Origin of the sequence: Pseudomonas sp. 65/3-MNA-CIBAN-0223 (assembly GCF_040310425.1) — a bacterium.
Classification (GTDB): Bacteria; Pseudomonadota; Gammaproteobacteria; order Pseudomonadales; family Pseudomonadaceae; genus Aquipseudomonas; species Aquipseudomonas gregormendelii.
In genome coordinates this window covers 1-115,343 of sequence record NZ_JBEOPV010000018.1, presented here as the reverse complement: position 1 = coordinate 115,343, position 115,343 = coordinate 1, and the positions used below count along the sequence as shown (strand labels likewise).

Sequence of the window (115,343 nt, the reverse complement as noted above, 5' to 3'; positions counted from 1 at the left end):
CTGCGCAGATAGACAGCTTCGCTGGTTTGGGCGACAACAGCGGCCAGAATGGTTGCAAGCCAATCTGCAGGCGCCGGCTACCGCATCCGCTCGGTGCTGACCGCAGCCCGGGACATGACCAGTTCTTCGCCGCGCAGGCAGGTGGCGTAGTAGTCCTTGAGCGCTTCCTCCCAGCCAATGACTTCGTCGAGGAGGTGCTCGGCGTGGTCGCGGGTCAGGGCGAAGTGCGCGTGGTGGCTGAGCAGGTTGACACGGCTGATCCTGGTGCCTTCGCGGCCCACCGCCATGGACAAGGTCTGGGCAGGCCCCTCATCGATAATCGGTAAAACGTCGTACATCGGTGACAGACGCCATTGCCCGCCAAGCCAGATGATCGAATGGTTGCGCGGATGATCGTCGCTGTTACCCACCAGAGCGTTGTAGCACATGCGTTTGAACAGCTCCTGCAGATCGCCGTCGGGCACGCCGCGCCGGCGCATTTCATCAGCCACCGAGGCGTAGCGCCAGTCACGGTGGTACTGCTCGTTCCATTCGGAGTCAAGCAAGGTCAGCGCGCTGAGCATCGGGATGCGTCGGGCGCCGTCGGCCAGCGGGGTACGGTCGAAACGCTCGATCAGCAGCGTCGACGGTGATTCGGCGTGCAGTGCGGTGTTGGCCACGTTCAGCCCTTTCGACGCGGCAAAGGTCATGCAGGCGTATTCGATTGCAGGGAAATCATAGAGGTCAAAACGATCGCGGGGCTTGGCCAGGATCAGCATTCCGCTGTCCTGCAAGGTGCGCTTGGGTCGTGCACCGCCCAGGGACGAGCGCTGCTGGCGAATGTTGAGCATGGCGATCGACTGCTCATCGAGCTGGCCGTCGTACACCGCTTCGCAGGCCTCGATAAACTTCCCCAGGCCTTTGAGCGTAGGCACCGGCCCTTCCCCCAATCCGGGCGCGGGCACAGTCGCAGTGCCAGCCAGGAGGTTGCCGACCCGGTCGTTGTTCGGCGACTTGAGCAGGAAATCGATAGGTGCCAGCACCTGCCCAAATGCACGCTGCAGCAGGCGCTCGCCCCAACCGTCCGGCATTGCGTCATTGACGAAGCCGGGGATGCCGCGGTTTTTGCTGATGCCGGTATAGGCTTCGGTACGCAAGGGATAGTTGATCGGATCTGGCACCCAGCCGCCGCGCTCGACGTAGTCGGGGGCATAAATGAACTCGCCGAATTTACCCTGCAGCGTCACCCGGCCCAGGGTCAGCAGTTCACCGGTGTCCGGGTGCTCCATGTATATATAGGCACGGGACATCAGAACTCCTCCGCCTTGGTTTTCGGCAGGCGCACGCGCTTGTTGGCGATGCTCTGGTAGGCATCCGCGTCAGTGACGTAGCGAGCAATCTGCGACGTGGTTTCCACCCCGTCCAGTGACGCAAAGACCGTCTCGTTGATCCCCAGGCGCCACAGCACCAACATGAATGAGCGAAGATCGACTGACTCCGAGCCATTTTCGATCTTGCGCAGGATGTGCTCGGAGATGCCCAATGCGGATTTGAGATCAGATTGACGCAGGCCCAGAGCCAGTCGCCGGGATTTGACCAGGAGACCTATCCTGCAGAGGGTATCGCTGCAGGCAACCGGAAAAAAGTCGTTCATAACATGCACCAATTGGAGCTTTAACCTTAATAAGGTTAACCATAGCATGCTTTATAAAATGTATTACAAATATAAAGCGCATCGGAATCAGTATTAAACAGTCTTATGCTGGTATTGGTTAACATTATGGGCGTGCGGCACTGCTTGGAAAATTACCCCCATAGGTTCCTGGCGATCACCGCATCCTGTTGCCTTTGCTCAGCGTCGCTCTTGGAGCCTGCATTCCAGGCAACGTCTTGTGCACTTCCCGGCGGCGGTCGCAGTCTGTGTCTACTATAAAAGCCTGTGCGAGCTGACTTTCGATCACAGAACGAGAATCCCGATGACCAGGAGGATTGCAGGCATCGCCCCAAAGGCTGGATCGCCTGGCTGTCCGTGGTGCTGCCGATCTCCGATTAAACTGGATCGATCATGAAAACGCTCACGGTTATCTGCACCTGTCTGCTTGCCGCCAGCGCGGCGACAAGCCTGTGCGCCAGGGCTGCCACCCCTGCCCCCCTGTTTAAAACCAGCTTCGATTGCGCCAGCGCGAGTGCACCGGTGGAAAAGCTGATCTGTCGTGACGCGCAACTGGCGCGAATGGACCGTGAACTGGACCGTCTCTACCGCCTGGCGCTCACGGACGAACACTCGGTTCCGCCCCCGGGAAAAGTCAGCACCGATCAACAAATCTGGACACTGACGCGCAATCAATGCTTCATCGAAGCGGATCCCAAGGCGTGTACGGTGAGCCGCTATGCCGAACGCGCCCATCAGTTGCGCCAGGGCTCTGCCATCGTCAGGACCAAGGACCCGGACCGGCTCACCGAAGGCCCGCTGGCGATTCGATGTGCGGGGCTTAATGCGCTGATCGCCGCTACCTGGTTCAACGCCGACCCCGGTGTGGTTTACCTGCGCTGGGCCAACTCGTCGATCACCCTGAGCCAGGAACCTGCGGGGACAGGTCGGCGCTACAGCGGCAAGGACAACACGGGTTACTTTAGTTTTTCGCAAACCGGTGATGATGTGCTATTCCAGAAGCCGGGCTCCGGGACACTGCGCTGCAAAATGGAGCCGACGGGGTGATGCACTATCTACTTCAGAAAGTCAGGGGGCGGGACGCGTGTATGGGTGATGCATTGAAGTGGCTGGTGTTGAGCGTAGTCATGCTGTTTCAAGCCAGCACCGCAGTGCTTTGGGCGGCGGAGGCGCCAAACCCGATCTCCGCAGTCCCGGGAGCGCCCTCATTTTCGGTGTCCCAAAGCGAGTTGCAGGACTTGCAGGTTCGCCTGGATCGCATCAAGCAGCAAGTCTCCCAGGCGAACAACCTGAGCCTGATGGTCGGCCTGCAGGATTCGGTGCAGCTGTATATCAATGACATCGACACCCTGCAGTCAACGCTGCTGCCCGAGCAGAAGCAGTTGCAGGCGCAACTGGACGTGCTGGGGCCGGTGTCGCCGGTCGAGGTCGGCGCAGAGAAGTCGGAAATCGCCATGCAACGCGCTGACCTGTCCGAGCAAAAGCGCCGGATCGACGCCAGCCTCACCACACTGGCAGCGCTCAGAGCCAGCGCCGCCGGGCTCATCCCGCAGATCGCCGGCATTCGCCGCAGCCTTCTGGAGAGCGAGGTCACCCTGCGCAGTGGCAGCATCCTGGGGCCAGAGTTCTGGTCGCCGTTGTTCAGCCCGCCCAAAGACGATCGCCAGCGCTTGAGCGAGTTCGTAGAGCAGGCCCAAGACGCCCTGGCAGTCGCCTGGCAACCGGGCAAACGTCTGGCTACCGTGTTGTTGGTGGTGCTGGCACTGGCAATCTGGAGCTGGGGCCGCAGGGTGGCTGATCGCGGACTGACCTGGCTGTGTATTCATCGCATGCCTGAAGGACGTTTGCGTCGCAGTTCGCTTGCCCTGGCTTCGGTGATCGCCACGGTGCTCGCTACCGCGCTGGCGATGCAGTTGCTGTTCTACGCACTCACCCGCCAGCTGCCGCTGACACCAATGCTGCAAAATTTCTCCGACGAGTTTGAAAAGCTGATTTATCTGTGCGTGATGATTACCGGGTTGAGCCGCGCGCTATTGTCGACCGAGCATCCGTCGTGGCGGCTGCCGACCATCTCCGACTCCGTGGCCCACGCACTCGAACCCTTTCCGCGGATAGTGGCCTGCACCCTGCTGGTATTGGTGGGCCTGGCGCAAATCAGCAATGTCAGCGGCATGAGCGCCTCGGCCATATTGCTGGGGCGCGGGGTGATTGCCCTGGTCGTCACCGTGCTGTTTGCGATGCTGTTTCGCCGCGCCAACAAAGCCCGCAGGGCCGTGGTGGTGGCCGGCGACTCACCGGAGGCCAGTACCACGCTGGCCGGGCTGATTTATTCCGCTGCCACCGTGGCCATGATCATTTCGCTGTTCGCCCTGCTGATCGGTTACGTGTCCCTGGCACGCTTCATCACCTATGAACTGGTCTGGGGCTTCCTCGTCCTCTGCGGTTTCTACCTGCTCATCCAGCTGCTCAAGGACAGCTGTGAATACCTGTTCTCCGCCAAGAGCGCGAGCGGCAAGGCGCTCAAACAATTGCTCGGCATCGGTGACACTCGTCTCGAGCAAATTTCCATCGTACTGTCCGGTGTGGGCCGCGCCGCGTTGCTGTTGCTGGCGATCATTTCCATGTTCGTCGGTGGCGTCGGAGTCACGCTGGGGCAATTGTTCAGCCAGGTGGTGGCTATCCTAGGTGGCGACGGCTTGCGCAAACTCAATGTGGTTCCGGCTCATTTGCTCAACGCGGTGCTGGCGCTGCTGATCGGCATCTATCTGATCCGCTCGCTGCGCCGCTGGCTGGATAACGAGTTCCTGCCCAAGACCAATATGGATCCGGGCATGTGCGCGTCCCTCAGCACGCTATTTGCCAACATCGGCTACGCGCTGGTGATCCTGCTGACGCTGTCGTCCCTGGGTATCCAGTGGACCAACCTGGCGTGGATCGTCAGCGCCCTGTCGGTGGGCATCGGTTTCGGTTTGCAGGAGATCGTGAAGAACTTCGTTTCCGGCCTGATTCTGCTGACCGAGCGCCCGGTAAAGGTAGGCGATTTGATCAGTATCAGCGGGGTCGAAGGCGATATTCGCCGGATCAACGTGCGGGCCACGGAAATTCAGCTCAGCGACCGCTCCATCGTCATCGTCCCCAACTCGCAGCTAATCTCGCAGAACCTGCGCAATGTGACCCTGGGCGGCAGCGCGCAGGGGGTGGCCAGCCTGGAGCTGACCTTTCCGCTGGACATTGACCCCGAGCAAGTCAAGAACCTGCTGTACGACACCTACTGCGAGCACGAAACCATTCTCGACAAGCCTGCGCCGATGGTGCGCTTCAGCAAGCTCAGCCCCGAGGGCATCACGCTGACCGTCACGGGTTACGTCAGCAGCCCGAGGATCGTCGCCGCGACCAAGAGTGATCTGTTGTTCGAGATACTGAAGCGGTTAGGCGCGGCGGGAATCGCGTTGGCCACACCTGCGCCGACAGTCTGATTGGGATAAAGATACGCCTGCGAAAAACAGCGGGAGCGAGCGCCCTCGCCACAGGAATTGGCAGACACAGGATCATCCAGTTGCGCGGTGGTTTCGGCCACTGCGCTTGAGCGTCTCGCTCGGCAGTTCCTTGAACAACGCACGGTAGCTGCTGGAAAACCGCCCCAGATGCCAGAACGACCACTTCATCGCGACCTCGGCCACGGTAGTGTCAATGGGTCTGCACCCGAGCAGTTCGCGGTGCGCACTGTTCAGTCGGCGCAAGCGCAGCCAGTGGGTGGGCGTCATGCCGGTGTAGGCCTTGAACGCGTGCTGGACCTGGCGCAACGACACCCCGGCAACCTGGGCAAGTTGCAGCAGGTTGAGGGTTTCCTCCGGCGAGTCCGCTGCCCACTCACCAATGCGCTTCATCACCGCCCGTTCCTCGGTGCGGCGCTGCAGACCACCGTGATCCAGGCACACACTGGCATTGTCGAGCAGATAGAGGCAGTCCTCGAGCAACTGTTGGGTCAGGGCTTCCCTGCTGGGTGGATCGATTGTCTGTGTCAGCTGGGTCAAGGTGCTGCTGAGCCAGCGACTGAACAAGGCGTTCTGTCCTGAATTCAACGGCGCCAGGAACAGACCCTCGAGCCTGGCAACGTCCAGGCCGTGACGTCGCACGAAGTCCGGACCGAACACCACGGCGATTTCCTGGTAGTTCTCCGGGGTGATCCAGATGTTGCGGCTCTCGCCATTGAGCACATACAACGCGTTGTCACTGCGATCGAAACAGAACGCCAGCGCCCCCTGGGGCGCACTGAAATTCTGCTCGACCCGGGTGTTCATCTGCTCTTCGTAAATCTCCACGCCCTGCAGGTCCAGGTAACGCACGCGCCCGGCGAAATGCCCCGGTGACATCTGCTGGTATTGCTGCACCCACCCGGGCGTGGCGCGGATCTGTTCGGCCACATCTTCGGTGTTGAACGCTTGGACTTGTAACGGGCTGGACGCTGTCATGGGTGAACCTTACGCACTCGTTTGGTGCGTTTTGGTGCTGCTGAAAGTGGATAGATGGAACTGCAAGGCTCGCCCAAGATAGTCGTCAACGCGTCCCAGGGGAAGGGTGTGGTGGATGAAACCGCCCTCCCCGGCGTTAATAAAACCAATAACGAGGTCTGTATGAATGTCCCTTTCGATCAGCTGTTCACTTGGCTGAAAGATCACAAGATTACCGAAGTCGAGTGCGTCGTCAGCGATTTGACCGGCATTGCACGCGGCAAGATTGCACCCACCAACAAGTTCCTGCATGAGCGAGGCATGCGCCTGCCGGAAAGTGTGCTGTTGCAAACGGTGACCGGGGACTTTGTCGACGACGACATCTACTACGACCTGCTCGACCCGGCCGATATCGACATGGTCTGCAAGCCCGACGCCGACGCGGTGTACGTGGTGCCGTGGGCCATCGAGCCGACGGCTATCGTTATCCATGACACGTTCGACAAGTTCGGCAACCCCATTGAACTGTCACCGCGCAACGTCCTGAAAAAAGTCCTGCAGTTGTACACCGACAAAGGCTGGCGACCGATTGTTGCGCCGGAAATGGAGTTCTACCTGACCCAGCGCTGCGAAGACCCGGACTTGCCCCTCAAGGCACCACTGGGCCGTTCGGGCCGTGCGGAAAGTGGCCGGCAGTCGTTTTCCATCGACGCCGCCAATGAATTCGACCCGTTGTTCGAAGACGTCTACGACTGGTGTGAACTGCAAGGCCTTGACCTGGACACACTGATCCACGAAGACGGCCCGGCGCAGATGGAGATCAACTTCCGTCACGGCGACGCGCTGGACCTGGCCGACCAGATAACCGTATTCAAGCGCACGCTGCGCGAAGCGGCGCTCAAGCACAACGTGGCGGCAACCTTCATGGCCAAGCCCATCGGCGATGAGCCCGGCAGCGCCATGCACATTCACCAGAGCGTGGTGGACATCAGCACCGGCCAGCCGATTTTCGTCGACGCCGACGGCAAGATGAGCGAGCTGTTTTTAAACCACATTGGCGGCCTGCAGAAGTACATCCCCAAAGTGCTGCCGATGTTCGCGCCCAACGTCAATTCGTTCCGCCGCTTCCTGCCGGACACCTCGGCCCCGGTGAACGTCGAATGGGGCGAGGAGAACCGTACCGTCGGCCTGCGGGTACCGACCTCAAGCCCCGAGGCGATGCGCGTGGAGAACCGCCTGCCCGGCGCAGATGCCAACCCCTACCTGGCGATTGCCGCCAGCCTGTTGTGTGGTTACCTGGGCATGATCGAAGGCGTGCAGCCAAGCGCGGCGGTAGAGGGTCGCGCCTATGAGCGGCGCAACCTGCGCCTGCCGATCACCATCGAGGACGCCCTGACGCAAATGGAAGAGTGCCAGACCATCGAAAAGGTCCTGGGCAGCAAATTCGTGCGCGGGTATGTCGCGGTGAAGCGCGCCGAACACGAGAACTTCAAGCGGGTGATCAGTTCGTGGGAGCGTGAATTTCTGTTGTTCAGCGTTTAGGTATCAGGCGTCTGCGAAGGCCCCATCGCGACCAGGCTCGCTCCCTCAGGGGAATGAATGCCATTCGTTCCCACTTTGGAATGCCATCAACTGTGGGAGTGAGCCTGCTCGCGATGAGCCACCAACAACACGACAGAAACACCTGAAAAATCCAATAACTCCAAGAGGTGTCGAATGCGTCTATTGAAATCCGTGGTCCCGGCAACGCTGGCCTTGCTGTTCAGCGCAGTGTCTCAGGCCCAGCCTACCGTCAGTGTCTACAACTGGACCGATTACATTGGCGAGACCACCCTGGTCGACTTCCAGGCGAAAAGCGGGATAAAAGTCATCTATGACGTCTTTGATTCCAACGAAACCCTCGAAGGCAAGCTGCTCGCCGGGCGGACCGGATACGACGTGGTGGTGCCGTCCAACCACTTCCTCGCCCGTCAGGTAAAAGCCGGCGCGTTCCTCAAGCTCGATCGCGCGCAATTGCCTAACTACAAGCACCTGGACCCCAAGCTCCTCGCCCTGCTGGAAAGCAACGACCGGGGTAACGAGCATTCGGTGCCGTACCTGTGGGGCACTAACGGCATCGGATACAACGTTGAAAAGGTCAAACAGGTGCTCGGCATCGACCGGATCGACTCCTGGGCCGTGATGTTCGAGCCGGAAAACCTGAAAAAACTCAGCCAGTGCGGCGTCTCGATGATGGATTCGGCGGACGAAGTGTTCCCCGCCATTCTCAATTACATGGGCATGGACCCGCGCAGTGAAAATCCCGAGGATTACAAGAAAGCCGAAGCCAAACTGCTGAGCATCCGGCCATACATCACGTATTTCCACTCGTCCAAGTATGTGTCCGACCTGGCCAATGGTGACATCTGCGTCGCCTTCGGCTATTCCGGCGACGTGTTCCAGGCTGCCAACCGCGCCAAGGAAGCCGGGAACGGAGTGAACATCGCCTACGCCATCCCCAAGGAAGGCAGCAACCTGTGGTTTGACCTGCTGGCGATTCCAGCCGACGCGAGCAACCCTAAAGAAGCCCATGCGTTCATCAATTACCTGCTCGACCCGCAAGTGATTGCCAAAGTCAGCGCCTCGGTCGGCTACGCCAACCCCAACCCTGACGCCAAACAATTCATGGACCCGGAGCTGGTAAACAACCCCGAGGTCTATCCTCCTCAGGCCGTCCTCGACAAGCTCTACATCTCGACTACCCCGCCCCAGGCGATCATGCGACTGATGACGCGTTCGTGGAGCAAAGTGAAGTCCAACAAATGAACCAGTACACTCAGGAACATGCGCACTCTTACTACGCCGCCACGGCCCGGGACCTGACGGCCTACCCGAGCCTGGCGACTGATCGGGTTGCTGACGTGTGTGTGATAGGCGGCGGTTTTACCGGGGTCAATACCGCGATCGAGCTGGCGCAGCGTGGGCTTTCGGTGATTCTGCTCGAAGCCCGGCGGATTGGCTGGGGCGCCAGTGGGCGCAATGGTGGACAGTTGATCCGTGGGATCGGCCATGACGTCAGCGGGTTTGGCCGTTACATCGGGGCGGATGGCGTGCGTTATCTGGAGCACGCCGGCACAGCATCGGTCGAACTGGTGGGCCAGCGCATTCGCGAGCACGCCATTGATTGCGACTTGCGCTGGGGCTTTTGCGAACTGGCCAACACCCAGGCGCAGTTCGCCGCATTCAAGGCTGAGCAGCAGCAACTGCAGACGAGTGGATACGCCCATGAAACCCGCCTGGTGGGGCCGCAGCAGATCCGCCAGGAAGTGGTGGACTCCGGCGTGTATGCCGGCGGCCTGGTGGACATGGGCTCGGGGCACCTGCATCCGCTCAACCTGATCCTTGGCGAAGCACGCCTGGCTGCGTCCCTCGGGGTGCAGATCTTCGAGCAGAGTCCGGTGCTGGAGTTGATCCATGGCGATACGGTGCAGGTGCGTTGCGCGGGTGGCACGGTGCGCGCGGGCAGGCTGGTGCTGGCGTGCAACGCGCACCTGGATGAACTCGAGCCCAAACTCAGTGGCAAGGTGTTGCCCGCCGGCAGCTACATCATTGCGACCGAGCCGCTGACCGCGGATGCCGCCAGTGCATTGATCCCCCACAACCTGGCGTTGTGCGATCAGAAGGTCGGGCTGGATTATTACCGGCTTTCGGCCGACCGACGCTTGTTGTTTGGCGGTGCCTGTCATTATTCCGGCCGCGACCCGGCGGACATTGCCGCCTATATGCGCCCGCAGATGCTCAAGGTGTTCCCGCAACTGGCGGATGTGCGCATCGACTACCAATGGGGCGGCAAGATCGGCATCAGCGCCAATCGCTTCCCCCAGGTCGGTCGCTTGGGCCAGCACCCGAATGTCTACTATGCCCAGGGTTACTCCGGGCATGGGCTGAACGTGACCCACTGGTGCGCCAAGCTACTGGGTGAAGCGATACATGCCGGACACAGCCAGGGCTTCGATGTATTCAGCGCCGTGCCGCACATGACCTTCCCCGGCGGCCCGATGCTGCGCTCGCCGCTGCTGGCGTTGGGGATGTTGTGGTATCGGGTGCGCGAAATCCTGGGCTAAATCCGCCTCCGCAGGAGCTGCCGAAGGCTGCGATCTTTTGACCTTGACCCTAAATAAAGGCAAAGACCGCAGCCTTCGGCAGCTCCTGCAGAGCTCATGCCTTCTGTCTTCTCATGGCTTTGATTCAATTTCGATTTGCTGATTCGCCACTCGCCTCTATATTGAGGAGGTGCTCTGCCTTTAAAGCCTCTTATTGAGCGCGACCCATGGCCTCGAACGACCAGTTGATCATCTGCGAGCATTGCGATTGCGTGTTTCAAAAAGCGACGCTCGCCAAACATCAGAAAACCCTGTGCTCACGTTGTGGCGGGGTGCTCCAGCGCTATAACGGCTTGACCATAGAGCAGCGCCTGGCGTTGAGCCTCACGGCGCTGGTGGTGTGGATCTTCACCAACTTCTACCCGGTAATGAGCATCAGCCTCAAGGGCTTGAAAAACAGTGCCACGCTCTGGGATTCGGTACTGGCCCTCAGCCAGGGCCCCATCACCTTCATCGCCATGGTCGCAGCCATCGCCATGATCATCGCCCCGATCTTTCAGCTGGTGCTGCTGATCTGGGTACTCGGTTTCGCCCTCTCCGGGCAACGCTGCCCCGGCTTCAAACCCTGCATGCGCTGGCTGGAAACCCTGCGCCCCTGGAGCATGCTCGAAGTCTGCCTGCTGGGGGCCATGGTCGCCGTGATCAAACTGGCAGGGTTGCTCGATGTATTGCCCGGCATCGGCCTGTTCGCCCTTGCCGTGCTCAGCCTGATGATGATCCGCATCGCCGGGCGCGACGTGCGTGATCTGTGGGACACCCTATGAGCCGACCGCCAGTGGCGCATGACCTCGACCTATGCCTCTGTCACAGTTGCGGCCTGGCGTGCGACATGACGCATGAACCCCATGAGTGCGAACGCTGTGACGCGCCCTTGCACCGACGCAAGACCAACTCGATCACCCGGACCTGGGCTTACCTGCTGACCTCGCTGGTGTTCTACATTCCCGCCAACCTGTTGCCGGTCATGAACACAAAGATGGTCGGCAATGGCGCCGACAGCACGATCATGAGTGGCGTGCTGGAGTTCTGGGAAGCGGGTGCCTGGGACATCGCCCTGATCATCTTCATCGCCAGCATCGCGGTGCCGGGCATCAAGTTCGTGGCCCTGACGCTGCTGCTGGTGACCGTCCAGCGCAACAGCCTGTGGGCACGCAGGGAGCGCTCGAAAATGTATCGCTTCGTCGAGGTGATCGGCTACTGGTCGATGCTCGACGTCATCGTCGTGGCGCTGGTCGCCGCCCTGGTGAAATTTCAGGCCCTGGCCGATATCGAGCCAAGGCCGGGTATTCTGTTTTTTGGCCTGGTGGTGGTGTTCACCATGCTGGCGGCGATGAGTTTCGACCCACGCCTGATCTGGAATGAATCGCGGGAAAAGCCGCATATCGAGGAGGTCATGGATGAAGTCGCAAGCCACTGACGGGCCCCAGGCCCCCGGCCAGGCCCCGATCAAGACCCGCAGGTTCAGCGTTTCCCTGGTGTGGATCGTGCCGATCGTTGCGGTACTGGTCGGTATTTCGCTGGTGGTGCACAGCATCCTGCAGCAAGGGCCGACCATCACCATCACGTTCAAGACGGGCGCCGGCCTCACCGCCAACAAGACCGAGGTCAAGTACCGCAACGTGGTGATCGGCCATGTCTCGGAAGTCGAACTCAGTGACGACCAGAAAAGTGTCAATGCCACGATAAAACTGGCCAAGCAGGCGGAAAGCTTTACCCGTGAAGACTCGAAGTTCTGGGTCGTGCGCCCGCGCATCGGGGCTGGCGGTGTGTCGGGTATCGACACCCTGCTGTCCGGCGATTACATCGGCGCTGATATCGGCCAGGCCAACACCCGGGCGAAGCGCTTCCAGGGCATGGAAAACCCGCCGCCGATCACCTACGGCGAACCGGGCAAGCGCTTTACCCTGCACACCCAGGACCTGGGCTCGCTGGACATCGGCTCGCCTGTCTACTACCGCAAGATCCCGGTCGGCCAGGTGGTGGCCTACGCCCTGGACCCCGATGGCAAAGGGGTGAACATCGACGTGTTCGTCCACTCGCCCAATGATGCCTATGTCACACAAAACACCCGGTTCTGGAACGCCAGCGGCATTGATGTAAGTGTCGGCGCCAACGGCTTTGCGCTCAAGACCGAGTCGTTGTCCTCGATACTGGTCGGCGGCATCGCCTTTCGCGCCCCTGAGTACAGCCCTGACGACAAACCCGCGGCAGAAGAATATGCCTACGAGCTGTTCCCTGACCAGCAGACCGCCCTCGCCCCGCCCAATGGCAAGGCGCAGTACCTGAGCCTGCGTTTCGATCAGGCGCTGCGTGGGCTGAAGGTCGGCGCCCCGGTGGAGTTCCTCGGTACGGAGTTCGGCAGAGTCGTTTCGGTCAACCTCGATTTCGATGCGCAGAAGCGCAGCTTTCCGCTGAATGTCGGCATCGTCATCTACCCGCAACGCCTCGGCACGGCCCATACCAAGATTCAAAAGGTGTTGAATCACGACTCCAACGACGAGGCCGCCGGTGTGCGCCTGATGGGCTCCTTCGTCGAGAACGGCCTGCGCGCCCAGGCCCGCAGTGGCAACCTGTTGACAGGGCAGCTGTACATTGCGCTGGACTTCTATCCCAAGGCGCCAAAGGTCGCGTTCGATGTGACTGCCCGCCCCGTCAGCATTCCAACCATTCCGGGCAGCCTGGAGGAGATTCAGGGCAAACTGGAGGCGATGGTCGACAAGATCAACAAACTGCCGATCGAACGAATCGCCAACAACCTCGATGCCAATCTGGTCGAGCTGCGCAAGGGCCTGACCCAGTTTAATGCCAAGACGTTGCCCGGCGTCCAGAGCACCCTGGCCGACGTCAGCAAGACCTTGCAGTCGGCCAACTCGACATTGGCCGAGGACTCGCCGCAACGTGAGCAACTGTCCGAAACCCTGGACGATCTGGGCCGTACCTCGCGTTCCTTGCGCGACCTGGCGGATTACCTGGGACGCCACCCCGAATCGCTGATTCGCGGACGCCCCAATAATGCCGCGCCTATCGACCTGCAAGGGCCGCCGAGCAAATGACCACAGGAGCATCACCCATGGCTTTTCCGCTGAAGATCGCCCTGCTCGCCGCGCTGTCATTGCTCGCCGCCTGCCGCAGTGATCCGATTCAGTTCCATACGTTGACCCCGGCGCAGTTGAACGCGAATTCGCAGTCCACGGCGCAGATCCAGATCGAATCACTCACGGTGCCGCCCCAGGTCGATCGTCCGCAGATCGTCGTGCGCCAGGGCAATACCGGGATCGCGATTCTTGAAACCCAATGGTGGGGCGCCAGCCTGGTGGATGAGTTACGCAGCGCGCTGGTCGACCAGATGGTCAACAGCAACCCCAGGCGCAATATCTCGGTGCGCCTTGAGGTGCAGCGGTTCGACTCGATTCCGGGTCAATATGGGCTGATCGACGTAAAATGGCGCCTGCGCGACGCAGGCGCCACTGAAAAGGGCACCCTCACCTGCCGCAGCACCTTGAAGACCCCTTCCGGGCCTTCGATTGACGACCTGGTTGATGCGCAGCAGAACAACGTCAAGCGTCTGGCCGCGCTGATCAGCCAGGCGGCAGGCAATCCGCAAAAAACCTGCCCCACCAGTCTGTAAACACTGACAAATCCTGTATGTTCGTCAGTGTTCAAGCGGAATATCAGGCTGCCAGGGCTATCGTTCAGGTGCACCCACTGTAGGAGCGAGCTCGCTCGCGATGGTCGTCAACGATAACGCGGGGTGTCAGGCTCCCAGAGAGATCGTTCACGACCATCGCGAGCGAGCTCGCTCCTACAACAACGGCATCACAAATCGAAACGATCCACCGCCCGCCGCCGCTCGTTGTCGTCACGCACATCGTAGTTGGCGGTCGTCTGGATATTGCTGTGGTGCGCCAGCTTCTGCGCGATCGAAAGGTCGTGCTCCTCGATCACCCGGGTGATGAACGACCGCCGAAAATCGTGGGGCATGATCTTCACGCCGACCTGCGCGCCACGCTGGCGGGCAATGTAATAGATCGCATGTTTGGTGATGCGCTCGCGCGTGATGTGGCTGCCTCGACGAATGCGGTTGAACAGGAACGGGTCATCCACCTCCCCCTCCTTGAGCTGCGAGCGGCGCAGTTCGAGCCAGGCGTCGAGTTTGGCAAAGGCCCAGGTGGGCGCATATTTGATCAACTGCTTGTTGCCCTTGCCCGTCACTCGCAGGCTGCGCTCGGCAAAATCCAACTGACTGAGGTCCAGGTTGACCGACTCCGACTTGCGCATCCCCGAGCCATACAGAATTGCAATGATAGCGGCGTCGCGCAGCCCCTGTGGCCTGGGGTCGGCGGCACACACCGCCATCAGTTCCTGGATCAGCGAACGGCGCAGGTTGCGCCCCTGGGACAGCCGCGTGCCGGCGATGCCCTTGACCGAGCGCATCTTCAACAGGTGTTCCTGGCTGATCAGGCTCATGCGCCAGGCTTCATTCATTACCCCGCGCACGGCGTTGACGTACAGCGATGAGGTGTTGGGCGCATAACCGTCCTCGCGCAGCGCTGCAACCAGCGCAATGACATCCTCTGGCTGTAATTGATGCCAGGGAATTTCCTCGACGTTCATGTCTTCGAAACCCAGGCGATCGGTGGCATCCTGCAGGACATAACGCATCGTCATTTGGCTGGAGGGTGCCAATCGCGCCAGGTAGACAGTGAGCGGATTAGCCTTGGAAGCGGGTAAGTCAGTCAAACGAAACGGCCTTGAGTGAAATCGGTGTCATGGAGCAAAAAACAGCAATCGGCTGCCTTGCGGTGGTCAGGTGCGGGACGAATCACAAGCTCCATCATCTGACGTGCCCCGGTGGGGCTCCCAACCCTGCCGGCCGGGGCTGCAAAAGTCAAATCAGCTGTCATTTAAAAATCGCAACGCTCCAATTAAACTCATAATTAATGCATTCAACCTGCATTAATATGAATTTGTCAGTGACCGTATAGCGAGGCAAACTGTGCGCGTTCCTCCCCCAACAGAGGGAACACTTTCAAGGGCTTACTGGGTTTCCAGCCGAGCCTTTTTTTTCGCCTGCTTTTCACGGATCGTTTAATTCATGCTTGCTCGCTGGTTACCTGCCGCCATCAACACTCGCCCCACTGAATGGAGCCGCGCCGCGATTGGCATGGCCATAGGTACGATGTTCACCGTCTGGCTGTGCAGCCAGGTATTCGGCGTCGAAGTGGCCCAACACCTTATCGGGCCGCTGGGGGCTTCGGCCGTGCTGCTGTTTGCCGTGTCATCCGGTGCCCTCGCCCAACCCTGGGCGATCCTGGGCGGCTACCTGAGTGCTGCAGTGGTAGCTCTGCTGGTAGCGCACGTGCTCGGTCGCACGTTGACCAGCGCATGCCTGGCGGCGGGTGTTGCGCTGATCCTGATGTGCTGGCTGCGTTGCCTGCACCCGCCAGCCGGCGCCCTGGCGCTGACCCTGGTGCTGGCCGACCCTGCGACCATCGCCCTTGACTGGCAAGCTCTGGGGCCCGTCATGCTCGGGGCTGCCACCCTGTTGTTATGTGCCCTGCTCTACAATAACCTGACGCGCATCCGTTATCCCAAACGTGCAGGCGAGCCCCCGGTGGCAGTGACCGCCGGTCCCGCCGTGGTCGACAGCCAAGGCATCACCGCCCAGGATTTGAAGCTGGCCCTGGCAGACCTGGAGGCCTTCTACGACGTCACGCCCGAAGACCTCGAGCAATTGATCCATGCCAGTGAAGTGCACGCCCGGCGGCGTAACATTGGCGACGTGTTCACTGAACGGTCCGCGTAGTCAGATTCCGCTCCCTGCATGCATATCTGCAGACTGGACCTGCAGATATCCCGGTTGTACATCACAAATTTGCACTGGTACGATCCTTGATCGCTCGCGTGCGAGCTTCTCTATAAAGAACAATAAAAGCAGGGAGTTAGTGATGACTGCTCAGGTTTCTTCTCCGGGGACTCAGTCCATGGATGCCACGCACAACGACGTGCTGGCCGAAGTACGCAACCACATTGGTCACCTGACCCTCAATCGTCCCGCCGGTCTCAATGCCCTCACTCTCGACATGGTGCGTAACCTGCAGCGCCAGCTCGACGCCTGGGCGCAGGATTCGACGGTACACGCCGTCGTATTGCGCGGCGCCGGAGAAAAAGCCTTCTGTGCCGGTGGTGACATCCGCTCGCTGTACGACAGCTTCAAGAACGGCGACTCGCTGCACCAGGATTTCTTCGTCGAGGAATATGCCCTGGACCTCGCCATTCACCACTACCGCAAACCGGTGCTGGCGCTGATGGACGGATTTGTCCTGGGCGGCGGCATGGGCCTGGTGCAAGGTGCCGACCTGCGGGTGGTCACGGAAAAAAGCCGCCTGGCGATGCCGGAAGTGGGCATAGGCTATTTCCCGGACGTCGGTGGCAGCTACTTCCTGCCTCGCGTGCCCGGCGAGCTGGGGATCTACCTGGGCGTCACCGGCGTGCAGATTCGCGCAGCCGATGCTCTCTACTGCGGGCTGGCCGACTGGTACCTGGACAGCAATAAAATCGCCATCCTGGACGAGCAGCTTGATCAGATGGCATGGCACGACACCGCGCTCAAGGACCTGCAGGGCGTACTGGCCCGGCTCGCGGTGCAGCAACTGCCCGAGGCACCGTTCATTGCGCTGCGCCCGGCCATCGATCACTTCTTCGCCTTGCCCGACGTGCCGAGTATGGTTGAGCAACTGCGTGCAGTCACGGTGGCTGACAGCCACGACTGGGCGCTGGCGACTGCTGACCTGCTGGAGACGCGCTCGCCGCTGGCCATGGGGGTCACCCTGGAAATGCTGCGCCGTGGTCGCCACCTGAGTCTGGAAGACTGTTTTGCCCTTGAACTGCACCTGGACCGCCAGTGGTTCGAGCGTGGTGACCTGATCGAGGGCGTGCGCGCCTTGCTGATCGACAAAGACAAGACGCCACGCTGGAACCCGCCCACCTTGCAGGCGCTGGGCGCCGGGCATGTGGAGAGTTTCTTTGAAGGCTTCGATCGGAGCGGGAGCTGAGCCATGCACGATATCGAATTGAGCGAAGAGCAAGTGATGATCCGCGACATGGCCCGGGATTTCGCCCGGGGTGAAATCGCGCCTCATGCCCAGGCCTGGGAAAAGGCCGGCTGGATTGATGACGCCCTGGTGGCGAAGATGGGCGAGCTCGGCCTGCTGGGCATGGTGGTACCCGAGGAATGGGGCGGCACCTATGTCGACTACGTGGCCTATGCGCTGGCGGTGGAGGAAATTTCCGCAGGTGACGGCGCCACCGGCGCCCTGATGAGCATCCACAATTCCGTCGGTTGCGGGCCCGTGCTGAACTTCGGCACCGAAGAACAGAAACAGGCCTGGCTGCCGGACCTGGCCAGCGGCAAAGCCATTGGCTGCTTCTGCCTGACCGAACCCCAGGCCGGTTCCGAAGCACACAACTTGCGCACCCGCGCGGAACTGCGCGATGGCCAGTGGGTGATCAACGGCGCCAAGCAATTTGTCAGCAATGGCAAGCGCGCCAAATTGGCCATCGTGTTCGCCGTGACCGACCCGGACCTGGGCAAACGCGGAATTTCCGCCTTCCTGGTGCCGACTGATACCGCCGGTTTCATCGTAGATCGCACCGAACACAAGATGGGCATTCGCGCATCCGATACCTGCGCAGTCACCCTGAACAATTGCACCATCCCCGAAGCCAATCTGCTGGGTCAACGCGGCAAGGGCCTGGCCATCGCCCTGTCCAACCTTGAAGGTGGACGCATCGGCATCGCCGCCCAGGCGCTGGGCATCGCCCGCGCGGCATTTGAAGCAGCCCTGGACTATGCCCGTGGTCGGGTGCAGTTCGATAAGCCGATCATTGAGCACCAGAGCATTGCCAATCTGCTCGCCGACATGCACACCCGGCTGAACGCGTCGCGCCTGTTGATCCTGCACGCGGCGCGCCTGCGCAGCGCCGGCAAGCCTTGCCTGTCGGAGGCGTCACAAGCCAAGCTGTTCGCGTCGGAAATGGCCGAGAAGGTCTGCTCTTCGGCGATACAGATTCATGGTGGGTATGGCTACCTGGAAGACTACCCGGTGGAGCGCTACTACCGCGATGCGCGGATCACGCAGATCTATGAGGGGTCGAGCGAGATTCAGCGGATGGTGATCGCCCGAGAATTGAAGAACTATCTGGTTTAGGGCCTGCAAGAACTGCGGGCAAGCCTTGCTCCCACAGTCACTGATAACCTGTAGGAGCAAGGCTCGCCCGCGATAGCCTTACGCGATTACTGGCCCTGGAACTGCGCCTCACGCTTGGCAATAAACGCCGCCATCCCTTCCTTCTGATCCTGCGTCGCGAACGCCGCATGGAATACACGACGCTCAAAGCGCACGCCCTCAGACAGGCTGACTTCGAACGCGCGGTTGACGCTTTCCTTGACCATCATCGCAATCGGCAGGGATTTAGCGGCGATCAACGCGGCGACTTTCAATGCCTCTGCCAGCAACTCATCCGCCGGCACGATGCGCGCCACGATGCCACAGCGCTCTGCTTCCACGGCGTCGATCAAACGTCCGCTCAGGCACATTTCCATGGCCTTGGCCTTCCCGACTGCGCGGGTCAGGCGCTGGGTGCCGCCCATGCCCGGGAGCACACCGAGGTTGATTTCCGGTTGGCCGAACCGGGCATTGTCGCCCGCCAGAATGAAGTCGCACATCAGTGCCAGTTCACAACCGCCACCCAAGGCAAAACCGTTCACCGCAGCAATGATGGGCTTGCGGCGATTGGCCACGCGGTCGCTGTCGCTGAACAGATCGTCGAGGTAGATCTGCGGATACGTCAGCTCGGCCATTTCCTTGATGTCGGCGCCGGCCGCGAAGGCTTTTTTTGAACCGGTGAGCACGATGCAGCCGATGTTCGAGTCAGCTTCCAGGCCATCGAGCGCCTGGTTCAGTTCGCTGACGATCTGCGCATTCAATGCGTTTAACGCCTGGGGCCGGTTCAGGGTGATCAGGCCAACACGACCGTGGATTTCCAGCAAAATCGTTTCGTAGTTCACAAATGGACTCCTGTTCAAAGGTTGCGCGAGATAACCATGCGTTGAATGTCGCTGGTGCCTTCGTAGATCTGGCACACCCGCACGTCGCGGTAGATGCGCTCCAGCGGGAAGTCGTTCAGGTAACCGTAGCCGCCCAAGGTTTGCAAGGCCGCAGAACAGACTTTTTCAGCCATTTCCGAGGCAAACAACTTGGCCATCGAGGCTTCGACCAGGGCGGGCTTGCCGCTGTCACGCAAAGCCGCTGCGTAGTGCACCATCTGCCGGGCAACGGCAATCTGGGTCGCCATGTCGGCGAGGCGGAACGCGACGGCCTGATGTTCGATGATCGGCTTGCCGAAACTTTCCCGCTCCCTTGCGTAGTCCCGGGCTGCTTCGAACGCGGCTCGGGCCATGCCCACCGATTGCGAAGCAATGCCGACACGACCGCCTTCGAGGTTGGCCAGGGCGATTTTGTAGCCTTCACCCTCCTCGCCCAAACGGTTGGCCACTGGCACCTTCACGTCTTCGAAGAGAATCTGGCAGGTGTCGGAGGCGTGCTGGCCGAGCTTGTCTTCGACCCGCGCGACTTTGTAGCCCGGTGAATCGGTGGGGACGATCAGAGCGGTGATCCCGCGCTTGCCTGCGCTCGGGTCCGTCACGGCAAACACGATCACCACGCCGGCATTCTGCCCGGAGGTGATGAACTGTTTGCAGCCGTTGAGCACGTAGTGGTCGCCTTCCAGGCGGGCACGTGTTCTCAGGCCACTGGCATCGGAACCGGCCTGGGGTTCGGTGAGGGCAAAAGCGCCGAGCATGTCGCCCCTGGCCAGGGGTTTGAGAAAGCGTTCTTTCTGCTCATCGGTGCCGTAATTGAGGATCGGCACGCAGCCCACCGAGTTGTGCACGCTCATGATGGTCGAGCACGCACCGTCACCGGCCGCGATCTCTTCCAGGGCCATGGCGTAGGCCAGGTAACCGGTGTCGCAGCCGCCCCATTGCTCCGGCACGAGCATGCCGAAGAAGCCCAGTTCGGCCATTTCGCCGATGGCTTCGGTGGGAAAACGATGCAGGCGGTCCCACTCGGCGGCGAACGGTTTCAGCCGTTCCTGGGCAAACTGCCGTGCCGCGTCGCTGATCTGGGATTGTTCGTCATTGGGAATCATGCCAAATCCTTGAATATGAAATACCCCGTATAGGAGCTGCCGCAGGCTGCGATCTTTTAATGATGATCTTCAAGGTCAAAAGATTGCAGCGTGCGGCAGCTCCTAAAGGGGGGGTGCGGGTTTTAGTACAGGCATTCCACAGCCATCGCCGTGGCTTCACCGCCGCCGATGCAGATAGCTGCAACGCCGCGCTTCAAGCCTTTCTGGCGCAGCGCCGAGAGCAGGGTCACCAGGATCCGCGCGCCGGATGCGCCAATTGGATGGCCCAGTGCGCAAGCCCCGCCGTGCACGTTGACTTTTTCATGGGGGATTTCCAGTTTGGCCATGGTCACCAGGCTGACCACCGCAAACGCTTCGTTGACTTCAAACAGATCGACCTGGTCCAGGGACCAACCCGTCTTTTTCATCAACTTGCGGATCGCGCCCACCGGGGCGACCGGGAACAGGCCTGGGGTATCGGCAAAGGCAGCATGCCCGTGAATCACTGCCAGCGGCTTGAGCCCCTGTTTTTCGGCAGCGGAGCGGCGCATCAACACCAGGGCCGCAGCGCCGTCGGAGATCGAGCTGGAGTTGGCCGCAGTCACGGTGCCACCGTCGCGGAACGCCGGCTTGAGTGAAGCAATCTTGTCCAGTTTGGCTTTCGGCGGCTGTTCGTCGTTACTGATTAGCACCTGTTCCTTGCCGACGGTAATGGTAAGCGGGACGATCTCGTCCTTGAAACTGCCGTCCTTGATCGCCTGCTGTGCACGGGTGGTCGAGGCAATGGCAAAGGCATCCTGGGCTTCTCGGCTGAAATCGTTGGTCTCGGCGCAGTCTTCGGCGAAGGTGCCCATCAGGCGTCCCTTGTCGTAGGCGTCTTCAAGCCCGTCGAGAAACATGTGGTCCATCACGCGACCGTGACCCATGCGGTAACCGCTGCGTGCGCGGTCCAGCAGGTACGGCGCGTTGGACATGCTCTCCATGCCTCCGGCGACGACCACCTCGGCACTGCCGGCGACGAGCATGTCGTGGGCCAGCATCGTCGCTTCCATACCCGAGCCGCACATTTTGTTCAGCGTGGTGCAGCGGGTTGATTTGTCCAGCCCGGCACCCAGCGCGGCCTGGCGCGCCGGGGCCTGGCCAAGGCCTGCGGAGAGGACGCAGCCGAACAGCACTTCCTCGACCAGAGCAGGGGCGATGCCGGCGCGTTCGACGGCGGCGCTGATCGCGGCAGCACCCAGTTGCGGTGCGGTGAGACTTTTCAGTTCGCCCTGGAACCCGCCCATGGGGGTGCGCACGGCGCTGACAATAACAATCGGATCGTTGGCAATAGTCATGACGAATTCTCCTACCTGGCGGCCATGCGCAAGGCACCGTCGAGACGGATCACCTCGCCATTAAGCATGCTGTTTTCAATGATATGCCTTACCAGCGCGGCATACTCGTCCGGTTTCCCGAGCCTGGGTGGAAACGGCACGCCAGCCGCCAGGGACGCGCGTACTTCAGGCGTCATGCCGGCCATCATCGGCGTCTCGAAAATGCCCGGGGCAATGGTCATCACGCGGATGCCAAAGCGCGCCAGCTCGCGAGCGGCGGGCAAGGTCAGGCTGACGATAGCGCCCTTGGACGCTGCGTAAGCCGCCTGGCCGATCTGGCCGTCGTAGGCAGCGGCCGACGCAGTATTGATGATCACCCCGCGCTCGCCGTCGCTATCCGCTTCAGTCTCGGCAATCGCCGCTGCCGCCAGGCGCAGCATATTGAAGCTGCCGATCAGGTTGACATTGATCACCTGGCTGAAGCTGGCCAGCGCATGCGGGCCGGTCTTGCCGAGGATTTTTTCGCCGCGCACGATACCGGCGCAGTTGACCAGGCCATTGAGGCCGCCGAAGGCTTTCACCGTGGCTTGCACTGCGGCTTCGGCGGCGGCCTCATCACTGATGTCGGCGACCACACTCTGCGCGCCAAGGCGCTGGGCCTGAGCGGCGACGGCGTCGGCGTTCATGTCTACCAGCATCACTCTGGCACCGGCGGCCACCAGCATTTCAGCGGTGGCGGCACCGAGCCCGGACGCACCGCCGGTGACGAGAAAAACCTTGTTTTCGATCTGCATCACAGTTTCCTTGGATTCAAGCTGAAACGTTCTTCGCGGCGGCCTCTTGAGCCTTGGCGATTTCCTGGTTGCGCAAGATAAAGCGCTGCAATTTGCCGCTTGGGGTTTTCGGCAATTCGCTGACAAATTCGATTTCACGGGGGTAAGAATGCGCGGCCAGGCGCTTGCGCACGTGCTGGCGCAGTTCTTCGGCAAGCGCCGGGTCGGCGCGGTATTGCGCACTGAGTACAACGAAGGCTTTGACCAGCTCGGTGCGCTCCGGATCAGGCTTGCCGACCACCGCCGCCTCGACCACGGCCGGGTGCTCGATCAGCGCGCTTTCCACGTCGAACGGCCCGACCCGGTAGCCGGAGGTGGTGATCACGTCGTCACTGCGCCCGACGAAGCTGATGCTGCCATCGGGGTTCCACTCGACGGTGTCGCCGCTCAGGTAGTAGTTGCCGACGAACGCTTTGGTGGGCGCGCCTTCGTAACCGGCGAACCAGCACATCGGTGACTGGCTGCGATCGATGGCCAGGATGCCCGGCTGACCGACGCTCAGTTCCTGGCAGGCTTCATCCAGCACCACAATGCGGTGGCCGGGCGAGGCAAAGCCGGCGGCGCCCATGTGAATCGGGTGTTCCAGGCCGTGGTGATTGCACAGCACCATGCCCAGTTCGGTCTGGCCATAATGGTCGTGGATGACCACGTTCAGGTTGTCGGCGAACCAGCGGATCACTTCCGGGTTCAGCGGTTCACCGGCACTGCTGACAATGCGCAACCTGCCTTTGATGGACCGGGCGAACTCGTCGCCGCCGGCGATCAGCAGTCGGTAGGCCGTTGGCGAGCCCGTGAGGTTGGTGATTCCATATTTGTTGATGACCCGGCAGGTACTTTCGAGGGTGAACGGGCCGTCGTAAAAGGTAATCGGATGCCCCATCGCCAGTGGCCCGGTCACGCCGAAATAGATGCCGTAGGCCCAGCCGGGATCGGCGACGTTCCAGAATGCATCTTCGGGGCGCAAGTCGACCGCATCGCGGGTGTAACTCTGGAACGCGACGATGGCCTTCAGGGGCACGGACAGGGCTTTAGACGGGCCGGTGGTGCCAGAGGTGAACATCAGCAGGAAAGGGTCTTCGCCAGTGAGCAGCACCGGTTCGCAGACAGCAGGGTAATTGGCCAGCTCAGCCCAGAAGCTGAAATCGCCACGAACAATGCCCTGGCCTTTTGGTCCTGCGACGGTAACGATGGTCGGGCAGTTCTCGACGTCGGCGAGCTTGCTGCGATTACCCGCATCGGTCACCACCACCTTGGCACCGGAACTGCCCAAACGGTGCTCGATGGCCTTGGGGCCGAAGGCGGTGAACAGTGGTTGATAGACCGCACCGATGCGCCAGGTCGCGAACACCGTGACCAGCAGTTCGATATTGCGAGGGAGCAAGCCGGCAACCTTGTCGCCTTTGCGCACGCCCTGCTCCAGCAGGAAATTGGCGAAACGCGCGGCTTTGTCCTGCAAGTCGCTAAACGTATAAGTCGCGCTCGAACCGTCGCGCCCCTCCCAGAACAGCGCAATGCGCCCGGGCAGTGCGTGCCGGTCGCAACACTCGACGCAGGCATTGAGCGCCGTGAGGTCGCCGGCCAGTGCGGCATCGACGGTGTGCTGATAATCGAACTGTGAAGTGGCAGTCAGGTAGTCGCGCATTGCCAGAATCCCTCTGTATTTTTATTAGGTTGGGGGGAACCGTAATCAACAGGAGAAATAGTCGCTCTGTGCGCCGGGCGGGACAATGGTCAAAGCTATCAAGTTGTTTGACTGGTTTGGCCAAGGTTAGGTAGGCGTTGCGGCTGCAATGGCCTCATCGCGGGCACGGTCACTCCCACAGGATCTGTGTGCTGACGCTAAAACTGTAGGAGCGAGCTTGCTCGCGATGGGGCCAGTCAGGCCACTACACAATCCCGCTCAGTCCGGCTCATTCAGTATAAGACTGCGGTAATGCCCGGGATTGGACCCCGACCACTTGCGAAACGCCTTGTAGAACGAGCTGGCATCGGCAAACCCCAGGCGCGTGGCGATTTCGGCAAAGCTGATCGCCGGGTCCGCCAGCCAGACGATCGCCAGCTCCTTGCGCACGCTGTCCTTGAGCCCCTGGTAAGTCTGCCCCTCCTCCGCCAAGCGACGGCGCAAGGTCGAGGCCGACATGCACAGTTGTTGCGCCAGTGCCTTGGTCTCCGGCCAGTCCTGGGCGGTGATCTGCCGCAAATCGTGCTTGATCCGGCTGGCGAGGCTCTGTGGATCGCGGTATTTCACCAGGATATTGGCCGGTGCATGGGCCAGGAAGCGCTTGAGCTCCTCGGGACTGCGGCGGATCGGCATGTCCAGGCAATCGGCGGCAAAAATCATGCGAGTGCGGGGTCGATCGAAGCGCAGGTTCTCGGAAAACATCACCTGGTAGTCGTCCAGAAAATCCGGTGCCGGGCAGCGCAGTTCAATCGCCAGGATCGGTATTCGCCGCCCGGCCAACCAGCAGGCGACGCCGTGCACGATCATCCAGTAGGTAAAGTAGGTGAACGCGCGCTTGGCGGGTTGCTCATCCTCGATCAGCACGATTTCCGCCAGGCTCTGCTGACGCACCAGTTGCGCAGGCAGGTGGTGGAACATCAGCGAGAGAAAGTCCAGGCCGCAGGTCAGGCCCGTCATCAGGCTTGGCTGGGCCATGGCGCTGCGGCAGAGGAATTCGAAACTGCCGGAGCGCAGTGGGCGCGGATCCATGCCAAAAAACTCATCGTCGCCCCGTCGGGCCAGCAGCCGCCACAGCCGTGCATAGGCCGTCGCCGGCACCCGGGCATGCGCGGTACCGAGTAACGCCGGGGCAATGCCGACCTTTTCCAGTACTTCGGCGGTTGCCACGCCGGGCGCACAACTTTGCAACAGCGCTTCGCGCACCAGTTGGATGGAGATAGTGTCTTTTTCCGACATTAAATCAGGCAGGCCAGGTTGTTATTCGAATATCGCCATCTTACATGCAGGAGGCAGCTTGCTGGCGATGGTCGTTAACGATAACGCGGGGTGCCTGACAGCCCGCGGCGTACTCAGGTTCTTCGCGAGCGAGCTCGCTCCTACACAGATTTGTAGGAGCCAGCTTGCTCGCGATGGGCGATAACGATAACGCGGGAAACCTGACACCCCGTGACGCACTCGGGTTTTTCACGAGCGAGCTCGCTCCTGCAAGTTACAGGATCCGGTACAGCAGCCTCTCGATCCGCACGCGGCTGACGCGCTTGAGGAACTTGGCCACCGCTGCCGGGTATTCCACCAGCGTTTCCAGGTCCTGGTATCGGCCAATGCGCGTGGTGTGCTGGAAAATCTGCCCAAGCTCTTCCCTGCGCGGCGCCAGCAGCTCACCTTTGGGATCATCCATCAGCAAGGCGTTTTCCAGGTCGAGACGGAACGCCCGCGGGTTCAGGTTATTACCGGTGAGCAAGGTATAACGCTGGTCGACCCACATGCCCTTGAGGTGGTAAGTGTTGTCGCCGTCCTTCCACAGGTGCAGGTTCAACTGGCCGCTGTCGATATAACGCTGATGACGCTTGGCGAAACGGCGCAGGCTGATTTCGTACAGGTATGGCAACGCCGCGATCACCTTGAACGGCTCGCTGGGTGGAATGTAGAAATCGTTGGCTGTCTTGTCCCCGACCACGATGTCGATCTTCACGCCCCGTGCCAGTGCCCGATTGATTTCCCGGGTCACGGCCAGCGGCAGGTTGAAATACGGCGTGCAGATGGTCAGCTGCTGCTGGGTGCTGGCGATCAACTCGCCAATCACCCGGCTCAGTGGATTGTTCTTGCCCACGCCGAGCAGCGGGCTGACTGACAGCCCGCCTTTGTCCGTAGTCCCACTGGTGGTGTCATACGTCGCGTGCTTGAGGCGGCTGCGCAGGTCACCGATGTCGTTGCGCAGGCTGCGGGTGGTTGGCAGATTGGGCAAATCCAGGCGATTGACCGCCTTGGAGGCGATCAGGCCGTGCTGCACCAGGTGTTGCATCGAGTCCGCCAGGTCACGGTTGTGCAACAGGTGATAACGGTCGTAACGGTACTTGTCGAACTTGTGCAGGTAAACGTTGTTCAGACTGGCGCCGCTGTAGATCACGCAGTCATCAATTACAAAACCCTTCAAGTGCAGCACGCCGAACAGCTCACGGCTCTGCACCGGCACGCCGTACACCGGCACTTCGCTGGCATGGGTGCGGGTGGTTTCCTGGTACCACGCCGAGTTGCCCGGCTGCTTGCCGGCACCGATCAGGCCACGCTGGGCGCGCAGCCAGTCGACGACCACCACAACATCCAGTTCCGGTCGCGCCAGTTTGGCGGCATGCAGGGCATCGAGGATCTCCTGGCCGGCTTCATCCTGTTGCAGGTACAGCGCGACGATGTAGATGCGTCGGGTTGCACTGGCGATCTTTTCCAGCAGGCAGCGACGAAACTCGGCGGCGCCCGAGAGGATGGTGACGGACTCGGCGGTCAGCGGGAAACTGCGCAGTTTTGGCAGCAGGGAGCGTTTGAAAAGCGACGGCATAGGGCTCGCAAAGGGTCGAATCCGAAGAGTCGCAGAGCTTACACCATGGCGTCGCGCCTGGCACAGCGTGTTGACCGTTCAACCCTTTCACCGAAAATCCAACCGAACCCACGCCAAAAGCCCAGGGTCCACCCTCTGACTCTTTCGCCTTGAGATTGGAGATTCACGATGAACGACTATCCAAAACCGCCCTTCCCCAAACAGGCACAACCCGTCCCCGGCTCCCAGAAAAAAATGGATCCCTACCCGGACTGCGGCGAACAAAGCTACAAAGGCTCCGGCCGGCTGGAAGGCAAGATTGCCCTGATCACCGGCGCCGACAGCGGCATCGGCCGCGCCGTGGCGATTGCCTTCGCCCGCGAAGGCGCGGACGTGGTCATTGCCTACCTCAACGAACATGAAGACGCCGAGGAAACCGCCCGCTGGGTCGAACAGGCCGGCCGCCAGTGCCTGCTGGTGCCAGGCGACCTGGCGCAAAAAACCCAATGCCAGGCGGTGGTCGACAAGACCGTCGAACGCTTCGGTCGCATTGACGTGCTGGTCAACAACGCCGCGTTCCAGATGACCCACGAGAATTTCGAAGATATCCCGGACGAGGAGTGGGTGATGACGTTCGACGTCAACATCACCGCGATCTTCCGCATCTGCCAGGCGGCGTTGAAACACATGAAGCCCGGCAGCTCGATCATCAATACCAGCTCCATCAACTCGGACATGCCCAAGCCTACCCTGCTCGCCTACGCCACCACCAAGGGCGCTATCGCCAACTTTACCGGCGGCCTGGCGCAGATGCTCGGGCCGAAGAACATCCGGGTCAACAGCGTCGCACCCGGGCCCATCTGGACGCCACTAATCGTCTCGACCATGCCCGACGAAGGAGTGCAGAACTTCGGCGCCGAGACCCCTTTGGGGCGTCCCGGGCAGCCTGTGGAGGTCGCGCCGATCTACGTGCTGCTGGCCTCGGATGAAGCCAGCTACATCACAGGTCAGCGCTACGGGGTTACCGGTGGTAAACCAATGCTGTAACCGTCGCGCAGCCAGTCCTCGGGCTGTGCCTGCTGACCATCAACCGGCGCGCGAGCGTCGGTTGAGCATACTCCACGCTGTTTCACGGCCACCTTCCTGCGGGACGCAAGCATGAGCTTTACCATTTGGATGGCCGTCCTGGGTGCCGTGTTGCTGACCCTGGCATTGACGTCGTCCTATCTGCGCTGGAAACCCGTTACCACCTCGGCGGTATGCCTGGCGCTGGGCGTCGGCATCGGCCCCACGGGCCTGGGCGTATTGAAACTGGATGTGGACGATGCATCAGTGTGGATGGAACACCTGACCGAAGTGGCGGTGTTGTTTTCCCTGTTCGTTTGCGGTTTGAAGCTGCGCGCTCCCTTCAGGCAACAGAACTGGCGAGTGGCACTGGGCCTGGCGGGCCCGGTCATGATGCTGAGCATCGCCGGGGTTTGTCTGCTGCTGCACTTCGCGTTCCAGTTGCCTTGGGGTGTCAGCGTACTGGTCGGCTCGATCCTGGCGCCGACCGACCCTGTGCTCGCGTCTCTGGTGCAGGTTAACGATGCCCGCGACGACGACAGCGTGCGGTTCGGGCTGTCCGGCGAGGCCGGCCTGAATGACGGGGTCGCCTTCCCGTTCGTGATTCTTGGATTGCTCCTGCTGCAACAAGACGGTAATCCTGGCTGGCTCGGTGATTGGGCGCTCGGCCGATTGCTCTGGGCAGTGCCGGCGGGGCTGTTGATCGGGTACTGGATGGGCCGTGGAATCGGCCGGTTGACCTTGTCCCTGCGCATTGCCAACGAAGACAGCACACTCTCCCCCAACGACTATCTGGCCCTGGCCCTGATCGCATTGGCCTATGTCGGCGCCGAGTGGGTTCACGCCTACGGCTTCCTGTCTGTTTTCGCCGCTGGCCTGGGGTTGCGTCAGGAAGAGGTCAAGTCCACGGGCGATGCCCAGGTGCCGGCCGAACACCTTGTGCAGCCAGTGGTCGGTCACCAGAACGTAGATCCGCAGCAAGCGGTGCATGGCGACACCGATAATCTTGAAGATTCCCAAGTGGCCGCCGGCATCATGATGGGCGACATGCTGGCATTTGGCGGTCTGGTGGAGCGCGCCATGGAAGTATTCCTGGTGACCTTGCTCGGCGTGGTGCTGATTGCGCACTGGGACTGGCGCGCGCTGCCGATAGGTGGCGCATTGTTCCTGCTGATCAGACCGCTGAGTGTTCTGGCCATGCCCTGGGGCGGTCTGCTCGAAAGTCGCCAGCGCCTGTTGATCGGCTGGTTCGGGATCCGCGGGATCGGCAGCCTGTATTACCTGTTCTACGCCCTGAACCACGGGCTGGACCCGTCAGTCGCGGCCTTGTGCACCAACCTGACGTTGTCGGTGGTGGCGTTGAGCATCCTCGTGCAGGGGATCAGCACCCAACCCATCCTTGCTCGATACGAACAGCGTAAAAAACGAAAAAACTGATTTTTTGCTCAGGGTTTTATCGTCGGAATAATCGAAATTTAACGCTCATAAATTTGAAATCCTTCGCCGGTGCCGCTGCCTATTAATCATTAACATTCCGAACAAAGGTGCCGGTCATGATCCACTACTCCACCCGTGATGAAATTTCAGCCTGCCGCGAGTTCGCCCTGGCACGCAACCGCCAGCTATTTCAAGAAGCCGAGACGCTGAATCAAGCCGCCTTCGCGCTCCTCGAAGGCAGCGAGCTGGATGGCGAGCAGTTCGACCGCTACCAGGCAATGCGCAGAAGAGCCGACTTGAAATTCGAAGAAGCCATCGAGCATCTGCGCCTGTTGAACGAGGACTTCCCTTCGATGCCGATGGCGGTCGCCAATACCCAACCCGCGCATGAATCCAGAGCTTGATATCTAATGCGAACAGGGTAGGTTCCCTGAAGCCCGGGAGCTGTTGGGCAAGGCTGAGCTGCAAGAGCTTGGGGCGCAGATGGAGAGTTTGAAAGCGCAGTACAAGAAAGAGATGAGCGCCGCTAATCTGGCGGCTTGATAGCCAATGCTAGGCTGTGGCGAGGGCAAGCCCCCCGCCACAGGCCTAGGGCTGATCAACCACCAGGATTGGTCACCTGAATAAATACCGCATAAGTGCCCAGCAATACCCAAAACGTCGCAAAAATCCACGGGGTTCGCACTGAAAACAGTAGCGACTTGCGGTACCCCTTGTGTGAAGACTCCATCTCGCTGAATAAAGGCGATTCATCGTAGGCCAGGCCCATCAGGGGTTCACTGCGCAGCAGTTCGCTCTGTTTGAAATGCCAGTGATCGATGATGTCGTATGCCGCCCTGATGCCGGGCCAGGCATTCAGGGAACTCAGCAACCCCAGCAGCGCCAGGAATGGCGGCACGACCAAGGTGAACAGCTTGCCCCACTCGGGGTTGAGGTTTGCCATACAGGATGCAAACGCGATGACCAGGAACGACTGCGCGGCCAGGTAGGCATCCGTGCGGTTGGCCAGGATGCTGGTCTCATACTGGATTTCCCTGCGGTAGAAATCCAGGCGTTCCTTGGGCGAACCGAACATTTTGGCATTGTGTTCGGTCAAGGCGTCTTCAGCCGGGGCTTCGGTCAATATTCTGGGCACGGGGGTTCTATCAGGTCGGAAAAAGAATTAGAAGATCCGGCTTGAAACTAGTTCAGCCGGATTTCGTTCCCTGGCCTGCGCGCACTTACTTTAAGGTCGAGGCAATGATTTCTACCAGGTTGAGCTGGTTGAATGGCTTCGACAGCCGCGGCAGATTGGCAGCGAAACCTTCCAGTCGCTCGGCGAAGCCGGTGGCGATGATGATGGGGATGCCGGGGTTGATCTCCTGGATGGCGTGCGCCAGTTGCGCGCCGCTCATGTGCGGCATGGCCATGTCGGTGATCACCAGGTCGAATGGCTGATCGGCGCTGAACAATTCCAGCGCTTTCGCTCCGCAGTTCGCACCTGTGACCTTATGGCCCAGGTCCTCCAGCAGTAGACAGGTGCTGGTCAGGACCAGGCTGTCATCGTCCACCACCAGTATGCTTATCCGTGAAACAGGCGCAGACGCCTGGGTTTCGGCCTGCGGTTGGGTTGTGCCGCTGGCAGCAGCCACCGGCAACCACAACTCGGCCGTGGTGCCTTTATCCTTGTGGCTCTTGAGGATGAAACGGCCACCCAGCTGTTCGATAAACCCGTGCACCATCGACAGGCCCAGGCCGGTGCCCTTGCCAAGCCCTTTGGTAGTGAAGAACGGGTCCATTGCCGAGGCGAGCGTGGCATCGTCCATGCCTTCGCCGTTATCACTCACGCTCAGGCAGATGTATTGGCCGGCCGCCAGAGACAGAGTCGATTGCGCATGAATCTCCACGGCCTGGGCACTGACCAGAATTTCGCCGCCCTGGGGCATGGCGTCGCGGGCATTGGTTACCAGGTTCATCACGGTCAATTCAAGCTGGTTCATGTCGGCGAGGGCCGGCTGGAGTCCCGGCGGGAAATGGGTTTCCAAACGCACGGACGGCCCCAGCGCGCTGCGTAACAGTCCGGTAATCCCCTGCACCATTTCCGCAACCTGGACCGGCTCGGTCTTGAGCTCCTGGCGTCGGGCAAAAGCCAGCATACGCTGGGTCAGGGAAACCCCGCGCAAGGCACCTTGGGTCGCATTGTCCACCAGGCGGGTGATTTTTGGTTCGTTGACTGCGCGTTTGCGAATGATTTCCAGGTTGCCCAGTATGACCGTTAGCAAATTGTTGAAGTCGTGGGCGATCCCGCCACTGAGTTGACCGATCGCCTGCATTTTCTGCGCCTGGAACAGCGCTTCGCGGGTTTGTTCCAAAGTGCGCTGTGCCGTGGTGGCCTCGGTGATATCACGCGTGATCTTGGCAAAACCCAGCAAGGTTCCGGTCTCACCCCAGATGGGGTCGACCACCACATGCGCCATGAACCGCGTACCGTCTTTGCGCATACGCCAAGCCCTGTTCTCGAACCGGCCTTCGCGCACCGCCGTGTCCAGCGCCCGTTGCGGTTCACCGGCAACGCGATCTTCAGGGGTATAGAACATCGAAAAATGCTGGCCCACCACCTCCTCAGGGGCATAGCCCTTGATTCGTTGAGCCCCTGGGTTCCAGTTGGTCAGGCGCCCTTGAGGGTCGAGCATGTAGATGGCGTAGTCAGTGACTGACTGCACCAGCAGGCGGAACTGTTGCTCGCTTTGCTTGAGGGTTTCCTCGGCCATCTTGCGGTCGGTGAGGTCGCGGGTGATCTTGGCAAAACCGAGCAATTGACCATCGGTGTCACGAATCGGGTCGATCACTACATGGCACCAGAAGTGCGAGCCATCCTTGCGCACGCGCCAGCCCTCGCCTTCGAAACGGCCCTCGCGGATCGCGGTATCCAACGCTCGTTGGGGCAGGCCGGCGCGACGGTCGTCCTCGGTGTAAAACCGTGAAAAGTGCTGACCCAGGATCTCCGCCTCTTCATACCCCTTGAAGCGCTTGGCCCCGGAGTTCCAACTGGCGATTGTGCCATCGGGATCGATCATGTAGATCGCATAATCGATCACGGCATCGATCAACAAGCGAAAGCGCTTCTCTTCGATGGCACCGGCTTTCCTCCGATCCTCGCTCATTCAATCCTCACGTGAATTTCGTTTTCGAGAGTATGGGACATCCGGCGGAATTGAAAAGCTGCAATCACAGGCAATCAATTGCCTTTATCCGCCAGCATGACAGGCGGCGGGACCTAGCGCCCACCAGCGTGGCAGCAATTGCTTGACCTTGCCCTGCGCGAAACGGTCATCGATCAGCATGACGACGCCTTGATCCTGCTGGGTGCGTATCACCCGTCCGGCCGCTTGAACCACTTTCTGCACGCCGGGATAGAGGTAGGTGTAGTCATAACCGGCGCCGAAAATCGCTGCCATACGATGCTTGAGTTGTTCGTTGATCGGGTTCAACTGTGCCAGGCCCAGGGTGGCGATGAAAGCACCGATCAAGCGCGCCCCGGGCAGGTCAATGCCCTCGCCAAACGCGCCGCCCAGCACCGCGAAGCCGATGCCCTGGCTGTCGGCGGTGAACTGGTCGAGAAAAGTCTGGCGCTGCCCTTCCCCCATGCCTCGCGATTGCGACCACAGGTTGATGTGCGGATGGGCCTCGGCCAGCCGCTGCGCGACTTGCTGCAGGTAGTCAAAGCTGCTGAAAAACGCCAGGTAATTGCCGGGACGCTCGGTGAATTGCCGGGCCATCAGCTCGACGATGGGCCCCAGGGACGCCTGGCGATGGACAAACCGCGTGGAGATCTGGCTGACGATATGGACTTGCAACTGGTCGGCGTGAAACGGCGATTCGACATCGATCCACACGGTGTCGGGCGGCGTGCCCAGCAGGTCGGCGTAATAGTGACGGGGGCTGAGGGTCGCGGAAAACAGCACGGCCGTGCGCGACGCTGTCAGGCGTGGGCGAATGAAACCGGCAGGCACCACATTGCGCAGGCACAGGGTTGAGAGGTTGTGCTTGCGCTCAAGGTCGCGCTTGCTGATATCGAACAGGTACTGCTCATCGAAGAGTTCGGCCACTCGGCCAAACTGCAGCATGTCGAAATAGAAGTTCTGCAGGCCACTGTCGACCCCTTGGGGATGATCGTTGAGGTAGTCGCCAATGCTCGCGCTGCAGGAAAACAGCGCCTGCAGGAGCTTTTCCGGAGCACGGTCATAAGCCTGATAGGCGCCCAGTTGCTGATTATGCAGGGCATTCCATTCACGATGGACCCGTTGCAGCGACTTCTTCAGTGCCTCGGGCGCGGTTTTGCGCACCGCGTTCAGGGCCGATTGGTCGAGGCTGGCGCTATACATCTGGCGGCCCCGTTCGACCAGGTTATGCGCTTCATCCACCAAGGTCGCGACTCGCCAGTTATTGGCCTGGGCCAGGCCGAACAGCAGTGCGCTGAAGTCAAAGTAATAGTTGTAGTCGGCAACCACCACATCGGCCCAACGCGCCATTTCCTGGCTCAGGTAATAAGGGCAGACGTCGTGTTCCAGCGCCACCTCGCGCAAGGCTGCCTGATTCAGCAGGGTCAGCTCGCTGGCAGCCTGGCGCGCGGCCGGCAGGCGATCGTAAAAGCCTTGCGCCAATGGGCAGGACTCACCGTGGCAGGCTTTGTCGGGATGCTCGCAAGCCTTGTCGCGGGCGATCATCTCCAGCACGCGCAACGGCGGCGCGTCGGCGCTGTCGATGATCACCTGCGCCGCGTCCAGTGCCAGTTTGCGCCCCGGGGTCTTGGCCGTCAGGAAGAAAATCTTGTCCAGTTGCTGAGGCACCAGGGCCTTGAGCATCGGGAACAGTGTGCCGACGGTCTTGCCGATGCCGGTGGGCGCCTGGGCCATCAGGCAGCGCCCGGTGCTGACCGCCTTGAACACCGACTCGGCCAGGTGGCGTTGCCCGGGACGAAAGCTGGCGTGGGGAAACGTCAACGCCTGCGCGGCGAGGTTGCGTGCCTCGCGATGGGCCACTTCCTGCTGCGCCCAGTGCAGGAACAGTTGGCAATGGTGCTCGAAAAACTGCTCCAGCTGTGCAGCACTGAACGCCTCGACCAGGCAGGTTTCCTTTTCGCTGACGATGTCGAAGTACACCAGGGCCAGGTTGATCTGCTCCAGGCCGGCTTTCTGGCACATCAACCAGCCATAGATCTTCGCCTGGGCCCAGTGCAACTGCCGGTGATTGGCGGGTTGCCTGCTCAGGTCGCCGCGGTAAGTCTTCACTTCCTCCAGGCAGTTTTGTACTGGATCGTAGCCATCCGCCCTTCCCTTGACGCGCAAGGTCCGGTAATGGCCTTCGAGCGCCACCTCGGACTGATAGTCCCCGCTGCGGCGCGAAGCAACCGTGCGGTGACCGACGATCCCTTCCAGGGCAGTAGGCGACGGCGTGAAACGCAGGTCCAGGTCACCGACCTTGGCGGTAAACTCGCACAACGCCCGCACTGCGATGCTGTAGCTCAAGCGCCCTGCTCCGCCCACTGCACGTAACAGACGGCAATGGGCATCTGGTGCTCATGACAAAACTCCAGCCAGCGCAATTGATTGTCCTGCAGGCGGTCGCCGGGGCCTTTGACTTCGATCATGCGGTAGGTCTTGTCCTGCGGCCAGAACTGGATCAGGTCCGGCATGCCGGTGCGGTTGGCCTTGATATCCAGCAGCAGGCGATTAAACCAGTGTCGCAGGTGCTCGGCGGGCAGGCACGCCAGCGCCTGGTCGAGCAACTCCTCGCTCAACGCGCCCCAGAACACGAAAGGCGACTGCACGCCCCATTTACTGGCGTAACGCTCGCGTATGGTCTGCAGGTAGCGACCGTCTTCCAGTTCGGCCAGGCACGCGGCGAACAACTCGGCGCGCCGCGAATGAAAGTCTTCGTAGAGCAAGTCCGCCGGACCGCGCTGAAACGGATGGAAGAACGCGCCAGGCAAAGGCGCAAAAATCGCCGGCCAGCACAGCAAGCCGAACAGCGAATTGATCAGGCTGTTTTCTACGTAGTGCACGGGCGCCGTCGCCTCTGCCAGATGCACTTGAACGTAGCGTTCCACCGACAGTTCATCCGCCGATACTGCGGGATCAAACCTGGGCAATTGCAGGTCCAGGCGCAGCATTTGTCGCGGCGACGCCCGCTTCATGGGCGGTCCGCCGAGCTTGCGGCGCAGCCTGGGCAGTATCCTGAGCACATGCTGCTGCTCAGCGGCGCTATGCGGTAACTGCTGCGCATGCAGGGCCAGGTCCAGGGCCAACTGATATTCGGCGCAGCGCTCCAGCACGCGGATCAGCCTGACTCGCGCACCCGGGTAAGTACAGTGACGATAAAGGGTCACGGCGTTGACGAAATCTGCAATGCGTTCGCAGTGCTGGCCCATCTGGAACATCAACTTGCCGCGGCGCCTCGACAGCCAGGGGTTGGTCAGCGTGAGACTGTTGATCTGTTCGACGATCTCCGACAGCGCTTCACCCGCTTCGAAGCGCATCTGGCAGTCGTGCAGGTAAAGACAGGCATCCACGTCCTCGCGACTGCACAACCCGCGCGAGTCGGCGCCGATTTCGATTTTCTCGTAGGTGAAGATGCCCAGGTCGGCCAGCACGAATTCGGACCAGTCCTGGTAAAGATTGCCGAAAAACATCAGGCGCAGGCGATCGCACAGGCCCATGATGGTCAAGGTGAACAAGCGATCCCCGAGGGGCGCGCACCATTGGTTGAAGCTCTGGGCCCCGGGGTGCAGCTCAATCAGGGTCGGCAACCAGTCGTGCTTATTGCCCCTGGGCTGAGTGATCGCGCTTGCAAAACACTGCAGCACTTCGGTCTTGAGCAACACCGGGAACAGGGTTTCTATGGGCAGCGCACTGTGCTCGTCGATCCAGCCCAGCGTGATCAGCCGCGCGGCAGCCTGGGCAATGTCGCCTATTTCGACGTACTGCAATTTGCTGGCGCGAAAATGAATGCCCTTGCGCATGATCAGCCTCACCAGCAGTGCCCGGGATTCACGGGGCAGCTGGGTGAATTCGCCAATGAAGCGCTGCTCCTCGTCACTCAACACGTCTGCATACCGATGCTCAAGCCAATCAAGCACTTGCATGAAGTTGTTAAGGTAATAGAACGGATCGTCGAGGGGGTTAGCAGTCACAGAATCAGGCGCCATGGCAATACAAGTACTGGTTATGCGTACAGATAACAGCTCTGGGCGGTTAGGCGCAAATGGAAAAAGATAAGCGGCTGGCGAACTTTTCAGCGTTCCACTGCACCAACGCCGATAGGGATACGCTTTTTTGCAATTCGAGAGGTGAATATGAACATCAAGACCCTGGGCCTGCCACTGGCCGTTGCGGCCCTTCTGGCGCTGGCAGGTTGCTCCACCGCCACGGTGGTGACCCTGCAGAACGGCACTCAGTACCTGACCAAGGACATGCCGAAAACCGAAACAAAGGATGGTTTTTACGAATTTGAAGATATTTCCGGGTCGAAGGTTAAAGTCCGCGCGGCGGAAGTGGCCACGGTCCGCGAGGAAGATTAAACAAGAGCAAAGAGCAAACAGGGTGATTGAGGCCGATGTTTGCTCTCTGTCGAGTCGGTTACTTGCAGCGGCTTGTGCTGGCTTTGGAGTATTGATTAACCAGGGAAACGCACACAAACACCTGTCAGGAATGACAGGCCGTTTGTGTGGGGGTGGGTCGATAAACCCCTCAGGTAATCGATTCGCGCTTAACTCCCCGTACGAATCTTGTTCCACACCCGCGTACGAATCCGGTCGATGTTCAGCGGCATGGCTTCCAGCGCAAACAGCTTGCCCATCATCTCCTCACTCGGGTAAACCTTGGTATCGTTCTTGATCGCAGGGTCAACCAGGCCGTCCGCCTGCTCGTTACCATTGGCGTAGTGCACATGGTTGGTAATGCTGGCCATGACGTCCGGACGCAGCAGGTAGTTCATGAAGGCATAGCCAGCCTTTTCGTCGGGGGCGTCGGCGGGCATGGCTACCATGTCGAACCAGATCGCCGCGCCTTCCTTGGGAATGGCGTAGCCGATTTCGATGCCATTGTTGGCTTCCTTGGCGCGGGTCTCTGCTTGCAGGATGTCCCCGGAGAAACCGACCGCCACACAGATATCGCCATTGGCCAGGTCGCTGGTGTATTTGGATGAATGGAAATAGCTGACATAAGGCCGAACCTTGATCAGCAGCGCTTCAGCCTTCTTGTAGTCTTCGGGGTTTTTACTGTGGTGTGGCAGGCCCAGATAGTTCAGGGCGGCCGGCAACAGTTCCGGGCCGTTGTCGAGTATCGCAACGCCACATTTCTGCAGTTTTTGCATGTTCTCGGGCTTGAAGATCAGGTCCCAGGAATCCACCGGCGCGTTGTCCCCCAGCACTTCCCTGACCTTGGCCACGTTGTAGCCGATGCCGGTACTGCCCCACAGGTAAGGAAAACCATGCTCGTTGCCGGGATCGTTGGTCTGCAACGCCTTGAGCAGCACCGGGTTGAGATTCTTCCAGTTGGGCAGCTGGCTCTTGTCGAGCTTCTTCAGCGCCCCGCCCTGGATTTGCCGAGCCATGAAGTGGTTGGACGGAAACACCACGTCGTAACCGGATTTGCCGGTCATCAACTTACCATCGAGGGTTTCGTTGCTGTCATACACGTCGTAGCTGAAACCGATGCCGGTTTCTTTCTGGAAGTTCTTCGTGGTGTCGGGCGCAATGTAGTCCGACCAGTTGTAGATCTTCACAGTCTCGGCCGCCTGGCTGAGGCTCGCGACCAATGCAAGGGGGGCCAGGGTCAGGGTCTTTCGCAGCATGAGTCGATTCCTGTTTGGGTTGTTGTTTTGGCAGGCAATCAAAGGATCAGAAAATCAGGACGTAAGTCTTGCGCACGGTCTCCTGGATATCCCAGGTGCCGAGGCTGTTCGCGGGCAACATCAACGCATCGCCGGCTTCTATGTGCAGGGTTTCGCCGTCGTCCGGGGTGAAGGTGCAGCGGCCCTGGATGAAATGACAGAATTCCTGGGCCACGATCTGCCGGCGCCAGCGCCCCGGCGTGCATTCCCAGACGCCGGTTTCCACCCCGTCGTCGCGCTCGACACTGGTGGTTGAGGCTACAGCCACTGGCGTGCGGAGGGGCACGGCGACCGGGTTGGATTCTTCCAGTGCCAGGGTGGCAGTGTTCTTGAATTGGGTGATGCTCATGGGGAGTACCTGTCGTTGAAAACGCTGTTTAGTGCATGAAACTTTCCATGAAACCCGCCACGCCACTCGCCAGCTTGCGCCGCCAGGGCGCGCTGGTCGGGTTAGCCAGGGTCTGGTCTTCGTGGACGAAGCTGCGGATGATCGCGTTGTAGCCCAGCCACCGGCAGGGCTCTGGCTCCCAGGCCCGTAGGGCGGCCAGGCCGGCCTGGGGAATGACCCAGGGCTGGCGAACCAGTTCGGTGTCGCGCTCCAGGATCAGGTCGGCCAAGGTGCGCCCGCCCAAATTGCTGGCGCCCACGCCCTCCCCGCCATAACCACCGGACAAGGCAATGCCGCTGGATTGATCGCACAGCATGTGGGGCTTGAAACGTCGGGACATGCCCAGGTTGCCACCCCAGCCGTGGGTAATCCGCACGTTCTTGAGCTGAGGGAACAGCTCGCCGAACAGATACCGGCGCAACTCCACTTCGTTGGTTGTCAGGTCAAAGTTGTGGCGCAGCTTGCCGGCGAACTGGTAGCCACCCCGGGCGCCAAACACCAGGCGATTGTCGGCGGTGCGCTGGCCATAGGTGACCTGACGGCTGCTTTCGCTGAATGCCTGGCCGCGACTGAGGCCAATTTCATCCCAGGTGGCGGCGGATAATGGCTCGGTGGCAACCAGTAAGCTCTGCACAGGCAATTGATACCGCCCAAGCGGTGGCAAGGTGACGGAGTAACCTTCTACGGCCGGCACGATCCAGCGACTGCGCACTTGTACCTTGTCTGTACGCAACGACCCCGCCTGCCAATGGGTGACCGGGCTGTTCTCGTAGATCCGCACGCCCATGCGCTCGACGGTGCGGGCCAGGCCGCGGACCAGTTTGGCAGGGTGGATGGTGGCCACATGAGGGGCGTAAATGCCGCCGTATGGCTTGGCCAGGCGAATCTGCTGCGCCAGTTGCTCGGGGCTGAGCCAACGGTAATCTTTTTCAGTCAGGCCTTGTTGGTAAAGGCCGTCCAGGTAACGCCGCAGGCTGGTCTCTTGTTCGGGGTAGCGGGCAGCGCAATACAGGGCGCCACCTTTGCGGTAATCACAGTCGATAGCCTCGCGTTCGAGGACGATCTCCACTTCGTCAGGGATAGCGTGCAGCAAGTCGAAGGAGGCGCGGCGATCTTCGGGGGACAGGTTCGCCAGCAGCCGGTCTTCACCGAGCAGATTGCCCATCAACCAGCCACCGTTGCGCCCGGATGCACCGAAGCCTGCGGTTTGCGCCTCGATGATGGCAATGTTCAAGCCCGGTGCCAGGCGCTTGAGGTAATACGCTGTCCAGAGTCCGGTGTAGCCGGCGCCAATGATGGCTACGTCGACATCCAGGTCCTGTTCCAGCGCCGCACGCGCTGTCAAAGGATCATCGAGCTGATCCATCCATAAACTGATAGTGCGCCATGCTGGCATGCTGGACTCCGCCACTGAACTTCAATGACGTGATCCTAGTGCGTGGTCTCAGTGGTTGTCTTGCGCGCGTGCACGCAAAGAAATTTGTTTGACGTAGGCCTTCGGCGACTGCCCGGTGTGCCGGCGGAAGCTGCTATAGAAGGCCGACAGCGAGTTGAACCCGGCGGCAAAGGCCAGTTCATCGACCCGCAGCGGTGGCGTGGCCGAATCCAGCGCGGCCAGCAGGTGCTGCAATCGCGCCTGATTGACGTAGCGATAGAAGCTCTGGCCAAGCACTTGATTCAACAGGTACGAAATCTGGTTCCGGCTGTACCCGCACTCGTCAGCCACCCGCTGCAGGTCGAGTTCTGGATCTAGGTAAGGTTGCTGACGCTGGAAATACTGTTGCAGGTCTTCGGCCATGAAGCTCAACTGCCGGGGTGACAAGCCGAGTCGACTGACGGCCGGGCGGTCGCCGGTTGGCTTGTTGCCGGATTGTTCGTGCACCAGTGAAGCGTACTCGTTGACCCGCCATATCAAGCCGTCGCGCACGGTTATCGCTTCGCTGGCGCGGAATGACACCAGACCCTCGCCGCCGCGCAGGGTAATGCGGTACTGGATAAAAGCGGTATCGCCGTCGATGCGGATCCTGTCGCTATGTTCCAACGCTTCGTCGGGGTCGCGGGGCATGCTGCTGCGCACGTATTCGCGCAATTCGGCCAGCTCCATTACCCGATTCTGGAAGAAATCGCTGTACTGCACCTGCGGGTGGTAAAGGGCCATTACCCCGTCCAGGTCCCGGTGCTTCCAGCGCAAGTGGTAACGCATGACCGTTTCGCTGGTGGCAAGGGTCTGTTGCGGTCCGTCATCGTCGGTGTGCATAAACGGCTCAATGAAAAAAACCGAGCTTGCCCAAGTTCCGCCTGCGCTTCAATGGTCAGGGAAGGTGCCATGAGTGCGAATCGCTGCCGGCTATTGCGCCCAAGCGTGATCTGCATCAAAAAAATGCCAGCCAATCGCCAAACGGTTTGAAAAAGCCACAGGATTTTCACATCCGGATGCTACTTTTAATGGCAGTCACCGGTTGAGCCATTGAAGGCTCTTCCCTCCTAACATGAGCTAACGGAAGCGCTCGATGAAGAAGGCGGGCAATACATGAATAAAGGGTTTAGCAAGGTCACGTTCCCAAATGCCTGCCAGCTGATGCGCTGGCATTTTCATCCCATGGGCTTCGAGGCGAGCATGGACGCGCCGGGGAGCATGATTGCTCGTCTGTTTGATCGAGTCAGTGGCGAGACCATGATCGCCATTGCCGGTATCCCGTGCGCGACGGTGATGAACGCTGCGGATGTGGAACGCATCATTGAAGCGGTGGAGGACGAGCTTGAAGCGTTTGTTCCGCCGGTTTCGTTCAGGAGTTATGCCTGAAATCTTTGGCGTTCAAGAGCGGGGTCGTTTTACCGCCCAGCAGGAGCAAGCTCCCTTACCACAACAAAGTCCCTCGCCACAGGTGTCAAGCCTTTTCAAGCGGGGTCTTGGTTGCCCGGTGATCGGCGAAGAACGCCTTGCCCTTGCCGACCCGATCAGAAGCCTTGGGCAAATTGGCTGCCTGGGTGTCCTGGGCATCGACGTACCAGTAACAGTGGCTCACCGCCCGGGTAATGCCGACGTAGGCCAAGCGCAGGATCTCGTCCTTTTGCGCATTGTCGTAGGCCTCGTTGTCGCCCGCCTTGCCTAACCCCGCCATACGGTACACCTGGTTCTTGTAGGGGGAGCTGGTCAGGTGCTGGCAGTCTCCCAGCAGGAACACGGCGTCGGCCTGGAGGCCTTTGGCACTGTGATAAGTCAGCTGTTTCAACCGGCGCGCTTCATACGGCAAGTTAGAATCTACATTAAGTACAGGCTGAATATGCTGTTCAATCAACAGCTTATCGCTGCTTTTTCGATACAACATCAAGATCGAATGGCCTTGACGGTAGTGTTCCATAAGCCGGTTGGCCATGCCCTGATCATCCCGATCGAGCACATTTACCGGTAACAGCGCCTTGGGTGCACCGCTCGCCTTGGCTTTCTTTCCAGCAATGGCTGGAGCAGCCCGCACGATGTGTTCGGCGGCATCGATGATGTGCTGATGGCTGCGATAGTTGTCGCTGAGCATGACCTTGGTGGTGCTCGGCGACGCAAACTCCTTGTTGAAATCCATGAAATAGCTGGGCGAACTGCCCCGCCAGCCGTAAATAGACTGCCAATCATCGCCCACGCACAACAACGAAGAACGCTGAGCGCCTCGGCCAACATGCATGGCGGGACCGCGACTGCGGATCTCGGCCAGGCTGGCGCGAATCCAGGAGACTATCTGCGGGGAAACGTCCTGGAATTCATCGATCATCAAGTGCGCCAGCGGGCGCAGCAGGTCGTTGCTCAGCAGCTTGAGGTTTTCCGGCGAATGCTCGCTGAACAACGCGAACATGCGGTTATAAGTCATGATCGGTGGTTTCTGGTCCAGCAGATGATCTTCCAGGGCTCTCCAGTACAGGCTCAACGCCTCGAAGAAGAACCGGTCGGGATCGTCCTTGGCAAAGCTCATCTGACCGACGGCCGTCGGGACATCCAGGCCAAGGTTCTCGATGAACCCGGCGGCGGCGACAAAACAGTCCAGCAGCGGCGCGGAAGCCAACTCACCCTTGACCTTGTAATCGAAGCCAGGACCGGCGCTGGCATCACCGGCAAGCGACGCTAGCACTCGTTTGGAAGATTGATAGGTATCTAACCATATCAATGGCTTACGACAGAAAGCTTGAAACAACGTGCGCTTTACCGCCCATTCCGCCCGTACTGACAGTTTCGACCCTGGACGGCTAACCTGTGGGTTTTCCTGTGGATCAAAACCCAACACCACCCAGGCATCCAGCGTCGCAATGTAGCCGTGACAATGGAAGGTCGAGCCATTGATGTCAAACGTCTGGCGCTTGGGCTCGATGCCCTTGATCGGCCATGCACCCGCGCGAAACCACAGGTCTTCGATGGTATCGCACAATTCTTCATCACGATTGGCCGCCAATTGGGTCACCGCCACGCGTTTCTGCACGTCAGGGTGATCGCGTTCCAGCTCCTTGAGTTGCAGGGCATGCCGGGACAGTGGCGTGATCAGGTCGCGAAAGCGCGCATCACGGGTATGCAGGCTGTGGTAGCAGGCGTTGAGCTGCTGGCGCTGGGCGTCATTGATGCGCAGGTCGAACGGGTTGCTGTCGACCTCTTCGTCCTGGCCGGTGGCGCGCAGGCTCAGGTTCTCGAAGGCCTGCAGGCGTTCGAATCCAGGCAAGCTGCGCACCAGGGGCAGGATTCGTGAGTGAAACGTACGCACCAGGTCGCGCGCCTCCTTGAAACTCAGCGCCCGCCCCCACAGTGCAAACATCTCGATCAGCTTGTTGATGAAGTCCTTGCGTGACTCCCGGGTAAAAGTCACCACGGTCATCGAGTCGAGTTCGAACCCCAGATAGTGGGTCAACAGCAGTATGCGTAGCACCAGGGTCGTCGACTTGCCTGCTCCGGCACCGGCAATCACCGAGGTCGACGGAGTGTCGCTGAAGATCATCTTCCACTGCGCAGCACTCGGCTGGGCATGGGCTGGCAGTAACCGTCCGACATCGGCCTTCATGCGTTTTTTCAACTCGGCGGTCAATGGCAGGCGCCAGTCGTCGAACAGGTAATCGTCGACGTTGGGCGGGCGATGCTCGGTGCTGCGCGAGTCGCGAATCAACAGAACCTGCCGCCCCTCTTCAAGCCCTTCGAGCTTGCCTTCCTTATACCCGTAATCCACCCCCGCACTGTGCCCGCTGCGAAACCCATCCGCCTGCCCGTGCAACCACGACGCCCGGTGCTGGGCACGCAGGCGCGTCAGGCCGTGGCCAAAGAACCGGGCGGCCAGGCGTTTGAGCAATGGCATCTCTGCCAACGGACGAAGTTCAGGAGGAAGATCGGGGGTGTGTTGCGGCACGCGGGTGGACTCCAGGCTGTGAGGCTGTTGGGCGCTATGGTGTCTTTATTTGACCTGGAGTTCTAGCGAAATGCTTGCGAGTCATTGGGTTAGGCGATGAATTGAAGCTCGAATGGCAAGAAATACCAAACGTTTTAAAAGCAACGCTTAAAGGAACGGTGGATCAGCACAGCTGCCTGCATGAGCCAGTGGGCAATCCCGTTCAAGGGAAGTTGTGGGTTAGCGACGCAATAACTGATCCAAAATGCAGCCCGCTGCGCGGGCAATCCATGTTGACAATGCATGTATAACGGCTTGTGAGGATATTTTTATGCTGTTTTTTCAACTAGGCGCTTTTCATGGTTGAAGTTGAAATTTCTGTTTCCAAGCGTGGAAAGCTCAGGGTTGTGCGTGATGATAAAAAATAACGTGTGCGGCAGCGCAGTAATCACTTTCTTGATGAGCTGCAGTTCTTCGTCACTGCTGAGCTCCGAGGTGGCCTCGTCAAGTATGGCGACGGCTGGCGTATTCACAGCCAGGTCAAGCAACGCGAGCCGTTGAAGTTCTGACTTGCTCAGGTTCATTTCACCACTCCAGGGAACCTGTTGATTAAATCCATCCGGCAAGCGGTCGATAACGTCCGAAAGTCCAAGATAAGCTGCTCTCTGGTAGAGCTCTTCCCGTGACGGACTATTGAAGTGTTCGACAAGCAAGCCCGGTTTGAAGATCGGTCTGGAGGTCAACAACTGCACTTCTCCGGCATGTTGTCTTGCCAGATACCCATCAGTACCACCCAGTGTCGAGATCTGTCCCTGACTGGGTAACAAGCTGCCGACCACCAAATTGGCAAAGGTTGATTTGCCAACACCGCTGGCTCCCATGATCACCACCACATCACTCTCGTGAAACGCCTGGTCGAATTGTTCAAGTACTGTGGTTCCGCTGCGCTGGTTAACAAACGTGACATTTGAAAACGACACCAGTGGCGCATTGTCGCGAGCCTGTTGGCGTCTTGGCGCTGTCGCCGGGAAGGTACCAGCCACCACCAGTCGATCTGCGCTATCGAGGACTTGTCGCAGTTCCACAGCGCATCTGCCCAAGCGCGCAAAAATCGCAATCAGGCTGTAGGAGAGGCTCAGCGCCAGCACGTTAGCCATGGTGGCTGTGCCGGTGGCGTGAAAGTAAATCGTTGAAGCCACGATGCCGGACAGGAAAAAAAAGCCCATCAAGTCCAGTTTGTAGCTGTACCAGCGACGCGTCGCCGCGTTATCCAAAGAAGCGAAAGCCCTAGTGGCCAGGCTGGCGCTCAACCAGTCCAGGATGCTTGCGTTGTTTGCGGTGCCGTCAAATCGGCCGCCATCCCAGTTCAGCGCTTGAACGCGTGAAAACAACACGGCAGTCGCGTCGATTTCCCGGGTATTGGACCTCTGCAACAACTCGCCGGAGCGTCTTGCCCCCCGCCAGTAAAACAGGCCCATTAGAATGAACGGAAACAGTACGTAGATGTTGTTCAGGACGACGTAGCCCGTGGTGACGGACAGCAAAGTTGCCGCGCTGACGGTTTCCAGCAACAGGACGGGCAATACTTCATCGACGCGCCGCTGATCCCATGTCAGCTTGTTTTGGCTGTCGCGATTGACTTCCCGGGATAGGCGCTCATCCAGGCCAGGGTCCATAAAATGGGAGAAGTAGCGGATGCAATGTGCCGACGCTGCCTCAACGCTTTTCTTGACCGTCATCAACGCTCCGGAAATCGACAGTAAAGCACTCACCAGCAAAACGCCGGCCAGTCCGATCAAGGATGCATGTAGGTGAGTACTAAGATATCCGCTGGCGATCAGGTAGTCGCCGGCAATGGTGAACACTTCTTTGAGCGCCAGGAGGGTGAAGGCAATCAGCGTAATGATCCCGATGCCGAAGCTCATCAGGCTGCTGGTCATTGACCTGGAACTGACGTGAGACTGCTCTGCCGGGTCTTTTACCGTCGAGCGATCTGCCTCTGGCGCCGACGGTACAGAAACAGGACGTACAGCCGGTGCGGCGGTAAGTCGAGCGCGCGCGGCAGCGTATTGGATTTGGACGTCAGTGACTATGCCGTCTGAAACAGTCCAAACTTCCTCCGCTGCGTCTTTTTCTTCCGGGCTATCTGTGACAAACATCACCTTGGTGTCGCGCCACGGGCCTCGCAGCAGTGACCTCAACAATCCTTCGGCTAGCGCTCCGTCCAGCCCCGAGGTGGGTTGATCAATGAAGATCCGATCTGGCTGCGCCACCAAAGCGCGAACCAGTTCGACGCGTTTTCCCTGCCCCCTGGAAACGTCCCAGTGTGTCTTGGGGCCAGAGTTCCGCTCGTTGATGTAATCGAGGTGGAACTGCTCGGGCAAGCGTGCAAGGGCAATGGCATTTCGCACTTCTTCGCCTGTACAGTCCCGGCGATAGAGACTCAGGTTTTCGCCAACACCGCCGGTAAATATCCATGGCTCGTCCGGAATGAAAATCGACTGGCCGGTAGTCTCAGGAAAACGTTGCGCACATTTTCTTAGCACTGACGTCTTGCCACTGCCTGTAGCACCGACGATAGCGATATGTTTCGCCGTCGTAGAAGGCATCGCCATCATTGCGCAAGTTGGAGTGCCGGGCTCACAGCCATCCAGGTATTGCTCTATATGCTGGTGACCGACAAACCCTTGAGAGATGCTCTGCACAATGTCCGGAATATTATTGGCGACCGATCTCAGTCCACCGATCAATGCGATGGCTGCAAGCACACCAGGCATATCGACGTGGCCCAGGTAGATCAGTTGCAACAGGGCCGAACTCAACAGTGCGGCGATGGGCGTCATGGTCGAGATCAGGCTGATGGCCGCTACCAGACGGGCAGCTTTTTTCAGGGAGGCTTCTTCAAGGTTTCGTTTGGCGGCATAGTCGCGAATCAATTCGGCATTCCAGTTTTTCAGGCAGGCCTGGCGCCGATTTTTTGTCGCGAATGCCCCTATTTCTATGCGCTGAGTGGAGTTCAAGGACAGCTGTTCATAGGTCATGCTCAGTCGTTGGGCAATCCAGAACACGGTCAGTGAACTGCCGGCAATGACGGCCAAGGCGGCCACTGCACTAACACCCAGAGCAAAAAAGAAAAACGTGGACGTGAAGATGACAGTTGCTAGCGCCAGGGTGATCGTGACCAACCCTGACCATGACGATTCGACACGTGCCGCCTCGCGGTCAAACAACGTAGTCAGGCTGAGCGGGAAAGCATCGCTCTGTGCAGCAGCCCGTTTGAGTAAAAGCCGTTGTTCAACATAAGAACGACTTCCGACACCGACCAGTTCAGCGAGAAAGAACGTATGGTTGAGTGCCAGCCAGGCGCAGTAAGTCAGCGCAAGGCAGGTGGCGCCCTGCGTGATGTTCGAGAGGACTGGCGAGGCACCCTGCATGAGTTGCGCCAGCAGTGATTTAAGGGTGATTGCGGCGCCAAAAGCCGCCGCGGTATGCAATCCGATCGCCATCAGCGCCAACGTGATATCACGTTTGAGGGCTACAAAGATTCTGATATGAAGCCGACCTTTCCCACCTACTCGCGCATCATGGATGACTGCCTTGCACCATCCTTGCCAGCGGGCAGCGTGGACCGCCTGTGCACCTCGATTTCGTTCAGGCTCAGGCGTCCGAAACCATAGGATCGTCTTCAGAATTTCTGCAGTCTTCATGAGAGTCAGCTTGAAACCGGCGCAGGTTGAGTTGCGGTGGGTATTAGTTATTCGATGTTTCGATTTCTATTTTTTTAGCGTAAGTAAAATCCTACATCCGTTTCGGAAGTGCAAAAAACTGCGCCTATGTGTGCGCTGCGCACAACTAAAAATTGAAACATGATGACTTTTCGAGTGATTATAAAATTATTTATTCCAGCGAGTAGATCATTGGCTGGGAGCGATACTTTCAGTATTGTTTTTGGATGTCAACACCAGAAATAAACTGATATCGTTGTTACTTAGAGAATGTAGGAAAAATCAGACAGCAATTACACGCGCCAAGTACCAGTACCAGTACAACGGATTCATCGCGCGCTGGATACCCACTTTATAGTTCTTCAGAATTCTGCTCATGAAATCCACAGGGCCTGATCACCCGAGTAGCCATTGATCGCTTCCGGAATTCCGGAGGACAACTCGTGCTTGTTGAGCGGGTCGACGGAAATTAGGGGCTATGGTTTCGTCGAGATTGCACCAGCAAGCTTGCGCACAATGTCGTACCGAGTCTAGATCATCGTTGAATCGCTAGCCGAGCGGAAGAAATCCTGCCATCAACACATCGAGCAATTCGATTATATTGAGGCATTATTTACGCTTTTTATCGATGTGTGACTGATGGATGATGATCGCCATAAATCACCTTTTGGCAGGAGACGATCATGCTTGAACTCAGACCCTTTACCTCCCTTGGCGGCGCTCATCATGGCTGGCTGGACGCACATCACCATTTTTCATTTGCCGAGTACCATGACCCCAAGCGCATGAACTGGGGCAATCTGCGGGTCTGGAATGATGACGTGATTGCCTCGGGCACCGGTTTTCCGAAGCATCCGCACCGGGACATGGAGATTATTACCTATGTCCGTGAAGGCGCAATTACCCACGAAGACAACCTTGGCAACAAGGGGCGCACCGAAGCCGGTGACGTTCAGGTCATGAGTGCCGGCACGGGGATTGCCCATAGCGAGTACAACCTGGAAGCGACCGAGACGCGGATTTTCCAGATATGGATCATCCCCAACGAAGCTGGATCGGCGCCATCCTGGGGCGCCAAACCATTTCCCAAAGGTCAGCGCGAAGGATTTGTAACCTTGGCCAGCGGCAAGGCGGGAGATGATGAAAGCCTGCGGATTCGTGCGGATGCCCGCCTGGTCGCGGCCAACCTCAAGGCCGGGGAAACAGCTGAATATCGTCTGGACGGCGGCCGCCGTGCCTACCTGGTGCCAGCCACCGGGCGTATTGAAGTCAATGGCTTGCAGGCACAAGCTCGAGACGGTGTGGCGATTGCAGACGAGCAGGTGCTGAGAGTAACTGCCATTGAAGACAGTGAAGTGGTGCTGGTGGACCTGGCTTGACCGGCAAGGCCATCAACGAAAAAAAAGGGGCGAACCTCAACGGTCGCCCCTTTCGCTGTTGCGTGGCCCTATCCTGATTACTTCGAGGAAATAGCGCCGTCCACCAGTGTCTGCGCTTCCGCAACCAGCAGCTTGAGGTGCTCGTCACTGACGAAGCTCTCGGCATAGATTTTGTAGATGTCTTCGGTGCCGGACGGGCGCGCGGCGAACCAGCCGTTTTCGGTCATGACTTTCAGTCCGCCGATGGCCTGGTCGTTACCCGGTGCATGGCTGAGGATGCTCTGGATTGCTTCCCCGGCAAGTTGGGTCGATGTCACTTGGTCAGGCGACAATTTGCTCAGCAAGGCTTTCTGTTCCGGGTTGGCCTTGGCGTCGACCCGTACCGAGAACGGTTCGCCCAGCTCATCGGTCAGGGCGCGATAAGCCTGGCTCGGATCACGCCCAGTGCGGGCGGTCATCTCTGCAGCCAGCAATGCCGGGATCAGACCGTCCTTGTCGGTGCTCCAGACGCCACCGTCCTTGCGCAGGAACGAGGCACCGGCGCTTTCTTCGCCGCCAAAGCCCAGGGAACCGTCAAACAGGCCGTCCGCAAACCATTTGAAGCCGACCGGCACTTCATACAATCGCCGACCCAGGCGCTTGGCCACTCGATCGATCAGGCCACTGCTGACCACGGTCTTGCCCACGGCAGCGTCGGCGCGCCACAGTGGACGGTTCTGGAACAGGTAATCGATCGACACAGCGAGGTAGCTGTTGGGTGCCAACAGACCACCCGACGGCGTGACGATGCCGTGGCGATCGTGGTCCGGATCGCAAGCGAATGCCACATCGAAGCGTTCCTTGAGGCCGATCAGGCCTTGCATGGCATGGCTGGACGAGGGGTCCATGCGAATCTGGCCATCCCAGTCGACCGTCATGAAGCGGAAGGTCGGATCCACTTGTTTGTTGACCACTTCGAGGTCGAGTTGGTAGTGATCGGCGATCGCTGACCAGTAACGCACCCCGGCTCCACCCAGCGGATCTACACCCAGGCGCAGCTTGGCGGCGCGAATGGCATCGAAATCGATCACGTTGATCAGATCGGCGACATAGGTATTGAGGTAGTCGTGGCGATGGGTGGTCTCGGCCTTCAAGGCTTGCTCGTAGCTGATGCGCTTGACGCCGGCGAGCTTGTTGCCCAGCAGTTCATTGGCTTTGGCTTCGATCCACTTGGTGATGTGGGTGTCGGCCGGGCCGCCGTTGGTAGGGTTGTATTTGTAGCCACCGCTTTGTGGCGGGTTGTGCGACGGCGTAATGACGATGCCGTCGGCCAGGCCCGAGGTACGGCCACGGTTGTAGCAGAGGATGGCGTGGGAGATGGCCGGGGTCGGGGTGTATTCGTCACCTTCGGCAATCATCACGGTCACGCCATTAGCGGCGAGTACTTCCAGGGCGCTGGCGCCCGCCGGAGTGGACAATGCATGGGTATCGATCCCGACGAACAGCGGGCCGTCGATGCCCTGCGCCTGGCGATACAGGCAAATGGCCTGGCTGATCGCCAGGACGTGCCATTCGTTGAAACTCAAATCGAACGAGCTGCCGCGGTGCCCGGAGGTGCCGAACGCGACGCGCTGGGTGGAGATGGCGGCGTCGGGCTGGCCAGTGTAGTAGGCCGTTACCAGTCGCGGGATATCGACCAACAGTTCTGCCGGTGCAGGTTTGCCCGCAAAAGGATTGAGTGTCATGCAAAACCTCTGGAATCTATTGGTTCGGGAATTGAATCGCAGTTTACTGGCAGTTTGACCACAACGCGATCAGATCGATCCCCCACGTGCACGACACCCCTGCTTTGCTTAATCCAGCGACTCCAGGCGCAACGCGTCACCGAGCAAGCCGATGGCGGCCGACAGGTCATGATCGCCGCCGAAGGTATGGCTCAGACGCATGTGCTGCGCATGCAGTCCCTGCAAACTGAACAACTCGCCGGGGGCAATCAATACCTGGTGTTGCAGCAAGCGCTGGAACACCCGGCGCACATCCACCTGGCGCAATGAGCGTACCCAGATCGTTGCGCCGCCCTGGGGCTCGACAAAGCTCAGGGCATCGCCCAGTCGTTCGTTCAGCAACTGGCTCATCTGTACCGAGCGATCCTTGAGCAGGCGACGCAACACCTGAAGGTGCTGATCAATCCGCCCGTTGATGTACAGGCGTGCGATGGCTTTCTGGCGAATCGGCGACAATCGGAACGAGCGCAACAGAAATTGCCGTTGCAACTGCATGCGCAGGTGCCGCGAAAGCACATAGCCAAAGGGCGCCTCAGGCCCGATGATTTTTTCAAACGTTGAATAGACCAGCAGCCGATCAGGGTCCAGCAGGTCGCGAAAGCGCAGGCCGTCCGGATCGAAGCCGAGTTCGCCGTGGCAGTCATTTTCCAGGACCCAGCAGGCATGCCGCTCCAGCAGCCGCGCAATGGCACGCCGGTTGTCCTCGGACGCCAGGCTGGCGCGGGGCATATTCAACCGCGAGGACAACAGCACCAGTTGCACCGGATTTAGCTGCAGCGCCCGTTCAAGCGTGTCGACATCCAGCTCGCCATCGGCTTGTACGGCCAATTCAACGACCTTGACGTCGGCCGACTCGAACAGGCGCAGCACGGGCCACTCGCAAGGCGATTCCACCACGACCGTGGAATGCCTGAGGCTCAGCACCTCGATGAGGATCTCCAGTACGCCACGCAGATCCGCGCCGATGTACACGTCTTCGGCGTGCCAGCAGCGCTGTGGCGAGGTGGTATACCGCGCCGCCAGTGCCGCCCGCAGTTCCAGTTCGCCGCAGGGCTGCGCTGACGATTGCGGCTGCCGCGGGTACTGGCGTAGCAGTTCCCGCTCGAGCAGCAGCAAAGGGCTATCCAGGGGCTGCAACAGGGTCGGCTCGTCGGCGCTGAGCACCAGCATGGACGGGTTTCGGGCGTTGACGTAAACGGTTTCCAGCAGATCGTCACCATCGCCCAGGGTATCGATGGACGACACCGGCACTGCGTAGTACCCCGACTTGGCCAAGGAGTAAACCCGCCCCTCTTTCTCCAGTAGCGAGTAGGCAGACTGGATGGTCGAGATCGAGACGCTCAAGCGGTCGGCCAATTGGCGCAAGGAAGGGAGGCGCACCCGGGCGTCCCTGGCCGACTCATTGATCAGTTGGGTCAGGTAGCGGTAAACCGCCTGGTAGGCGAAGCCGGTTTCTCTCACGCCATTCAACGCCCCGTTGACCAGTCACTCGCTTGGGTGTTGCCCGTATCGCAGCTGATCGAGGACGCGCCTGGTGCATCTTCAACTGCCCGCTCCATGCGATAAAGCTTGCCAATCAACGCGAGCGGCAAGCCGCTGACATCCACCATCCATTGCAGGATCTGCTCGGGCACAGCGTGGCCTTGCATGGCTCGGTGCAAGTCCGGCACGGCGATCAGCATCCCGGGATGGCACCGGCGCAGGAAACCCTCCAGCCTCGCGCCCTTGTCGACGAAAGGCGCGAACAGCAGGCAAACCAGCTGCGCTTCGCTCAGGCCAAGATTCTTCTGCGCATATGCAGTGCCCAGGGCACGCTGTTCGGCATCCGTGGTGATTTGGCCAAACACTTGCGCAGCCTGCTGGCACAAGCCATCCGATAGCTGCTTGCGGCGCATCATGACCAGTGCTCGCTGGAAGAACTCGGCGACCCCTGATTCATAGCTGTCGCCGTGCATGAAACAGGCCTGTAAACCGCGTACATGAGCGCTCAGTTCAAGGCTGACGAGCTCATTATCGCTCGCGTAGGCCATCAGTCCGTCGGGCTGGAAGCCCAGGAATTCGGTCAGCAGCGGCCAGCGCTGCTCAAGATTGCTGACCAGCATGTCGTGTATGTCGATGAAGGTCGCGCGCCGGCAGGTTTCGAACAGTTCAGCGGGACGCCAGTGCGGCTGCATGAGCTCGGGCTCAAACCCCTGATAGTATTCCGGGCCGAGCTCATCGAGCAGCGTGAACAAATCTTCGTAGCCGTGTTCAGTGTACCGCGACGGCAAGAGGCCGGCCTTGGCGGTCGCCCGCTTGAAGCCGTACAAAAATTGCTTCTGCTGGCGTGGTGTCTCGCTACTGACCAAGGCGTCTACCCCACCATCCCACCGCGCGATCTGGCCATAGAACTCGCCCGTGGCGAGAAATCCGTTGTCCCAGAGATCAAGGGCATCATCGCTGTCGCGGCGATGTCCGACCATCAGCAGGTTCAGGCGGCTGACCTCGCGGCCGGCTTCGGATATTGGCGCTGGCTGAGTGAACGGCAGCACCTCACGATTGTCGGCCCTCAGCACTTCGACCCGCGGGTCGTCATAAAGGAACAAAGCGCTGTAACTGTTGTGGATGTTGTCCAGCGCGGTGGCGCTGACGCCACTCTGCTGCAACGACGCGACACGCAGCTGGAAGGTGGCCGGTGCGCGGCCGGCGATGCTCAACTGTGCTGCACGCAACAGCGCCAGGGTGTAACAACTGTCCCGGGACCCGGTCTGAATCACCAATACCTTGTAATCGGCAAGGCGCTCCATGCCACCTGCGGCAACTACCAGGCGCTGAATTAACAGCTGTAACGCCGTGCGTTCGGCGCGAGAGAAAAAACCCAGTAACCGTTGCAATATCTGTTGGTAGACATGGTTCATGGCTTGATCATGGATGCTGGTCATATTTATATACCTGGTGCTGGAAAATCGATATCACGACCCGCGCAAATGATTTTTGCGCAGCGCTTTGCCCGTTCCATTCTGACGACGGAGATTTATTACCAAATGCTAGCACTTAAAGGGACAAGACATTATTTGAAATAAATGAGCCGCGCCCAAGGCTTCATCACCGATAGTTTCAAAGAAACCGCTCAAAAGCCTTGAGTTAGAGGGCTTATTCTGCGTCCTAGGAAATATCCCACAATGTCTGACGGATAATTACTACGAGAATTTAGGAATAAAGCTACAAGTGCGTTTTTGATCACTGAAAGATGATCAACAGATTGTTTGGCGCATATCAACGGACTGTACTGAAAAGTAACAACTTGACACTCAGTCATGACACATTCCTTGAGATGAAAGCAATCGTTCAATTATCAAGGCTTACTGGCTGATTAGAAGATACAGATGGTGGGGAAAAACCAGTTCAGTTGCTGAACAGGCTGCCCGGAAGAGAAACAGGAGGTTTGTTTAAAACCCGAAAACAAAAAAGTCCGTGTGGGTCACGGACTTTTTCAGGGGGGGGGGACGTCAGGCCGGTTCGACTTGAAGCGCGACCCGTTCGCGGCATGGGCATTCGTCCATGTAGCGGTGGGCTTCGACGAACTCGGCAAACGGGAACACCCGAGTCTTGAGTGGCAGCAGCACGCGGTCCGCCGTCAGTTGGTTGATATCGCGCAGGGCACGCTGCAGCGACACCTGGTCCTGGACGATGCCCAGTTCCGGCTTGCCGGTGAAGTTACCGATGCAGTGGACGAAGAACTGAATGTTCTTCTGGAACGCTGCACAGGCCGGGAACGGCGTCTGGTTGCCCCCTTGCAGACCGTACAGCACCAGGCTGCCACGGGGTGCAAGGACATCGCCGAGCATTGACATCTGCGGGCCACCCAAGCCATCGAACACCACGTCAACGCCACGGTTATCGGTGATCTTGTTGATCTGCATCAGCAGATCCTGTTCCTCGGTGACGATGACTTTTTCCGCCCCGAGGGACAGCAGGTTTTCCCGCTCTTCGGCATTCTTCGTCGCCGCGATAACCCGTACGCCCAACGCCTTGCCCAGTTGCACAAAAGACGGACCTGCACAGTGGCTGGCGTCAGTGACCAGGGCGAACTGGCCGGGTTTGACCCGTGCCAGGTCGACATAAGCAAAATAGGCGATCAACAGCGGCGTGTAGTGCACGCTGGCTTCAACCGGGCTGAGTACATCCGGGTAACGGGTCAGCGCAGTGCGTGGCAGTACAATCTGTTCGCCGTACACCGGGTAATCATTCGGGCTCTGCGCCGGGAAGCTGGCAACCTTGTCGCCCACTTCCAGATCGTCGACGCCCTCTCCGAGCGCCGTGACCACGCCAGACATTTCATGCCCCAGGCCCGAAGGCAGGCGAGCATGAGAGGGAGCCAGGTTCTGGCGCCAGAGAATGTCGTACCAGCTGATGCCAATCGCCTCGACGCGCACCTGCACTTCGCCCGGCGCGGGCAAAGCAGCCGCATGCTCTTCGCATTTGAGCACCTCGGCCGGACCAAACTTGTGAAAACGGATCGTGCGTGACATCGCAAACCTCGTCAAAGAAACCTCTAATGCCCCGAACTCTATATGGGCTTTGTAGCCAAGACTATCAGTGGCTATTAATAGTCGACATGCCTGTCATTGATTCCGCACCCCCGAAAGGATCAACGGTTGGCCAGGACATGGGCGAACTGCATCGGTAAAAATGAATTATTCGGTGCAGAGTACCAGCCTTTCCCCGTAAGATTCATGCCGGTCATTGTTCTCATATGACCGCCCCCGTCAAGCCTTGACTCTGCCAGGACTCCAGATGAATCGTAATGACCTGCGTCGTGTCGACCTGAACCTGTTGATCGTATTCGAAACACTCATGCACGAGCGCAGTGTGACCCGCGCTGCGGAGAAATTGTTCCTTGGCCAGCCCGCGATCAGCGCCGCGCTCTCGCGCCTGCGTGGGCTGTTCGATGATCCGTTGTTCGTGCGCACCGGACGCAGCATGGAGCCTTCCGCACGGGCGGTGGAGATCTTTGCCCTGCTCTCCCCGGCACTGGATTCGATTTCCACGGCCGTCAGCCGCGCAGCAGAATTCGACCCAGCCACCAGCACGGCGGTATTTCGCATCGGGCTGTCGGACGATGTCGAATTTGCCCTGCTGCCGATGCTGCTCAAGCGCCTGCGCGCCGAATCCCCAGGGATCGTGCTGGTAGTGCGCCGCGCCAACTACATCCTGATGCCGGCCTTGCTGGCTTCGGGAGAGATCTCCATCGGCGTCAGCTACACCGCCGACCTGCCGGCCAACGCCAAACGCAAGGTGCTGCGCCGCAGCATGCCCAAACTGCTGCGTGCCGATACGGTGCCGGGCCCCCTGAGCCTGGACGACTTCTGCGCCCGCCCCCATGCCCTGGTGTCGTTCGCCGGTGACCTCAGTGGCTTTATCGATGAAGAGCTGGAAAAACTTGGGCGCAAGCGCCATGTCGTGCTCGCGGTACCGCAGTTCAACGGCTTGAGCACGTTGCTGTCCGGGACGGATATTGTCGCCACCGTGCCTGATTACACCGCCGATGCTCTGACTGCCGCGGGCGGCGTGCGCGCCGAGGACCCGCCTTTGCCAGTGCGCAGTTTCGAGCTGCACATGGCCTGGCGTGGTTCGCAGGACAACGATCCTGGAGAACGCTGGTTGCGCTCGCGGATCCAGATGTTTTTCGGCGATCCGGACAGTCTTGCCTGACCGGGGATTTGCCGGTCCAGGCAAATGGGCTTCAAGCCGTTAGCCCCCAACAGCGAGGGACCCTCAGCGAAGCAGGCCGATATTCTGGTTTATTTGGTCTTGAATGATTTCCAGAGTGTTCAGGCTAATCGCTTTGGGGTAACCGCTTTCGGCAATGGCAGCGAATTTGATGGCGACCTCGCAAACCCGGTCAATGATGTCGGCTGCTGTTTGTTGCGAGACTTCTGCTTCGCGAGCAAGACTGAGCATCGCCTCCCGATTGACCGCCAAGGCCTCGCCCATCACATCCATCTGGTGATACCCGCCGGGTCCTTCGCAGAAGGTCACGTCGTAGGCAGGTGCCAGTTTCCATTCGCCGGTTGGCACCATGACATAAGCAAAATTCTTGGGGTGATCGTCCCGATTGTTGAATGCGACGTTGAACACTGCTCGCTCAAATGCACAGGCTTTCTCTCGCACATCGTTGGTGCACAGCTGGGTCGCGCGCAGGAAGTTCACATAGTCCAGCACTCCCGGCGACTGAAAGTCGGCCCCGGTAAAAGCCGCCAGGCTCTGCATCGGAATCCGCAGGCCATCCTGTCGATCAAAGCGCTTGGTCGCGAAGGCCGCCAGTCCATTGGGTAGATTGAAATACTGGGTGTCCGGGGTCGGGATGCCGCACATGCGCAGGCACTCGGCATACACCATTTCAATTGCACACACCTCGGGGTGTTCGTCTTTGGCCGGGAACTTGATCAGCCAGGCTTCCAGGCCCGGCATCGCGGCGGTAGTAAACACACCGGTCCGCGCATCGCGATAGAGCAGTGCCTTGGGCCTCGCGCCTTGAGGAGAGCCACCGACCTGCAGCAATTTATGCAGGAACTCCCCTCCTTCACCGTTCAGAACTTCCTGCACCTCAGCTGCCAGCAGGTCGAGGGATACTGGATTTTGAGTACCCCCCAGCCGGTGTAATACACATCGACTTGCTCAAGCATTGTCAGCTTTCCTTTTAATACGGGAACGCTTGGCACTGTCTTCATAACGGCGGATGTCATCGAGGCTGTCGAGCTTGGGCAGGAACAATCCTTCAAGGTCTTTGCTTCGCCCGAGAACCATGGCGACGCGGACCAGGCTTTCGAACCCCACATTGCGGCCAGCTTCCAGGTTGGACACGGTGTTAGTGCCGACCCCCGCGCGCCCGGCCACTTCGGCTTGTGTCATCTGGCGGGCCAGCCGCTCAGTGCGAAGGCGTGCGCAGAGCCGCTTCACGATCTCTTGAGGGGTACTGAAGCTTAAATCCAGCATAGCGGGCGTTCCGAACCTCATTTTCGTTTAACCCCCAGGAAAAAGGAGTTATCTGTTTCAACGTTCAAGCTCAGGATAACACTGTTATCTTGTGGCTTATGTAGTAAAAATGGATTTAAAAACACTTATAATGGAGTTAATGGCTCGGCAAGCGCGCGCCACATGCGTTCCTTATGCAGCCATTGCGACCCCTGCAGCTCGACGCATAACCCTTACACGTCCCGCAACAAACAATTACCATCAAGCATATTGATAGCCACCTAACGAAAGGCGCATGCTAGGGGGCTGAATCGATTCTTATATCATTCCGAATGATAGTTACCTTCGCTTCATTCGATTCGTGCGATACAACCCCGCCGATCATCATCCGTCCATTCTTAATACATTGGCGGATGCATCCATGGAACAGTCACTCAAACATTTGCGCTTCCCGTTGGCCATGCTGGCCGTACTGGTGATGAGCGCCTGCGGCAAGACGCCGGAGACAGCGGCCGCCATGCCAGCTGCCAAGGTCAGCGTGGCCAAGGTGCTGGAACAGCCAGTCAACGAATGGGACGAATTCACCGGGCGCCTCGAAGCGCCGGAGACCGTGGAAATTCGTCCGCGGGTTTCCGGGCAGATCGATGAAGTAGCCTTCACTGAAGGCGCGCTGGTCAAGAAAGGTGACCTGCTGTTCCAGATCGACCCGCGTCCGTTCCAGGCAGAGGTCCGCCGCCTCGAAGCCCTGGTTGCCCAATCGCGCGCCAACGCCACCCGCAGTGAAAACGAAGCCCAGCGCGGTGAACGACTGCGCAGCAGCAATGCGATTTCCGCAGAGCTGGCCGATTCGCGCACCAGTGCTTCGCAAGAAGCCCGCGCAGCCGTCGGCGCCCTGCAAGCGCAACTCGACCTGGCGAAACTGAACCTGAGCTTCACCCGAGTCACCGCGCCCATCAGCGGTCGCGTCAGCCGTGCGGAGATCACCGCCGGCAACCTGGTGACGGCCGACACCACGGCGCTGACCAGCGTGGTTTCCACCGATAAGGTCTATGCCTACTTCGACGCCGACGAGCGCGTGTTCCTCAAGTACACCCAGCTGGCGCGCCAGGGCAAACGCGGTGCAACCACTCCGGTGTACCTGGGCCTGTCCAACGAAGACGGCAACCCGCATCAGGGTGTAATGAACTTTGTCGACAACCAGGTCAACCCGAAAACCGGCACCATCCGTGGTCGCGCGGTATTCGACAACACTGACGGCGCCTACACCCCAGGCCTTTATGCGCGGCTGAAACTGGTCGGCAGCGGCACCTACTCCGCCGTGTTGATCAACGATGAAGCGGTCGGTACTGACCTGGGCAAGAAGTTCGTGCTGGTGATGGATGGCGACAACAACACCGCTTACCGCGCGGTCGAGCTGGGGCCCAAGATCGAAGGGTTGCGCATCGTGCGCAGCGGCCTGAGCAAAGATGACACGGTGATCGTCAAGGGCCTGCAACGTGTACGTCCCGGCTCACCGGTCACCCCTGAAGTGATTCCGATGGCCAGCGAGCAAACCCTCGCGGCACTCGCCCAACAACGACAAGCGCTGGAAGCCAGCAACCTGCCACAAGTCGCACCTGCCAAGGTCGCGCCGGGCTCGGTTGTGAAAGTGGCTGCCGCGACTCCACGCGGTTAAGGGACGACAACTCCGATGAATTTTTCCCAATTCTTCATATCCCGGCCGATTTTCGCAGCGGTTTTGTCGCTGCTGATCCTGATTGCCGGTGCGATCTCGCTGTTCCAGTTGCCCATCAGCGAATACCCGGAAGTGGTACCGCCGACCGTCGTGGTGCGCGCCAACTTCCCTGGTGCCAACCCCAAAGTCATCGGTGAGACCGTGGCGGCTCCCCTGGAGCAAGCCATCACCGGCGTCGAGAACATGCTGTACATGTCCTCGCAGTCGACCGCCGATGGCAAGATCACCCTGACCATCACCTTCGCCCTGGGTACCGACCTGGATAATGCGCAGGTGCAGGTGCAGAACCGCGTCACCCGTACCGAGCCCAAACTTCCCGAGGAAGTGACGCGCATTGGTATCACCGTAGACAAGGCTTCGCCCGACCTGACGATGGTCGTGCACTTGACCTCGCCGGACAAACGCTACGACATGCTGTACCTGTCCAACTATGCCCTGCTCAACATCAAGGATGAGCTGGCGCGCCTAGGCGGTGTGGGTGATGTGCAGCTGTTCGGCATGGGCGACTACTCCCTGCGGGTCTGGCTCGATCCGAACAAGACGGCTTCGCGCAACCTCACGGCCACCGATGTGGTTACCGCCATTCGCGAGCAGAACCGCCAGGTGGCAGCCGGTGCCCTGGGCGCCCCGCCCGCACCGAATGCCACGGCGTTCCAGTTGTCGGTCAATACCCAGGGTCGCCTGGTGTCCGAGGAAGAGTTCGAGAACATCATCATTCGCTCCGGGGACAACGGTGAGATCACCCGTCTCAAGGATATCGCCCGGGTTGAATTGGGTTCCAGCCAGTACGCCCTGCGTTCACTGCTGAACAATCAACCGGCAGTAGCGATTCCGATTTTCCAGCGTCCTGGTTCCAACGCCATCGAAATCTCCAACCAGGTCCGCGACAAGATGGCGGAGCTGAAGAAAAACTTCCCGGAAGGCATGGACTTCAGCATCGTCTATGACCCGACGATCTTCGTGCGAGGCTCCATCGAGGCGGTGGTTCACACCCTGTTCGAAGCACTGATCCTGGTCGTATTGGTGGTGATCCTGTTCCTGCAAACCTGGCGCGCCTCGATCATTCCGTTGGTGGCGGTGCCGGTATCGCTGATCGGTACCTTTGCGGTCATGCATTTATTCGGCTTCTCGCTCAACGCCCTGTCGTTGTTCGGGTTGGTGCTGGCCATTGGTATCGTGGTGGACGACGCCATCGTGGTGGTGGAGAACGTCGAGCGAAATATCGGACTGGGGCTGACCCCCGTCGAGGCCACCAAGCGTGCCATGCGCGAAGTGACCGGGCCGATCATCGCCACGGCACTGGTGTTGTGTGCGGTGTTTATCCCGGCGGCATTCATTTCCGGCCTCACCGGGCAGTTCTATAAACAGTTCGCCCTGACCATTGCGATCTCGACGGTGATCTCGGCGTTTAACTCGCTGACCCTGTCGCCGGCGCTGGCGGCGGTATTGCTCAAGAGCCATGACGCACCCAAAGACCGCTTCTCCCGGGGTCTCGACAAGTTGTTCGGTGGCTGGTTGTTCCGTCCATTCAACCGCTTCTTCGACAAGGCCAGCCACGGGTATGTCGGCACAGTGGCGCGGGTTATCCGCAGCAGCGGTATTGCCCTGATCCTGTACGCCGGCCTGATGGTGCTGACGTTCTTCGGTTTCGCCAACACGCCGACCGGTTTCGTACCCGGCCAGGACAAGCAGTACCTGGTGGCATTTGCACAACTGCCGGATGCGGCGAGCCTGGATCGCACTGAAGACGTGATCAAGCGCATGTCCGACCTGGCCCTGAAACAGCCTGGCGTGGACAGTGCGGTTGCCTTCCCTGGCCTGTCGATCAATGGATTCACCAACAGCCCGAACGCCGGCATTGTGTTCGTCACGCTCAAACCGTTCGACGAACGCAAGGACCCAAGCATGTCTGCCGGTGCCATCGCCGGTGCATTGAACGGCCAGTTCGCCGGGATCCAGGAGGCCTACATGGCGATCTTCCCGCCGCCGCCGGTACAAGGCCTGGGCACCATTGGCGGTTTCCGCCTGCAAATCGAAGACCGGGGCAACCTGGGCTACGACGAGCTGTACAAGGAAACCATGAACATCATCAACAAGAGCCACAACGTGCCGGAACTGGCCGGCCTGTTCACCAGCTACACCGTGAACGTGCCGCAAGTCGATGCAGCCATCGACCGGGAAAAAGCCAAGACCCACGGCGTGGCGGTCAGTGACATCTTCGACACCCTGCAGATCTACCTGGGTTCGTTGTATGCCAACGACTTCAACCGCTTTGGTCGCACCTATCAGGTCAATGTCCAGGCCGAACAGCAGTTCCGCCTCGAACCGGATCAGATCGGCCAGCTCAAGGTGCGTAACAACAGGGGTGAAATGATCCCGCTGGCGACCTTCATCAAGGTCAGCGACACCTCGGGGCCGGACCGCGTCATGCACTACAACGGCTTCATTACCGCTGAGATCAACGGTGCGGCAGCCCCGGGCTACAGCTCCGGACAAGCGGAAAAAGCCATCGAAAAACTGCTCAAGGAAGAACTTCCGAACGGCATGACGTACGAATGGACCGACCTGACCTACCAGCAGATCCTGTCCGGCAACACCGCGCTGTTCGTGTTCCCACTGTGCGTACTGCTGGCGTTCCTGGTACTGGCGGCGCAGTACGAAAGCTGGAGCCTGCCTCTGGCGGTGATTCTGATCGTGCCAATGACCCTGCTGTCGGCGATTGTCGGTGTGATTGCCTCCGGCGGCGACAACAACATCTTTACCCAGATCGGCTTGATAGTGTTGGTGGGGCTTGCCTGTAAGAACGCGATTCTGATCGTCGAGTTTGCCAAGGATAAACAGGAGGAAGGCATGAGCCCGCTGGCGGCGGTGCTCGAAGCCTGCCGCTTGCGTCTGCGGCCGATCCTGATGACCTCCTTTGCGTTCATCATGGGTGTGGTACCCCTGGTGTTCTCCAGTGGTGCTGGCGCCGAAATGCGGCACGCCATGGGTGTCGCGGTGTTCTCCGGGATGCTTGGGGTGACCTTCTTCGGCCTGTTGCTGACGCCGGTGTTCTATGTGCTGATTCGTAATTTCGTGGAGCGCGGCGAACAACGCAAAGCGGCCAAGGCCCTGAAACTGGAGGCGCAACCATGAGCCTGAAAGCCTTCCTGCCGAGCCTGCTGGTGCTGGCCCTGAGCGCCTGCGCCGTAGGCCCGGACTATCAGACGCCTGCGACGGAGCCGGCCCATATCACGGCGGCGACCGAAGGTACTGGCGGCCAGAAAAACTTCGATCGCTCGCGTTTCGAAGGTATCTGGTGGCAGCAATTTGAAGATCCGACCCTCAACCAGTTGGTGGTCCAGTCGCTGCAAGGCAACCGCGACTTGCGAGTGGCTTTTGCGCGCTGGAAAGCCGCCCGGGCGATTCGTGACGATGTCAGCAATGACGCCATGCCCACCATCACCAGCCGCGCCAGCAGCGACCTTGGCAAGGGGCAGATTCCAGGCCAGACCACCAGCCGGGTCAACAGCGAACGTTACGACCTGGGCCTGGACATGGCCTGGGAGATTGATCTGTTTGGCCGCATCCAGCGCAACCTGGAGTCGGCGGATGCTGAACAGCAAGGGATCGAGGCCGATCTGTACCAGCTGCAAGTCACCATGATTGCCGAGCTGGTCGATTCCTACGGTCAGCTGCGCGGCGCACAGCTGCGAGAAAAGATAGCCCTGGCCAACCTGAACAATCAGCAAGAGTCGCGCAAGATCACCATCAGCCTGCGTGATGCCGGCGTCGGTGATCAGCTTGATGTCGAGAGGGCCGATGCACGCCTGGCATCGGTTGAAGCCAGCGTGCCGCAGTTGCAAGCCGAGCAGGTGCGGCAGAAAAACCGCATTGCCACTCTCCTCGGTGAGCGCCCGGACAAATTGAGTGTCGATCTAGGCCCCAAAGATCTGCCCGCCATCGCCAAGGCTTTGCCGATCGGTGATCCGGGAGAGCTGTTGCAACGCCGTCCCGACATCCTGAGTGCCGAGCGCCGGCTGGCGTCGGCCACTGCGCGGATTGGCGTGGCCAAGGCCGATCTGTTCCCCCGGGTCAGTCTGAGCGGCTTCCTTGGCTTTACCGCCGGGCGTGGTTCGCAGATCGGCTCCGCAGCGGCCAACGCCTGGGCGCTGGGTCCAAGTATTACCTGGGCGGCGTTCGACCTGGGCAGCGTGCGCGCCCGTTTGCGCGGTGCCGATGCTGATGCCGAAGGCGCGCTTGCGACCTATGAACAGCAGGTGCTGCTGGCACTGGAAGAATCGGAAAATGCGTTCAGCGACTATGGCAAACGCCAACAGCGCCTGATTTCGTTGATTCGTCAGAGTGAATCAAGCCGTGCGGCCGCCGACCTGGCGCAAATCCGTTACCGCGAAGGCACGGCCGACTTCCTCGTGCTGCTCGACGCGCAGCGTGAGCGCCTGGCAGCAGAAGATACCCAGGCCCAGGCCGAGGTCGATCTGTATCGCGGCATCGTCGCGATCTACAAGGCCCTCGGCGGCGGTTGGGCACCGGAGACGGTCGCCAGTCAGTAACCGCTTCAAGAGCCCCTTTGGTTGGCCGCAACCAACCGATTGTTTAACCCCGCGCCTCATCCGGTCGTGGGGTTTTTTTTGCGCGTTTGGCAGGTAGATGGGTGGCACACTCAAGGCGCCCCCCCCATCAATTGCGCAAGCTTTTATCGCTCCCGTTGTCGGGTGTTCTCCAGCACGGTCACGGTCGCGGTTGTCCCCGCCCGGAGGCGGTTTTTTGCCGCATAGGCAGGATCAATCCTTATGCGCACCGGCACCCGCTGTGCCAGTTTTACCCAGGTGTAACTCGGGTTGATGTTGGCCAGCAGACGCCCACCTGGCAGGTTTTCCCGGTCGGCGATGGCGAAGGCGATGCTTTGCACCGTGCCAGCGAAGGTCTCGCCGCTCATCAATTCGATCTTCACGGGGTCGCCCTCCTGGATGCGCGGCAATTTGGTTTCCTCGAAATAACCCGCGACATAAAAGGAATCGCTGTCCACCAGCGCTAGTAACGCGCCGCCCGCCGGGGCATAGTCACCCTCGCGGGTCAGCAGGTTGGTCACATAGCCACTCACCGGAGCCACCACGCGGGTGCGTTGCAGGTCGAGTTCGGCCTGGGTCAGCGCCGCAATTGCCAGTTGCACATTGGCCTGGGCCAAGCCCAGGTTAGCCTGGTTGCGCAGCAGCTCGGCCTTGGCCACCGCCACCTCGGTACTGGATTTCTCCCACTCCTCACCCGAGATCGCGAACCCTTCCTTGAGCTTGCGCCGGCGTCTTTCCTCACTCTCACGCTGCTTGAGCAATGCCTCGCTGGACACGATCGCCGCCTCGGATTGCCCCAGCGTGGCCTTGGATACTTCTACCGCACGCCTGGCATGTTCAACGGCCAGGGTGTATCGCGCCGGGTCGATCTCCAGCAGCAGCTGGCCCTTGGCAACATGTTGATTGTCCTGCACGCCAAGGCTGACGATGCGCCCTGCTACGTCGGCCGACAAGGTGACCACGTCGGCACGCACCCGCGCGTCACGGGTCCAGGGCGCACGCGTGTAGTGATTCCAGGCAAACCAGCCGAGTAAGAAGGCCAGCAGCACTACGGCGAGGGTGGTTAGACGGGGCAGTAATTTTTTCAAGGTGTCAGGCTCCCATCACCAGTATCAGGGCGGCACACACGCACACGTACAATGCGCCTTCGAACAGCGCCTCGTGCCAGACAAAGCGCAGCACCCCCATGCGCCGCAGGGCCCAGTCCAAGGCAAGGAAAACCGGCAGGGCCAGCAGCAGGGCCTGGGCGATTGGCGGCAGATAGACGCCGCCTACTTCCAGATCAATGGGCAAAATCAGCTACTCCTTCCACGTCCACCGTTTGAAAATGCGCCGAGTGGCGCTCCAGGAACGACACCACAATCAACAGCGCAACGCGCATACGGAACACGCTCCACAAATGTTCATGGGCGCCCGAATGCAGAGTGTCCAGGTAATCACCGAGTTGGTGCAGGCTACCGAGCACGGCAGTCAGTTCAATACCCTGGCGCCCTGCGATCAGCCGCCCGGTCTCGCGCACGGTGGCCAGCAAGCGACTTTGCACTTCGTCGTCCAGCAAACTGTTGCCCTGCCCCTGCTGTCGCAGCTGGTTCAATGCCACGCCTAATGCCATGCAGCCCAGGCTGAACTCGAAAAATGCCCTGGAGTCTTTGTCGCTCGCGGCGGGCAGCAGCCCCAGCATCATGGTGACCCTGTCGACCATGCGGCTCTCGAAGGCGAATTGCTGTTCGTCGCTGGCCGCGGCCTTCAACAAGGCATACACCTGCGCCCGATTCTCTAAGTACAGCCGGCGGATGCGCAAGGCTGGCCGGAAGGGAAAAATCAGCGCATATACACTCAATGCCAGCGCCGTGGCGCACATGTACGCGCCAGCAAATTCGAACCACTGGATGGCCGTATTCTGGCCGATCCCCGCGTTCTGCGGCCCCAGCAGAAGGAAGGTGGATAACCCCAGGCCGATCCCGGTGCCGGTAGTGGGCGGGCTGGCCAAACCCACCGCCACGGCATACAGCAAGGGCACCAGCAACAGCGCGAGCATTTCGAAGTCACTGATCATCGGCACCAGCATGAACTGATACAGCGCTGACACCACCAGTGCCAATCCCAGCCCTCGGGCATAACTCTGCGCGGCCAACAGCGGCCGCGGGAATGTCGCCATCAATGAGCAGAGAATGCCGACCAGCACCATCCCTCCGCGGGCGCCGTCCCAACCCGTCTCGATCCAGATCAGACCGGCCACCACCAACGCTGTAAAGGCCCGCACCGCGTTCATGGCCGCCAGGGTGAAATCCAGGTGCAACGGGTTATTCTGCCCGCGGAACACCGAGCTGGCGCGGCGCTCCTCCTGAATCGCATCGCTGAGCTCCAGAATCTGCCCCAGCTGCTCAAGCAGGCGTGCCTGTTCCCAGCGCAGCGACCAGCCCAGCGAGCGCAACGTCGCCGGCATGGCCTCGGTCAGTTGCTCGGCGCGATAGGCAAGCTCATCGAAGCGGTGCTGCAACAAGATGAAATGCTGGCGAGACTCGGCCGCGAGCGAACGGCCCTGCAAAGCAAGTTCGTCGAGGAATGTCAGTTCTTCGGCGCGAATCTGCAGTATTTCTTCCGGCAGTTCGCCCTCCCAACGTTCAGTCAGCAGCAGCCGCTGGTGCCGCAGAGCAGTCAGGCGTGACGTCAGCAGCACCAGCTGGTTACCCAGCAGTTGCACCAGAGCGTTGGCACTGCGCAGCCGCGGCGCGTCGAAATACAGATGACGCCGCACGCCTTCCAGGGCGCTGATTTCGCCCAACAACTGCATTTGCCGACGATGGAAATCGTCCTCGCTTTCCTCGGTGCGGATAACAGCGGCGGCGTGGGTGGCGAGCAGCTTGATGACCTGATCGATCCGGGTGAAGTAATCCCGGGCGACTGACTCCGGGCGCGCCGTGAGCAGGCTCACCACGCAGACACACGCCACCGCCAGCAAGGTCTCGGTGACACGGGTTACCGCCAGCAGGAAGATGCCATCCGGCTCGGGTACGGCGAGCAAGGCCACCACCACCGCGGTGTAACCGCTGAGCACGAAGGCCTGGGAACTGGTGTAGCGCAACAACGTCCCCCCTGCGGTGCACAGGGCCAGCCACAAGGCCAGGGTCAGAATGAATGGCAGCGGCGCCTGGGGGAAAATCGCCATGATCAGCACGGCGACCACGGCGCCCAGGGTGGTACCGATGACCTGGCCGAAACTGCGCGCCAGGGTCATGCCGCCCAGGGGTTGGCTGACGATGACCACCGCCATGATCGACCATTTTGGCTGGTCCAGGTCGAACAGGAACGCCAGGTACAGCGTGAGCAGGCCGGCGGCGATGGTTCTCAAGGCGAACAACAACACCCCTGGCCCGGGGTTGAACATTGCCTTGAAATATTGAAGCAGCGGCTGCATGGATGCGCTCGACCAGTCTTGTCCCTGCAAGCGTAGTCACTGGGGGCAGTCTGTCGATGCATTTCATTAGCACGCGTCAGGGTTTGACTCCAGGCCCTGCCTGACCGAAGCTGACGGCTTTGCACAAGCTTGTCAGCAATGGATTCCTGCATGCCCCAGTCTCGCCGCTACCTGATCATCAGCCTCTGCGCGCTGTTCGCCGTTGTGCTGGCCTGGTTCTTCCTGCGCAGCACCACCCCCGACGTCCCGCCTGCGATCAAGCGGGGTTACAGCGAGGCGCTGGAGCAGGCCCGAGCCGGCAAACCCGGCGCTGCGCGGGTGCTCTATCAACAACTGGCGCGCCCCGACATCTCCGATAAACGACGAATCTGGCTGCACGCCGAACTGCCTAACTACCCAAGCTCGGTCGCCCTCAAACTGGCGGATGCCGACTTGCTACACGAATCGGCGAAGGTGCGCGTGGCTGCCATCAAGAGCATCAGCGCCCTGGTGCCCAATGGCCAGCGCAGCCTGTTGATCGGGCCATTGCTCGATGACCGCGAACAGCAGGTGCGTTATGCCGCGGTAAATGCCTTGCTCGGCCTGTCCCCGGATGAGCTTGGCTTGTATTTCGGGCCGCTGGAGCAGGCCATCGATGCCTGGGAGAAGGATCTGCAGGCGCAACCGCCCAGCGCTGACAATTATTACCAGCTGGCTCTGCTGCATCTGCATAACGGTGACCTGAAGGAGGCGCAGCAGGCGCTGGAGAACACCCTGCAACTGGCCCCCACCAATCTGCCGGCGCTGGTGATGCAAATCGACGTACTGGACAGGCAAGGCCAGAGCGACGCCGCCCGGCTGCTGTTGGCCAAGCAGTTGAAAGCCCAGCCGGATTCGGCTTACCTGCAGCATGCCCTCGGAATGTGGTTGCTGCATCACGGGCAGAGTGAATATGCCGTTCTGGGTTTGGCCAAGGCGGTAGAGCTGGAACCGGATAACAAGGACTACCGCTACGACCTGGCTACCACGTTGCACGATGAGCAGGAACTGGAAGCGGCGCAGAAGCAGTTGCAGGAAATAGTCCAGCGCCATCCCGCCGATCGTCGGGCCCGGGTGTTGTTGATCAATTACTGGAAGGAAAGCGGGCAGTTGCAGAATGTGCAGATTCTGCTGGCTCAGCTTGAGCAGATGAACCCGGATGATCCGGCGTTGCAGCAGGGGCTTTGAGGCAAGTCGGGTCCAGTAGAAGCAACGTTAGCTTTGCTCTCACAACCCTGCATACCCAACAACGTGCCAAAGCCCTAAATCCTGAATAACCCACAACTCGTTAAAGCCCAAAATACGCCAAAACCGCAAATAGTGTGGAACCGCCGTGATGGCACAAGGTCAAGTGATCAGGCAGTCCGAGCAGGCATTTCAGGCCTGCGGCCTCGCTTCCCCTAGTCATGAGAGGGCTTTTTTTGTCTACATCTAACGAGTTGTTCAGCGCAAAGGCCGCTACCGGTATCGAAGGTCTGGATGACATCCTGGCCGGTGGCTTGTCCCGCGGACACGTTTTTTTGCTGGAGGGTGAACCCGGTACTGGCAAAACCACCGTTGCTTTGCATTTTTTGATGGCCGGCGCTCGATCCGGCGAGCGCTCGTTGTACATCACACTTTCGGAAACGGAACGAGAGTTGCGTCAGGGCGCGTTGTCCCACGGTTGGGAACTGGACGAAAGCATCCACATCTTCGAGCTGACACCTCCGGAAAGCCTGCTCAACGCCGAACATCAGCAAAGCCTGCTGTATTCCTCCGACCTGGAGCTTGGCGAAGCGACCCGGCAGATTTTTGAAGTGGTCGAGCGCGTCAAGCCGACCCGCGTTGTACTGGACAGCCTCTCCGAGATCCGTCTGCTGGCCCAGAGCTCGCTGCGCTATCGTCGGCAGATCCTCGCCATCAAGCATTACTTCGTGCGCTACGACGCCACCGTAGTGCTGCTGGATGACCTCACTACCGAATCCCTGGACAAGACCGTGCACAGCGTCGCGCACGGGGTCATTCGACTGGAAGAGTTGACACCCAACTACGGCGCCGAACGCCGGCGCATTCGTGTGGTGAAATACCGCGGCCAGAAGTACCGCGGAGGTTTCCACGACTTCACCATCATGGGTGACGGCGTGCATGTATTCCCCCGTCTGGTGGCCGCCGAACACCGCGGCAAGTACATCCGCACCCAAATGACCAGCAGCATCAAAGAGCTTGATGCCCTGCTCGGCGGCGGCATCGAAACCGGCTCCAGCACCCTCATCCTTGGCCCCGCCGGTACGGGCAAATCGCTGATTTCGATGATCTTTGCGGCAGCGGCTGTGCTGCGCGGGGAAAAGGCCGCGCTGTTTATCTTCGACGAAGAACTGGGGCTGCTGTTCGAGCGCATGAATAACATGGGCATTGACCTCAAGGCCCTGCAGGACACCGGCAACCTGATGATCGAGCAAGTCGACGCGGCCGAGCTGTCCCCCGGCGAATTTTCCCACCGGGTGCGCCGTTACGTGGATGAACGCGGAATCAAGACAGTGGTCATCGACAGCATCAACGGCTATCAGGCCGCCATGCCGGAAGAAAATGCCCTGGTCCTGCACATGCACGAGTTGTTGCTGTACCTCAACCGTCGGGGCGCCGCGACGTTCATGACCGTTGCCCAGCACGGCCTGGTAGGCGACATGCAGGCCCCCGTCGATATTACCTACCTGGCTGACACGGTGATCCTGCTGCGCTATTTCGAAGCGTTGGGCAAGGTTCGCCGCGCGATCTCCATCATCAAGAAGCGCACCGGCAGCCACGAATCCACCATCCGTGAATACCGTATCAGCGGCAAGGGCATGACCATCGGCGAGCCGCTCGATGCTTTCCAGGGTGTTCTGCGCGGCGTACCTACCTACATGGGCGCCCGCAAGCCGTTACTCGGGGACGAAGCCCCGTGACGGCTCAGGTAGCAAAGTCCGAGCGCGCGATCATTCTCGCGCCATTGGGACGTGACAGCCAGATCGCCCTGATGATGCTCAACGAAGCCGGATTTACCGGGATCATCACCCGCGACCTGACGTCCCTGTGCAGTGAGCTTGTTCTGGGTGCCGGGCTGTTGCTAATTTCTTCTGAGGCCTTGTTGGGCGGCGATCTCGAACCCCTGGTGGGCCTGATCGATCAACAGCCGGCATGGTCGGATCTGCCCATCGTATTGATGACGTATCATGGTGGCCCTGAGCAAAACCCCGCTTCGCGTTTCAGCCCGCAACTGGGCAACGTGACCTTCCTTGAGCGTCCTTTTCATCCGGTGACCTTGATCAGCCTGGTCACCACCGCCTTGCGCGGGCGCCGACGACAGTACGAAGCCAGGGACCGGCTGATCGACCTGAGTCAGAGCGAGCTACGCCTGCAGAATACCCTCGAAACCCTGGAACAACAGGTCGAGGAACGCACCGCGCAGTTGCGCCATAACGAAGAAGTCCTGCGCCAGTCGCAAAAAATGGAAGCCGTGGGACAGCTCACGGGTGGCATTGCTCACGACTTCAACAACATGTTGACCGGGATCATTGGCAGCCTGGAGCTGTTAAGACGGCGTCTGGCCCGTGGTCGCACGGACGACCTGGACGGCTTGATCGACCTGGGTGTGACCTCGGCCAATCGCGCCGCCGGCCTGACCCACCGGCTGCTGGCGTTTTCACGCCGCCAGTCGCTGGATTCCAAACCGGTGGAGATGAACGCCCTGGTGGTCTCCATGGGCGAGCTGTTGCAGCGCAGCATTGACGAAAGCATTCAGCTGGACATGCAGCTGGATCAGCAACTGTGGGTGGCCGAGGCCGATCCCAATCAGCTGGAAAGCGCCCTGCTCAACCTCGTCATCAATGCCCGGGACGCCATGCCCAACGGCGGCAAGCTGGTGGTCAAGACTCGCAACGAACACCTGGATGCGACCTTTACCGACGCCCATGCCAATCTGGCGCCGGGCGACTACGTGATGCTCAGCGTCACGGACAACGGCTGCGGCATGCCACAAAGCACCATCAGCCGGGCCTTTGACCCCTTCTTCACCACCAAGCCCATCGGCCAGGGCACGGGACTGGGCCTGTCGATGATCTATGGTTTCAGCAAGCAGTCTCGGGGTCATGTGGCCATTAGCAGCGAAGTGGGTGCGGGCACTACCGTGAGCCTGTACCTGCCGCGTTTTGGCGGTGATGTGCCACAGTATTTGCCGGTGGATGCACCTCATGCGCCCTACGCGCGAAACGGCGAGACAGTGTTGATCGTTGAAGATGATCCGGCCGTGCGAGTGCTCGTCAGCACGGTCCTGAGCGATCTTGGCTACGCCTATGTGGAAGCCGGCGACGCAGACAGCGCAGTACCGATTCTCGACTCGACGCAACGCATCGACCTGATGATCAGTGACGTCGGGCTGCCTGGCATGAACGGGCGGCAGCTGGCGGAGATCGGGCGGCAGTTCCGGCCGGATCTCAAGGTGTTGTTCATTACCGGTTACGCAGAACACGCGGCGGTGCGTGGTGGGTTTCTTGACCCTGGGATGCAGATGATCACCAAGCCCTTCACCTTCGACCTGTTGACGGCGAAGGTGCGGGAGATGATCCATATTTGAGCCTGCAGGCTTTTTTGACCGGTTTTGGCTTGGCTTGACCCGCTTTGACCGGGTTTGGCCGGTTTGTGACCGGTAGGAGCTGCCGAAGGCTGCGATCTTTTGATTTTGATTTCGGGATCGAGGGATCGCGCTGGATTATTTCAGATCAAAAGATCGCAGCCTCGTTTCACTCGACAGCTCCTACGCTGCTCCTACGCAGCTCCTGCGGGGTGTCTTCGCAGCTTCTACGACAGCATGTCCCGCATCAATTCCTGCAACACATCCAGATCGAATGGTTTGCCCAGAATGGGTGCCTTGCGGGTAATCGGGCTGTCGGTCTCGCGGATTTCCTGCGGGTAGCCGCTGATGAAGATCACCTTCAGTTCCGGTCGCAATTTTACTGCGGGCTCGGCAATCTGCACGCCGGAAATGCCACCGGGCAGGCGGAAGTCAGTGATCATCATGTCCAGGTGAGGTTTGCTCGCGAGGATAGCGAAGGCCTCCTCGCCGTTCTCAGCCTGCAGCACGCGGTAGCCCTCGCCCGATAAATAAGCGGACAACACCATCAATATCGAGGGGTCATCCTCGACGACAAGTACTACATCTTGCGCATCTTCACTCATGGGAAGCCTTTGTTCGGTCAATAGCTGCTGATACGACCGTGGGGTCGACCAGAGGTTGCGTTTATCTGGCTGATTTCCTACAGCGGCAGACAAACGCGAAACAGGGCGCCTTCGCCAATCCGGCTTTCGACCGTAATGGTACCGCCGTGGGCCGTCACAATCTGTTCTGAAATAAACAGGCCCAGGCCCAGGCCGGCGACGGCATGCTTGGCCGTGACGCGCTCGAATTGCTGGAAGATCCGCTTCTGGTTTTCTTCACCGATGCCGATCCCTTGATCCTGCACTTCTACCCGCGCCTGACCGTTCTCACTGTACACCTTCACGGCGATCGGGCTTTTGGCGCCGTACCGTAAAGCGTTGGTCAACAAGTTTGAGATCACTTGTTCGATACGAAATTCATCCCAATTGCCCTCTATCGGTTCATCGGCATCCAGGGAAACCGACGACTCGGCCGCGTCGATTTGCGGGGCGAAGTTTTGCAGCAACCCGCGCACCAGCGCCGACAGATCGAAGCGGCTTGGGCGGATCGACAGTTTCCCGGTACGAATCCGCGAAACATCCAGCATGTCTTCGATCAGGCGGATCAGACTCTTGATCTGCCGTTCGTCGCGATCGACCATGGCGTGCATCTTGTCCAGGGTGAAAGCGGCCGCGTTTTCCCGTGCCAGGTGCATCTTGCGCAGCTGGGTTTCCAGGATCAAGCCATTGAGCGGCGTGCGCACTTCGTGGGCGACGATCGACATGAAGTCATCGCGCATGCGCACCGCCTGCTCCAGTTCCAGCTGGGTACTTTGTAATTGCTGCAGCAGCGCTTCCTGCTCGCGACGGCTTTGCTCAAGCGCCTCGACCTGCTGCTTCATCGCCTTGCTCTGGCGATACAGGTCGACGAACACATTGACCTTGCTCTTGACCGCATGGATATCCAGCGGTTTGTGCAGGAAGTCCACCGCCCCGCTTTCGTAGCCCTTGAACGCGTAATTGAGCTCGCGACCGGCGGCGCTGACGAACACGATCGGAATGTTCCGGGTCTTTTCCGTGCCGCGCATCAACTCGGCCAGTTCAAAGCCGTTCATGCCGGGCATCTGCACGTCGAGAATGGCCATGGCGAACTCGTGCTGCAGCAGCAGGGACAGGGCTTCGTCGGCGGACAAGGCCTTGTAGACCATGCGGTCTTCACGCTTGATCAGCGCTTCGAGCGCCAGCAGGTTCTCCGGCAGATCGTCGACGATCAGCAGTTTGGCTTGAATATTACTTAGCATGCGATTCGTTCCAGCTCGACAAGCAGACGGCCGATGCCGTGAATGGGAAGAATGTGATCCGGCTGGTGGGTGGCCAATGCCGCCAACGGCATGGTGGACACCTGCGCCTCTTGTGGATCCTGGACGATGGTCAGGCCGCCCCGGTCCTTGACCTGTGCCAGGCCGCTGGCACCGTCCCGGTTGGCGCCGGTCAACAGCACTGCAGCGAGGTTGACGCCATAGGCATCGGCCGCCGATTCGAACAGGTAATCGATGGCCGGGCGCGAGTGGTGCACGCGATCTTCCAGGCTCAGGGAGAAGGTCCGGTCCTGTTCCACCGAGAGGTGATAACCGGGCGCCGCAAAATACAGCGTGCCCGGCACTACCGGCGTCTTGTCACTTGCTTCCAGCACCGGCATCGAGACCCGGCGGGCGAACACTTCGGCCAGATGACTGCGGCGCGCATCCGGCAGGTGCAACACGACGATGATCGGCAGCATGAAGCCTGCGCGCAGCGGGCTGAGAATGTTCAGCAAGGCTTCGACCCCGCCTGCCGAGGCACCGATCACGATGGCTTCAATCGAAGAATGGCTCATGATTTGCGGTAGATCCGTTCTTGTTTGACCAAGGGTTCGAACTGCTTGCCGAAGGCTGAAAACTCCGGTGTCTCCTTGCTGCCCAGCACCAGGAAGCCGCGGTGGCACAGGGACTCGTGAAACAAGCCGAAAGCCCTATCCTGTAGTTTTTTATTGAAATAAATCAACACGTTACGGCATGAAATTAATTGAGTTTCTGAGAACACACTGTCAGTGGCCAAGCTGTGATCGGCAAAGGTCACGTTCTCGCACAGCGACTTGTCGAAAATCGCGTAGCCATAGGCGGCCGTGTAGTACTCGGAGAACGCACGCTGGCCACCGGCTTTCTGGTAGTTAGCCGTGTAGGCCCGCACGTTTTCCATGGAAAAGATGCCTTGCTTGGCTTTATCCAGAGAGCGCGGGTTGATGTCGGTGGCGTAGATGATGGTGCGGTCGAGCAAGCCTTCTTCGCGCAGCAGGATCGCCATGGAATAGACTTCTTCCCCCGTGCTGCAGCCGGCGATCCAGATCTTGATCGAGGGGTAGGTCTTGAGCAACGGCACCACTTCCTGGCGAATGGCCAGGAAGTGCGAGGGGTCGCGAAACATCTCGCTGACCGGGATGGTCAGCAGCTGCAGCAATTGCATGAACGCCGTCGGGTCGTGCAGGACCTTCTCCTGCAGCGCCGAAATGGTCGCACATTCGAACTGCCCCAACGCGTGCTGCACCCGGCGCTTGATCGAAGCGCCGGAGTAGTCGCGAAAGTCATAGCTGTACTTGAGGTAAATGGCCTCGATCAGCAGCCGCAATTCGATTTCGGTATTGGCTGGCACTAAATGCGTTCCATCTTAGGTAACCACACTCGAATCAACGAGAACAGGCGATCCAGGTCAATGGGCTTGGCCAGGTAATCATTGGAGCCGGCCTGCAGGCAGCGTTCCTGATCATCCTTCATGGCCTTGGCCGTCACCGCAATGATCGGCAGCTTGCGCCAGCGCGGGTCCTTGCGAATCTCGATGGTGGCTTCAAAGCCGTCCATCTCCGGCATCATTACGTCCATCAACACCAGATCGATGTCCTCGACTTCATTCAACTTTTCAATCGCTTCACGGCCGTTACGGCCAATGACCACGACTGCGCCTTTTTGCTCGAGCGCGCTGGTGAGGGCGAAGATATTGCGTACGTCGTCGTCCACCAACAGCACTTTGCGACCCTCGAAGACCTTGTCGCGGCTGCGGGCGGTCTTGAGCATCTTCTGCCGTTCATGGGACAGCTGCGATTCGACTTTGTGCAAAAAGAGTGTCACCTCGTCCAGCAAACGCTCCGGTGAGCGCGCGCCCTTGATGATGATCGAGCGCGAGTACTTGCGCAGCTCTGCTTCTTCATCCCGGGTAAGGTTGCGGCCGGTGTAGACGATCACAGGCGGGAAGGAGCAGATGTCCTCGGTGGACATGCGCTTGAGCAGTTCATTGCCCAGCATGTCCGGCAATTTCAGGTCGATGATCATGCAGTCGTAGATGGTGGTGCGCAGCAGCTGCAGCGCTTCCTGGGCATAGCCAACCGCGGTGATCTCGATGTCTTCGTCGCCGATCAGGCGGGCAATGCTGTCGCGCTGCAGGTCGTCATCTTCCACCAGCAGAACGCGCTTGACCTTCTGGGTCAGCTTGGCTTCCAGGCGGGCGAAAACATCCTTGAGCTCTTCACGGGTGGTCGGTTTGACGGCGTAGCCGATGGCGCCCATGTGCATGGCAGCTTCCACTCGATCCTCTACCGAAATCACGTGCACCGGGATATGCCGCGTGTCTGCGTGCTCCTTGAGGCGCTGCAGCACGGTCAGGCCGGAATGGTCTGGCAGGCGCATGTCCAGCAGGATCGCGTCCGGGATGTACTCCCTGGCCAGGTTGTAACCTTCGTCGGCGCCATGGGCAACCAGGCACTGATAGCCCAGCTCATGCGCCAGGTCGTAAAGAATGTGAGCGAAATTCGGCTCGTCCTCCACCACCAGGATGCAACGCGTGGCAAACGGCGCCTTGCTGCGGTCATCGTTGAAGCTTGGGATGTCGATCGGGGCAATCAACGGTGCCAGCGCAGGCGGCGCGGCGACTTTGTGCGAGACCGCCACGGGCGCCGGAGCTACCGGCGAGACAGGGCTTTCACCTGGCTCGACATATTGTTGCGGCAGCAACAGGGTGAACACGCTGCCCTGCCCCGGTTCACTGGTGACGCTGATGGAACCGCCGAGCAATGCGGCCAGATCCCGGGAAATCGACAGCCCCAGGCCGGTGCCGCCGTAGCGCCGGTTGGTGGTGCCGTCGGCCTGGCGGAAGGCTTCGAAGATGCTTTCCTGCTGATCGGCGGCAATGCCAATCCCGGAATCGCGCACGACGAATGCAATGCCATCATCCGGCATGCCGGTAACAGTAAGGCTGACCGTGCCGCTCTCGGTGAACTTCACGGCGTTGGACAGCAGGTTCTTGATCACCTGCTCCAGGCGCTGGCGGTCGGTGTAGATCATCAGCGGCGAACCGTCTTGCAGCTCGATCTGGAAATCCAGCTTCTTTTGCGTCGCCAGCGGCTGGAACATCCCGCGCAAGCCGTCCACCAGGCGTGCGACGCTGGTGTTCTCGGGCAGCATTTCCAGCTTGCCGGCCTCGACCTTGGAAATGTCGAGGATGTCGTTGATCAGGTGCAGCAGATCGTTGCCTGCCGAATAGATCGACTCGGCAAACTTGACCTGCTCGGCGCTGAGGTTGTCCTGGGGATTTTCCGCCAGCAGTTTGGCCAGGATCAGCGAGCTGTTCAGCGGCGTGCGCAGCTCATGGGACATGTTGGCGAGGAACTCGGACTTGTACTTGCTCGAACGCTGCAATTCCTCGGCACGCTCTTCCAGCTGCGTTTGAGCCAGATTGAGCTCGGTGTTCTTCTGGTCCATGGCGTCGCGCTGATCGGCGAGGATCTGCGCCTGCTCGGCCAGCTGTTCATTGGTCTGCTCCAGCTCCACCTGCTGGGTTTCCAGGTGTGCCTGGGACTCCTTGAGGATGCGCGACTGCTCTTCGAGCTCTTCGTTGGCGGTCTTGAGTTCTTCCTGCTGAACCTGCAGCTCTTCATTGAGTTGCTGGGTTTCGGCCAGCACCTCTTGCAGGCGCTGGCGATAGCGCGCGGCCTCGATCGAGGTGCCAATGTTGCCGGCAATCAGCTCCAGCAACTCGACGTCACGGTCACTGAGCGGGCGCAGAAAGCCCAGCTCGATCACGCCATTGACCCGCTCATCGTCGCTGGTAGGCACCACCAACACACTGTGCGGCAGCCCTTCGCCCAGGGCGGAGCTGACCTTGAAGTAGTCACCGGGCACCTGGTCCAGGCGAATCACCTCGGCCCGTTGCGCCACCTGCCCGACAATCCCTTCATCGCTATAAATGTAGTGCTCACGCTCTTCCTGTTCCCGGGAAAACCCGTAGGACGCAATACGCTTGAGGCCACCGTGCTCTTCGCGTACATAGATAGCCGCCACCGCCGAACCGAGGTACTGCGCGCAGAACTGCAGGATATTGCGCCCCAGCACGTTTAGCGACAGCTGCCCCAGTACCTGTTCGGCGAGTTCAGTCTGGCCATTGCGCAGCCAGGCCTGCTGCTCCAAACGATTGGCGCTGGACTGCTGCGCGGCCAGGTTGGCGGCGTAGTTTTGCGACAGGTTGAGCAGATCGCGGCGGCCTATATAGGCCAGCAGCGCACTGATCCCGGCGACGAACAGCAAGTACAGGGCAATGCTCCAGATGGTGGTGCGACGCACCTCTTCATTGCGCGAGGCGCGCAACTGCTGTTCCATCTCGATCACGTCTTCGAACTGCTTGCGTATTTCATCGGTCAGGCGTTTGCCGCGCCCGGCCTTGACCGCAGCACGGTAGTCACCACTGGAACGTTGCAAATCGATCATCGATTGCGCGTAGCCGGCCCATTCAGCCTGCAGCGCCTCGAGGCGACGCAGGCGATCGGTTTGTACCGGGTTGTCACTGGTCAGTTCCAGCAAGGTGTCGAGAGCCACCTTGATTCGCGGGCGTGCGGTTTCATAGGGTTCGAGAAACTTCTCGTCACCGCTGAGCAGATAGCCGCGCATCCCGGTTTCCAGATCGACGGTCAGCTTCACCGCTTCATTGGCGTTATTGATCACCCGATCGGTATGTTCCACCCACTGGATGGTTGACAACAGATAGAGGATCAGGGACACGAAGAACACCGCACTGAGAACGCCCACACCCAATGGCAGGCTGACGTTGCGACTCAGGAGTTTACGGAATCGTTGCTCATCTACCGAAGACGCAGAGGTCATGTGGGAGCCTTGTCGAACTGTTAAAAAACAGGGAGTTTGCCCCATAACGGGCATATTGATCCAATTTTCTGACGGGTATTTCAGCAATATCCTACATTCAGCTGTTCCAGAACCAAGGAGCGGTTATCCTTCCCGCGCTTGAGCAGCTATTCTTTTTTCAGCACGAAGGGAACTTGTCGGGTCCCGCCGTTTACTCAAGCAAGACTCCGGCGAATCTGATCGACCGGCCAACGCCATTTCAATCTTTGGGAACCCTATTATGTCTTCCGCCGCGTCCATCATCCTGGTAGTCGAAGACGACGACATCGTGCGCATGTTGATCGTCGATGTGCTGGAGGAACTGGAATTCGAGGTGCTGGAGGCTGATGGCGGCGAGCAGGCGCTGGCGTTCCTGGCCAACGCCGGGCAAACCATCGATCTGATGATGACTGATGTCGGCCTGCCGGGCATGGACGGGCGTGAGCTGGCCGACAAGGCGCGTCAGCTGCGTGCCCGCTTGCCGATCCTGTTTGCCAGCGGTTACGCCGAAAACATTGATGTGCCTGAGGGCATGCACCTGATTGGCAAGCCGTTCTCGATCGATGCGCTGCGGGACAAGGTCAAGGGCATCCTGCAGGCCGCCAGCTAAACCCTCATAGCGCCAGGATCGCTGCGGACTGTGCTTTAATTGCGCGCTTTTTTCCGCATGCCCCCCTGCCCGCTTCAAGGAACCACCCTCAATGAGTCAGCACCGCGCAGCCAAAGTCCTGGTGATTGGTTACGTTTGGCCCGAGCCCCGCTCCTCGGCGGCCAGCGGCCATGTGATGCAAATCCTCGAAACCTTCCTGCAACAGGGCTGGGACATTACGTTCAGCAGCCCGGCAGGTGCTGGCGAGCACCCGGCTGACCTCACCGCCCTGGGCATTCGCCAGGTGCCGATCGAACTCAACAACAGCAGTTTCGACGCGTTTGTCAGTGAGCTGGCCCCGGATGTCGTGCTGTTCGACCAGTTTATGATGGAAGAACAATTCGGCTGGCGGGTAGAAAAGCACTGCCCCAATGCACTGCGAGTGCTGGAAACTTCAGACCTGCAGAGCCTGCGTCACGCCAGGCACCAACGCCTCAAGGAGCGCTTGAAGGCCAGCGCTGACCTCGAAGACTTCAACGAATTGTTTGCCCCCGCGTTACGGCAGGAATTCGAACTCATGGCCGATGCCGACCTGGCCAAGCGTGAGCTTGCCGCCATTTATCGTTGCGACCTGACGCTGATGATCTCCGAGGTGGAGATCGAGTTACTGGTGCAGCAGTTCAAGGTGCCCCGTGAATTGTTGCACTGGTGTCCGCTGATGATCGATGTGCCCACCCGGCCATCGACTCGCTTCGAAGACCGCGCGCATTTTCTCAGCATCGGCAACTTCCGGCATGCGCCGAACTGGGATGCAGTGCTGTGGCTCAAGACTACGATCTGGCCGTTGATTCGCCAGCAATTGCCCGCTGCCCAGCTGCACATCTATGGGGCTTACACACCGCCCAAGGCAACCGCACTGCACAACGCCGCCCAGGGTTTTCATGTGATGAACTGGGCCGAGGATGCCTTGCAAGTCATGTCCGCGGCCAGGGTGTGCCTGGCTCCCTTGCGCTTTGGCGCAGGTATCAAGGGCAAGCTGGTGGATGCGATGCTGTGCGGCACGCCGAATGTCACAACGCCAGTGGGGGCAGAAGGCATGCACGGCCTGGAACCCTGGCCAGGTGCAATTACCCGCACGGCCCAGGCGTTTGCCGACAGCGCGGTACAACTGCACAACGACCGCACCTGCTGGCTGGACGCACAGGCCAAAGGCCTCCACCTGCTCGGGCAGCGTTATCGCCAGGCGCAACATGGCCCGGCGCTGATCAGCCGAATTGAAGAATGCCGTCGAAACCTGGGTTCAATCCGGCGCGACAATTTTACCGGCAGCATGCTGCGCCATCACCAGCACAAGAGCACTCAGTACATGTCGCAGTGGATCGAAGCGAAAAACCGTCAGCCTCAGTAACCCGAGTGAGACTTCGGGTGGTCGAGGGCACGACGTACAAACGTTACCGACAGCATGTCGCAACCCTTTGAAGAGTGAATAATCATGTATCTGGTGTGTGGCGAAGCGCTGTTCGATTTCTTCAGTGAAGAAGACGTCAGTGGCCTGGCGTCCAAAGTGAATTTCAAGGCCATTGCTGGTGGTTCGCCGTTCAATGTGGCCGTGGGTTTGCGCCGGCTGGGCGTAGAGGCCGCGCTGTTTGCCGGGCTGTCGAGCGATTACCTGGGCAAGCGTTTGCAGCAGGTGTTGCAGGACGAGGGTGTGGCTACGGACTTCGTGGTGGAATTCGCGGCGCCCACAACCCTGGCGATGGTCGCCGTGGGCGCCAATGGCTCGCCGCATTACAGCTTCCGGGGCGAAGGTTGTGCTGACCGGCAGCTGCGCCTCGACCATCTTCCGCTGCTGCCGGCCTACATAAGCGGCCTGCATGTTGGCTCCTACTCGCTGGTGGTACAGCCGGTTGCCGATACCCTGCTGGCATTGGTGCGCAGGGAAAGCGGTAAGCGCTTGATCAGCCTCGATCCGAATGTGCGGCTCAATCCAGAGCCGAACATCGAACTGTGGCGCTCGCGAGTGGCGATGCTGGTGGAACATGCTGATCTTATCAAGGTCAGCGACGAGGACCTGAGCCTGTTATATCCTGAACAGGACCCGCAGCGGGTGATCGAGGGGTGGCTGGAGCATCGCTGTCAGCTGGTGTTCCTGACTCGCGGGGGCGAAGGTGCGACGGTGTTCAGTCGTCGACACGGCGCCTGGTCGGTACCGGCCTGCGCCGTGGAGATTGCCGACACCGTCGGTGCGGGCGACACCTTCCAGGCGGCGTTGATCGCCTGGCTGACGGAGCAGCAACTGGATTCTGTGCAGGGATTGCAGCAATTAGGACGCGAGCAGACTGATGCAATGCTCAGGTTTGCGGTGCGCGCAGCGGCGCTGACGTGCACCAGGACCGGGCCGGACTTGCCGTATCGGCATCAGCTGCAATAAACCTGAAATAGCAGCCTCCAGCCGACAGGTGGCATACGGCGAGGTTAACCATCGCTTAACTGTGCGGTCCAATAATTGACTGGACCGCACGCCTGCAGCTTGCCTGACAGCCCAGTGCGGACCGCTCGATCCTGATGGTCGAGCTGACCTTTGTCTGCGCTGGAGTATGCTCATGAGAATTCAAACGATATTGCTCGCCACCACCCTTGCCAGCATTTCCTGGGCCGGCATCGCCCATGCCAATGACGCAGTTACCAGCCAAGCGGTGCCCTACCATTACGGGATGCCCCTGCACGTCGCCAAGGTGATCGCCCTGACCGAACCTTCGACCCTGGACTGCAAAGTGGTGACGGCTGAAATGAAATACATCGACAACGCCGGGCAACCTGCGCAAATCAGCTATCGCAAATTGTCGGATGCTTGCAGCTTGCAGAACTGACGAGAAAGAGTCTGGCCTGTTGTCAGGCCAGACCCTTTAATAATAGTCAGATCGCCGGCGATTATCGTCAGAGATTAAAGCGCCTTGCGGTCCGGGTGCAGCGTTTGCTTGTGTGCATGGAGATCGATATCGGAGCGCAGCCCCGCAATCAGCTCGTTGATCTCTCGCCTGCCGTTAAGATGGCTGGCGTCTATACCGGATTTAACCAGGTCGACCTGATCCGTCACGCCGTCGGAAAACACTTTGATGGTCATGGAAAGGTCAGGCGATAACGTACATAAACAGCGTTTAGGCAGGAAACTGCTTTCAATGATATTGCGAAGTTCCAAGGCAGAAAGAAACATGGCGACCCTCTCCTTATTGTCAGATTGCCAGCGATAAACAGGCGCTGACTCAATGAAAGGCGCGGTCAGCTTAAGGACATCTACAGCATAATTCATGCCTCTGATTTCGCCGTGCAGCTCATCGGCAAATCAAAGGGTTAGGGAAGTTGAGCGCGCAAGCGATCATGCAAACTGCAAGAAGCAGCGTCTGGGCCACTGCAAAATGCAATCCTGCCCCGGCCGGTTGCACGAACCGGACACGGCGGCAAGAATGCGGCAATGTGTCCAGTCTCAGGCCGGCGCGCCGCATGAAGCGGCACGTTCAGCCACGTGGCGCAGGCTGTCGAAGTTGATGTTGGCGCCCGAGTCGATGGCCACCAGGGTCTGGCCACGGGCTCGGGTGCGGGCGACATACTTTTTGATACCGGCCACGGCCAGTGCACCGGAAGGTTCGGTGATCGACCGGGTATCGTCGTAGATATTCTTGATCGCAGCGCACAACTCGTCATTGGTCACGGTCAGCATTTCGTCTACGCAAAATCGACATACCTCAAACCCATAGACGCCTATTTGCGCCACGGCAACGCCGTCGGCAAAGGTGCCGACGTTCGGCAGCACCACGCGCTCATCGGCTTGCAGCGCTGCGCCCAGGCAAGCGGAGTGTTCGGACTCCACACCGATGATGCGCACTTGCGGACGCAGGTATTTGACGTATGCGGCAATGCCTGCGATCAGTCCACCACCCCCCACCGGCACAAAGATCGCGTCGAGGTCTGCGGGGTGCTGACGCAGGATCTCCATGGCGACAGTGCCCTGCCCTGCGATCACCTCCGGGTCGTCGAATGGCGAAACAAAGGTCCGGCCTGTGCGCGCGGCCAGGTCCAGGGCGTATGCCAGGGCAAACGGAAAGCTTTCTCCGTGAAGCACGGCCTCGGCGCCGCGGCTACGCACCCCCAGCACCTTCAGTTCCGGCGTCGTGGCGGGCATGACGATGGTCGCAGCGATTCCCAGTTCTCGCGCTGCCAATGCAACACCTTGTGCGTGGTTGCCGGCCGACGCGGTGATCACACCGCGTGCTTTTTGCTCATCGCTCAGTTGCACCAGCTTGTTATAGGCACCGCGGATCTTGAAGGAGAACGTCGGCTGCAGGTCCTCGCGTTTCAGCAGGATCTGGTTACCCAGGGCTTCCGACAACGCGGGTGCGGGTTGCAATGGCGTACGTACGGCCAGTTCGTAAACCGGCGCCGCGAGGATCTTCTTGACGTAATGGGCAAGCAGGGCTTGCTGGTTGGCGGTGTAGGTCATCTCGGTCTCCTTTATTACCCACGTAGGAGCTGCCGAAGGCTGCGATCTTTTGCTCTTCAAAAACGAAAAGATCGCGACCTTCAAACAGCTTCCACGCCGGTAGCGGCTTTAACCCAGGAGACAGAAAGTAAAAACCCGCCTCGAGGGCGGGTTGGGTGCTGCAGTCGTGAGCTAACCCGCCAAATAAGGAATGGCGGTAATAATGCTTGGCTGGCAGCGCGATACGGTGAAAGTCATGGGTCGAAATTAGCCGGCGGCTGATGGCAAGTCAATGGCCAATTACAATCGACCCCTGCAGACTCGCCGCTCAACCCAGGGAAGGTGGGTGCATTTACTTCAACCCAACCTTGTACAACACCCCATCGCTCTCATCCGTCAGCACGTACAAATAACCGTCGGGCCCCTGCCGCACATCGCGAATGCGCTTGTTGAGCTCGCCCATCAAGCGCTCCTCGTGGACCACTTTGTCCCCGTTGAACTTCAGGCGGATCAATTCCTGGCTGACCAGTGCCCCCATGAACACGTTGTGCTGCCACACCTTGAACCGGTCGGCATCGTAGAACGCCATACCGCTCAGCCCCGGGGATTTCTCCCAGACATGGTGCGGCCCTACCGTGCCCTCGGCGGTCTTGCCGGTGGCTTCGGGAATGGGCTGGCCTGAATAATTGATGCCATGGGTAGCCAGCGGCCAACCGTAGTTCTTGCCGCGCTCGATCACATTCAGTTCATCGCCACCGCGGGGGCCATGCTCGGTTTCCCAGAGGACGCCCGTCCATGGGTTGAGCGCCGCGCCTTGGGGGTTACGCTGACCGTAAGACCAGATTTCCGGGCGCACACCGTTCTGCCCGACAAAGGGGTTGTCATCCGGTACCCGGCCATCGGGATAGATCCTGACCACCTTGCCCTGCAACTTGTCGAGGTCCTGGGCCGTTGGCCGGTCGTTGTTTTCACCCAGGGTGATGAACAGATAGCCGTCGCGGTCGAATACCAGCCGCGAGCCGAAGTGATTGCCGACCGAGAGCTTGGGCTCCTGGCGGAAGATCACCTTGAAGTTCTCCAGAGTCTTCAAATCTGCCGACAGTTGCCCGCGACCTACTGCGGTTCCGGCCTTGTCCCCCTTGCCGCCACCCTCGGCGTACGACAGGTACACCGTGCGGTCCTGCTTGAAGTCCGGGGACAGCACAACATCCAGCAAACCACCCTGGCCTTTGGCCCACACGTCTGGCACGCCGCTGATAGGTTCCGACAGCTTGCCATCGACGGTGACCAACCGCAGGTTGCCCGGGCGCTCGGTTACCAGCATGCCCTGGCGGTCGGGCAGAAATGCCAGGGCCCAGGGATGCTCCAGACCTTGAGTGAGGGTGGTGACTTCAAGCGTGCCCAGCTCGCTCTTCAATTCCTGGACTGATGCCGCAATGGCGGCGGGTGCAGTGGTGAACATGACGCTGGCGCAGAAGGTGGCCAGGAGGGATTTTCTCAACATGCACAGTTCCTTATGTCGTCAAAATAGTCAGCCAGGCTCAGCGATTGTTGGTATCGCCGTCTCTAGGGGGTGGGTTGGGGATGAACCTGGGTGGGCTGTCGGGCACAGGGCGAGTCTGCGGTGCACGATTGCCAATGCCGCCGTTGTCCAGGGTGGGTGGCCGGGGCACTGGTACGGTATTGGGCCCGCGTATGGCCGGCGCACTGGGTTGTGTGCCTTGCATGCTATTGGGGTTGGCCCGACGGATGGGGCTGTTGTAGGGATTGCTGGTACTACCCGTAGGGCTTTGCGCCAACAGCATCGACTCAGGGACCGCTGCCGCGTGGGCCTGATGGCTCAGTACGGCACTCCATGCCAGTGCGGTGCAGACCAGCACGAACCTGTTCATCGGTGAACCTCTCGACGTGGGCGTGGATAGGGTCTTCGATACCACGCTACGCCGGGGGTTCTGTTTTGTTAATCAAAACCTCGCGTCGAAGATGTAACACCAGTTGACCAGGGATGCCCCGCACCCCGGAGGGCCGGGGCATCATCGGCTGAAACTTTTGCCGAGGGATGCGGGTCACCTGATCATCACTCGCGAGTAGACGACCATGGCACGGGCAATCTGGAAAGGCGCAATCAGTTTCGGGCTGGTGCATATCCCTGTAGCGCTGGTTTCGGCGACGTCTTCCCAAGGCGTGGACTTTGACTGGCTGGACAGTCGCAGTATGGATCCGGTCGGGTATAAACGGGTGAACAAGGTCACCGGCAAGGAGGTGACCAAGGAACACATCGTCAAGGGTGTGCAGTACGAAAAGGGTCGCTACGTGGTGCTCAGTGAAGAGGAAATCAAATCAGCCCACCCGCTCTCCACCCAGACAATCGACATCTTTTCCTTTGTGGACAGCGAGCAGATCCCGCTGCAGAACATCGATAGGCCGTACTACCTGGCCCCGGACAAACGCGGCGGCAAGGTCTATGCGCTGCTGCGTGAAACCCTGAGCAAAACCAACAAAGTCGCCCTGTGCCACGTGGTGCTGCATACCCGCCAGCACCTGGCAGCGCTGATGCCGTTGGAGTCGGCGATGGTCCTGGTGATGCTGCGCTGGCCGGAAGAGGTTCGCAGTCTCGATACCCTGGAACTGGGCAGCGAAGTGACCGAGCCCAAACTGGCCAAGGGCGAGCTCGACATGGCCAAGCGCCTGGTGCAGGACATGAGCGGTGACTGGTCGCCCGAGGACTATCGCGACAGTTTCGAGGACAAGATCATGGCGCTGGTCGAGAAGAAAGCCCATGAAGGCAAGATCGAAGATGTGGAAACGGCGACCGGCGAGGAAGAACGCAAGACGGCGGATGTCATCGACTTGACCGAGTTGCTCAAGCGCAGCCTGGGAGGGAAAGCTGCTGCCAGGCCGGCGGCGAAAACCAAGTCGACGGCGAAGACGGCACCGGCGAAAAAGGCGACCAAGCGATCGGCTGGATGATTGATTGTGAAGGTGCAGTCCTGCTCGCGATGGCATTGATCAGATCAGCACGAAAACCGCGATCAAACTGCCAAATATTGCCCACTTTTCCAGATAATAGAGCTTGCGATTGCGCTTCTTTAGCGCCTTGCCGCGCAAGCGGATCTTGTAGATCTTGCCAAACAGCCGGTTGATCCCGCCCGTCTTGTCGCCCGCATCGTTCGGTGCGCCGGCTGCGGACATCACACGGCGGCTGAACCAGCCATTGAATGCTGCCGCCCAGCGATACTTCATGGGCCGCTCGATATCGCAAAACAGAATGATGCGATTGTGACTCGTGGTGTTTTCCGCGTAATGGATGAAGGTCTCATCGAACATTACGGCTTCACCGTCGCGCCAGTGGTAATTCTCGCCGTCGACATTGATATAGCAGCCCGCATCATTCGGCGTTTCCAGGCCCAGGTGGTAACGGTAGGACCCGGCATAGGGATCACGATGGCGCACCAGTCTGGACCCGGGCGGCAGCTCGGCGAACATCGCGGCTTTGATCGAGCCAATGCCCTGCACCAGTTCGGTGGTGCGCGGGCACAACTTCTTTGCCGAAGGATGGCTGTCGCCGTACCACTTGAGGTAGAAACGTTTCCAGCCAGTCTTGAAGAAGGAGTTGAAGCCGACATCGTCATAGTGGCTGGAACGCTTGATTTCACCGGCGTGAATCAGGTTCTGTGCTTCCGCGCGAATCTCCTGCCAGTGCTCCTGCAGCGGCCGCAGGTCCGGAAAGTCTGCCGGATCGAGGTAAGGTTTGTTGGGCAGTTTCGAGAACAGGTACAGCACACAGTTGAGCGGCGCGAGGAACGTCGAGTGGTCGCTCAGTTGCCGGCCTGGCTTGTGGCGCACGCGACCGCGCAGATGGACGTAAGTGATCGAGACTATATAGATGGCGGCAATGATGAGCTTCACGGAAATCGTCACAAGTCAGGAGTGAACAAACTGCATCCATGCCTGTCGGCATCAAGTAGGTGGCATTTTAGCCACAGTTGCTGACCCTGGTTAACCCGCAAATGTGAAAAACTGTCCGTTGACGCCGCCAAAGCACCCGTGTGGGCTCAATGCCCTATCGTTTCAGGTGCCAGACCAGTACAATCGCCGCCAAACATTACGCGCCCCCCTTGGTTGATGACGGGAATGACCCCCGTTTCAGCGCACTTCGACTCGGGCCAAGCGCTCCATATGCTGCTGTCCACTTATTGCCAGATGGACCTTCCGCTTCTGACCGGGATGCATTTCCCGTGGTTTGAATACCGGAAACGGGTACTGAATCGGTACTGCCGCAACCCTAGCTACTCTGAATGCTTCGCAGGAAAAACCTTTGATCTCTACAGCTAACATCACGATGCAGTTCGGCGCCAAGCCGCTATTCGAAAACGTTTCGGTCAAATTCGGCGCGGGCAACCGCTACGGCCTGATCGGCGCCAACGGCTGCGGCAAGTCGACGTTCATGAAAATCCTCGGCGGCGACCTCGAACCGTCCGGCGGCCAGGTCATGCTCGAACCGAACGTGCGCCTGGGTAAATTGCGCCAGGACCAGTTCGCCTACGAAGAATTCACCGTGATCGACACCGTGATCATGGGTCACGAAGAGCTGTGGAAGGTCAAGGCCGAGCGCGACCGCATCTACTCGCTGCCGGAAATGACCGAAGAAGACGGCATGGCCGTGGCCGAGCTGGAAACCGAATTCGCTGAAATGGACGGCTACACCGCCGAATCCCGTGCCGGTGAACTGCTGCTGGGCCTGGGTATCGGCATCGAGCAGCACTTCGGCCCGATGAGTGAAGTGTCCCCGGGCTGGAAACTGCGGGTGTTGCTCGCCCAGGCGCTGTTCTCCGATCCTGAAGTGCTGCTGCTCGACGAACCGACCAACCACCTGGATATCAACACCATCCGCTGGCTGGAAAACATACTGACCCAGCGCTCCAGCCTGATGATCATCATCTCTCACGACCGTCACTTCCTGAACAGCGTATGTACTCACATGGCTGACCTGGATTACGGCGAGCTGCGCCTGTTCCCGGGCAACTACGACGAGTACATGACCGTGGCGACCCAGTCCCGCGAGCAGCTGCTGTCTGACAACGCCAAGAAGAAAGCGCAAATTTCAGAACTGCAGTCGTTCGTCAGCCGCTTCTCGGCCAACGCCTCGAAAGCCAAGCAGGCCACTTCCCGCGCCAAGGCGATCGACAAGATCCAGCTGGCCGAGGTCAAGCCATCGAGCCGCGTGAGCCCGTTCATCCGTTTCGAGCAAACCAAGAAGCTGCACCGTCAGGCAGTGATTGTCGAGCGCATGGCCAAAGGCTTCGACGGCAAGCCGCTGTTCAAGGAGTTCAGCTTCCAGGTTGAAGCCGGCGAGCGCGTAGCGATTATCGGCCCGAACGGCATCGGCAAAACCACCCTGCTGCGCACCCTGGTCAACGAGCTGACCCCGGACGCCGGTACCGTGAAGTGGACCGACGCCGCGGAACTGGGCTACTACGCCCAGGACCACGCGCACGACTTCGAGGACGACTGCAACCTGTTCGACTGGATGGGCCAGTGGACCCAGGGCGGCGAACAAATCGTTCGCGGCACCCTCGGCCGGATGCTGTTCTCCAACGACGAGATCCTCAAGTCGGTCAAGGTCATCTCAGGTGGTGAGCAAGGTCGCATGCTGTTCGGCAAGCTGATCCTGCAAAAGCCGAACGTGCTGATCATGGACGAACCCACCAACCACTTGGACATGGAATCCATCGAGGCGCTGAACCTGGCGCTGGAGAACTACCCGGGCACGCTGATTTTTGTCAGCCACGACCGCGAGTTCGTATCGTCCCTGGCAACCCGCATCATCGAGCTGAGCCCTAGCGGCGTGATCGACTTTAGCGGCACCTATGACGATTACCTGCGCAGTCAGGGCGTGGTGTTTTAAGAGCAGCTATTAGTTTCAAGCTGCAAGTTGCAAGTAAAAGCCCTGTCCTGGTGACGGGGTTTTTTATTGTTTGAAGATCAAAAGATCGCAGCCTTCGGCAGCTCCTACCTTGGAATGCGCCCTCTGTAGGAGCTGCCGAAGGCTGCGATCTTTTGATCTTGATCGTTAGCCTGCTTCCTTTTGTTTCTCGCCCGCGCCATGATGCAGCTCTCCCTCCGCCGCCCGCGAACGAGCCCTCATGTCTGCGCAGCAACTGCCACCGCAAAGCTCCATGGCGATCACCCTGCAGATCGTCTCCATCGTCTTCTACACCTTCGTCGCTTTCCTGTGCATCGGCCTGCCGATCGCCGTGCTGCCGGGCTACGTCCATGACCAGCTGGGGTTCAGCGCCATAGTCGCTGGCCTGACCATTGGCTGCCAGTACCTGGCTACCCTGCTCAGCCGGCCGATGGCCGGGCGCATGTCGGACACTGTCGGCACCAAGCGGGCGATCGTCTACGGATTGTCGGGCATTGTCCTGAGTGGCCTGCTGACCTGGCTGTCGACACTCCTGCAAAGCACGCCGCTGCTGAGCCTGTTGATTCTGATTGCCGGGCGTTTGTTGCTGGGGATCGCCCAGGGTCTGATCGGCGTCGGCACCATCAGCTGGTGCATGGGCCAGGTGGGCGCTGAACACACTGCGCGCTCCATTTCCTGGAACGGCATCGCTTCCTATGGCGCAATCGCCATCGGTGCGCCCCTGGGCGTGGTGATGGTCGGCCAGCTGGGTTTCGCCAGCCTGGGAATCGCCCTGTCATTGCTGGCGGGGGGCGCGCTGTTGCTGATTCGCAACAAACCTTCAGTACCAGTGATCCGCGGCGAGCGCCTGCCATTCTGGGCGGTGTTCGGGCGGATCGCACCGTTCGGGGCCAGCCTGAGCCTGGCGTCGATCGGCTATGGCACTCTGACCACCTTCATCACCCTGTACTACGTGAACCGTGGCTGGACAGGTGCGGCGTATTGCCTGACGGTGTTCGGCGTGTGCTTCATCCTGGCCCGGGTGCTGTTCATTTCCAGCATCAGCCGTTTTGGCGGCTTCAATTCAGCTATCGCCTGCATGTGCATTGAAGTTGTGGGGCTGGTATTGCTCTGGCTCGCGCCCTCCACTGGCTATGCCTTGCTCGGCGCAGGGCTGACGGGGTTCGGCCTGTCCCTGGTGTACCCGGCGCTGGGGGTGGAGGCGATCAAGCAGGTACCAAACTCCAGTCGCGGCGCGGGCTTGAGTGCCTACGCGGTGTTCTTCGACCTCGCTCTGGCGATAGCCGGGCCATTGATGGGTGCCATTGCATTGAACCTGGGGTATTCGTGGATCTTCTTCTGCGCAGCCCTGCTGTCAGCGACAGGACTGGGACTCACCCTGCTGCTCAAACGTCGGGCAATGGCTTAAGCCCTATATCGCGCAGGTATCATTGATCAGCGGTTTGCATACCCGCCCGATTGGGCTTGGACAACGTGCGAGAAAAGAACCGGCCAGCCTCGCCAATCAGGTTGCGATGAATGTCCTCGCGGTTAACGCCATCGGCATCAGTGCACAGTGCTGGCATGGCGGCAATCTGCTCCTCGGTGCACGGGGCCATGAATACGAAATGCCCGGCGCCAGCCAGCAACTTGAAATCCGGTGCGATTGGCAGTTTGCGTGCCAGGGCGGCGGCATTTTTGTCAAAGGCCACCAGCTTGTCTCCGTCACCGCTGTAGAGCAGCACTGGCACATGCACGTCAGCCAGGGTGTGCCGGCCGAACTTGAGGCTCAACGGCGCCATCAGGAGCAAGGCATGTACTCTTGGGTCGGCCACCGGTTGCAAGTCATCGCGATCGACGATCAGCTCGCCCTGGGTATTGCAGGCGTCACGATCATCCGGGCGCTCCTGGCAATAACGGCGCAGGCGATCCAGATCAGGGGTTGCACCGGAGAGTATCAAGGCCGTTTCACCGCCCGCCGAATAGCCAATCACCCCGACCTGCCCGGCATTCACGAAAGGCGCCAGCATCGGATCGCCCAAGGTTGCGGTAATGGCTTCGGAAATCTGCAGCGGCCGGCCGTACAGGTTGCTCAGGGTACCCAGGCGACTGTGGTCGGTTGAGTTGTCACCCGGATGGATAACCGCCACCACCACAAAGCCCTTGCGCGCCAGCGAAGTCATCAGGTCGTGCAAGGCCATCGGCGTGCCAGTGTTGCCATGGGACAGCATCAGCATCGGGTAACGCCCGATGGCCACCCGGGTATCCTCACCCGCTTCGACCGTATAACCCTCCAGCCGGCTGGAATGCTCCTTGTCGCTTGAGGGGTAGAACGCGATGGCACGCATCGGCTGCAAGTCCAGAGGGTCGAGAAAACTCATCTCGTGGTAGCCGACGCTCCAGCGCGGATGCATCGCAGGTGCTGCCTGCACCCAATTAAGGCTGCCGAGCAGGCCCAGCAGTAATGCTGCACAAAGACGTACCATGGAACGCCCTACCTGTTTACTTGCGGTGACGATGCCCCTTGACTGCACGACTTGGGCCAACTTGCGACACAGCCAGAAACAGAAAACTCCGTACCTGGCGCTTGCGCTTCCAGAATACAGAGTTTTTTAACGATTGCCTGAGCTGTTTGAGCTCTTTACGCAAGCCTTACGCAGCGGCGAACAACTGCTCACTGATGCGCACGTGCGCGTCATTCATGGCTTTGGTACGCACTTCGTCACCGTAGGCCAGGCCTTCGGCACGCACGAACTCAATGTCGGTGATACCGAGGAAACCCAGCAGCAGCTTCAAGTACTCTTCATGGGCTACGCCGCTGGCCTGGCCGGCATGCAGGCCGCCGGAGGTCGACACGATCACCACTTTCTTGCCCCCGCACAGGCCTTCAGGGCCGGCTTCGGTATAGCGGAAGGTCTGGCCAGCTACCGCGATGCGGTCGATCCAGGCCTTGAGCTGGGTTGGAATCGTGAAGTTGTACATCGGCGCGGCAATCACCACGGCATCGGCCGCGAGGAATTCAGCCAGGGCAGTGGCGCTCAGCTCGGCCTCGTGTTGTTGCGCGGCATTGCGCAACTCGGCGGTGGTGCCGGCCGCAACGAGGGTGGTGGCGGAAAAATGGCTGATGGCATCGGCGGCCAGGTCACGGTAGGTCACCACCGTGCCTGCTTCAGCGCCCTGCCAGGCCTTGACCACTTCGCTGCTCAGCTGACGGGAGGCCGAGTTGTCACCCAGAATGCTCGAATCGATATGCAACAGTTTCATAAGGGATCTCCAAGGTGAGGATCGCCAGCCGGCGATCTGATGGAGTGAATCCTACAGGTGAAACCAATAGCCGATTAGTCAGCAACAATGCGATTAATCGTCTCACCTATAGAACAATCAGACGGTCATCCGCGTGGCAACTTCCCACAACCGCTGCGCGTTATCAGGGTCAACGGCATAAGCTGCAACGCCCCTGTAATCGGCAGGCCGTTTGGTGACTACCAGCGCCTCATTACAGTCCTCGAAATAACGACCACCAATGCCTTCCAACAACGGAGACGCCGCAAGCAGTACCGATGTCGCAGCACCTTGTTGCACGTTCTTCTGACGTTCAATTGGGGTCTTAAGCCCACCGGTATGTTTCTGAAGGTTGGTCGCGATTGCCCCAGGGTTCAAAGCGTTAGCGAAAATGCCTAGCTTCGCCCAGCGACGGGTGATCTCTACGGCGATGAGCGCGCATGCTGACTTTGCCTGGGCATATGATGCGAACGCATCGTATGTGCGGAAGTCAAAATTGATGTCGTCGAAAACTACTGGCCCTAGAAGATTAGCGTTTGAGCTCAACGAAACAATTCGGGCGCCTTCGGCTTTGATCAGGGCGTCCTGCAACCCAAGCACGAGCGCAAAATGGCCGAGAAAGTTGGTTGCAAACTGCATCTCCCAACCCTGCGATGTAAGCTCCCGCTGAGGAACGGCCATGATCCCTGCGTTATTGACCAGGATATCAAGTGGCTCTGACCACGACTCAGCAAACGATTTCACAGAGGACAGATCCGCCAGATTGATTGAGCGGATATCAACGGTACCCCTGCCCCCAGAGCGCAGTTCGGCGGCTATCGATTCCGCCGCCTCCGGACGCCGTACTGCAAGCGTCACGTTTGCGCCGGCATTGACCAATGCGCGCGCTGTCTCAATACCGATACCGGAGGCCCCGCCCGTTACGATTGCACGTTTACCAGTGAGGTCGACCCCTTCAATGACCTCTTGTGCGGTTGAATGAAACCCGAAAGGTGTAGTGATACGCGTCATGAATTATTCCTCGCATGTTTAATAACCGCTGAGTCGAACTGACTTGCGGGATCACCGGATGACCGGGATGCCACAGGCCACGCTATGAAGCCCGACCCGCGTAAAGTTGCTGTGGACCAAGATAAGCCTCAGCACTGTCGCAAACAATCAGGCTAATATCGGATGAACTGATGCAGGAATTAGCACAATGCAGAAATCCGGGCTACTCGAGCTGAACGCCGTAGTCGCCGTTTCTACTCATCGCAGTTTTCGTCGTGCGGCCGTGGAATTGGGAATGTCGCCATCAGCACTCAGTCATGCGATCGCTGCACTGGAGAAACGCCTTGGCGTGAGGTTGTTCCACAGAACCACGCGAAGCGTTTCTCTGTCTGAAGCCGGGGAGCAATTTCTGGTTCGTGTGCAGCCCGCTCTGCGTGATATATCCGCGGCCATGGAGGCGGTAAGCGAATTCCGCGATACGCCGGCGGGAACCCTACGCCTGAACACCTCCGAAGGTGCTGCGCAAATGGTGCTGACGCCAGTGGTACTGGAGTACCTAAGGCGTTATCCCGACATGCGGGTAGACATCGTTACCGATAGAAGTCTGGTTGACATCGTTGCTGGTGGATTCGACGCCGGCATACGGTTGGCGGAAAGCGTTCCGCAGGACATGATCGCCATTGCGATCACTCCCCCGCTCCGTTTTGCGGTGGTCGCTTCCCCCCAGTATTTCGCGAAATGCAAAAAACCAAAGGTTCCGATAGACCTGCTCGCACACAACTGCATACGCGTGCGCTTCCCCAGTGGTTCGATCTACAGATGGGAATTCGAGAAGCGCGGTGAAGAGCAATCAATAGATGTCAGCGGGTCGTTGACGCTCGACAGCCACCACTTGATGTTAGAGGCTGCTTTGCAAGGCGCCGGCATAGCCTGGACTAATGATTTCGCTGCTTCTGCTCATATTGCGTCCGGAAAGCTCATGCGAGTGCTGGAGGACTGGACACCTTCGTACCCGGGGCTGCGCCTTTACTATCCTGCGAATCGCCATATGCCAGCGGGACTTCGGGCTTTCGTCAACGTCGTACGTGAGATTGTGTCGGAGAATTCGATCACTAAAAAGAAAGTCTGAGCTTATAGGCTCACGCCGGGAGAGCGTCGGCATCTGCCTGTCTTCGCATGACAGTGCCAGGAGTTTTTTAGCGAAGGTCATTGGGCCTATGCTTTTTATCCAGCAAAACCCGGTTCACCGTCAAAAAAGGCCCCGCAAGGCCCTTCTCTTCGATGCTCACTCATTGGCTCAGCCAAGACGCTACGGTCGCCGATAAGCGCAGCGCTCGACTTAATGGGGATGTAGGGCAGCCCACTGAACCGTCAGAGCTTGAAGGCATCTCTAACGATGTCCTCAAGATCTTTGGGCTTTCGACCTAGCAGTTCTTCAAGGGTACGACTGGTTTGATCAAATGCGCCTTTCTCGATAGCGCGATACCAATCGCCAATGAAGGTCGCGACATGAGGTGGCCAACCTTCGGCTTCGCGGGCGGCGATGAAGGTTGCGGTCGCGATCGGCTGATAATGAACGGCTTTACCGGTTATGCGCGAAAGCGCGGCGGCGATGTCTGCGAACGACCAGGTTTGTCCGCTATTGAGCAGATAAGCTCGATGCTCGTGACCCGGCTGACTGAGCAGGGTTGCCCCGCCTTCAGCTAGCTCATCAATGTTCGTCAGGGCCACCCGCCCCTGACCGGCGGGTGCGCTGAAGCCCTTCTGCGGAGCATCTTTGCCGATGTACATCGCAAGCACGTCGGCATACAGCGGATGCCGGACGATGGTGTAATCCAGCCCGGATGATTTAAGCATCGCCTCTGTTTCGAGGTCGCTTGCAGTGACACCTTCAATAGGACAATAGTCATCGCTAACGCGCTGAATGCTGGTGTAAAACACATGTCGAACACCCGCCATACGTGCCGCATGAATAACGTTCCTGTGTTGCCCCACCCGATCGCTGAAAGCAACGGCTGAAACCAGGTAGATTTTTTCCACCCCGGCGAAGGCATTGACCAGGGATTCGACATCAGTGTAATCGCCCAGCCGCATTTCGACGCCCAGGTCCGACAACCACTGCGTTTTGCTCCCCTCTCGAACCAAGGCGACGACATCTGTCGCAGGCACCTTCCGGATCAGTGAGCGCACTACTGCGCTACCCAGTTTACCGGTCGCGCCGGTGATTAATATTTTCCCCATTACGCTCCACCTGTTTTGAGTGTGAAATTCAGTCGGCCACCACTATGGGCTCAAATTCACCACCCAATTAGTCATCAATCAGTAGAATCAGCTTCAACCAAAAGTTGGAGATGAGCGTGGACAGTTTGGGCAATCTGGAATCATTTGTCAGAGCCGCCGAAGCTCGCAGTTTTTCCGAAGCGGCTCGGCGGATGGGCATTTCCGCCGCGGCAGTGAGCAAAAACATTGCCCGCCTCGAAACAAACTTAGGCACCCGACTGTTTCAACGCAGTACGCGAAGTCTGTCCCTTACCGAAGCCGGTGAGGCGCTATATGCACAGGTGGCGGGTAGTGTCGAAACGATTCAAGGCGCAATGGCTCAACTCGGCGACTCACGCGATGTGCCCGCCGGTCGGCTGCGGGTCAACATGTCTCCGTCCTTTGCCTATGACTACGTGCTGCCTCTGCTGAAAACGTTCAAGCAACGGTATCCTTCCGTCGTGCCCGATTGGCACCTCGAAATCCGACGCGTTGATTTGATAGGTGAAGGTTTTGACGTTGCGATTGGCGGCGGCCTGGAATTAAGCCCGGGCGTGGTGGCGCGTGAACTGGCCAAGCTACACCTCGTTGCTGTAGCGGCTCCGGAGTGGCTCCAAGGCAAGCCATTGCCCATTGTGCCGGCGGACTTGCAGGGCCAGGATGGCATTGTCGTGCGATCGACCGACACCAACCGATTACGCACCTGGACGTTGCGCAGTTCGGCTGGCGAAACCTTTGATCTGAGCCTGAAACCAACAGCCATCATGAATGATCCGCAAGCCCTGTGCATGTGCGCCCTGATGGGGCTGGGCGTGGCATTGGTGCCTCTGGAGCGAGCATGGCCCTGGTTACAACGGGGTGAGCTGATACGGCTATTACCAGAATGGTATGTCGATCTGGGCTCAATCTCCGTCTACTACTCGGCCAGGAAAGAACTGCCAGCTAAAACACGCGTCTTCGTAAACTTCCTGATTGAACATTTCCAAGGCACGCTGAGTGATCACTTCAGCGCCATAGAAACTGATAAAGGGAAGTAGCGGCACGCCCTGGCGGTCCCTTCCTGGCATTAGCCAGGCAAAAGCGCAGCCGCCCAAGCCTGATTTGCGTAAAATGATCAGTTGGCATACAGGCTCCTGTTCTAATTATCAAAGCGCAGATTCTGCCAAAAAACGTAGATTTGGGAGTTCAATACGCAACCACCTGCCCTACCCCTTCCCTCTAAAATTGTCTCCCTCATCTCCTACCGAGCCACACGAATATGGAAGACAAAGCGCTGTACCTCCTCGCTCTCTCGATGATTTTTCTAATGCCCGGTCCGGACATGATCCTGCTACTTCAAACGGGTGCGAAACAAGGTAGAACCGCAGCGCTGGCGACTGCGCTCGGGCTCGCGTTGGCGCGTGCCTGCCATGTGGCTCTGACCGCTATGGGATTGGCAACAATGTTTAAGGTGCTGCCTTGGACTTTTGATATCGTCAAATATGCAGGAGCAGCCTATCTACTTTGGATAGGGATTCAGATGTTCAAAACCAGTGGCAAGAGTTCACCTGCCACTACAGAGACTGGAAATGTAACACCGAGCTTGAGCGCGGCTATCCGGCGGGGGCTTTTCACCAATTTACTCAATCCGAAAGCGCTACTTTTTTGCTCAGTGCTACTGCCGCAATTCATCGATCCGAATCGATCGTCGGTATGGGAGCAATTTGCAATACTGGGTGGTGTACTTGTAATCACTGGTCTAATTTTCGACAGCATCTATGCCACTGCCAGCGCTTGGGCAGGGGGGTGGTTAGAGCGTAGCGTAACCGCGCAACGAGTTCAGCAATGGCTCTTCGGCACCCTCCTGATCGGATTTGCAGTGCGGCTAGCGTTCGTACAGCAAGCCTGACGTCCTTCCTTCTTGACGCCAAGTCGTTTGGGCGGTGCCGCAATACTTTCAGCCAGGGAAGCAGCATGATATTTTTCTCATCAATTGGATCATAAACACCCTAACTGTTGCACTAAGTGAAAGATGAAACGGGTAGCACAGCCATCCAGCTGTATGTTTTGCACGAAGCCTAACTCACGTTAGTCCTATCTTATATAACCAAATCAGCATTAGTTCGTTAGATTCTTGGACTGCTCTAAACCGCTACTCTAACATCGCCGCCAACCCACTTTACACAGGGCGCTAGCGAATCAAGCATCATCTGAAGGTTTATCAATTCCCGAAGGTCACCTCTCACACCGGCTGATCTATTTGCTCTAGAAGAGCTCTGCAGGCGCCCTAGTCGTTCGTTACTTAACTAAGCTTCTAGCGAACCTAAATTTACGATGTACCTCAATGTGGAGTAGTGATCATGGCTGAATCTGAGACCCGTCCCCCGCTACCACCGTTTGACCGCGAGTCTGCAACCCTCAAAGTTCGTCTGGCTGAAGATGGATGGAACAGCCGAGATGCTGAAAAAGTCGCATTGGCCTATACCACCGATACCCAGTGGCGCAATCGCGTCGATTTTGCAGTCAACCGGGCTGAGGCTCAGGCGTTCCTTACGCGAAAATGGAATAAGGAGTTGGAGTATCGACTTATCAAGGAGTTATGGGCGTTCACCGACAATCGTATTGCTGTCCGGTATGCCTATGAGTGGCGCGACGATTCCGGGAATTGGTACCGCTCGTACGGAAACGAAAACTGGGAATTCGCAGAGAACGGTTTAATGGCAAACCGTTTTGCGTGCATCAACGACATGCCCATCAAAGAGTCAGAACGAAAGTTTCGGTGGCCGCTAGGCCGTCGTCCGGACGATTATCCAAGCCTTTCCGACCTGGGTCTTTGAGGAGGGCGGAATACTCGCGCTAACTGACGAACACGCATAGAAAAGCAGCGCTATACGACCAGCTGCCTCTCCCCAATAAATGCAGATGCCCGCTGAGCCCGCCTTACGCGGGCTCTTTTGTCTCGCCATCCCGCTCGTGCAGCAATGCGATTATTTTTTTTCGACCAATGTGAATACCCGGAATCAGCAGTATTGCTTCCGAGTTCCCAACGTTCATGAGCACTCCGTTTTAAACCTATAGGCAGGGCTTATGCGACGCATTGTTTATCGGTCTTGGACGCTATCGAGCAAACGGCAGAGCATGGCTTCACACCAAGCAACACTCATCCAGCAACTCTTACCCAAGCATCCGATAGGAGCAACACCATGCAACAGTCCCACGCTTACAACGACACCAGTCTTGAACTGACCGCTAAAATTCTAGACGCCAAAGCCCGCAAAAACCTGTCGTTCGAAGACATGGCAGAAGGCACCGGCCTCGGTCTGGCCTACGTGACCGCAGCCCTTCTCGGCCAGCACCCTCTTCCAGAAACTGCCGCGAAAGTGATCGGTAAAAAGCTGGACCTGGACGCCGATTCGGTAGCGCGCCTGCAAATCATCCCACTGCGTGGCAGCCTTTCGGGCGTCCCTACGGACCCTACCATCTACCGGTTCTACGAGATGATCCAAATCTACGGCACGACTTTGAAGGCCTTGGTCCACGAACAATTCGGCGACGGCATCATCAGCGCGATTAACTTCAAGCTCGATATGAAAAAAGTTGAAGATCCTGAAGGCGGCCACCGCGCAGTGATCACCCTCGACGGCAAGTTCCTGCCACTGCGTCCTTTCTAAGCAAGCGATTGGAACTGTAATTCGGCCCGCACTCCTAGCGGGCCTGCCTCTAAACATTGACCCACTTCACCGACTCACCAAATTCAAATGGAGGATTCGTCATGAAAAAAATTCTGTTTCTCGCCCTGTCCCTGACAGCTTCGTTGTCGGCCTATGCACAGGAAGCTTCGGTTGCGCCAGAAGCCACTCCGTATGTCTATGGCGTGTACTTGGATATTGCCAAGGTCATCAACATCACTGAAGCAGCAGACGTCTGCGGTCCAGTGCCAGTGCAAATGACTTACAAGGATTCGCACGGTGACACTCGAGTCCTTGAATACAGCGTGATAGGTCGCGGCTGCACTAATTGAATGTTACCCAACTTAACTACTTGCAAAAGGCTAATCCCATGAAAGCGCTCATTGAAGGTTTTTTAAAGTTTCAGAAAGAAGCATTTCCGCAACGGACGGACCTGTTCAAACACCTGGCCACCACGCAGCATCCAGGCACGTTGTTCATCACGTGTTCCGATAGCCGCGTAGTACCAGAACTGTTGACGCAACAAGAACCTGGCGAACTGTTCGTGATCCGAAACGCGGGCAATATCGTGCCGTCGTACAGCCCCCATCCAGGCGGTGTGTCCGCGACGGTCGAATATGCCGTGGCGGTGCTCGGAGTGACCGATATCGTGATCTGCGGCCATTCGGATTGCGGTGCAATGACGGCTGTTGCCAAGTGCAAATGCATGGACCATCTCCCTGCTGTCGCCGGGTGGTTGCAACATGCTGAATCTGCAAAGGTCATCAACGAGTCTCGCCATCACATCAATGACGCGGCAAAAGTAAGCTCGATGGTTCGAGAAAACGTGATTGCCCAACTGGCTAATATCCAGACTCACCCAAGCGTGCGCATTGCTCAGGAAAAAGGCTCGTTAAATTTGCATGGATGGGTCTACGACATCGAAACCGGATCGGTTGACGCTCTTGATTCTGATAATCGCAGCTTCAAATCGTTGGCACAGCACCCGGATACCTGCGCTGTACACGCTCGGGTAGAAAAAGCCGCAGCCTAAAGTTGTCTAAACGAGGAGCACTCTTCATGCCTGAAGTCATTATGTACACAACCAGCACCTGCCCTTACTGCCGTGGTGCCAAGCAGCTGCTCAACTCTAAAGGTGTTTCTTATACCGAAATCGACGTGCAGTCATTTGATCAAAAGGTGGAAATGATAAATCGCAGCGGCCGTCGCACGGTTCCGCAAATTTTCATCGGCGACTGGCATGTAGGTGGATTTGATGACCTCGCTCAACTCGACCGTGAAGGCGGTTTGGCTCAAGCGCTCAACCCGCGTCTCGCGGGATGAGCGATAGAGAAGGCATTCATGCTACAGATCCAAAACCAGGGGGGCGTCGCCCTCCTTGCTTTGCGCTGGCACTGCGCAGCAAATCAAGACCTCTCCCTGAGCCGGCATTTCAGCGGGCAAGTTCAAATAGTGCACCTCCCCACTGATCAGCTTTGTACGACAAGTCCCACACGACCCGCCGCGGCAACTGAAGTCCGGATTCAGACCACGACTTTCAGCCAACTCCAGCAAGCTGCCGTTGCCTGGCTCCCAACGCGCCTCTTTAGCAGAAGTCGCGAACAGTACTTTTACCGGGGTACTGGCTGCCGGAACTTGTTCGACCGCCGGGGTCAACTGATCGCGTAGCCGAACCAAGGTCGAAGGCCCGAAAGTTTCAGCGTGAATGCGATCATCGCCAATGCGGAGTTCACGTAGCCCATCGTATAACGCCTGGGTAAACGCGCCTGGGCCGCACAAGTAAAAGTCGTAATCATCCAGGGGTAAAAGCGCCTTGAGTAGCGCGACGTCCACACGTCCAGCCAATTCGAAGTCCTCGCCCTCGCGAGCGTGCTGCTCAGGCTGACTCAGAAGTCGCAATGCACGAATTTTATCCTTCGCACGGGTTGCTAGTTCAAACAGCTCATCCCGAAATGCCAGCTCCGCCAGACTGCGGGCACTCTGAATAAACCAGGTCGGCCGAGTGCGACGAATTCGCTCTCCTTCGTAGATCACTTCGCGCAGCATCGACAGCAGCGGCGTGACCCCGACCCCAGCGGCCAATAGAACCAATGGCCGATGCTCATCCGCCTTCACTGTAAATCGTCCCTGAGGGGCACGGGCTTCGATCAGATCCCCCACCCGAATCTGGTCGTGCAAATGCGACGAAATCAACCCCTCACGCTTGACGCTGATCCGGAAGAAGTTGTCAGACGGTGCACTCGACACACTGTAAGTCCTGACAACCGGCGGCTGCCCATCAACCAGGCTAAACCGTACCGGTAAATGCTGGCCCGCCTCGAATCGCGGCAATCCCGCGCCATCGTTGGGTTCCAGATAAAAAGAGCTGATGGTGCTGCTCTCTTCAACGATTCGGGTGACGCGCAGATGCCGCCATTGGTCGCGCAGGGCATCGGCCTGTAAACGACCTTCAGCTTTTTCCCAGCTGCCGGTCATCATACTGTTCGGCGAAAAACTCTCGAATACCCAGCGCAGCGCCAACACGGCGCGCCTTAGGACGACATGCTCCACCGTCAAGGTCCAGAGTCTTTCTGCCCCTTGGAATGCAGCGATCTGCGGCCCCTCAAGAATAAGCTCCGTGCGCCCGGCCACTTGGAGCACATCACCTGACGAGAAGTCGACAAAAACCAAACCGGCTTTAGGGTTGAGCAACAGGTTGCCCAATGTATTGAAATGCAGATTGCCGGCGAAATCGGGAATCGTCAGCACGTTGCCTTCGACCCTGACAAAACCTGGATTACCTCCGCGGTGCGAAACGTCAACCGAGCGTCTGGATGAGTCTCCTTCGAGGTCGACGTAGCTGGCGAGGAAGAACGTGTCTGCCTTGCGAATAATCTCTCTGGCCGCCTCGTCCAGTTCGTGTAGACGTTGCGCTAAAACATTGGATGAGGAACGCCCAACGCTGACCGGCTCGACACTTCGCAATTGGATGTATTGAGGACAGTTGCCAAAAGCGTGCACGACAGAAACGGCAACACCGTCAGAGGAGACGGTGTTGATATTGCCGTTCATACGATTGCGCCTTCGGGTCTTCAGATCGATGCCCAGTAGCCCGACTGCGGCGCCCATTCCCAAGGCAGGTTTGACTGGGTCGCCGTCTGCGGGGAGGCGGTCGAGCTGCAAGCTGCGTGGGTCGGGTGAGTGAACAAACCCTGGAGGGCCTTCTATCAACGTCGCCCAAGGGATGCCTTGTTCATCGACCGCACCTACCACTAGATAAGGTAGCTGGCTGTAGAACGAGCGATGCTGATCCGGCATGTAGTCGCGAACAACCTTTCGCCCAAAGTGCTCCATCTGCTGCGCCACGCCGACACTTTCTTGCAACCGCCGCTCACCAGCATGCCAGGGTGAAGCCCCTTGCTCATCAGTATTATTCATGATCACCTCTACGTATTCGTAAACAGGTGCAATTCACTCACTTCCCCGGCGTCTATCGATGGCTTCACCGGCGAGGTGTTCACCTGCACCCACCGATATCATCAATTCAACACCTTGCAGGCCGGAGCGCTACACGTATCTGCGAGGCACAACGGCGTACCGCACGCCCTTACGTCATTTACTTCAGTGCCAACGACGGTCCTTACGACAACTTGTAGAGCTTTTTCCCGGAAATAGTCGTTCTGAAGATCAACGACGATGAGAGCCGTATCAGTCATACAAATACCTTGAGAAGTTGATATAGAGTATTGAGCGGGAGCTAGGCCACTTGCGGCGTGTCATACCAGTCACGATCAGGTGTAGCGAAGCGCATTTTTTGGCGGATGTAAGTCGCGTTTTCAGAACTGGTCAGTTTTTCCAACAGCAAAAAGGCGACTTCTGTGGCCGTGCCTGGACCGCTGGAAGTGATAATGTTGTCGTGGACAACGACTGGTCGGTCTACGAATAAAGCACCGGTTTCCACTAACTGGTTTTTGCGCTTTCCGCCTTCCTGGTGATAGGTCGTCGCGTTCTTGCCACGCAACACGCCCGCAACACCCAAGCACACCGACGACACACAAACGCTGGCGACGGGTTTGCCGGCATCAACAAAGTGGCGAATGGTTTCAAGAAAAGGCTCACTCAGAGCTTCTTCATAGAATCCTGCCGGTTCGAAACCACCCGGTAAAGCCAGCGCATCAAAGCTACTCACGTCCAAATCACGAAGCAGAAAACCTGGATTAAGCGTGAGACTAAATGTGGTGATGATTTTTCTGCGAAGGCCTGCATTGACTAACTCAATAGGACAATCACCGAGCAAATCGGCCCAGCCGAGCACGTCGGTGAAAGCCGCCATTTCCATGGGTTCGACACCATTGGCTAACAGCATGAGTACTCGTTTCATAGGTGTCTCCGCAGTCAGGTGTTTTATAAAGTGCCTGAACGCATGGTCCGCCTTAATCGCTTTGGTGAGAACAAACACAAAACACAATCCAATGTTTCGCCTGCTGAAATGCTGGGGGAGCTTTGTGTCGGTTTGTAGCAAAGGCGGCGCTAGATACATTTCCATGCGTAGCACTGGATACGGGGACACATAGGGGATACAGCTAGCGGTTTAACTATTCCTGTCGCTCCACAATCCATCTCCCGTCATGCACAGGAACACAGATGAAAAAGATATTTGCAGGTCTGGCCTTAGCGGCCCAGCCTGATCGAAAAGGCAGCGAACGCCAAATGAAACTAGTCAGCGACGTCAGTCCGGGATCGCCGAACGCTCAATGAGCGTCGGGCGACATTGCCGGATGTTCGCGCAGGCCTTCGACAATGTGGTCGACAAAACTACGCACTCTCATTGAAGCTCTACGCCCTTCCCGGTAAACGACATGAACTGGAAGCGCTGGCAGTTCGAAAGATTGCAACACCCTGCGTAGCCGACCGCCATTTAAATAATCGTAGGCAGGATAACTGAGGCAGCGCGTAAGCCCGGCGCCATAAGCCGCTGCATCGATGGCAGCTTGAACGGTGGTGCAGCTGACGCGTGATCGGGCCTTGATGGTGGATGGAACACCATGTCTGGAAAAATCCCAGTTGATCTTCTCCCGATAAGCTTGAATGCCAATCAGCCGGTGACTTTTGAGATCCTCCGGCTCGGCGGGCACACCATGGGCTTCGAGATAGGTGGGGCTGGCGCATACGATCGTACGAACGTAGCCAACCGGCCTTGCTATCAACGAGGAACTGGGCAAATTTCCGACCAGCACGGCAACGTCAAGCCCCTCCTCGTTCATGTTCGGAAAACGATCATGATAATGGGCGAATATTGTGACTTCGGGATAAAACCCCATGTAATTCGCAAGCAAAGGCGTCATTACATAGCGGCTGAAAAGGAGTGGAAGCAATACAGTCAGATTACCCTGAGCCTGAACATGAAGGCCTTTAGCTGATGCTTCTGCGTCTTCGATTTCTTTGAGGATGCGGGAGCAGTCAGCCATAAATACAACACCCGACTCAGTCAACGACACTCCACGAGTGCTGCGTTGCAATAACGGCACCCCGAGACGCATCTCCAACCGAGCAATCGCGCGAACGACTGTCGGGCCAGAAACGTTCAGACGGCGCGCAGCTGCCGCCAGGCTTGGCCGCTCTGAGAGCGCTACAAACATGAGCATTTCATGAAAACGGTCCATCAGAGCGTACTTTTCCTGGGAGGTCGAAGCGCCGCATCACATCCCAGGCGTTCCGTGAGGAAATCCACGAACGTACGTATCTTCGCTGGTACGCGGTTACTCTTGAGGTAAACGACCTGGATGGGCAAAGCGGGCGGTTCAAAATCCTGGAGTACCACTTCCAGTTCACCGGCGGCTACCTGACTAGCCACCTGGTAGGACAACACGCGTGTCACACCCCAGCCCAGACAAGCAATATTGATGGCAGCTTGATTTGCGGTAACGACTAGCTGCGGATCGAAACGAAAGCTCAGTGCATTTCCTGCATTCTCAAATTGCCAATCGCTCAACAAATGGCTCGCGGAAGACATAACGATTTTGGCGGAACCTAATTCTCCAGGATGGCGGGGCCTGCCGAATTCCTCAAAATACTTGGGGGCGCCACAAATTACCTGGCGCACCTCGCCAACTTTGATAGCGTGCTGATTATTCTCGTGCAAATGGCCAATACGGATCGCCACATCGATACCTTCATCGACCATGCTTGTCACGCGGTCGACCAGTAACGCGTGTAGATGTACAGAAGGAAATTGATCCAGGTACTCAGCCAGCAAAGGCGCAATGTACAACTCTCCGAAAAGCACGGGAGCTGTCACCGTCAGGTGCCCACATGGAATCGAGTAGCTGCCAGCAGCAGCTTCCTCGGCTTCATTGACCTCACCGAGTATTCGCCGGCAATCATCCAGGTACCGTTGCCCTGCCTCAGTCAAGTGCAAGCTTCGAGTTGTGCGTGAGAGCAACTGAGTGCCGATGCGTTCCTCCATAGCGGCAATGGCACGGGTAACGCTGGGAGGGGAAATATTCAAACGACGGGCGGCGGCCGCAAAACCTTCTTCTTCGGCCACCGTCATGAATATCTGCATTTCCTGAAAGCGATCCATAGGCGACTCTGCCGTGATGTAGGGACAGCAAGATCTGATCGCGAGAGCGAGCAGACATAAATGCAAAAAAGTGTCGCCTGGAGCGACTGGTGCAAACCCTATCCAGATGACGGGTGCAACAGGCAAAAATTCGAAGAGATCGTAGTTGAGTTAGCGAAGCCTACCCGGAATTTTTCCCCGGGTAGCTCCGACAGTAGGATCAAGCTTGCTGCAAGCCCTTGGCAGTACGCTGCATACCTACGAAATTTGGCAATGCCTCAATACTGCTCAACCAGGCACGAACGTTAGGATAGTCAGTCAGTGCAACATTTCCTTCTGGGGCGTGGGAGACGTAGGTGTAGGCTGCTACATCTGCAACGGTCGGTTTGTCGCCAGCCAGGAATTTACTTTTACCCAGCTCTTGCTCCATCACCGTCAGCAGGGTGTGAGACTTGCTGATCGCATCCTGCGCATTGTAGCCGGCACCGAACACAGTGATCAGTCGGGCGGTAGCGGGGCCTGAGTTGATCTGCCCGGCGGCAACTGACAACCAGCGTTGTACTTTTGCTTGCGCTACGGGATCACTGGGCAGCCACTCACCGTTGCCGTATTTAGTTGCGAGATAGACCAGAATGGCGTTCGAGTCAGCTAGAACGGTGCCGTTATCATCGATCACCGGTACTTGGCCAAAGCTGTTGAGCGCCAGGAATTCCGGCAGTTTGTGCGCGCCCTTCATCAGATCCACAAATATCAACTCTGTTGGCTGGCCGAGCAGTGAGAGCATCAATTCGACACGATGCGCGTGACCAGACAGTGGGTGACGATAAAGTTTGATGGGTTGTTGGGACATGACGTACTCCGGTTGTTTTTGGGTTCGACCCGGTGATCGTGTCGATGGAGTCATCTTGCTCTTCGCTACCAAACGGAGGAATTACCATTATTTACAATCCAGCATTTCACTGTGCGTAATGGTCAGCACTCTATTCTCGGTCCACTGCCGCGGATCCAAGCATCAAATTCATGAACGCGACCGATGCTGCACTGTGGTAGTTATTTTTTCTCCTCAGAACCGACACGCCACGTTGAGGCGCCTTGTCCAGCAAGGCCAGCTTGTGCAAAGCACGATCCTGCGTGGCAATGGGTTCAGGAAGAATGGTGGCAACCGCGGTGTTTCGGATGACTTCAAGCAACGTGTTCACGGAGTTGACCTGAATCGTCACCTTGGGCGTGATTTTCGTCTTGGCGAAGTACTCATCGATACAAATGCGCGTAGCGAAGTCAGGGGTCAGCAAAGCAAAATCCAGTTGAGCTAACTGGTCCGTCGTGAGTGCATCCTGGCAGTCATAGAGTGGGTGAGCGCGCCCAACCATCAGACCAAGTGTCTCGACAAAGGCCGGGATTGATTCGATATCGGCGTTTCTCACTTGGTCAAATGCCACAGCTATATCCAGCGAATCATCGACCAACCCCGTTTCGATATCGCCCATCGACAGCTCGAAGATCTCTAAGCGAATGTTCGGGAATTGGGAGATGTAATCACGCACTAAAGGACCCAAAACGTAAGCCATGAACGTTGGGGCCATGGCGAGCCTTAACGTGCCACGGGACAGGTCTTTCACATCGTGCAACGCCCGTTTACCCGCCGCCAGCTCCACCAGTACGCGCCGGGCGCATTCGATGTAGGCTAGTCCAGCATCTGTGGGTTTGACAGTCCGGGATGTTCGGTCAAAAAGGCTGACGCCAAGCGTTTCTTCCAGCTGCCGGATCTGCTGCGACAGTGTCGGCTGAGACACATGAAGGACTTCTGCGGCCCGGGTAAAGCCACCGTGGTCAGCTACTGCCAACAGATACCGCAAATGTCTTAGAAGCATTGGATCACCGAAAGATTGGGTTCGTAAGGCAGTGTATATCTGACCGTTGCGCAGCAATTGGCCGAGCAGGTATCAGCCTATTATTCTCAACCGAGCCTCCCAAAATGCAATGGGACTTTCGTGATCACCGCCACCGCGAAGATGGCCAGCCCTGTGTCGGCAACATCCGCCCTCATGATTCTTTCATCAGGTGAAATACCGCATTGTCTCGTTTAGTCATTCCTCAGACTCAGCGGTTTATCGAGTATTGGATACAGCGCAAAACAACATCAGCGCGCTGACCAGATTTCTCCGCAGATTAGCGCTGCACCCACTGGAGTACCGGTGATGCCCTTACTTAAATACCTCTGCTTTCCAGTTCTGACTTTGCTTTTGGGCTTCGGACACGCCCAAGGGGAAACGCCAAAAATGCAGTATCGCCAAGTGACAGTCGATGGCGTAAATATTGCCTATCGAGAAATTGGCGACCCCAGCGCCCCCTCCGTGTTACTCCTTCATGGAGTGCCCAGCTCGTCTCGTATGTACGACGACCTCATGAAGCAATTGGGCAACCGTTTCCACCTCATTGCTCCGGACTACCCAGGCTTCGGTAACAGCGATGCGCCCCCACCAGACAAGTTCGTCTACACATTTGATCACCTCGCGAAGGTGATGGAGCACTTTACAGATGCAGTCGGGCTCAAACGATACAGCCTGTTTATGCAAGACTACGGCGCTCCCGTCGGTATGCGATTAGCGATGGCGAGACCGGAAGCCATAACCTCGATGGTGTTCCAAAATGGCAATGTCTATGCAGAAGGTTTGGGCAAGATGTGGGACAGCCGCAAAGCCTACTGGGCTGATCGCAATGCCTATGAGGCCAAGTTTCAGGCTGCTCATCTATCCCTGGACGTAACACGACAGCGGCATGTCGGCAGCGATCCAGACGTCACAGCGTACAACCCCGATTTATGGCAAGACGAAGTGGCATTCCTCAACCGCCCCGGTGAAGGTGCGATTCAAATGGAGCTGATTTACGACTATCGCACTAACCTGGATGCATACCCGGCGTGGCAGAAATGGCTGCGTGAACATCAGCTGCCTACATTGGTTGTCTGGGGCAAGCATGATTTGGCCTTTACCGTTGCAGGAGCTGAAGCTTTTCACCGGGATTTGCCCAATGCTGAGATTGCGATCCTCGACGGCGGACATTTTGTTATGGACACCCGGCTGGAAGATGTCGCGAATCTCACTCGAAAATTCCTGATCAAGCAAAAATGAAATAGGCGCATCCTGATCAGATCAGGGTGCGCTTTATGTTCCTGCTCACTCCTATCGCTTAACCTTTAAATCGATCAGTGTCATACGACGGCAGACGGCAAATACGCCATCTCCTGAGAGGATGGCGCTAAGGGCAAAAAGGGAATCGCCACCCGTCACCTGCTGCTCACCGCCGTACGGAGGGTAACGAACTCTTCTGCGGAGGTCGGATGAACGCCAATCGTGTCATCAAAAAGTCGTTTGGTGGCACCCGCCTTAAGAGCAATCGCCAAGCCTTGAATGATATCCCCCGCGTCCGGACCGACCATGTGGCACCCCAATACTCGATCAGATTCTGCGTCCACTACCAGCTTCATCAGCGTCTGTTCTGGCGACTCGGTGAGCGTCAATTTCATGGGTCGGAACCGGCTCTCGAACACCACCACTTTGTGGCCTTGCTCAATCGCTTGCTCCTCGGTGAGGCCTACCGTACCAATATTTGGCTGGCTGAACACCGCAGTTGGAATATGGCGATAGTCGACCGGGCGATACTGCTCAGGTTTGAACAATCGACGGGCAACCGCCATGCCCTCTGCTGTCGCAACGGGTGTCAATTGGACACCGCCAATAACGTCACCCAGAGCCAAAATGGACGGCTCGCGAGTTTCGAAGTGCTCATTCACGTCAATGTAGCCAGCCTCGTTAAATTCCACGCGGGTATTTTCCAGCCCCAGGTTATCGAGCATTGGCCTGCGACCAGTGGCGTAGAAGATGCTGTCAGTTTCCAGTTGCGTTCCATCCTTTAGCGTCGCGAGCAAGCTTCCATTGGCCTGCTTATCAATTTGGACAATGTCAGTGTTGAAATCTAACCGCAGACCGCGCTTGGTCAGTTCCTCTGCCAAATGAATACGCACTGATTGATCGAATCCTCGCAAAAACAGATCGCCTCGATATAGCAGCCGGGTATCGGCTCCCAGCCCGTTGAAAATGCCAGCGAATTCCACGGCAATGTAACCTCCTCCGACCCCCAGGATTCGCTTGGGCAGCTCTTTCAGGAAGAACGCTTCATTCGAAGTGATCGCATATTCATGTCCCGGAATCTCCGGAATCTGCGGCCACCCGCCAGTCGCAATCAAAATCCGCTCAGCGCTGAAACGCTGGCCGTTTATATCGACGTGGTTCGCATCGGCTAATCGCGCGTGGCCTTCGAGCAACGTGACGCCGCTGTTAATCAAAAGCTCACGGTAGATGCCATTGAGACGATCGATCTCACGGTTCTTGTTCGCAATAAGCAATGGCCAGTCGAAATTCGCCTTGCCCGCTGTCCAGCCGAACCTTTCGGCCTGTTTGAAGTCATCAGCAAAATGGGCACCGTAAACCAACAACTTTTTTGGAACGCAGCCGACATTCACACACGTGCCGCCTAAGTATCGACTTTCGGCAACCGCTACTTTTGCACCAAATCCTGCTGCAAACCGTGCAGCACGCACTCCACCCGAGCCGGCACCAATGACAAATAGATCGAAGTCGTAGCTCATTTCAGTTCTCTGTAGGGAATGCACAGCACCTGGCTGTCCAGTTTCATTTGAGGAATAAGGACCGGAGCGAATGCATCAGTGAGGCGCAAAGCCTCGGAAACAAACCTTGGCCTGATTGCGATTGGCACATATCAGCCATGCCTAATCCGCTGGTCTCACTTGCCAAGGCTCCCATGAATTGGGGAAGCAAAAAGCCCGCTTCGTGCTCACGATGAAGCACGATTGAAGTATCCGGACAGGAGCCACCAGGGCAGGATTGAGTAGTGCCAAACATTGGAATCTCCCAGTTATGGAGAACGCTGCGACAACTCCAGCGGTTGATCGCTTATGGGATCAGTTTCACCAACAAAGGCGCCTTAGAGAATGGGCAGAGATGTCATGGCTTAATTGTGCAGGATGAAACAATGTTGATAGAGCCTTGTGAACACGCATCCAATTTCCGCCCAAAAGACCCAGGGCGATACGCAGCATGAGATCGCTTACGCATGAGTGTCGACGTGGGTACGGTCGCGGCCATTTCAGAAAACGGAACAGAAGATTGTCTTTTTTGGTCGTTCTCCCGGTGTTGTTCAGGGCAGACCATGGGCCACGCAGTGCATTGATTTGCAACCGGCCACAGAGGCATCAACCTGATGACGATTGTTTGTCTTCATGATGCAAAGAAGATTCTGAATCGTTGCACAGACTGACTACGTGCTCACCCAAGAGGGAGGGCTAGTTCTGTACCCGGCACAAATTGGTGGAACTGCGTCAACCTTCTTCACACACAGGAACACTAGATGAACAAGTTATTCTCAGGTCTGGCCCTCGCAGCTGCGATGATGACAGCCACCGCAGCAATGGCTGCGCCGGTCAAACCGACTGTCGTGTTGGTTCACGGGGCTTTCGCTGATTCCAGCAGTTGGAATGGCGTCGTCAAAATTCTGGAAAAAGATGGCTATCCCGTGATCGCAGCCTCGAACCCGCTGCGCTCCCTCAAAGGAGACGCCCAAGCAGTGGCCGACGTGCTCGCTAGCGTCAAAACGCCCATTGTGCTGGTAGGTCATTCGTATGGTGGTCCGGTCATCTCCGAAGCCGCTTACGGCAACACCAATGTCAAAGCGCTGGTGTTCGTCGCAGCCATTGCACCTGAAGCGGGTGAATCCACCGCAGAGTTATCCGGACGTTTCCCGGGTGGCACGCTGGGCCCTACTCTCGCTCCTCCAGTAGCCTTGGCTGACGGCGGCAAGGATCTGTATATCCAGCAAGACAAATTCCACGACCAGTTCGCTGCTGACGTTTCCAATGCGGACGCCAAATTGATGGCTGCGACTCAACGTCCCGTAACAGTGGCGGCGCTGAATGAAGCATCGACCGAACCGGCCTGGAAAACCATTCCTTCCTGGTTTGTCTACGGCGACGCTGATAAGAACATCCCGGCACAAGCACAGGCCTTTATGGCTGAGCGGGCACACTCCAAACAGACCGTCGCGGTCAAAGGCGCGTCGCACGTTGTGATGGTGTCCAACCCGAAAGTCGTTGCCAACCTGATTGAAAAAGCAGCCAACGCCAAATGACAACAAGTCGCGGCTTTATGATAAGCCGCTTCATCGTTGAACGAGCATCCGGTCGTGTAACGGATGCTCACTTACCGCAAGCGAAGGAGGTGTCAGTGATGCTGAGAGTTCTAGCAACGTCCAGTGGAACGCCTGTACGTGCAGTCTCGGAGCCCTCGGTAGCGAACGCGGAGCCGGCAACGACAGTCAGGAGTAAAGCAATCAGGATTCTCATCACGGTTTTCCAAGTGTCGGTTGAAGTGATAACGCGCAGCGTTCGCGGAGCAATTGACGTGCGGATTCAGCCATCACGGGTAGGGAGCCGGCTAGCATCAGTAAATCTTTAAGCACCAGGCGCCCGGCGCCCGACAGATAAGGGAAGCCGTGTTGCGCATCACCGAGAGCACCCACCCAGGCTTCGGGTGTGGTAATCAAAAAGCTAAGCGTCACCAGCGGTGTACCGAAGGCCAGGGCCCCGCCCAACAGGCCGGTACGTCTCGAGACTGAATTTGACAGCACGAGCAGGCCAATCAGGATTTCGACGATCCCGAGTCCGGTCGAAAAACCGTAGGTGTTGTTTTCGGTTTGCCAGGCGCGCTTGTCCGCGTTCAACTCACCTTCGTGAGTGAGGTGCGCTTTGTATCCTTCGGGGTGTTCATAGAAGAAAGACATGACAGGGCTATTGGCAACAAAAGGTGTGATGCTGTCGGCTTCATATGGAACGAATTTCAGCGCTCCGATCCATAGAAAAACGATGGCGATAGCCAATCGCATGAGAGACGTTGCGAAGGTGTCGACTTTGCTGATAAATCGGAGCCAGGCAGTAAAAGATGTGAACATGAGACTTCTCCAAATGTTTGAATGTGGAGATAGTCTGAGGTGAATCCGAACGCCGATTTTGTGCGCCTTGCTCAATTTATTGATTGATCGTCTCAAGATGCTGATGAGGATCTTGCAGATCGAGTAGGAGGCGGATTTACATCCGCCGTCCTCTCACACCACCGTACGTACGGATCCGTATACGGCGGTTCAAGCTATGCGGTTAAGCCGGTTTATCGTATCCAGTACCGAGACTAGTCCAAGTTGATCCCATAGTTTCTTCGGCAATGCCTGATTCATATGAGATGCCCCTGAGCTCCACCATGGGCCACGACCATTGAACGCTGATATGCAGGCGCGCGCTTCGCTAAGCCCCAGGCGCATCAAGTTACGCGCCCTCGTTGAGGGCTGCTTCCATTGACGCCAGACGACGCAGCGAAGCTTGCGACGCACCCAGCCGTCAATTTCCTCAAGTGGCCGTTTGCTTTGACTTAGCTTGAAGTAGCCTGCCCAGCCACGCAGCACTGGGTTTATCCGCTCGATGACACTCGCCATCTTGTGGCCCCGCGCTCCGCGCAGCAGCTCTCTGAGCCGGTCGCGCAAGCGACGCAAGCTCATCGTTGCCACTCGTAAGCGTGGCTGTCGATGCCAGCTCATCCCATAGCCCAAGTAATCACACATCCACGACCCGGCTACTCGGCTCTTTTCCCGGTTCAGCGTCAGTTTCAGGCGCTGCCTCAGGAATCGCTCAACGCTGGCCATCACCCGCTCACCTGCGCGACGACTGCGCACATAAATGTTCGCATCGTCGGCATAGCGTACGAAACGATGGCCCCGTCGTTCTAGCTCGTGGTCGAGTTCGTTGAGCAGAATGTTCGACAGCAACGGCGAGAGCGGGCCGCCTTGCGGCGTCCCTTCCTGCCGTCGGCTGACGAGTCCACCTGACATCGTTCCCGCTTCGAGATAGCGACGGATCAGCGTGAGCACACGTTTATCTTCGATTTGACGCTCGATGTAGGCCATCAGCACGTCGTGGTTGACCCGATCAAAGAACTTCTCAAGATCGAGTTCCACGCAGCAGCGATGACCCGCCGCCACGTGGGCACGGGCAGTTTCGATGGCTTGGTGAGCACTTCTACCCGGACGGAAGCCGTAGCTGTAATCCGAGAACAGAGGGTCGAAGATCGGCGTGAGCTGTTGCAGCAGAGCCTGTTGGATCAGGCGATCCACGACGCTGGGGATACCCAGCTGCCTTGTCCCGCCTTTGGGCTTGGGGATTTCGACGGCACGTACACCTTGCGGGTGGTACTCGCCTGCCAACAACCGAGCCTTGAGGGTCGGCCAATACTGTTTCACGTAGCCTGACAAATGCTCGACCGTCATGCCATCGGCACCCGGCGCGCCTTTGTTGCTGACTACGCGTTGGTACGCACGTCTGAGGTTGGCGGGTGCAAGCACCCGCTCCATCAGCGTGTCCGGCTCCGCGTTCGTCCACGTCACAGACGCCGCCGATACCTGTGCGCT

The 115,343-nt window shown here is 58.7% G+C and carries 93 protein-coding genes and 5 pseudogenes (1 of these 98 running past the window's edge); 44 read left to right on the top strand and 54 right to left on the bottom strand.

The window, feature by feature from the left end:
• From AAEZ09_RS21035 to AAEZ09_RS21025, 3 genes and pseudogenes are all read right to left on the bottom strand, one after another.
• A pseudogene (locus tag AAEZ09_RS21035) lies at positions 1-47 on the bottom strand (agmatine deiminase family protein); its annotated part reaches 388 nt to the left of the window's first position; the annotation flags it as partial.
• A 30-nt stretch (positions 48-77) separates the two neighbouring features.
• Positions 78-1,289 (bottom strand): type II toxin-antitoxin system HipA family toxin, encoded by a 1,212-nt coding sequence (locus tag AAEZ09_RS21030; protein WP_350600656.1) that lies wholly within the window; start codon positions 1,287-1,289, stop codon positions 78-80.
• Entirely contained in the window at positions 1,289-1,633 is a 345-nt protein-coding gene (locus AAEZ09_RS21025; protein WP_350600654.1) for a helix-turn-helix domain-containing protein, read from the bottom strand. The genes AAEZ09_RS21030 and AAEZ09_RS21025 overlap by 1 nt, the downstream gene beginning before the upstream one ends.
• A 411-nt stretch (positions 1,634-2,044) precedes the next feature.
• On the opposite strand from AAEZ09_RS21025, the gene AAEZ09_RS21020 reads away from it, so the two are divergent.
• Positions 2,045-2,698 carry an MliC family protein gene (locus tag AAEZ09_RS21020; protein WP_350600653.1) on the top strand — a complete coding sequence of 218 codons (654 nt, stop codon included), beginning with the start codon at positions 2,045-2,047 and terminating at the stop codon, positions 2,696-2,698.
• 41 nt (positions 2,699-2,739) lie between these two features.
• Positions 2,740-5,127, top strand: a complete 2,388-nt coding sequence (locus tag AAEZ09_RS21015) for a DUF3772 domain-containing protein (RefSeq protein ID WP_350600651.1) — start codon at positions 2,740-2,742, stop codon at positions 5,125-5,127.
• Positions 5,128-5,199: 72 nt separating this feature from the next.
• Here AAEZ09_RS21015 and AAEZ09_RS21010 read toward each other — a convergent pair whose 3' ends face one another.
• A complete protein-coding gene (locus AAEZ09_RS21010) occupies positions 5,200-6,123 on the bottom strand; it encodes a helix-turn-helix domain-containing protein (protein ID WP_205892611.1) in 924 nt (307 codons plus the stop codon).
• Between the two features lie 162 nt (positions 6,124-6,285).
• On the opposite strand from AAEZ09_RS21010, the gene AAEZ09_RS21005 reads away from it, so the two are divergent.
• The 7 genes from AAEZ09_RS21005 (at position 6,286) to AAEZ09_RS20975 (ending at position 13,872) form a co-directional block, all read left to right on the top strand.
• A complete protein-coding gene (locus AAEZ09_RS21005) occupies positions 6,286-7,644 on the top strand; it encodes a glutamine synthetase family protein (protein ID WP_045058651.1) in 1,359 nt (452 codons plus the stop codon).
• 174 nt (positions 7,645-7,818) lie between these two features.
• Positions 7,819-8,907, top strand: coding sequence for a polyamine ABC transporter substrate-binding protein (locus AAEZ09_RS21000; RefSeq protein WP_045058405.1), 1,089 nt, complete (start codon positions 7,819-7,821; stop codon positions 8,905-8,907).
• A complete protein-coding gene (locus AAEZ09_RS20995) occupies positions 8,904-10,205 on the top strand; it encodes an NAD(P)/FAD-dependent oxidoreductase (RefSeq protein WP_205892609.1) in 1,302 nt (433 codons plus the stop codon). The genes AAEZ09_RS21000 and AAEZ09_RS20995 overlap by 4 nt, the downstream gene beginning before the upstream one ends.
• Before the next feature lie 206 nt (positions 10,206-10,411).
• A complete protein-coding gene (locus tag AAEZ09_RS20990; RefSeq protein WP_045058403.1) occupies positions 10,412-11,008 on the top strand; it encodes a paraquat-inducible protein A in 597 nt (198 codons plus the stop codon).
• Positions 11,005-11,661 (top strand): paraquat-inducible protein A, encoded by a 657-nt coding sequence (locus AAEZ09_RS20985; protein WP_045058402.1) that lies wholly within the window; start codon positions 11,005-11,007, stop codon positions 11,659-11,661. Before AAEZ09_RS20990 ends, AAEZ09_RS20985 begins: the two co-directional genes overlap by 4 nt.
• Positions 11,642-13,297 carry a PqiB family protein gene (locus AAEZ09_RS20980; protein WP_350600649.1) on the top strand — a complete coding sequence of 552 codons (1,656 nt, stop codon included), beginning with the start codon at positions 11,642-11,644 and terminating at the stop codon, positions 13,295-13,297. Before AAEZ09_RS20985 ends, AAEZ09_RS20980 begins: the two co-directional genes overlap by 20 nt.
• 17 nt (positions 13,298-13,314) lie before the next feature.
• Complete coding sequence (locus AAEZ09_RS20975) at positions 13,315-13,872, top strand: PqiC family protein (RefSeq protein WP_350600647.1); 558 nt, start codon at positions 13,315-13,317, stop codon at positions 13,870-13,872.
• A 188-nt stretch (positions 13,873-14,060) separates the two neighbouring features.
• On the opposite strand, the gene AAEZ09_RS20970 is transcribed toward AAEZ09_RS20975, so the two are convergent.
• Positions 14,061-14,912 (bottom strand): site-specific integrase, encoded by an 852-nt coding sequence (locus AAEZ09_RS20970; protein ID WP_502947587.1) that lies wholly within the window; start codon positions 14,910-14,912, stop codon positions 14,061-14,063.
• Between the two features lie 427 nt (positions 14,913-15,339).
• Here AAEZ09_RS20970 and AAEZ09_RS20965 point away from each other — a divergent pair, with 427 nt between their 5' ends.
• The 3 genes from AAEZ09_RS20965 (at position 15,340) to AAEZ09_RS20955 (ending at position 18,454) form a co-directional block, all read left to right on the top strand.
• Positions 15,340-16,050, top strand: coding sequence for an HPP family protein (locus tag AAEZ09_RS20965; protein WP_350600645.1), 711 nt, complete (start codon positions 15,340-15,342; stop codon positions 16,048-16,050).
• Positions 16,051-16,192: 142 nt separating this feature from the next.
• A complete protein-coding gene (locus tag AAEZ09_RS20960) occupies positions 16,193-17,299 on the top strand; it encodes an enoyl-CoA hydratase/isomerase family protein (RefSeq protein ID WP_045058397.1) in 1,107 nt (368 codons plus the stop codon).
• 3 nt (positions 17,300-17,302) lie between these two features.
• Positions 17,303-18,454 carry an acyl-CoA dehydrogenase family protein gene (locus tag AAEZ09_RS20955; RefSeq protein WP_350600644.1) on the top strand — a complete coding sequence of 384 codons (1,152 nt, stop codon included), beginning with the start codon at positions 17,303-17,305 and terminating at the stop codon, positions 18,452-18,454.
• An 86-nt stretch (positions 18,455-18,540) separates the two neighbouring features.
• Here the strand turns inward: AAEZ09_RS20955 and AAEZ09_RS20950 are convergent, their stop codons facing one another.
• The 6 genes from AAEZ09_RS20950 to AAEZ09_RS20925 form a co-directional block, all read right to left on the bottom strand.
• Positions 18,541-19,314 (bottom strand): enoyl-CoA hydratase, encoded by a 774-nt coding sequence (locus tag AAEZ09_RS20950; RefSeq protein ID WP_045058395.1) that lies wholly within the window; start codon positions 19,312-19,314, stop codon positions 18,541-18,543.
• A 14-nt stretch (positions 19,315-19,328) separates the two neighbouring features.
• Positions 19,329-20,456, bottom strand: coding sequence for an acyl-CoA dehydrogenase family protein (locus tag AAEZ09_RS20945; protein ID WP_205892605.1), 1,128 nt, complete (start codon positions 20,454-20,456; stop codon positions 19,329-19,331).
• A gap of 122 nt (positions 20,457-20,578) precedes the next feature.
• Complete coding sequence (locus AAEZ09_RS20940; RefSeq protein WP_350600643.1) at positions 20,579-21,772, bottom strand: acetyl-CoA C-acyltransferase; 1,194 nt, start codon at positions 21,770-21,772, stop codon at positions 20,579-20,581.
• Between the two features lie 11 nt (positions 21,773-21,783).
• A complete protein-coding gene (locus tag AAEZ09_RS20935; protein WP_205892603.1) occupies positions 21,784-22,545 on the bottom strand; it encodes an SDR family NAD(P)-dependent oxidoreductase in 762 nt (253 codons plus the stop codon).
• Between the two features lie 16 nt (positions 22,546-22,561).
• Entirely contained in the window at positions 22,562-24,226 is a 1,665-nt protein-coding gene (locus AAEZ09_RS20930; protein ID WP_350600642.1) for an AMP-binding protein, read from the bottom strand.
• Between the two features lie 258 nt (positions 24,227-24,484).
• A complete protein-coding gene (locus AAEZ09_RS20925; protein ID WP_350600641.1) occupies positions 24,485-25,501 on the bottom strand; it encodes an AraC family transcriptional regulator in 1,017 nt (338 codons plus the stop codon).
• Positions 25,502-25,568: 67 nt separating this feature from the next.
• On the opposite strand from AAEZ09_RS20925, the pseudogene AAEZ09_RS29545 reads away from it, so the two are divergent.
• A pseudogene (locus tag AAEZ09_RS29545) lies at positions 25,569-25,655 on the top strand (outer membrane lipoprotein carrier protein LolA); the annotation flags it as partial.
• A 99-nt stretch (positions 25,656-25,754) separates the two neighbouring features.
• Here AAEZ09_RS29545 and pssA read toward each other — a convergent pair.
• Positions 25,755-27,098 carry a CDP-diacylglycerol--serine O-phosphatidyltransferase gene (gene pssA / locus AAEZ09_RS20920; protein ID WP_350600640.1) on the bottom strand — a complete coding sequence of 448 codons (1,344 nt, stop codon included), beginning with the start codon at positions 27,096-27,098 and terminating at the stop codon, positions 25,755-25,757.
• Positions 27,099-27,266: 168 nt separating this feature from the next.
• Here pssA and AAEZ09_RS20915 point away from each other — a divergent pair, with 168 nt between their 5' ends.
• The 4 genes and pseudogenes from AAEZ09_RS20915 to AAEZ09_RS20900 form a co-directional block, all read left to right on the top strand.
• The gene (locus AAEZ09_RS20915; protein WP_350600639.1) at positions 27,267-28,124 is read left to right on the top strand and encodes an SDR family oxidoreductase; all 858 of its coding nucleotides are present in this window, start codon (positions 27,267-27,269) and stop codon (positions 28,122-28,124) included.
• A gap of 111 nt (positions 28,125-28,235) precedes the next feature.
• Complete coding sequence (locus AAEZ09_RS20910) at positions 28,236-29,579, top strand: cation:proton antiporter (RefSeq protein WP_350600638.1); 1,344 nt, start codon at positions 28,236-28,238, stop codon at positions 29,577-29,579.
• Between the two features lie 116 nt (positions 29,580-29,695).
• A complete protein-coding gene (locus AAEZ09_RS20905) occupies positions 29,696-29,983 on the top strand; it encodes a hypothetical protein (protein ID WP_350600637.1) in 288 nt (95 codons plus the stop codon).
• A 10-nt stretch (positions 29,984-29,993) separates the two neighbouring features.
• A pseudogene (locus AAEZ09_RS20900) lies at positions 29,994-30,122 on the top strand (hemerythrin domain-containing protein); the annotation flags it as partial.
• A 55-nt stretch (positions 30,123-30,177) separates the two neighbouring features.
• Here the strand turns inward: AAEZ09_RS20900 and AAEZ09_RS20895 are convergent.
• From AAEZ09_RS20895 to AAEZ09_RS20880, 4 genes are all read right to left on the bottom strand, one after another.
• The gene (locus AAEZ09_RS20895; protein ID WP_045058385.1) at positions 30,178-30,714 is read right to left on the bottom strand and encodes a hypothetical protein; all 537 of its coding nucleotides are present in this window, start codon (positions 30,712-30,714) and stop codon (positions 30,178-30,180) included.
• Positions 30,715-30,799: 85 nt separating this feature from the next.
• The gene (locus AAEZ09_RS20890; RefSeq protein ID WP_350600636.1) at positions 30,800-32,722 is read right to left on the bottom strand and encodes a hybrid sensor histidine kinase/response regulator; all 1,923 of its coding nucleotides are present in this window, start codon (positions 32,720-32,722) and stop codon (positions 30,800-30,802) included.
• Positions 32,723-32,806: 84 nt separating this feature from the next.
• Positions 32,807-35,086, bottom strand: coding sequence for an ATP-dependent DNA helicase (locus AAEZ09_RS20885; protein ID WP_350600635.1), 2,280 nt, complete (start codon positions 35,084-35,086; stop codon positions 32,807-32,809).
• Positions 35,083-36,765: a VRR-NUC domain-containing protein gene (locus AAEZ09_RS20880; protein WP_350600634.1), complete on the bottom strand. Its 1,683-nt coding sequence runs from the start codon at positions 36,763-36,765 to the stop codon at positions 35,083-35,085. Before AAEZ09_RS20880 ends, AAEZ09_RS20885 begins: the two co-directional genes overlap by 4 nt.
• A 147-nt stretch (positions 36,766-36,912) precedes the next feature.
• Between AAEZ09_RS20880 and AAEZ09_RS20875 the strand changes: the two genes are divergently transcribed.
• Positions 36,913-37,137, top strand: coding sequence for a YgdI/YgdR family lipoprotein (locus AAEZ09_RS20875; RefSeq protein WP_045058381.1), 225 nt, complete (start codon positions 36,913-36,915; stop codon positions 37,135-37,137).
• Positions 37,138-37,325: 188 nt separating this feature from the next.
• On the opposite strand, the gene AAEZ09_RS20870 is transcribed toward AAEZ09_RS20875, so the two are convergent.
• Genes AAEZ09_RS20870 through AAEZ09_RS20855 form a run of 4 tightly spaced genes read right to left on the bottom strand, consistent with a single transcriptional unit; the run spans position 37,326 to position 41,095 of the window.
• Entirely contained in the window at positions 37,326-38,411 is a 1,086-nt protein-coding gene (locus AAEZ09_RS20870) for a polyamine ABC transporter substrate-binding protein (RefSeq protein WP_045058380.1), read from the bottom strand.
• Between the two features lie 46 nt (positions 38,412-38,457).
• The gene (locus tag AAEZ09_RS20865) at positions 38,458-38,799 is read right to left on the bottom strand and encodes a cupin domain-containing protein (protein WP_350600633.1); all 342 of its coding nucleotides are present in this window, start codon (positions 38,797-38,799) and stop codon (positions 38,458-38,460) included.
• A gap of 28 nt (positions 38,800-38,827) precedes the next feature.
• Positions 38,828-40,234 (bottom strand): NAD(P)/FAD-dependent oxidoreductase, encoded by a 1,407-nt coding sequence (locus tag AAEZ09_RS20860; RefSeq protein ID WP_350600632.1) that lies wholly within the window; start codon positions 40,232-40,234, stop codon positions 38,828-38,830.
• A 48-nt stretch (positions 40,235-40,282) separates the two neighbouring features.
• Positions 40,283-41,095: a helix-turn-helix transcriptional regulator gene (locus tag AAEZ09_RS20855; protein WP_045058377.1), complete on the bottom strand. Its 813-nt coding sequence runs from the start codon at positions 41,093-41,095 to the stop codon at positions 40,283-40,285.
• Between the two features lie 273 nt (positions 41,096-41,368).
• Here AAEZ09_RS20855 and AAEZ09_RS20850 point away from each other — a divergent pair, with 273 nt between their 5' ends.
• A complete protein-coding gene (locus tag AAEZ09_RS20850) occupies positions 41,369-41,641 on the top strand; it encodes a DUF1652 domain-containing protein (RefSeq protein WP_045058376.1) in 273 nt (90 codons plus the stop codon).
• A gap of 85 nt (positions 41,642-41,726) precedes the next feature.
• Here AAEZ09_RS20850 and AAEZ09_RS20845 read toward each other — a convergent pair whose 3' ends face one another.
• Positions 41,727-44,210, bottom strand: a complete 2,484-nt coding sequence (locus tag AAEZ09_RS20845; protein WP_350600631.1) for a UvrD-helicase domain-containing protein — start codon at positions 44,208-44,210, stop codon at positions 41,727-41,729.
• Between the two features lie 308 nt (positions 44,211-44,518).
• A complete protein-coding gene (locus tag AAEZ09_RS20840; protein ID WP_350600630.1) occupies positions 44,519-47,896 on the bottom strand; it encodes an ATP-binding cassette domain-containing protein in 3,378 nt (1,125 codons plus the stop codon).
• Positions 47,897-48,597: 701 nt separating this feature from the next.
• Here AAEZ09_RS20840 and AAEZ09_RS20835 point away from each other — a divergent pair.
• A complete protein-coding gene (locus AAEZ09_RS20835) occupies positions 48,598-49,293 on the top strand; it encodes a pirin family protein (RefSeq protein WP_205892594.1) in 696 nt (231 codons plus the stop codon).
• A 77-nt stretch (positions 49,294-49,370) separates the two neighbouring features.
• On the opposite strand, the gene pgm is transcribed toward AAEZ09_RS20835, so the two are convergent.
• From pgm to AAEZ09_RS20815, 4 genes are all read right to left on the bottom strand, one after another.
• Entirely contained in the window at positions 49,371-51,017 is a 1,647-nt protein-coding gene (gene pgm, locus AAEZ09_RS20830) for a phosphoglucomutase (alpha-D-glucose-1,6-bisphosphate-dependent) (RefSeq protein WP_045058373.1), read from the bottom strand.
• 108 nt (positions 51,018-51,125) lie between these two features.
• Positions 51,126-52,526: an aminotransferase-like domain-containing protein gene (locus AAEZ09_RS20825; protein ID WP_350600629.1), complete on the bottom strand. Its 1,401-nt coding sequence runs from the start codon at positions 52,524-52,526 to the stop codon at positions 51,126-51,128.
• Positions 52,523-53,977 carry a hypothetical protein gene (locus AAEZ09_RS20820; protein ID WP_082069132.1) on the bottom strand — a complete coding sequence of 485 codons (1,455 nt, stop codon included), beginning with the start codon at positions 53,975-53,977 and terminating at the stop codon, positions 52,523-52,525. Before AAEZ09_RS20820 ends, AAEZ09_RS20825 begins: the two co-directional genes overlap by 4 nt.
• A gap of 567 nt (positions 53,978-54,544) precedes the next feature.
• Positions 54,545-55,567: a zinc-dependent alcohol dehydrogenase family protein gene (locus tag AAEZ09_RS20815; RefSeq protein WP_045058371.1), complete on the bottom strand. Its 1,023-nt coding sequence runs from the start codon at positions 55,565-55,567 to the stop codon at positions 54,545-54,547.
• 265 nt (positions 55,568-55,832) lie between these two features.
• Between AAEZ09_RS20815 and AAEZ09_RS20810 the strand changes: the two genes are divergently transcribed.
• Positions 55,833-56,750, top strand: a complete 918-nt coding sequence (locus tag AAEZ09_RS20810; protein WP_225570433.1) for a LysR family transcriptional regulator — start codon at positions 55,833-55,835, stop codon at positions 56,748-56,750.
• 63 nt (positions 56,751-56,813) lie between these two features.
• Here the strand turns inward: AAEZ09_RS20810 and AAEZ09_RS20805 are convergent.
• Positions 56,814-57,671 (bottom strand): annotated as a pseudogene (locus tag AAEZ09_RS20805) (type II toxin-antitoxin system HipA family toxin); the annotation flags it as partial.
• Between the two features lie 45 nt (positions 57,672-57,716).
• Positions 57,717-58,034 (bottom strand): helix-turn-helix domain-containing protein, encoded by a 318-nt coding sequence (locus tag AAEZ09_RS20800; protein ID WP_225570435.1) that lies wholly within the window; start codon positions 58,032-58,034, stop codon positions 57,717-57,719.
• A gap of 400 nt (positions 58,035-58,434) precedes the next feature.
• Between AAEZ09_RS20800 and mexE the strand changes: the two genes are divergently transcribed.
• Genes mexE through AAEZ09_RS20785 form a run of 3 tightly spaced genes read left to right on the top strand, consistent with a single transcriptional unit; the run spans position 58,435 to position 64,301 of the window.
• Positions 58,435-59,688 (top strand): multidrug efflux RND transporter periplasmic adaptor subunit MexE, encoded by a 1,254-nt coding sequence (gene mexE / locus AAEZ09_RS20795; protein WP_045058369.1) that lies wholly within the window; start codon positions 58,435-58,437, stop codon positions 59,686-59,688.
• A gap of 15 nt (positions 59,689-59,703) precedes the next feature.
• Positions 59,704-62,883 (top strand): efflux RND transporter permease subunit, encoded by a 3,180-nt coding sequence (locus AAEZ09_RS20790; RefSeq protein WP_350600628.1) that lies wholly within the window; start codon positions 59,704-59,706, stop codon positions 62,881-62,883.
• Positions 62,880-64,301, top strand: a complete 1,422-nt coding sequence (locus AAEZ09_RS20785; protein WP_045058367.1) for an efflux transporter outer membrane subunit — start codon at positions 62,880-62,882, stop codon at positions 64,299-64,301. Before AAEZ09_RS20790 ends, AAEZ09_RS20785 begins: the two co-directional genes overlap by 4 nt.
• 143 nt (positions 64,302-64,444) lie before the next feature.
• Here AAEZ09_RS20785 and AAEZ09_RS20780 read toward each other — a convergent pair whose 3' ends face one another.
• The 3 genes from AAEZ09_RS20780 to AAEZ09_RS20770 are packed head-to-tail and all read right to left on the bottom strand — an operon-like array spanning position 64,445 to position 67,737.
• A complete protein-coding gene (locus AAEZ09_RS20780) occupies positions 64,445-65,407 on the bottom strand; it encodes an HlyD family secretion protein (RefSeq protein ID WP_350600627.1) in 963 nt (320 codons plus the stop codon).
• Positions 65,408-65,411: 4 nt separating this feature from the next.
• Complete coding sequence (locus tag AAEZ09_RS20775; RefSeq protein WP_045058365.1) at positions 65,412-65,612, bottom strand: DUF1656 domain-containing protein; 201 nt, start codon at positions 65,610-65,612, stop codon at positions 65,412-65,414.
• Complete coding sequence (locus AAEZ09_RS20770) at positions 65,602-67,737, bottom strand: FUSC family protein (protein ID WP_350600626.1); 2,136 nt, start codon at positions 67,735-67,737, stop codon at positions 65,602-65,604. Before AAEZ09_RS20770 ends, AAEZ09_RS20775 begins: the two co-directional genes overlap by 11 nt.
• 150 nt (positions 67,738-67,887) lie before the next feature.
• On the opposite strand from AAEZ09_RS20770, the gene AAEZ09_RS20765 reads away from it, so the two are divergent.
• The 3 genes from AAEZ09_RS20765 (at position 67,888) to AAEZ09_RS20755 (ending at position 72,346) form a co-directional block, all read left to right on the top strand.
• The gene (locus AAEZ09_RS20765; protein ID WP_350600625.1) at positions 67,888-68,943 is read left to right on the top strand and encodes a tetratricopeptide repeat protein; all 1,056 of its coding nucleotides are present in this window, start codon (positions 67,888-67,890) and stop codon (positions 68,941-68,943) included.
• 233 nt (positions 68,944-69,176) lie between these two features.
• Positions 69,177-70,679 carry an ATPase domain-containing protein gene (locus tag AAEZ09_RS20760; protein ID WP_350600624.1) on the top strand — a complete coding sequence of 501 codons (1,503 nt, stop codon included), beginning with the start codon at positions 69,177-69,179 and terminating at the stop codon, positions 70,677-70,679.
• A complete protein-coding gene (locus tag AAEZ09_RS20755) occupies positions 70,676-72,346 on the top strand; it encodes an ATP-binding protein (RefSeq protein ID WP_350600623.1) in 1,671 nt (556 codons plus the stop codon). The genes AAEZ09_RS20760 and AAEZ09_RS20755 overlap by 4 nt, the downstream gene beginning before the upstream one ends.
• A 224-nt stretch (positions 72,347-72,570) precedes the next feature.
• On the opposite strand, the gene AAEZ09_RS20750 is transcribed toward AAEZ09_RS20755, so the two are convergent.
• From AAEZ09_RS20750 to AAEZ09_RS20730, 5 genes are all read right to left on the bottom strand, one after another.
• A complete protein-coding gene (locus tag AAEZ09_RS20750; protein ID WP_045058360.1) occupies positions 72,571-72,948 on the bottom strand; it encodes a response regulator in 378 nt (125 codons plus the stop codon).
• A gap of 77 nt (positions 72,949-73,025) precedes the next feature.
• The gene (locus AAEZ09_RS20745) at positions 73,026-74,207 is read right to left on the bottom strand and encodes a hybrid sensor histidine kinase/response regulator (RefSeq protein ID WP_045058359.1); all 1,182 of its coding nucleotides are present in this window, start codon (positions 74,205-74,207) and stop codon (positions 73,026-73,028) included.
• A complete protein-coding gene (locus AAEZ09_RS20740) occupies positions 74,201-74,782 on the bottom strand; it encodes a chemotaxis protein CheB (RefSeq protein ID WP_350600622.1) in 582 nt (193 codons plus the stop codon). The genes AAEZ09_RS20745 and AAEZ09_RS20740 overlap by 7 nt, the downstream gene beginning before the upstream one ends.
• Positions 74,779-75,594 carry a CheR family methyltransferase gene (locus AAEZ09_RS20735; RefSeq protein WP_205892586.1) on the bottom strand — a complete coding sequence of 272 codons (816 nt, stop codon included), beginning with the start codon at positions 75,592-75,594 and terminating at the stop codon, positions 74,779-74,781. The genes AAEZ09_RS20740 and AAEZ09_RS20735 overlap by 4 nt, the downstream gene beginning before the upstream one ends.
• Positions 75,594-79,088 (bottom strand): response regulator, encoded by a 3,495-nt coding sequence (locus AAEZ09_RS20730; protein WP_350600621.1) that lies wholly within the window; start codon positions 79,086-79,088, stop codon positions 75,594-75,596. The genes AAEZ09_RS20735 and AAEZ09_RS20730 overlap by 1 nt, the downstream gene beginning before the upstream one ends.
• 259 nt (positions 79,089-79,347) lie before the next feature.
• Between AAEZ09_RS20730 and AAEZ09_RS20725 the strand changes: the two genes are divergently transcribed.
• From AAEZ09_RS20725 to AAEZ09_RS20710, 4 genes are all read left to right on the top strand, one after another.
• A complete protein-coding gene (locus AAEZ09_RS20725; RefSeq protein WP_045061169.1) occupies positions 79,348-79,716 on the top strand; it encodes a response regulator in 369 nt (122 codons plus the stop codon).
• A gap of 91 nt (positions 79,717-79,807) precedes the next feature.
• Positions 79,808-81,103, top strand: coding sequence for a glycosyltransferase (locus tag AAEZ09_RS20720; RefSeq protein WP_350600620.1), 1,296 nt, complete (start codon positions 79,808-79,810; stop codon positions 81,101-81,103).
• Between the two features lie 84 nt (positions 81,104-81,187).
• On the top strand, positions 81,188-82,126 hold the full coding sequence (locus tag AAEZ09_RS20715) for a carbohydrate kinase family protein (RefSeq protein WP_350600619.1): 939 nt from the start codon (positions 81,188-81,190) through the stop codon (positions 82,124-82,126).
• Positions 82,127-82,298: 172 nt separating this feature from the next.
• Positions 82,299-82,565, top strand: a complete 267-nt coding sequence (locus tag AAEZ09_RS20710) for a DUF2790 domain-containing protein (RefSeq protein ID WP_350600618.1) — start codon at positions 82,299-82,301, stop codon at positions 82,563-82,565.
• A gap of 74 nt (positions 82,566-82,639) precedes the next feature.
• Here AAEZ09_RS20710 and AAEZ09_RS20705 read toward each other — a convergent pair whose 3' ends face one another.
• The 4 genes and pseudogenes from AAEZ09_RS20705 to AAEZ09_RS20690 all read right to left on the bottom strand — a co-directional run bounded on the left by AAEZ09_RS20705 (position 82,640) and on the right by AAEZ09_RS20690 (position 86,064).
• Entirely contained in the window at positions 82,640-82,909 is a 270-nt protein-coding gene (locus AAEZ09_RS20705) for a DUF1652 domain-containing protein (protein WP_122840505.1), read from the bottom strand.
• A gap of 294 nt (positions 82,910-83,203) precedes the next feature.
• Positions 83,204-84,193, bottom strand: a pseudogene (gene ilvA / locus AAEZ09_RS20700) (threonine ammonia-lyase, biosynthetic); the annotation flags it as partial.
• 331 nt (positions 84,194-84,524) lie between these two features.
• Entirely contained in the window at positions 84,525-85,676 is a 1,152-nt protein-coding gene (locus AAEZ09_RS20695) for a PQQ-dependent sugar dehydrogenase (protein WP_350600617.1), read from the bottom strand.
• Between the two features lie 37 nt (positions 85,677-85,713).
• Positions 85,714-86,064 (bottom strand): hypothetical protein, encoded by a 351-nt coding sequence (locus tag AAEZ09_RS20690; RefSeq protein WP_205892581.1) that lies wholly within the window; start codon positions 86,062-86,064, stop codon positions 85,714-85,716.
• Between the two features lie 205 nt (positions 86,065-86,269).
• Here AAEZ09_RS20690 and ku point away from each other — a divergent pair, with 205 nt between their 5' ends.
• The gene (gene ku, locus AAEZ09_RS20685) at positions 86,270-87,142 is read left to right on the top strand and encodes a non-homologous end joining protein Ku (RefSeq protein ID WP_045061163.1); all 873 of its coding nucleotides are present in this window, start codon (positions 86,270-86,272) and stop codon (positions 87,140-87,142) included.
• Positions 87,143-87,181: 39 nt separating this feature from the next.
• Here the strand turns inward: ku and lpxO are convergent, their stop codons facing one another.
• Positions 87,182-88,081, bottom strand: coding sequence for a lipid A hydroxylase LpxO (gene lpxO / locus AAEZ09_RS20680; protein WP_350600616.1), 900 nt, complete (start codon positions 88,079-88,081; stop codon positions 87,182-87,184).
• Between the two features lie 409 nt (positions 88,082-88,490).
• Between lpxO and AAEZ09_RS20675 the strand changes: the two genes are divergently transcribed.
• Together AAEZ09_RS20675 and AAEZ09_RS20670 are read left to right on the top strand one after the other, a co-directional pair.
• On the top strand, positions 88,491-90,080 hold the full coding sequence (locus AAEZ09_RS20675) for an ABC-F family ATPase (protein ID WP_082069226.1): 1,590 nt from the start codon (positions 88,491-88,493) through the stop codon (positions 90,078-90,080).
• 238 nt (positions 90,081-90,318) lie between these two features.
• Positions 90,319-91,506, top strand: coding sequence for an MFS transporter (locus tag AAEZ09_RS20670; protein WP_045061161.1), 1,188 nt, complete (start codon positions 90,319-90,321; stop codon positions 91,504-91,506).
• Between the two features lie 19 nt (positions 91,507-91,525).
• Here the strand turns inward: AAEZ09_RS20670 and AAEZ09_RS20665 are convergent, their stop codons facing one another.
• The 3 genes from AAEZ09_RS20665 to AAEZ09_RS20655 all read right to left on the bottom strand — a co-directional run bounded on the left by AAEZ09_RS20665 (position 91,526) and on the right by AAEZ09_RS20655 (position 94,370).
• Positions 91,526-92,563, bottom strand: coding sequence for an alpha/beta hydrolase family protein (locus AAEZ09_RS20665; protein WP_350600615.1), 1,038 nt, complete (start codon positions 92,561-92,563; stop codon positions 91,526-91,528).
• Between the two features lie 166 nt (positions 92,564-92,729).
• Positions 92,730-93,341 carry an FMN-dependent NADH-azoreductase gene (locus AAEZ09_RS20660; protein ID WP_350600614.1) on the bottom strand — a complete coding sequence of 204 codons (612 nt, stop codon included), beginning with the start codon at positions 93,339-93,341 and terminating at the stop codon, positions 92,730-92,732.
• Positions 93,342-93,458: 117 nt separating this feature from the next.
• Entirely contained in the window at positions 93,459-94,370 is a 912-nt protein-coding gene (locus tag AAEZ09_RS20655; RefSeq protein ID WP_350600613.1) for an SDR family NAD(P)-dependent oxidoreductase, read from the bottom strand.
• Between the two features lie 187 nt (positions 94,371-94,557).
• Between AAEZ09_RS20655 and AAEZ09_RS20650 the strand changes: the two genes are divergently transcribed.
• Positions 94,558-95,478, top strand: coding sequence for a LysR family transcriptional regulator (locus tag AAEZ09_RS20650; protein ID WP_350600612.1), 921 nt, complete (start codon positions 94,558-94,560; stop codon positions 95,476-95,478).
• Positions 95,479-95,720: 242 nt separating this feature from the next.
• Here the strand turns inward: AAEZ09_RS20650 and AAEZ09_RS20645 are convergent, their stop codons facing one another.
• Entirely contained in the window at positions 95,721-96,590 is an 870-nt protein-coding gene (locus AAEZ09_RS20645) for an SDR family oxidoreductase (protein WP_350600611.1), read from the bottom strand.
• A 116-nt stretch (positions 96,591-96,706) separates the two neighbouring features.
• Here AAEZ09_RS20645 and AAEZ09_RS20640 point away from each other — a divergent pair, with 116 nt between their 5' ends.
• From AAEZ09_RS20640 to grxC, 7 genes are all read left to right on the top strand, one after another.
• On the top strand, positions 96,707-97,645 hold the full coding sequence (locus tag AAEZ09_RS20640; RefSeq protein ID WP_350600610.1) for a LysR family transcriptional regulator: 939 nt from the start codon (positions 96,707-96,709) through the stop codon (positions 97,643-97,645).
• A 221-nt stretch (positions 97,646-97,866) separates the two neighbouring features.
• A complete protein-coding gene (locus AAEZ09_RS20635) occupies positions 97,867-98,496 on the top strand; it encodes a LysE family translocator (protein ID WP_350600609.1) in 630 nt (209 codons plus the stop codon).
• A 451-nt stretch (positions 98,497-98,947) separates the two neighbouring features.
• Positions 98,948-99,424 carry a nuclear transport factor 2 family protein gene (locus tag AAEZ09_RS20630; protein ID WP_045061153.1) on the top strand — a complete coding sequence of 159 codons (477 nt, stop codon included), beginning with the start codon at positions 98,948-98,950 and terminating at the stop codon, positions 99,422-99,424.
• Positions 99,425-99,790: 366 nt separating this feature from the next.
• Positions 99,791-100,258 (top strand): cyanase, encoded by a 468-nt coding sequence (gene cynS / locus AAEZ09_RS20625; protein ID WP_045061152.1) that lies wholly within the window; start codon positions 99,791-99,793, stop codon positions 100,256-100,258.
• Between the two features lie 101 nt (positions 100,259-100,359).
• On the top strand, positions 100,360-100,608 hold the full coding sequence (locus tag AAEZ09_RS20620; protein ID WP_350600607.1) for a DUF2790 domain-containing protein: 249 nt from the start codon (positions 100,360-100,362) through the stop codon (positions 100,606-100,608).
• A gap of 38 nt (positions 100,609-100,646) precedes the next feature.
• Entirely contained in the window at positions 100,647-101,309 is a 663-nt protein-coding gene (locus AAEZ09_RS20615; RefSeq protein WP_350600606.1) for a carbonic anhydrase, read from the top strand.
• Positions 101,310-101,335: 26 nt separating this feature from the next.
• Positions 101,336-101,599 carry a glutaredoxin 3 gene (gene grxC / locus AAEZ09_RS20610; RefSeq protein ID WP_350600605.1) on the top strand — a complete coding sequence of 88 codons (264 nt, stop codon included), beginning with the start codon at positions 101,336-101,338 and terminating at the stop codon, positions 101,597-101,599.
• Between the two features lie 21 nt (positions 101,600-101,620).
• Here grxC and AAEZ09_RS20605 read toward each other — a convergent pair whose 3' ends face one another.
• The 6 genes from AAEZ09_RS20605 to cynR all read right to left on the bottom strand — a co-directional run bounded on the left by AAEZ09_RS20605 (position 101,621) and on the right by cynR (position 108,688).
• Complete coding sequence (locus AAEZ09_RS20605) at positions 101,621-103,693, bottom strand: 2Fe-2S iron-sulfur cluster-binding protein (protein WP_350600603.1); 2,073 nt, start codon at positions 103,691-103,693, stop codon at positions 101,621-101,623.
• 319 nt (positions 103,694-104,012) lie between these two features.
• Positions 104,013-104,636, bottom strand: coding sequence for a DJ-1/PfpI family protein (locus tag AAEZ09_RS20600; protein WP_350600602.1), 624 nt, complete (start codon positions 104,634-104,636; stop codon positions 104,013-104,015).
• Between the two features lie 370 nt (positions 104,637-105,006).
• Positions 105,007-105,918 (bottom strand): LysR family transcriptional regulator, encoded by a 912-nt coding sequence (locus tag AAEZ09_RS20595; protein ID WP_350600600.1) that lies wholly within the window; start codon positions 105,916-105,918, stop codon positions 105,007-105,009.
• Complete coding sequence (locus AAEZ09_RS20590; protein WP_350600599.1) at positions 105,918-106,838, bottom strand: LysR family transcriptional regulator; 921 nt, start codon at positions 106,836-106,838, stop codon at positions 105,918-105,920. The genes AAEZ09_RS20595 and AAEZ09_RS20590 overlap by 1 nt, the downstream gene beginning before the upstream one ends.
• A 199-nt stretch (positions 106,839-107,037) precedes the next feature.
• Positions 107,038-107,667, bottom strand: coding sequence for a glutathione S-transferase family protein (locus tag AAEZ09_RS20585; RefSeq protein WP_045061144.1), 630 nt, complete (start codon positions 107,665-107,667; stop codon positions 107,038-107,040).
• 130 nt (positions 107,668-107,797) lie between these two features.
• Positions 107,798-108,688, bottom strand: coding sequence for a transcriptional regulator CynR (gene cynR, locus AAEZ09_RS20580; RefSeq protein ID WP_350600597.1), 891 nt, complete (start codon positions 108,686-108,688; stop codon positions 107,798-107,800).
• 327 nt (positions 108,689-109,015) lie between these two features.
• Between cynR and AAEZ09_RS20575 the strand changes: the two genes are divergently transcribed.
• On the top strand, positions 109,016-109,948 hold the full coding sequence (locus AAEZ09_RS20575; RefSeq protein ID WP_350600596.1) for an alpha/beta fold hydrolase: 933 nt from the start codon (positions 109,016-109,018) through the stop codon (positions 109,946-109,948).
• A gap of 155 nt (positions 109,949-110,103) precedes the next feature.
• On the opposite strand, the gene gorA is transcribed toward AAEZ09_RS20575, so the two are convergent.
• Positions 110,104-111,465, bottom strand: coding sequence for a glutathione-disulfide reductase (gene gorA, locus AAEZ09_RS20570; RefSeq protein ID WP_350600594.1), 1,362 nt, complete (start codon positions 111,463-111,465; stop codon positions 110,104-110,106).
• 779 nt (positions 111,466-112,244) lie between these two features.
• Between gorA and AAEZ09_RS20565 the strand changes: the two genes are divergently transcribed.
• Positions 112,245-113,021 carry an alpha/beta fold hydrolase gene (locus tag AAEZ09_RS20565; RefSeq protein WP_350600593.1) on the top strand — a complete coding sequence of 259 codons (777 nt, stop codon included), beginning with the start codon at positions 112,245-112,247 and terminating at the stop codon, positions 113,019-113,021.
• Positions 113,022-113,234: 213 nt separating this feature from the next.
• Here the strand turns inward: AAEZ09_RS20565 and rclC are convergent, their stop codons facing one another.
• Together rclC and ltrA are read right to left on the bottom strand one after the other, a co-directional pair.
• Positions 113,235-113,840, bottom strand: a complete 606-nt coding sequence (rclC, locus tag AAEZ09_RS20560; protein WP_350600592.1) for a reactive chlorine resistance membrane protein RclC — start codon at positions 113,838-113,840, stop codon at positions 113,235-113,237.
• A 189-nt stretch (positions 113,841-114,029) separates the two neighbouring features.
• Positions 114,030-115,343 (bottom strand): group II intron reverse transcriptase/maturase (gene ltrA / locus AAEZ09_RS20555; RefSeq protein WP_350600590.1); only part of this gene is annotated, 1,314 nt, incomplete at its 5' end.

Bases quoted from the DNA above. Each gene is read 5' to 3' on its own strand.
- AAEZ09_RS21030 (WP_350600656.1), bottom strand. From the start codon at position 1,289: ATGTCCCGTGCCTATATATACATGGAGCACCCGGACACCGGTGAACTG.
- AAEZ09_RS21025 (WP_350600654.1), bottom strand. From the start codon at position 1,633: ATGAACGACTTTTTTCCGGTTGCCTGCAGCGATACCCTCTGCAGGATA.
- AAEZ09_RS21020 (WP_350600653.1), top strand. From the start codon at position 2,045: ATGAAAACGCTCACGGTTATCTGCACCTGTCTGCTTGCCGCCAGCGCG.
- AAEZ09_RS21015 (WP_350600651.1), top strand. From the start codon at position 2,740: ATGGGTGATGCATTGAAGTGGCTGGTGTTGAGCGTAGTCATGCTGTTT.
- AAEZ09_RS21010 (WP_205892611.1), bottom strand. From the start codon at position 6,123: ATGACAGCGTCCAGCCCGTTACAAGTCCAAGCGTTCAACACCGAAGAT.
- AAEZ09_RS21005 (WP_045058651.1), top strand. From the start codon at position 6,286: ATGAATGTCCCTTTCGATCAGCTGTTCACTTGGCTGAAAGATCACAAG.
- AAEZ09_RS21000 (WP_045058405.1), top strand. From the start codon at position 7,819: ATGCGTCTATTGAAATCCGTGGTCCCGGCAACGCTGGCCTTGCTGTTC.
- AAEZ09_RS20995 (WP_205892609.1), top strand. From the start codon at position 8,904: ATGAACCAGTACACTCAGGAACATGCGCACTCTTACTACGCCGCCACG.
- AAEZ09_RS20990 (WP_045058403.1), top strand. From the start codon at position 10,412: ATGGCCTCGAACGACCAGTTGATCATCTGCGAGCATTGCGATTGCGTG.
- AAEZ09_RS20985 (WP_045058402.1), top strand. From the start codon at position 11,005: ATGAGCCGACCGCCAGTGGCGCATGACCTCGACCTATGCCTCTGTCAC.
- AAEZ09_RS20980 (WP_350600649.1), top strand. From the start codon at position 11,642: ATGAAGTCGCAAGCCACTGACGGGCCCCAGGCCCCCGGCCAGGCCCCG.
- AAEZ09_RS20975 (WP_350600647.1), top strand. From the start codon at position 13,315: ATGGCTTTTCCGCTGAAGATCGCCCTGCTCGCCGCGCTGTCATTGCTC.
- AAEZ09_RS20970 (WP_502947587.1), bottom strand. From the start codon at position 14,912: ATGACGATGCGTTATGTCCTGCAGGATGCCACCGATCGCCTGGGTTTC.
- AAEZ09_RS20965 (WP_350600645.1), top strand. From the start codon at position 15,340: ATGCTTGCTCGCTGGTTACCTGCCGCCATCAACACTCGCCCCACTGAA.
- AAEZ09_RS20960 (WP_045058397.1), top strand. From the start codon at position 16,193: ATGACTGCTCAGGTTTCTTCTCCGGGGACTCAGTCCATGGATGCCACG.
- AAEZ09_RS20955 (WP_350600644.1), top strand. From the start codon at position 17,303: ATGCACGATATCGAATTGAGCGAAGAGCAAGTGATGATCCGCGACATG.
- AAEZ09_RS20945 (WP_205892605.1), bottom strand. From the start codon at position 20,456: ATGATTCCCAATGACGAACAATCCCAGATCAGCGACGCGGCACGGCAG.
- AAEZ09_RS20940 (WP_350600643.1), bottom strand. From the start codon at position 21,772: ATGACTATTGCCAACGATCCGATTGTTATTGTCAGCGCCGTGCGCACC.
- AAEZ09_RS20935 (WP_205892603.1), bottom strand. From the start codon at position 22,545: ATGCAGATCGAAAACAAGGTTTTTCTCGTCACCGGCGGTGCGTCCGGG.
- AAEZ09_RS20930 (WP_350600642.1), bottom strand. From the start codon at position 24,226: ATGCGCGACTACCTGACTGCCACTTCACAGTTCGATTATCAGCACACC.
- AAEZ09_RS20925 (WP_350600641.1), bottom strand. From the start codon at position 25,501: ATGTCGGAAAAAGACACTATCTCCATCCAACTGGTGCGCGAAGCGCTG.
- pssA (WP_350600640.1), bottom strand. From the start codon at position 27,098: ATGCCGTCGCTTTTCAAACGCTCCCTGCTGCCAAAACTGCGCAGTTTC.
- AAEZ09_RS20915 (WP_350600639.1), top strand. From the start codon at position 27,267: ATGAACGACTATCCAAAACCGCCCTTCCCCAAACAGGCACAACCCGTC.
- AAEZ09_RS20910 (WP_350600638.1), top strand. From the start codon at position 28,236: ATGAGCTTTACCATTTGGATGGCCGTCCTGGGTGCCGTGTTGCTGACC.
- AAEZ09_RS20905 (WP_350600637.1), top strand. From the start codon at position 29,696: ATGATCCACTACTCCACCCGTGATGAAATTTCAGCCTGCCGCGAGTTC.
- AAEZ09_RS20890 (WP_350600636.1), bottom strand. From the start codon at position 32,722: ATGAGCGAGGATCGGAGGAAAGCCGGTGCCATCGAAGAGAAGCGCTTT.
- AAEZ09_RS20880 (WP_350600634.1), bottom strand. From the start codon at position 36,765: ATGGCGCCTGATTCTGTGACTGCTAACCCCCTCGACGATCCGTTCTAT.
- AAEZ09_RS20875 (WP_045058381.1), top strand. From the start codon at position 36,913: ATGAACATCAAGACCCTGGGCCTGCCACTGGCCGTTGCGGCCCTTCTG.
- AAEZ09_RS20870 (WP_045058380.1), bottom strand. From the start codon at position 38,411: ATGCTGCGAAAGACCCTGACCCTGGCCCCCCTTGCATTGGTCGCGAGC.
- AAEZ09_RS20865 (WP_350600633.1), bottom strand. From the start codon at position 38,799: ATGAGCATCACCCAATTCAAGAACACTGCCACCCTGGCACTGGAAGAA.
- AAEZ09_RS20860 (WP_350600632.1), bottom strand. From the start codon at position 40,234: ATGCCAGCATGGCGCACTATCAGTTTATGGATGGATCAGCTCGATGAT.
- AAEZ09_RS20855 (WP_045058377.1), bottom strand. From the start codon at position 41,095: ATGCACACCGACGATGACGGACCGCAACAGACCCTTGCCACCAGCGAA.
- AAEZ09_RS20850 (WP_045058376.1), top strand. From the start codon at position 41,369: ATGAATAAAGGGTTTAGCAAGGTCACGTTCCCAAATGCCTGCCAGCTG.
- AAEZ09_RS20840 (WP_350600630.1), bottom strand. From the start codon at position 47,896: ATGAAGACTGCAGAAATTCTGAAGACGATCCTATGGTTTCGGACGCCT.
- AAEZ09_RS20835 (WP_205892594.1), top strand. From the start codon at position 48,598: ATGCTTGAACTCAGACCCTTTACCTCCCTTGGCGGCGCTCATCATGGC.
- pgm (WP_045058373.1), bottom strand. From the start codon at position 51,017: ATGACACTCAATCCTTTTGCGGGCAAACCTGCACCGGCAGAACTGTTG.
- AAEZ09_RS20820 (WP_082069132.1), bottom strand. From the start codon at position 53,977: ATGACCAGCATCCATGATCAAGCCATGAACCATGTCTACCAACAGATA.
- AAEZ09_RS20815 (WP_045058371.1), bottom strand. From the start codon at position 55,567: ATGTCACGCACGATCCGTTTTCACAAGTTTGGTCCGGCCGAGGTGCTC.
- AAEZ09_RS20810 (WP_225570433.1), top strand. From the start codon at position 55,833: ATGAATCGTAATGACCTGCGTCGTGTCGACCTGAACCTGTTGATCGTA.
- AAEZ09_RS20800 (WP_225570435.1), bottom strand. From the start codon at position 58,034: ATGCTGGATTTAAGCTTCAGTACCCCTCAAGAGATCGTGAAGCGGCTC.
- mexE (WP_045058369.1), top strand. From the start codon at position 58,435: ATGGAACAGTCACTCAAACATTTGCGCTTCCCGTTGGCCATGCTGGCC.
- AAEZ09_RS20790 (WP_350600628.1), top strand. From the start codon at position 59,704: ATGAATTTTTCCCAATTCTTCATATCCCGGCCGATTTTCGCAGCGGTT.
- AAEZ09_RS20785 (WP_045058367.1), top strand. From the start codon at position 62,880: ATGAGCCTGAAAGCCTTCCTGCCGAGCCTGCTGGTGCTGGCCCTGAGC.
- AAEZ09_RS20770 (WP_350600626.1), bottom strand. From the start codon at position 67,737: ATGCAGCCGCTGCTTCAATATTTCAAGGCAATGTTCAACCCCGGGCCA.
- AAEZ09_RS20765 (WP_350600625.1), top strand. From the start codon at position 67,888: ATGCCCCAGTCTCGCCGCTACCTGATCATCAGCCTCTGCGCGCTGTTC.
- AAEZ09_RS20750 (WP_045058360.1), bottom strand. From the start codon at position 72,948: ATGAGTGAAGATGCGCAAGATGTAGTACTTGTCGTCGAGGATGACCCC.
- AAEZ09_RS20745 (WP_045058359.1), bottom strand. From the start codon at position 74,207: ATGCTAAGTAATATTCAAGCCAAACTGCTGATCGTCGACGATCTGCCG.
- AAEZ09_RS20740 (WP_350600622.1), bottom strand. From the start codon at position 74,782: ATGAGCCATTCTTCGATTGAAGCCATCGTGATCGGTGCCTCGGCAGGC.
- AAEZ09_RS20730 (WP_350600621.1), bottom strand. From the start codon at position 79,088: ATGACCTCTGCGTCTTCGGTAGATGAGCAACGATTCCGTAAACTCCTG.
- AAEZ09_RS20725 (WP_045061169.1), top strand. From the start codon at position 79,348: ATGTCTTCCGCCGCGTCCATCATCCTGGTAGTCGAAGACGACGACATC.
- AAEZ09_RS20720 (WP_350600620.1), top strand. From the start codon at position 79,808: ATGAGTCAGCACCGCGCAGCCAAAGTCCTGGTGATTGGTTACGTTTGG.
- AAEZ09_RS20715 (WP_350600619.1), top strand. From the start codon at position 81,188: ATGTATCTGGTGTGTGGCGAAGCGCTGTTCGATTTCTTCAGTGAAGAA.
- AAEZ09_RS20710 (WP_350600618.1), top strand. From the start codon at position 82,299: ATGAGAATTCAAACGATATTGCTCGCCACCACCCTTGCCAGCATTTCC.
- AAEZ09_RS20705 (WP_122840505.1), bottom strand. From the start codon at position 82,909: ATGTTTCTTTCTGCCTTGGAACTTCGCAATATCATTGAAAGCAGTTTC.
- AAEZ09_RS20695 (WP_350600617.1), bottom strand. From the start codon at position 85,676: ATGTTGAGAAAATCCCTCCTGGCCACCTTCTGCGCCAGCGTCATGTTC.
- AAEZ09_RS20690 (WP_205892581.1), bottom strand. From the start codon at position 86,064: ATGAACAGGTTCGTGCTGGTCTGCACCGCACTGGCATGGAGTGCCGTA.
- ku (WP_045061163.1), top strand. From the start codon at position 86,270: ATGGCACGGGCAATCTGGAAAGGCGCAATCAGTTTCGGGCTGGTGCAT.
- AAEZ09_RS20670 (WP_045061161.1), top strand. From the start codon at position 90,319: ATGTCTGCGCAGCAACTGCCACCGCAAAGCTCCATGGCGATCACCCTG.
- AAEZ09_RS20665 (WP_350600615.1), bottom strand. From the start codon at position 92,563: ATGGTACGTCTTTGTGCAGCATTACTGCTGGGCCTGCTCGGCAGCCTT.
- AAEZ09_RS20660 (WP_350600614.1), bottom strand. From the start codon at position 93,341: ATGAAACTGTTGCATATCGATTCGAGCATTCTGGGTGACAACTCGGCC.
- AAEZ09_RS20655 (WP_350600613.1), bottom strand. From the start codon at position 94,370: ATGACGCGTATCACTACACCTTTCGGGTTTCATTCAACCGCACAAGAG.
- AAEZ09_RS20650 (WP_350600612.1), top strand. From the start codon at position 94,558: ATGCAGAAATCCGGGCTACTCGAGCTGAACGCCGTAGTCGCCGTTTCT.
- AAEZ09_RS20645 (WP_350600611.1), bottom strand. From the start codon at position 96,590: ATGGGGAAAATATTAATCACCGGCGCGACCGGTAAACTGGGTAGCGCA.
- AAEZ09_RS20635 (WP_350600609.1), top strand. From the start codon at position 97,867: ATGGAAGACAAAGCGCTGTACCTCCTCGCTCTCTCGATGATTTTTCTA.
- AAEZ09_RS20630 (WP_045061153.1), top strand. From the start codon at position 98,948: ATGGCTGAATCTGAGACCCGTCCCCCGCTACCACCGTTTGACCGCGAG.
- cynS (WP_045061152.1), top strand. From the start codon at position 99,791: ATGCAACAGTCCCACGCTTACAACGACACCAGTCTTGAACTGACCGCT.
- AAEZ09_RS20620 (WP_350600607.1), top strand. From the start codon at position 100,360: ATGAAAAAAATTCTGTTTCTCGCCCTGTCCCTGACAGCTTCGTTGTCG.
- AAEZ09_RS20615 (WP_350600606.1), top strand. From the start codon at position 100,647: ATGAAAGCGCTCATTGAAGGTTTTTTAAAGTTTCAGAAAGAAGCATTT.
- grxC (WP_350600605.1), top strand. From the start codon at position 101,336: ATGCCTGAAGTCATTATGTACACAACCAGCACCTGCCCTTACTGCCGT.
- AAEZ09_RS20605 (WP_350600603.1), bottom strand. From the start codon at position 103,693: ATGAATAATACTGATGAGCAAGGGGCTTCACCCTGGCATGCTGGTGAG.
- AAEZ09_RS20600 (WP_350600602.1), bottom strand. From the start codon at position 104,636: ATGAAACGAGTACTCATGCTGTTAGCCAATGGTGTCGAACCCATGGAA.
- AAEZ09_RS20595 (WP_350600600.1), bottom strand. From the start codon at position 105,918: ATGGACCGTTTTCATGAAATGCTCATGTTTGTAGCGCTCTCAGAGCGG.
- AAEZ09_RS20590 (WP_350600599.1), bottom strand. From the start codon at position 106,838: ATGGATCGCTTTCAGGAAATGCAGATATTCATGACGGTGGCCGAAGAA.
- AAEZ09_RS20585 (WP_045061144.1), bottom strand. From the start codon at position 107,667: ATGTCCCAACAACCCATCAAACTTTATCGTCACCCACTGTCTGGTCAC.
- cynR (WP_350600597.1), bottom strand. From the start codon at position 108,688: ATGCTTCTAAGACATTTGCGGTATCTGTTGGCAGTAGCTGACCACGGT.
- AAEZ09_RS20575 (WP_350600596.1), top strand. From the start codon at position 109,016: ATGCCCTTACTTAAATACCTCTGCTTTCCAGTTCTGACTTTGCTTTTG.
- gorA (WP_350600594.1), bottom strand. From the start codon at position 111,465: ATGAGCTACGACTTCGATCTATTTGTCATTGGTGCCGGCTCGGGTGGA.
- AAEZ09_RS20565 (WP_350600593.1), top strand. From the start codon at position 112,245: ATGAACAAGTTATTCTCAGGTCTGGCCCTCGCAGCTGCGATGATGACA.
- rclC (WP_350600592.1), bottom strand. From the start codon at position 113,840: ATGTTCACATCTTTTACTGCCTGGCTCCGATTTATCAGCAAAGTCGAC.